108 protein-coding genes and 1 pseudogene (1 of these 109 only partly in view) are annotated in these 110,907 nt (G+C 68.5%); 48 read left to right on the forward strand and 61 right to left on the reverse strand.

Going from position 1 to position 110,907, the window contains the following annotated elements:
• Nucleotides 1–450: 450 nt before the first annotated feature.
• Nucleotides 451–957: a sigma D regulator gene (rsd, locus tag AC5W54_RS08375; protein ID WP_495961618.1), complete on the reverse strand. Its 507-nt coding sequence runs from the start codon at nt 955–957 to the stop codon at nt 451–453.
• Nucleotides 958–1,234: 277 nt separating this feature from the next.
• Here rsd and AC5W54_RS08380 point away from each other — a divergent pair, with 277 nt between their 5' ends.
• From AC5W54_RS08380 to AC5W54_RS08440, 13 genes are all read left to right on the forward strand, one after another.
• Entirely contained in the window at nt 1,235–3,520 is a 2,286-nt protein-coding gene (locus AC5W54_RS08380; protein WP_495961619.1) for a bifunctional salicylyl-CoA 5-hydroxylase/oxidoreductase, read from the forward strand.
• 8 nt (nt 3,521–3,528) lie between these two features.
• Entirely contained in the window at nt 3,529–4,278 is a 750-nt protein-coding gene (locus AC5W54_RS08385) for an SDR family NAD(P)-dependent oxidoreductase (protein ID WP_495961620.1), read from the forward strand.
• Nucleotides 4,275–4,745 carry a MarR family winged helix-turn-helix transcriptional regulator gene (locus AC5W54_RS08390; RefSeq protein ID WP_495961621.1) on the forward strand — a complete coding sequence of 157 codons (471 nt, stop codon included), beginning with the start codon at nt 4,275–4,277 and terminating at the stop codon, nt 4,743–4,745. Before AC5W54_RS08385 ends, AC5W54_RS08390 begins: the two co-directional genes overlap by 4 nt.
• Complete coding sequence (locus AC5W54_RS08395) at nt 4,742–5,551, forward strand: enoyl-CoA hydratase family protein (protein ID WP_495961622.1); 810 nt, start codon at nt 4,742–4,744, stop codon at nt 5,549–5,551. Before AC5W54_RS08390 ends, AC5W54_RS08395 begins: the two co-directional genes overlap by 4 nt.
• Nucleotides 5,551–6,699, forward strand: coding sequence for an acyl-CoA dehydrogenase family protein (locus AC5W54_RS08400; RefSeq protein ID WP_495961623.1), 1,149 nt, complete (start codon nt 5,551–5,553; stop codon nt 6,697–6,699). Before AC5W54_RS08395 ends, AC5W54_RS08400 begins: the two co-directional genes overlap by 1 nt.
• Nucleotides 6,700–6,809: 110 nt before the next feature.
• Nucleotides 6,810–8,456, forward strand: coding sequence for a benzoate-CoA ligase family protein (locus tag AC5W54_RS08405; RefSeq protein ID WP_495961624.1), 1,647 nt, complete (start codon nt 6,810–6,812; stop codon nt 8,454–8,456).
• A 52-nt stretch (nt 8,457–8,508) separates the two neighbouring features.
• A complete protein-coding gene (locus tag AC5W54_RS08410; protein ID WP_495961625.1) occupies nt 8,509–9,651 on the forward strand; it encodes an ABC transporter substrate-binding protein in 1,143 nt (380 codons plus the stop codon).
• Between the two features lie 78 nt (nt 9,652–9,729).
• Nucleotides 9,730–10,650, forward strand: coding sequence for a branched-chain amino acid ABC transporter permease (locus AC5W54_RS08415; protein WP_495961626.1), 921 nt, complete (start codon nt 9,730–9,732; stop codon nt 10,648–10,650).
• Entirely contained in the window at nt 10,643–11,686 is a 1,044-nt protein-coding gene (locus AC5W54_RS08420) for a branched-chain amino acid ABC transporter permease (protein ID WP_495961627.1), read from the forward strand. Before AC5W54_RS08415 ends, AC5W54_RS08420 begins: the two co-directional genes overlap by 8 nt.
• Nucleotides 11,679–12,422 (forward strand): ABC transporter ATP-binding protein, encoded by a 744-nt coding sequence (locus AC5W54_RS08425; protein ID WP_495961628.1) that lies wholly within the window; start codon nt 11,679–11,681, stop codon nt 12,420–12,422. Before AC5W54_RS08420 ends, AC5W54_RS08425 begins: the two co-directional genes overlap by 8 nt.
• Nucleotide 12,423: 1 nt before the next feature.
• On the forward strand, nt 12,424–13,104 hold the full coding sequence (locus tag AC5W54_RS08430; protein WP_495961629.1) for an ABC transporter ATP-binding protein: 681 nt from the start codon (nt 12,424–12,426) through the stop codon (nt 13,102–13,104).
• Between the two features lie 11 nt (nt 13,105–13,115).
• On the forward strand, nt 13,116–13,541 hold the full coding sequence (locus tag AC5W54_RS08435) for an acyl-CoA thioesterase (RefSeq protein ID WP_495961630.1): 426 nt from the start codon (nt 13,116–13,118) through the stop codon (nt 13,539–13,541).
• Entirely contained in the window at nt 13,534–13,947 is a 414-nt protein-coding gene (locus tag AC5W54_RS08440) for a RidA family protein (RefSeq protein WP_495961631.1), read from the forward strand. The genes AC5W54_RS08435 and AC5W54_RS08440 overlap by 8 nt, the downstream gene beginning before the upstream one ends.
• 33 nt (nt 13,948–13,980) lie before the next feature.
• On the opposite strand, the gene AC5W54_RS08445 is transcribed toward AC5W54_RS08440, so the two are convergent.
• The 9 genes from AC5W54_RS08445 to yrfG all read right to left on the reverse strand — a co-directional run bounded on the left by AC5W54_RS08445 (nt 13,981) and on the right by yrfG (nt 24,088).
• Nucleotides 13,981–14,841, reverse strand: coding sequence for an alpha/beta hydrolase (locus AC5W54_RS08445; protein WP_495961632.1), 861 nt, complete (start codon nt 14,839–14,841; stop codon nt 13,981–13,983).
• Nucleotides 14,842–14,872: 31 nt separating this feature from the next.
• The gene (locus tag AC5W54_RS08450; RefSeq protein WP_495961633.1) at nt 14,873–15,412 is read right to left on the reverse strand and encodes a disulfide bond formation protein B; all 540 of its coding nucleotides are present in this window, start codon (nt 15,410–15,412) and stop codon (nt 14,873–14,875) included.
• Entirely contained in the window at nt 15,409–17,034 is a 1,626-nt protein-coding gene (gene gshA / locus AC5W54_RS08455) for a glutamate--cysteine ligase (protein ID WP_495961634.1), read from the reverse strand. The genes AC5W54_RS08450 and gshA overlap by 4 nt, the downstream gene beginning before the upstream one ends.
• Nucleotides 17,035–17,203: 169 nt before the next feature.
• The gene (locus AC5W54_RS08460) at nt 17,204–19,558 is read right to left on the reverse strand and encodes a Tex family protein (RefSeq protein WP_495961635.1); all 2,355 of its coding nucleotides are present in this window, start codon (nt 19,556–19,558) and stop codon (nt 17,204–17,206) included.
• 56 nt (nt 19,559–19,614) lie between these two features.
• Nucleotides 19,615–20,112, reverse strand: a complete 498-nt coding sequence (gene msrB / locus AC5W54_RS08465; RefSeq protein ID WP_495961636.1) for a peptide-methionine (R)-S-oxide reductase MsrB — start codon at nt 20,110–20,112, stop codon at nt 19,615–19,617.
• A gap of 134 nt (nt 20,113–20,246) precedes the next feature.
• Entirely contained in the window at nt 20,247–21,836 is a 1,590-nt protein-coding gene (locus AC5W54_RS08470) for a phosphoenolpyruvate carboxykinase (protein ID WP_495961637.1), read from the reverse strand.
• A gap of 280 nt (nt 21,837–22,116) precedes the next feature.
• The gene (gene hslO / locus AC5W54_RS08475; RefSeq protein ID WP_495961638.1) at nt 22,117–22,992 is read right to left on the reverse strand and encodes an Hsp33 family molecular chaperone HslO; all 876 of its coding nucleotides are present in this window, start codon (nt 22,990–22,992) and stop codon (nt 22,117–22,119) included.
• Between the two features lie 12 nt (nt 22,993–23,004).
• On the reverse strand, nt 23,005–23,391 hold the full coding sequence (gene hslR / locus AC5W54_RS08480) for a ribosome-associated heat shock protein Hsp15 (protein WP_495961639.1): 387 nt from the start codon (nt 23,389–23,391) through the stop codon (nt 23,005–23,007).
• A complete protein-coding gene (gene yrfG, locus AC5W54_RS08485) occupies nt 23,384–24,088 on the reverse strand; it encodes a GMP/IMP nucleotidase (RefSeq protein WP_495961640.1) in 705 nt (234 codons plus the stop codon). Before yrfG ends, hslR begins: the two co-directional genes overlap by 8 nt.
• Nucleotides 24,089–24,368: 280 nt before the next feature.
• Here yrfG and nudE point away from each other — a divergent pair, with 280 nt between their 5' ends.
• Entirely contained in the window at nt 24,369–24,980 is a 612-nt protein-coding gene (gene nudE / locus AC5W54_RS08490) for an ADP compounds hydrolase NudE (RefSeq protein WP_495961641.1), read from the forward strand.
• A gap of 35 nt (nt 24,981–25,015) precedes the next feature.
• Here the strand turns inward: nudE and AC5W54_RS08495 are convergent, their stop codons facing one another.
• From AC5W54_RS08495 to nrdR, 11 genes are all read right to left on the reverse strand, one after another.
• A complete protein-coding gene (locus tag AC5W54_RS08495; protein ID WP_495961642.1) occupies nt 25,016–26,104 on the reverse strand; it encodes an oxidoreductase in 1,089 nt (362 codons plus the stop codon).
• A gap of 79 nt (nt 26,105–26,183) precedes the next feature.
• On the reverse strand, nt 26,184–28,028 hold the full coding sequence (ilvD, locus tag AC5W54_RS08500) for a dihydroxy-acid dehydratase (RefSeq protein ID WP_495961643.1): 1,845 nt from the start codon (nt 28,026–28,028) through the stop codon (nt 26,184–26,186).
• A gap of 329 nt (nt 28,029–28,357) precedes the next feature.
• Complete coding sequence (gene lon / locus AC5W54_RS08505) at nt 28,358–30,808, reverse strand: endopeptidase La (RefSeq protein ID WP_495961644.1); 2,451 nt, start codon at nt 30,806–30,808, stop codon at nt 28,358–28,360.
• Nucleotides 30,809–30,927: 119 nt separating this feature from the next.
• Nucleotides 30,928–32,166 (reverse strand): DUF945 family protein, encoded by a 1,239-nt coding sequence (locus AC5W54_RS08510; RefSeq protein ID WP_495961645.1) that lies wholly within the window; start codon nt 32,164–32,166, stop codon nt 30,928–30,930.
• A gap of 135 nt (nt 32,167–32,301) precedes the next feature.
• Nucleotides 32,302–32,775, reverse strand: coding sequence for a phosphatidylglycerophosphatase A family protein (locus AC5W54_RS08515; protein WP_495961646.1), 474 nt, complete (start codon nt 32,773–32,775; stop codon nt 32,302–32,304).
• Nucleotides 32,772–33,740 carry a thiamine-phosphate kinase gene (gene thiL / locus AC5W54_RS08520; protein ID WP_495961647.1) on the reverse strand — a complete coding sequence of 323 codons (969 nt, stop codon included), beginning with the start codon at nt 33,738–33,740 and terminating at the stop codon, nt 32,772–32,774. Before thiL ends, AC5W54_RS08515 begins: the two co-directional genes overlap by 4 nt.
• Before the next feature lie 13 nt (nt 33,741–33,753).
• Nucleotides 33,754–34,257 carry a transcription antitermination factor NusB gene (gene nusB / locus AC5W54_RS08525; protein WP_495961648.1) on the reverse strand — a complete coding sequence of 168 codons (504 nt, stop codon included), beginning with the start codon at nt 34,255–34,257 and terminating at the stop codon, nt 33,754–33,756.
• The gene (ribH, locus tag AC5W54_RS08530) at nt 34,254–34,748 is read right to left on the reverse strand and encodes a 6,7-dimethyl-8-ribityllumazine synthase (protein WP_495961649.1); all 495 of its coding nucleotides are present in this window, start codon (nt 34,746–34,748) and stop codon (nt 34,254–34,256) included. The genes nusB and ribH overlap by 4 nt, the downstream gene beginning before the upstream one ends.
• 89 nt (nt 34,749–34,837) lie before the next feature.
• Nucleotides 34,838–35,989 (reverse strand): bifunctional 3,4-dihydroxy-2-butanone-4-phosphate synthase/GTP cyclohydrolase II, encoded by a 1,152-nt coding sequence (gene ribBA, locus AC5W54_RS08535; RefSeq protein ID WP_495961650.1) that lies wholly within the window; start codon nt 35,987–35,989, stop codon nt 34,838–34,840.
• A 381-nt stretch (nt 35,990–36,370) separates the two neighbouring features.
• Nucleotides 36,371–37,516 (reverse strand): bifunctional diaminohydroxyphosphoribosylaminopyrimidine deaminase/5-amino-6-(5-phosphoribosylamino)uracil reductase RibD, encoded by a 1,146-nt coding sequence (gene ribD / locus AC5W54_RS08540; protein ID WP_495961651.1) that lies wholly within the window; start codon nt 37,514–37,516, stop codon nt 36,371–36,373.
• Between the two features lie 29 nt (nt 37,517–37,545).
• Nucleotides 37,546–38,028: a transcriptional regulator NrdR gene (gene nrdR, locus AC5W54_RS08545; protein ID WP_495961652.1), complete on the reverse strand. Its 483-nt coding sequence runs from the start codon at nt 38,026–38,028 to the stop codon at nt 37,546–37,548.
• Nucleotides 38,029–38,179: 151 nt separating this feature from the next.
• Between nrdR and AC5W54_RS08550 the strand changes: the two genes are divergently transcribed.
• Nucleotides 38,180–40,000: a sugar phosphorylase gene (locus AC5W54_RS08550; RefSeq protein WP_495961653.1), complete on the forward strand. Its 1,821-nt coding sequence runs from the start codon at nt 38,180–38,182 to the stop codon at nt 39,998–40,000.
• Here the strand turns inward: AC5W54_RS08550 and AC5W54_RS08555 are convergent.
• Complete coding sequence (locus AC5W54_RS08555; RefSeq protein ID WP_495961654.1) at nt 39,994–40,464, reverse strand: copper chaperone PCu(A)C; 471 nt, start codon at nt 40,462–40,464, stop codon at nt 39,994–39,996. The two genes, AC5W54_RS08550 and AC5W54_RS08555, sit on opposite strands and share 7 nt — an antisense overlap.
• Nucleotides 40,465–40,653: 189 nt before the next feature.
• On the opposite strand from AC5W54_RS08555, the gene dsbG reads away from it, so the two are divergent.
• Nucleotides 40,654–41,406 (forward strand): thiol:disulfide interchange protein DsbG, encoded by a 753-nt coding sequence (gene dsbG / locus AC5W54_RS08560; RefSeq protein WP_495961655.1) that lies wholly within the window; start codon nt 40,654–40,656, stop codon nt 41,404–41,406.
• A gap of 15 nt (nt 41,407–41,421) precedes the next feature.
• Here dsbG and AC5W54_RS08565 read toward each other — a convergent pair whose 3' ends face one another.
• The 10 genes from AC5W54_RS08565 to AC5W54_RS08610 all read right to left on the reverse strand — a co-directional run bounded on the left by AC5W54_RS08565 (nt 41,422) and on the right by AC5W54_RS08610 (nt 53,469).
• Nucleotides 41,422–41,850 (reverse strand): DUF6691 family protein, encoded by a 429-nt coding sequence (locus tag AC5W54_RS08565; RefSeq protein ID WP_495961656.1) that lies wholly within the window; start codon nt 41,848–41,850, stop codon nt 41,422–41,424.
• Entirely contained in the window at nt 41,847–42,308 is a 462-nt protein-coding gene (locus AC5W54_RS08570) for a YeeE/YedE family protein (protein WP_495961657.1), read from the reverse strand. The genes AC5W54_RS08565 and AC5W54_RS08570 overlap by 4 nt, the downstream gene beginning before the upstream one ends.
• A 58-nt stretch (nt 42,309–42,366) precedes the next feature.
• A complete protein-coding gene (locus AC5W54_RS08575; RefSeq protein ID WP_495961658.1) occupies nt 42,367–43,233 on the reverse strand; it encodes an MBL fold metallo-hydrolase in 867 nt (288 codons plus the stop codon).
• Nucleotides 43,234–43,332: 99 nt separating this feature from the next.
• A complete protein-coding gene (locus AC5W54_RS08580) occupies nt 43,333–44,742 on the reverse strand; it encodes an MBL fold metallo-hydrolase RNA specificity domain-containing protein (protein ID WP_495961659.1) in 1,410 nt (469 codons plus the stop codon).
• 135 nt (nt 44,743–44,877) lie between these two features.
• Entirely contained in the window at nt 44,878–46,098 is a 1,221-nt protein-coding gene (locus tag AC5W54_RS08585; protein WP_495961660.1) for a glycosyltransferase family protein, read from the reverse strand.
• Complete coding sequence (locus AC5W54_RS08590; protein WP_495961661.1) at nt 46,095–47,030, reverse strand: HAD-IIB family hydrolase; 936 nt, start codon at nt 47,028–47,030, stop codon at nt 46,095–46,097. Before AC5W54_RS08590 ends, AC5W54_RS08585 begins: the two co-directional genes overlap by 4 nt.
• 217 nt (nt 47,031–47,247) lie before the next feature.
• Nucleotides 47,248–48,513 carry a serine hydroxymethyltransferase gene (gene glyA, locus AC5W54_RS08595; RefSeq protein WP_495961662.1) on the reverse strand — a complete coding sequence of 422 codons (1,266 nt, stop codon included), beginning with the start codon at nt 48,511–48,513 and terminating at the stop codon, nt 47,248–47,250.
• A gap of 131 nt (nt 48,514–48,644) precedes the next feature.
• Nucleotides 48,645–50,045, reverse strand: coding sequence for a hypothetical protein (locus tag AC5W54_RS08600; RefSeq protein ID WP_495961663.1), 1,401 nt, complete (start codon nt 50,043–50,045; stop codon nt 48,645–48,647).
• An 86-nt stretch (nt 50,046–50,131) separates the two neighbouring features.
• Nucleotides 50,132–52,756 carry an ABC transporter permease gene (locus AC5W54_RS08605; RefSeq protein ID WP_495961664.1) on the reverse strand — a complete coding sequence of 875 codons (2,625 nt, stop codon included), beginning with the start codon at nt 52,754–52,756 and terminating at the stop codon, nt 50,132–50,134.
• On the reverse strand, nt 52,753–53,469 hold the full coding sequence (locus AC5W54_RS08610) for an ABC transporter ATP-binding protein (protein ID WP_495961665.1): 717 nt from the start codon (nt 53,467–53,469) through the stop codon (nt 52,753–52,755). The genes AC5W54_RS08605 and AC5W54_RS08610 overlap by 4 nt, the downstream gene beginning before the upstream one ends.
• A gap of 127 nt (nt 53,470–53,596) precedes the next feature.
• On the opposite strand from AC5W54_RS08610, the gene AC5W54_RS08615 reads away from it, so the two are divergent.
• From AC5W54_RS08615 to AC5W54_RS08625, 3 genes are read left to right on the forward strand one after another with little or no spacing between them, the layout of a single operon-like run.
• A complete protein-coding gene (locus AC5W54_RS08615) occupies nt 53,597–54,226 on the forward strand; it encodes an arylesterase (protein ID WP_495961810.1) in 630 nt (209 codons plus the stop codon).
• A 60-nt stretch (nt 54,227–54,286) separates the two neighbouring features.
• Entirely contained in the window at nt 54,287–54,553 is a 267-nt protein-coding gene (locus AC5W54_RS08620) for a type II toxin-antitoxin system Phd/YefM family antitoxin (RefSeq protein ID WP_495961666.1), read from the forward strand.
• Nucleotides 54,550–54,897 (forward strand): type II toxin-antitoxin system RelE/ParE family toxin, encoded by a 348-nt coding sequence (locus tag AC5W54_RS08625; RefSeq protein WP_495961667.1) that lies wholly within the window; start codon nt 54,550–54,552, stop codon nt 54,895–54,897. Before AC5W54_RS08620 ends, AC5W54_RS08625 begins: the two co-directional genes overlap by 4 nt.
• On the opposite strand, the gene AC5W54_RS08630 is transcribed toward AC5W54_RS08625, so the two are convergent.
• Nucleotides 54,891–55,781 (reverse strand): DMT family transporter, encoded by an 891-nt coding sequence (locus tag AC5W54_RS08630; RefSeq protein ID WP_495961668.1) that lies wholly within the window; start codon nt 55,779–55,781, stop codon nt 54,891–54,893. The genes AC5W54_RS08625 and AC5W54_RS08630 overlap by 7 nt on opposite strands.
• A gap of 54 nt (nt 55,782–55,835) precedes the next feature.
• Complete coding sequence (locus AC5W54_RS08635) at nt 55,836–56,105, reverse strand: Rdx family protein (protein WP_495961669.1); 270 nt, start codon at nt 56,103–56,105, stop codon at nt 55,836–55,838.
• Nucleotides 56,106–56,334: 229 nt separating this feature from the next.
• Between AC5W54_RS08635 and AC5W54_RS08640 the strand changes: the two genes are divergently transcribed.
• The 3 genes from AC5W54_RS08640 (at nt 56,335) to ettA (ending at nt 59,062) form a co-directional block, all read left to right on the forward strand.
• Nucleotides 56,335–56,769: a PAS domain S-box protein gene (locus AC5W54_RS08640; RefSeq protein ID WP_495961670.1), complete on the forward strand. Its 435-nt coding sequence runs from the start codon at nt 56,335–56,337 to the stop codon at nt 56,767–56,769.
• Nucleotides 56,770–56,945: 176 nt separating this feature from the next.
• Nucleotides 56,946–57,161, forward strand: a complete 216-nt coding sequence (locus tag AC5W54_RS08645) for a PA3496 family putative envelope integrity protein (protein ID WP_495961671.1) — start codon at nt 56,946–56,948, stop codon at nt 57,159–57,161.
• Between the two features lie 239 nt (nt 57,162–57,400).
• Nucleotides 57,401–59,062 carry an energy-dependent translational throttle protein EttA gene (gene ettA, locus AC5W54_RS08650; protein WP_495961672.1) on the forward strand — a complete coding sequence of 554 codons (1,662 nt, stop codon included), beginning with the start codon at nt 57,401–57,403 and terminating at the stop codon, nt 59,060–59,062.
• A gap of 77 nt (nt 59,063–59,139) precedes the next feature.
• On the opposite strand, the gene AC5W54_RS08655 is transcribed toward ettA, so the two are convergent.
• The 14 genes from AC5W54_RS08655 to AC5W54_RS08720 form a co-directional block, all read right to left on the reverse strand.
• The gene (locus AC5W54_RS08655; protein ID WP_495961673.1) at nt 59,140–59,295 is read right to left on the reverse strand and encodes a DUF1328 domain-containing protein; all 156 of its coding nucleotides are present in this window, start codon (nt 59,293–59,295) and stop codon (nt 59,140–59,142) included.
• Nucleotides 59,296–59,421: 126 nt separating this feature from the next.
• Nucleotides 59,422–60,336 (reverse strand): LpxL/LpxP family Kdo(2)-lipid IV(A) lauroyl/palmitoleoyl acyltransferase, encoded by a 915-nt coding sequence (gene lpxL / locus AC5W54_RS08660; protein ID WP_495961674.1) that lies wholly within the window; start codon nt 60,334–60,336, stop codon nt 59,422–59,424.
• A 4-nt stretch (nt 60,337–60,340) separates the two neighbouring features.
• Nucleotides 60,341–61,453, reverse strand: a complete 1,113-nt coding sequence (alr, locus tag AC5W54_RS08665; RefSeq protein WP_495961675.1) for an alanine racemase — start codon at nt 61,451–61,453, stop codon at nt 60,341–60,343.
• A 153-nt stretch (nt 61,454–61,606) separates the two neighbouring features.
• A complete protein-coding gene (locus AC5W54_RS08670; RefSeq protein WP_495961676.1) occupies nt 61,607–63,055 on the reverse strand; it encodes a TolC family outer membrane protein in 1,449 nt (482 codons plus the stop codon).
• A 136-nt stretch (nt 63,056–63,191) separates the two neighbouring features.
• Nucleotides 63,192–64,193 carry an RNA polymerase sigma factor RpoS gene (gene rpoS, locus AC5W54_RS08675; RefSeq protein ID WP_495961677.1) on the reverse strand — a complete coding sequence of 334 codons (1,002 nt, stop codon included), beginning with the start codon at nt 64,191–64,193 and terminating at the stop codon, nt 63,192–63,194.
• 129 nt (nt 64,194–64,322) lie between these two features.
• Nucleotides 64,323–65,516, reverse strand: a complete 1,194-nt coding sequence (locus AC5W54_RS08680; protein WP_495961678.1) for a peptidoglycan DD-metalloendopeptidase family protein — start codon at nt 65,514–65,516, stop codon at nt 64,323–64,325.
• Nucleotides 65,509–66,534, reverse strand: a complete 1,026-nt coding sequence (locus tag AC5W54_RS08685; RefSeq protein ID WP_495961679.1) for a DUF368 domain-containing protein — start codon at nt 66,532–66,534, stop codon at nt 65,509–65,511. The genes AC5W54_RS08680 and AC5W54_RS08685 overlap by 8 nt, the downstream gene beginning before the upstream one ends.
• Complete coding sequence (locus AC5W54_RS08690) at nt 66,531–67,211, reverse strand: protein-L-isoaspartate(D-aspartate) O-methyltransferase (protein WP_495961680.1); 681 nt, start codon at nt 67,209–67,211, stop codon at nt 66,531–66,533. The genes AC5W54_RS08685 and AC5W54_RS08690 overlap by 4 nt, the downstream gene beginning before the upstream one ends.
• The gene (gene surE, locus AC5W54_RS08695) at nt 67,198–67,944 is read right to left on the reverse strand and encodes a 5'/3'-nucleotidase SurE (RefSeq protein ID WP_495961681.1); all 747 of its coding nucleotides are present in this window, start codon (nt 67,942–67,944) and stop codon (nt 67,198–67,200) included. Before surE ends, AC5W54_RS08690 begins: the two co-directional genes overlap by 14 nt.
• A 28-nt stretch (nt 67,945–67,972) precedes the next feature.
• A complete protein-coding gene (gene truD / locus AC5W54_RS08700) occupies nt 67,973–69,037 on the reverse strand; it encodes a tRNA pseudouridine(13) synthase TruD (RefSeq protein WP_495961682.1) in 1,065 nt (354 codons plus the stop codon).
• Nucleotides 69,030–69,518 (reverse strand): 2-C-methyl-D-erythritol 2,4-cyclodiphosphate synthase, encoded by a 489-nt coding sequence (gene ispF / locus AC5W54_RS08705; protein ID WP_495961811.1) that lies wholly within the window; start codon nt 69,516–69,518, stop codon nt 69,030–69,032. Before ispF ends, truD begins: the two co-directional genes overlap by 8 nt.
• Before the next feature lie 18 nt (nt 69,519–69,536).
• On the reverse strand, nt 69,537–70,259 hold the full coding sequence (gene ispD, locus AC5W54_RS08710; RefSeq protein ID WP_495961683.1) for a 2-C-methyl-D-erythritol 4-phosphate cytidylyltransferase: 723 nt from the start codon (nt 70,257–70,259) through the stop codon (nt 69,537–69,539).
• On the reverse strand, nt 70,256–70,606 hold the full coding sequence (gene ftsB, locus AC5W54_RS08715) for a cell division protein FtsB (RefSeq protein WP_495961684.1): 351 nt from the start codon (nt 70,604–70,606) through the stop codon (nt 70,256–70,258). Before ftsB ends, ispD begins: the two co-directional genes overlap by 4 nt.
• Nucleotides 70,607–70,665: 59 nt before the next feature.
• On the reverse strand, nt 70,666–71,799 hold the full coding sequence (locus AC5W54_RS08720; RefSeq protein ID WP_495961685.1) for a GNAT family N-acetyltransferase: 1,134 nt from the start codon (nt 71,797–71,799) through the stop codon (nt 70,666–70,668).
• Nucleotides 71,800–71,924: 125 nt separating this feature from the next.
• Between AC5W54_RS08720 and AC5W54_RS08725 the strand changes: the two genes are divergently transcribed.
• From AC5W54_RS08725 to AC5W54_RS08755, 7 genes are all read left to right on the forward strand, one after another.
• The gene (locus AC5W54_RS08725) at nt 71,925–73,319 is read left to right on the forward strand and encodes a coniferyl aldehyde dehydrogenase (RefSeq protein WP_495961686.1); all 1,395 of its coding nucleotides are present in this window, start codon (nt 71,925–71,927) and stop codon (nt 73,317–73,319) included.
• 131 nt (nt 73,320–73,450) lie between these two features.
• Nucleotides 73,451–75,337, forward strand: coding sequence for a phosphogluconate dehydratase (gene edd / locus AC5W54_RS08730; protein WP_495961687.1), 1,887 nt, complete (start codon nt 73,451–73,453; stop codon nt 75,335–75,337).
• 200 nt (nt 75,338–75,537) lie between these two features.
• Complete coding sequence (gene glk, locus AC5W54_RS08735; protein ID WP_495961688.1) at nt 75,538–76,506, forward strand: glucokinase; 969 nt, start codon at nt 75,538–75,540, stop codon at nt 76,504–76,506.
• Between the two features lie 30 nt (nt 76,507–76,536).
• Nucleotides 76,537–77,511 (forward strand): D-hexose-6-phosphate mutarotase, encoded by a 975-nt coding sequence (locus AC5W54_RS08740; RefSeq protein ID WP_495961689.1) that lies wholly within the window; start codon nt 76,537–76,539, stop codon nt 77,509–77,511.
• Nucleotides 77,508–78,383 carry an aldo/keto reductase gene (locus AC5W54_RS08745; protein WP_495961690.1) on the forward strand — a complete coding sequence of 292 codons (876 nt, stop codon included), beginning with the start codon at nt 77,508–77,510 and terminating at the stop codon, nt 78,381–78,383. The genes AC5W54_RS08740 and AC5W54_RS08745 overlap by 4 nt, the downstream gene beginning before the upstream one ends.
• 52 nt (nt 78,384–78,435) lie before the next feature.
• Nucleotides 78,436–79,398, forward strand: a complete 963-nt coding sequence (locus AC5W54_RS08750; RefSeq protein WP_495961691.1) for a carbohydrate kinase family protein — start codon at nt 78,436–78,438, stop codon at nt 79,396–79,398.
• A 50-nt stretch (nt 79,399–79,448) separates the two neighbouring features.
• Nucleotides 79,449–80,438: a Gfo/Idh/MocA family protein gene (locus AC5W54_RS08755; RefSeq protein ID WP_495961692.1), complete on the forward strand. Its 990-nt coding sequence runs from the start codon at nt 79,449–79,451 to the stop codon at nt 80,436–80,438.
• 192 nt (nt 80,439–80,630) lie between these two features.
• Here the strand turns inward: AC5W54_RS08755 and AC5W54_RS08760 are convergent, their stop codons facing one another.
• The 8 genes from AC5W54_RS08760 to AC5W54_RS08795 all read right to left on the reverse strand — a co-directional run bounded on the left by AC5W54_RS08760 (nt 80,631) and on the right by AC5W54_RS08795 (nt 90,545).
• Nucleotides 80,631–81,788, reverse strand: a complete 1,158-nt coding sequence (locus tag AC5W54_RS08760; protein WP_495961693.1) for a carbohydrate porin — start codon at nt 81,786–81,788, stop codon at nt 80,631–80,633.
• Nucleotides 81,789–81,870: 82 nt separating this feature from the next.
• Nucleotides 81,871–83,379, reverse strand: coding sequence for a glycoside hydrolase family 32 protein (locus AC5W54_RS08765; RefSeq protein WP_495961694.1), 1,509 nt, complete (start codon nt 83,377–83,379; stop codon nt 81,871–81,873).
• A gap of 126 nt (nt 83,380–83,505) precedes the next feature.
• A complete protein-coding gene (locus AC5W54_RS08770; RefSeq protein WP_495961695.1) occupies nt 83,506–84,645 on the reverse strand; it encodes an ABC transporter ATP-binding protein in 1,140 nt (379 codons plus the stop codon).
• A gap of 64 nt (nt 84,646–84,709) precedes the next feature.
• Nucleotides 84,710–85,588 carry a carbohydrate ABC transporter permease gene (locus AC5W54_RS08775; RefSeq protein WP_495961696.1) on the reverse strand — a complete coding sequence of 293 codons (879 nt, stop codon included), beginning with the start codon at nt 85,586–85,588 and terminating at the stop codon, nt 84,710–84,712.
• A gap of 1 nt (nt 85,589) precedes the next feature.
• Nucleotides 85,590–86,738, reverse strand: coding sequence for a carbohydrate ABC transporter permease (locus tag AC5W54_RS08780; RefSeq protein WP_495961697.1), 1,149 nt, complete (start codon nt 86,736–86,738; stop codon nt 85,590–85,592).
• 59 nt (nt 86,739–86,797) lie between these two features.
• Nucleotides 86,798–88,084: an ABC transporter substrate-binding protein gene (locus tag AC5W54_RS08785; protein WP_495961698.1), complete on the reverse strand. Its 1,287-nt coding sequence runs from the start codon at nt 88,082–88,084 to the stop codon at nt 86,798–86,800.
• Between the two features lie 75 nt (nt 88,085–88,159).
• Nucleotides 88,160–89,404: an extracellular solute-binding protein gene (locus AC5W54_RS08790; RefSeq protein WP_495961699.1), complete on the reverse strand. Its 1,245-nt coding sequence runs from the start codon at nt 89,402–89,404 to the stop codon at nt 88,160–88,162.
• Nucleotides 89,405–89,477: 73 nt separating this feature from the next.
• Complete coding sequence (locus AC5W54_RS08795) at nt 89,478–90,545, reverse strand: LacI family DNA-binding transcriptional regulator (protein WP_495961700.1); 1,068 nt, start codon at nt 90,543–90,545, stop codon at nt 89,478–89,480.
• Between the two features lie 227 nt (nt 90,546–90,772).
• Between AC5W54_RS08795 and AC5W54_RS08800 the strand changes: the two genes are divergently transcribed.
• The 8 genes from AC5W54_RS08800 to AC5W54_RS08835 all read left to right on the forward strand — a co-directional run bounded on the left by AC5W54_RS08800 (nt 90,773) and on the right by AC5W54_RS08835 (nt 97,402).
• Nucleotides 90,773–91,519 (forward strand): FadR/GntR family transcriptional regulator, encoded by a 747-nt coding sequence (locus AC5W54_RS08800; RefSeq protein ID WP_495961701.1) that lies wholly within the window; start codon nt 90,773–90,775, stop codon nt 91,517–91,519.
• Nucleotides 91,520–91,539: 20 nt separating this feature from the next.
• On the forward strand, nt 91,540–92,688 hold the full coding sequence (dgoD, locus tag AC5W54_RS08805; protein WP_495961702.1) for a galactonate dehydratase: 1,149 nt from the start codon (nt 91,540–91,542) through the stop codon (nt 92,686–92,688).
• 17 nt (nt 92,689–92,705) lie between these two features.
• A complete protein-coding gene (locus AC5W54_RS08810) occupies nt 92,706–93,476 on the forward strand; it encodes an SDR family NAD(P)-dependent oxidoreductase (protein ID WP_495961703.1) in 771 nt (256 codons plus the stop codon).
• Nucleotides 93,473–94,441 carry a 2-dehydro-3-deoxygalactonokinase gene (locus AC5W54_RS08815; RefSeq protein ID WP_495961704.1) on the forward strand — a complete coding sequence of 323 codons (969 nt, stop codon included), beginning with the start codon at nt 93,473–93,475 and terminating at the stop codon, nt 94,439–94,441. The genes AC5W54_RS08810 and AC5W54_RS08815 overlap by 4 nt, the downstream gene beginning before the upstream one ends.
• A 24-nt stretch (nt 94,442–94,465) precedes the next feature.
• Entirely contained in the window at nt 94,466–95,077 is a 612-nt protein-coding gene (locus AC5W54_RS08820) for a 2-dehydro-3-deoxy-6-phosphogalactonate aldolase (RefSeq protein WP_495961705.1), read from the forward strand.
• A complete protein-coding gene (locus AC5W54_RS08825; protein ID WP_495961706.1) occupies nt 95,074–95,958 on the forward strand; it encodes an SMP-30/gluconolactonase/LRE family protein in 885 nt (294 codons plus the stop codon). Before AC5W54_RS08820 ends, AC5W54_RS08825 begins: the two co-directional genes overlap by 4 nt.
• 800 nt (nt 95,959–96,758) lie before the next feature.
• Nucleotides 96,759–97,061, forward strand: coding sequence for a ribbon-helix-helix protein, CopG family (locus AC5W54_RS08830; protein WP_495961707.1), 303 nt, complete (start codon nt 96,759–96,761; stop codon nt 97,059–97,061).
• Nucleotides 97,058–97,402, forward strand: a complete 345-nt coding sequence (locus AC5W54_RS08835) for a type II toxin-antitoxin system PemK/MazF family toxin (protein ID WP_495961708.1) — start codon at nt 97,058–97,060, stop codon at nt 97,400–97,402. Before AC5W54_RS08830 ends, AC5W54_RS08835 begins: the two co-directional genes overlap by 4 nt.
• A 48-nt stretch (nt 97,403–97,450) precedes the next feature.
• Here the strand turns inward: AC5W54_RS08835 and cas7g are convergent.
• The 4 genes and pseudogenes from cas7g to zwf form a co-directional block, all read right to left on the reverse strand.
• Nucleotides 97,451–97,783, reverse strand: a pseudogene (cas7g, locus tag AC5W54_RS08840) (type I-G CRISPR-associated RAMP protein Csb1/Cas7g); the annotation flags it as partial.
• A 468-nt stretch (nt 97,784–98,251) separates the two neighbouring features.
• Nucleotides 98,252–98,926 (reverse strand): bifunctional 4-hydroxy-2-oxoglutarate aldolase/2-dehydro-3-deoxy-phosphogluconate aldolase, encoded by a 675-nt coding sequence (locus AC5W54_RS08845; RefSeq protein ID WP_495961709.1) that lies wholly within the window; start codon nt 98,924–98,926, stop codon nt 98,252–98,254.
• 38 nt (nt 98,927–98,964) lie between these two features.
• Nucleotides 98,965–99,633, reverse strand: coding sequence for a 6-phosphogluconolactonase (pgl, locus tag AC5W54_RS08850; protein WP_495961710.1), 669 nt, complete (start codon nt 99,631–99,633; stop codon nt 98,965–98,967).
• Nucleotides 99,634–99,816: 183 nt separating this feature from the next.
• Nucleotides 99,817–101,313, reverse strand: a complete 1,497-nt coding sequence (gene zwf / locus AC5W54_RS08855) for a glucose-6-phosphate dehydrogenase (protein ID WP_495961711.1) — start codon at nt 101,311–101,313, stop codon at nt 99,817–99,819.
• A gap of 232 nt (nt 101,314–101,545) precedes the next feature.
• Between zwf and AC5W54_RS08860 the strand changes: the two genes are divergently transcribed.
• On the forward strand, nt 101,546–102,400 hold the full coding sequence (locus AC5W54_RS08860; RefSeq protein ID WP_495961712.1) for a MurR/RpiR family transcriptional regulator: 855 nt from the start codon (nt 101,546–101,548) through the stop codon (nt 102,398–102,400).
• Between the two features lie 86 nt (nt 102,401–102,486).
• On the opposite strand, the gene AC5W54_RS08865 is transcribed toward AC5W54_RS08860, so the two are convergent.
• Nucleotides 102,487–102,927: a hypothetical protein gene (locus AC5W54_RS08865; protein WP_495961713.1), complete on the reverse strand. Its 441-nt coding sequence runs from the start codon at nt 102,925–102,927 to the stop codon at nt 102,487–102,489.
• Between the two features lie 540 nt (nt 102,928–103,467).
• Between AC5W54_RS08865 and AC5W54_RS08870 the strand changes: the two genes are divergently transcribed.
• The 10 genes in view from AC5W54_RS08870 to AC5W54_RS08915 are tightly spaced (at most 47 nt apart) and all read left to right on the forward strand, a layout consistent with a single transcriptional unit that may run on beyond the window.
• Entirely contained in the window at nt 103,468–104,136 is a 669-nt protein-coding gene (locus tag AC5W54_RS08870) for a beta-ketoacyl synthase chain length factor (protein WP_495961714.1), read from the forward strand.
• Complete coding sequence (locus AC5W54_RS08875) at nt 104,133–104,924, forward strand: lysophospholipid acyltransferase family protein (RefSeq protein WP_495961715.1); 792 nt, start codon at nt 104,133–104,135, stop codon at nt 104,922–104,924. The genes AC5W54_RS08870 and AC5W54_RS08875 overlap by 4 nt, the downstream gene beginning before the upstream one ends.
• Nucleotides 104,893–105,165 (forward strand): phosphopantetheine-binding protein, encoded by a 273-nt coding sequence (locus AC5W54_RS08880; RefSeq protein WP_282722096.1) that lies wholly within the window; start codon nt 104,893–104,895, stop codon nt 105,163–105,165. The genes AC5W54_RS08875 and AC5W54_RS08880 overlap by 32 nt, the downstream gene beginning before the upstream one ends.
• Nucleotides 105,155–105,418, forward strand: coding sequence for an acyl carrier protein (locus tag AC5W54_RS08885; protein ID WP_495961716.1), 264 nt, complete (start codon nt 105,155–105,157; stop codon nt 105,416–105,418). Before AC5W54_RS08880 ends, AC5W54_RS08885 begins: the two co-directional genes overlap by 11 nt.
• A 9-nt stretch (nt 105,419–105,427) precedes the next feature.
• Entirely contained in the window at nt 105,428–105,958 is a 531-nt protein-coding gene (locus AC5W54_RS08890) for a COG4648 family protein (protein WP_495961717.1), read from the forward strand.
• A 47-nt stretch (nt 105,959–106,005) separates the two neighbouring features.
• Nucleotides 106,006–107,655 carry an ApeI family dehydratase gene (locus AC5W54_RS08895; RefSeq protein ID WP_495961718.1) on the forward strand — a complete coding sequence of 550 codons (1,650 nt, stop codon included), beginning with the start codon at nt 106,006–106,008 and terminating at the stop codon, nt 107,653–107,655.
• Nucleotides 107,648–108,406 carry a glycosyltransferase family 2 protein gene (locus AC5W54_RS08900; RefSeq protein ID WP_495961719.1) on the forward strand — a complete coding sequence of 253 codons (759 nt, stop codon included), beginning with the start codon at nt 107,648–107,650 and terminating at the stop codon, nt 108,404–108,406. Before AC5W54_RS08895 ends, AC5W54_RS08900 begins: the two co-directional genes overlap by 8 nt.
• Entirely contained in the window at nt 108,403–109,344 is a 942-nt protein-coding gene (locus AC5W54_RS08905) for a lysophospholipid acyltransferase family protein (protein ID WP_495961720.1), read from the forward strand. Before AC5W54_RS08900 ends, AC5W54_RS08905 begins: the two co-directional genes overlap by 4 nt.
• Entirely contained in the window at nt 109,328–110,899 is a 1,572-nt protein-coding gene (locus AC5W54_RS08910; protein ID WP_495961721.1) for an HAL/PAL/TAL family ammonia-lyase, read from the forward strand. Before AC5W54_RS08905 ends, AC5W54_RS08910 begins: the two co-directional genes overlap by 17 nt.
• Nucleotides 110,889–110,907 carry the start of an acyl-CoA thioesterase gene (locus AC5W54_RS08915; protein ID WP_495961722.1) on the forward strand. 422 nt of this gene lie beyond the right edge of the window, so only the first 19 of its 441 coding nucleotides appear in the window; the start codon lies at nt 110,889–110,891; the stop codon falls past the right edge of the window. Before AC5W54_RS08910 ends, AC5W54_RS08915 begins: the two co-directional genes overlap by 11 nt.

Genomic DNA, 110,907 nt, shown 5'->3' on the forward strand with positions numbered 1-110,907 from the left:
TCGCCTCCGGTTGCTCCCCACCCCGCCTCGCGGCGACGCAGTTACCTTCGGCTACGGGGTCATGGCTTACCCCGGTGCGGACTCTCACCGCACTGTGTGCACGCCTTCACGGGCGCACTGGGAGCCACGCTCTGCGGGGCGATGGCGCCGCGAAGCGGCGCGGGGCGGTCATCGGCCAGGCTGGCGGCTACCGCGGGGGCGCCTGGCGGCGCCGATCGCTCGGCGGAGCCAAGCTCCCACAAGGCAGGCATCTGCTTGCCCTGGAGGAGTGCCTGCCGGGTAGGCATCGATCACCCTGTGGGAGCCACGCTCTGCGGGGCGATGGCGGCGCGAAGCGGCGCTGGGCGGTCATCGGCCAGGTTGGCGGCTACCGCGGGGGCGCCTGACGGCGCCGATCGCTCGGCGGAGCCACGTCCCTGAGCAGGATCGGTGCCGGCGGGAATCGTGTTGTCAGGCCCGGGTCTGGGCCTGGGTCTCGGTGCGGGTGACCTCGGGAGCATGGGCCGCATGCAGCCGGGCGATCAGCTGGTCCTCCAGGGCGAAGCGCTCGGTGAGCCCCTTGGCCAGGCGGTCGATCCAGGCCGGGAGACGCGCCAGATGCTGCCTGCAGCGCACCGGACTCTCGTAGTCGGCATCGAAGGCGAGCACCAGCTCGGTGGACATTTCCAGGCGCTCCAGCAGCCTCTCGGCGATACCCAGCGCCTCGTGATCCTCGAAGGCCCTGGCCTCCTCCCGCAGTTGGGGGTAGATCTCGAAGTGGCCGGCGCTGATGTAGTCCATCAGCAGTTCGCTGAAGGTGTCGATACGCGTCTTGCTCACCGCTTCCAGTTCGGCGTCACAGGCTTCCTTGAGCTCAAGGAAATGGACCAGCAGTTCGCGCCGCTCGTCGAGCCAGCGGTCGATCAGATCGTGCACGCCACCCCAGCGCTCAAGCGCGGTCTTGCAGTCTTCCAGCATGGACGCCTCCCTTGCTCGATGGGGCCGATGGCGTCGCGCCCCCGGCCGTCGAATCCACAGACTCACCCCTGCCGGGTCCGCTGTCAATCCTGTTGCTCGCGGCTCTCCACCTGTCGGGCGAGCCACCTGCCACGCAGGGCCCATGCGGGCCTGTCGGCGCACGGTATCGGCCATATAGTTCAAGCTTGAAATTTCATGCTTGAACTATCTCGGTGGCCTGCCTAGGCTGCAAGGGAGTCGTCACAACCACCACCTCACCAGCGGATGATCATGCCCCATGAGGATAGCCTGTCTCGGTGGAGGCCCCGCGGGACTCTACTTCGCCATCAGCATGAAGCGCCACGATCCCGCCCACGAGATCGTGGTGATCGAGCGCAATCGTCCCGACGACACCTTCGGCTGGGGGGTGGTGCTCTCCGACGAGACCCTGGACAACCTGGCGCGCAACGATGCCATCAGCGCCGAGCGGATCCGCGAGCACTTCGCCTACTGGGATGACATCGCGGTCATCCATCGGGGGGTCAAGACGGTCTCCACCGGCCACGGCTTCTGTGGCATCGGCCGCCGCCGGCTGCTGATCCTGCTGCAGGCACGCGCCCGCGAGCTCGGCGTCGAGCTGCGCTTCGAGACCGACATCCCCGAAGACGACATCGATGGGCTGCGCCGCGAGTTCGACCTGGTGCTGGCCGCCGACGGCCTCAATTCCCGCACCCGCCAGCGCTACGCCGAGCACTTCCGGCCCGATATCGAGGTGCGCGCCTGCAAGTTCGTCTGGCTCGGCACCCACCAGACCTTCGACGACGCCTTCACCTTCATCTTCGAGAAGACCGAGCACGGCTGGGTCTGGGCCCACGCCTACCAGTTCGACGCCGACACCGCGACCTTCATTGTCGAGTGCAGCGAGCCCACCTGGCGGGCCTTCGGCTTCGGCGAGATGAGCCAGCAGGAATCGATCGCCGTGTGCGAGCGGATCTTCGCCGACCATCTGGACGGCCACGCGCTGATGACCAACGCCCACCACATCCGCGGCTCGGCCTGGATCAACTTCCCGCGGGTGCTGTGCGAGCGCTGGAGCTTCGACAATGTGGTGCTGATGGGCGACGCCGCCGCCACCGCCCACTTCTCCATCGGTTCCGGTACCAAGCTGGCCCTGGAGAGCGCCATCGCGCTTGCCGACTACCTGCACGGCGAACCCGACATGGCCACCGCCTTCGCCCGTTACGAGGAGGAGCGTCGCCTCGAGGTGCTGCGCCTGCAGTCGGCGGCACGCAACTCCACCGAATGGTTCGAACAGGTGGAGCGCTATCTGGACCTCGACCCGGTGCAGTTCAACTACTCGCTGCTGACCCGCTCCCAGCGCATCAGCCACGAGAACCTGCGCCTGCGCGACCCCGTGTGGCTGGAGGGGGCCGAGCGCTGGTTCCAGGCCCGGGCCGGCAACGCGGGCTCGCGCCGGGCGCCGATGTTCGCCCCCTTCCGGCTGCGCGGGCTGCGGCTGGCCAACCGCGTAGTGGTCTCGCCCATGGCCCAGTACAAGGCGGTCGACGGACGGCCCACCGACTGGCACTTCGTGCACTACGCCGAGCGCGCCAAGGGGGGTGCCGGCCTGGTCTACACCGAGATGACCTGCGTGTCGCCCGAGGGTCGCATCACGCCGGGCTGCACCGGCTTCTACGCTCCCGAGCACGAGGTCGCCTGGCAGCGACTGTGCGACTTCGTCCACGCCGAGACACCGGCGAAACTCTGCGCCCAGATCGGCCACTCCGGGCCCAAGGGCTCCACCCAGCTCGGCTGGCAGGAGATGGACGCGCCGCTACCCGACGGAAACTGGCCGGTGATGGCGGCCTCGGCGGTGCCCTGGTCGGATCGCAACCCGGTACCCCGGGCGATGGACCGCGCCGACATGGACCGGGTACGCGACGAGTTCGTCGCCGCCGCGCAGATGGCCGAGCGGGCCGGTTTCGACATGCTCGAGATCCACGCCGCCCACGGCTACCTGCTGTCGTCGTTCATCACCCCGCTTACCAACCACCGCGACGACGAGTACGGCGGCCCGCTCGCCAACCGCCTGCGCTTCCCACTGGAGGTGATCCGTGCCGTACGCCGGGCGTGGCCCGCCCACAAGCCGCTCTCGGTGCGCATCTCGGCTACCGACTGGGTCGGCGACGAGGGGGTGACCCCCGATGAGGCCGTGGAGATCGCCCGCCTGCTCAAGAGCGCCGAGGTGGACATCGTCGACGTCTCCGCCGGCCAGACCTCGACCCGGGCCAGGCCGGTCTACGGCCGGATGTTCCAGACGCCCTTCTCGGATCGCATCCGCAACGAGACCGGCATGGCCACCATGGCGGTGGGCAACATCTACCAGGCCGACCACGTCAACTCGATCCTGATGGCCGGTCGCGCCGACCTGGTGTGCCTGGCCCGGCCGCACCTCGCCGACCCCTACTGGACGCTGCACGCCGCCGCCGGCATCGGCGACAGCGAATGCCACTGGCCGGCGCCCTACCGCGCCGGGCGTGATCAGCTCCAGCGCCTGGCCGAGCGCGGCGAGGGCTGGGTATGAGCATGGACATGAGCGACTCCACGATGCACGGCAAGCGGGTGGTGATCACCGGCGGCGCCAGCGGCATCGGCGCCGACATGGCGCTGGCCTTCGCCGCGGCCGGCGCCGCGGTGACCATCACCGGGCGGCGCGAGGCACCGCTGCGGACGATGGCCGAGCGGCATGCGTCGATTACCGCCGAAGTGGCCGACGTGACGAACGAAGCCGACATGACGGCACTGTTCGAACGCCTCGGCGAGGTCGATATCGTGATCGCCAACGCCGGCTCGGCCGGGAGCGATCCGTTCCTTCGTACCGACCTCGAACGATGGCAACGCCTGCTCGACGTCAACCTCACCGGGGTGTTCCTGACCCTGCGTGAGGGGCTCCGACACCTGCGCGACGGCGGCCGGCTGATCGCGGTGGCCTCCACCGCCGGGCTCAAGGGCTACGCCTACGTGGCGCCCTACTGCGCCGCCAAGCACGGCGTCGTTGGCCTGGTGCGCGCCCTGGCCCGGGAGGTCACGGGCCGCGACATCACCGTCAACGCCCTGTGCCCCGGCTTCACCGAGACCCCGTTGCTCGAGGCCAGCGTCGCCACCATCGTCGAGAAGACCGGCCAGACTCCGGAGCAGGTGCGCGCCCAGCTCCAGGCGACCAACCCCGAAGGACGCCTGATCCGGCCGGCGGAGGTCACCGCCACCGCGCTGTGGCTGTGTGGCCCCCACAGCGGCGCCATCACCGGCCAGGCGATCTCGATCTCGGGAGGCGAGACATGAACGCACCGTCACGGCCCCCGGACAGCCTGAGCAAGGAACGCCTGCGCCTGTGGCTGCGCATGCTGCGGGTGACCCGCCAGGTGGAAGCGGCATTGCGCGAGCGGCTACGCCTGGACTACGACTCCACCCTGCCGCGCTTCGACGTCATGGCCGCGCTCCAGCGCGACCCCGAGGGTCTGAAGATGAACGAGCTGTCGCGGCGCCTGCGGGTCTCCAACGGTAATGTTACCGGCATCGTCGAGCGTCTCGTCGACGATGGCCTGGTGGAGCGCGTCGCCCTCGAGGGCGACCGCCGCGCCACCCTGGTGCGACTGACCGAGGCCGGGCGGCTTGCCTTCGCCGAGATCGCCGTGGCCCACGAGGGCTGGATCAACGCCCTGCTCGATGGCGTGACCGAAGCGGATGCCCACCATCTCGGCGAGCTGCTGCACCGCTTGCCGGCCGATACGGGAGATCGACAACGATGAAACTGGCCACCCTGGCTCCACAGCACTTCCTGTGGCGCATGGAGGGCGACGTCGCGGTGATTCGCCTGAACCGCCCGGAGCGCAAGAACCCGCTGACCTTCGACAGCTACGCCGAGCTGCGCGACACCTTCCGCGATCTGGTCTATGCCGAGGACGTCCGGGCGGTGGTGTTCGCCCCCCATGGCGAGAACTTCTGCTCCGGCGGCGACGTGCACGAGATCATCGCCCCGCTGGTCGACAGCGACATGAAGGACCTGCTGGCGTTCACCCGCATGACCGGCGACCTGGTCAAGGCGATGCTGAACTGCACCAAGCCGATCATCGCCGCCGTCGACGGCGTCTGCGTCGGTGCCGGGGCGATCATCGCCATGGCCGCGGACATCCGCTTCGCCACCCCCCGGGCCAGCACCGCCTTCCTGTTTACCCGGGTGGGGCTCGCCGGCTGCGACATGGGGGCCTGCGCGATCCTGCCCCGCATCATCGGCCAGGGGCGCGCCGCCGACCTGCTCTACAGCGGCCGCAGCATGAGCGCCGAGGAGGGCCACCAGTGGGGCTTCTACAACCGCCTGGTCGAGCCCGAGGCACTCGAGGCCGAGGCGCTGGCCTACGCCACCCGCCTGGCCCGGGGCCCCACCTTCGCCCACGGCATCACCAAGACCCAGCTCAACCAGGAGTGGTCGATGAGCCTGGAGCAGGCCATCGAGGCCGAAGCCCAGGCCCAGGCGATCTGCATGCAGACCCGCGACTTCGAGCGCGCCTACCGCGCCTTCGTCGCCAGGCAGAGACCGACCTTCGAGGGGGACTGATGAGCGATTCGAGCTTTCTCCACTGGCCCTTCTTCGAGGCGCGCCATCGCGACCTCGCCGAGCGCCTCGAGACCTGGTGCACCGCCGAGCTGCCCCGCGACCACGACGACGTGGACGCCGCCTGCATCCGGCTGGTGCGCGACCTGGGCCGGGCCGGCCTTCTCGAGCTCACCGGCGGCGACGCCATCGACGTGCGCAGCCTGTGCCTGGCCCGCGAGACCCTGGCCCGCCATGATGGCCTGGCCGACTTCGCCTTCGCCATGCAGGGGCTGGGCACCGGGGCGATCAGCCTCTACGGCAGCGACGAACAGAAGCGGTGGCTGGAACGCACCCGCCGCGGCGAGGCCCTGGCCGCCTTCGCCCTCACCGAGTCGCGCTCGGGCTCCGACGTGGCCCAGCTCGACACCACCGCCGAGCGCGACGGCGACGGCTATCGCCTGAACGGCGAGAAGACCTGGATCTCCAACGGCGGCATCGCCGATCTCTACACGGTGTTCGCCCGCACCGGTGAGGGGCCGGGGGCCAAGGGGCTATCGTGCTTCCTGGTGCCGGCCGATACCCCGGGGCTCGAGATCCGCGAGCGGCTGGAGACGATCTCGCCACACCCGTTGGCGCGGCTCGGCTTCGATGCGCTGCGCCTGCCGGCGGGCGCCATGATCGGCCAGCCAGGCCAGGGCTTTCGCATCGCCATGTCGGTGCTCGATGTGTTCCGCTCGACGGTGGGCGCCGCGGCGCTGGGCTTCGCCCGTCGCGCCCTGGACGAGTCACTGGCGCGCGCCCGCCATCGCGAGCTGTTCGGCGCCAGCCTCGCCGACCTGCAACTGGTCCAGGGCCACCTGGCCGAGATGGCGCTCGACGTGGACGCCGCCGCGCTGCTGGTCTACCGCGCTGCCTGGGCCAAGGACCGGGGCGCCGAACGGGTCACCCGCGAGGCGGCCATGGCCAAGCTCTACGCCACCGACCGCGCCCAGCAGGTGATCGACAAGGCGGTGCAACTGCACGGCGGCGACGGCGTGCGCAAGGGGCATATCGTCGAGAGCCTCTACCGCGAGATCCGCGCGCTGCGCATCTACGAGGGCGCCTCGGACGTGCAGAAGGTGATCATCGCCCGCAGCGCGCTCGCCGCCGCTTGCGCCGCGGACGAATAACGCGACTCGCCAACCTGGAGTAGACAACGAACCGAGAGACGCCAGCTACCGTAATCCCCTGTCGACGCTACCGGCGCCGAACAACAACAACGACAGTACGGAGAATGGTCATGAAAACCCCATCGGCCCATGCCGATACCTTCGCCCGGGACAACCTGCCGCCCGACGAGCAACAACCCGACTTCCTGCTCGCGGGGTTCGACTATCCCGAACGGCTCAATGCCGCGGTGGAGCTCACCGACCGGTGGGTCGAGCAGGGCCACGGCGAGCGCGTGGCGCTGGTCGGCAACGGTCGCCGTCGCACCTATCGCGAGCTCACCGACTGGACCAACCGCCTCGCCCACGCCCTAGTCGAGGAGCTCGGCGTGCAACCGGGCCACCGGGTACTGATCCGCTCGGCCAACAACCCGGCCCTGGTGGCCTGCTGGCTCGCCGCCACCAAGGCCGGCGCCGTGGTGATCAACACCATGCCGATGCTGCGCGCCGGCGAGCTCGCCGGCATCGTCGACAAGGCCGAGGTGCGCCTCGCCCTGTGCGACGGCCGCCTGCTCGAGGAGCTCGAGGCCTGCGCGGCGAACAGCACCTTCCTCGAGCGGGTGGTAGCCTTCGACGGCGGCGCCGGCCACGATGCCGAACTCGATCGCCTGGCGCTGGACAAGCCCAGCGACTTCACCGCCGTGGCCACCGCCGCCGACGACGTGGCACTGCTCGGCTTCACCTCCGGCACCACCGGCCGCCCCAAGGCCACCATGCACTACCATCGCGACCTGCTGATCATCGCCGACGGCTATGCCCGTGAAGTGCTGCAGGTGACCCCGGACGACGTCTTCGTCGGCTCGCCGCCGCTCGCCTTCACCTTCGGCCTGGGCGGCCTGGCGATCTTCCCGCTGCGCTTCGGTGCCAGCGCGGTGCTGCTCGAACACGCCACCCCACCCAACCTGATGGCGATCATCCAGGAGCACCGCGCCACCGTGGTGTTCACCGCCCCCACCGCCTACCGTGCCATGCTCACCGCCGCGTCGGACGGCCCGGCGCTGGACAGCCTGCGGGTGGCGGTCTCCGCCGGCGAGACGCTGCCGGCGCCGATCTACCACGACTGGATCGCGAAGACGGGCACGCCGATCCTCGACGGCATCGGCGCCACCGAGCTGCTGCACATCTTCATCTCCAACCGGCTCGATGACCACCGCCCCGGCTGCACCGGCCGCCCCGTCACCGGTTACCAGGCGCGCGTCGTCGATGCCGACATGAACGAGTTGCCCCGCGGCGAGATCGGCCGGCTGGCGGTGCGCGGCCCCACCGGGTGCCGCTACCTGGCCGACTCTCGCCAGCGGAACTACGTGCAGGACGGCTGGAACCTCACCGGCGACGCCTTCCTCCAGGACGACGAGGGTTACTTCCACTTCGCCGCCCGCAGCGACGACATGATCGTCTCCGCCGGCTACAACATCGCCGGTCCCGAGGTCGAGGCCGCCCTGCTGGCCCACGAGGACGTGCAGGAGTGCGCCGTGATCGGTGCCCCGAACGGCGAGCGTGGACAGATCGTCGAGGCTTTCGTGGTACTTTTCCCCGGTATCGAGCCCGATGACGAGTGCGCGAGGCGACTGCAGGCCTTCGTCAAGCAGCGCATCGCGCCCTACAAGTACCCGCGCTCGATACGCTTCGTGGAGGCGCTGCCGAAGACGGCCACCGGCAAGGTCCAGCGCTTCCGGCTACGCCAGGAGCACTATCCCGACACCGCCTCGCCCTCGTCATGATGGCGACGAGGCACCCTGACAACAACACGACACGCGCAGAAAGGATTTTCCCATGAAGACACTCGCGACTCTCGGTCTCGGCCTGCTGATCTCCTCCGCCCTGGCGACGGCACAGGCCGACGGGGTGAAGATCGGCATGATCACCACCCTCTCCGGCGGCGGCTCCCACCTGGGCGTGGACGTGCGCGACGGCTTCATGCTCGCCATCGAGCAGTCGGGCCGCAACGACATCGAGGTGCTGATCCAGGACGACGCCAACCGACCCGACCTCGCCAAGAGCCTCTCCGACGAATTCATGCAACGCGACAACGTCGACATCCTCACCGGCATCATCTGGTCCAACCTGGCCATGGCGGTGGTGCCCTCGGCGGTGCGCCAGGGGGTCTTCTACCTCTCGCCCAACGCCGGCCCCTCCGACCTGGCCGGGCGCATGTGCCACGAGAACTACTTCAACGTCGCCTGGCAGAACAACAACCTGCACGAGGCCATGGGGGCCTACATGAAGGAGGCGGGCTACGAGCGGCCGATCCTGCTGGCGCCCAACTATCCCGCCGGCACCGATGCCCTGGCCGGCTTCAAGCACCGCTACGAGGGCGAGGTAGTCGACGAGCTCTACACCCAGATGGGCCAGACCGACTACGCCGCCGAGATCGCCCAGATCCGCTCCAGCGACGCCGATAGCCTGTTCTTCTTCCTGCCCGGGGGGATGGGCATCTCCTTCATGAAGCAGTACGAGAGTTCGGGCGTCGAACTGCCGCTGTTCGGGGCCGCCTTCTCCTTCGACGAGATCATCATCCAGGCCGTGGGCACGGCCGCGATCGGTACCAGAAACACCTCCCAATGGGCCTACGACCTCGACAACGACACCAACCGTGCCTTCGTCGAGAGCTTCCGCGAGGCCTATGATCGCACCCCGACGCTCTATGCCTCCCAGGGCTTCGATACCGCCAACCTGATCCTCGGCGCACTGGAGAAGGCCCACCCCGACGACAAGGACGCCTTCCGCGCGGCCCTGCGCGAGGCCGACTTCGCCTCGGTACGCGGCAAGTTCCGCTTCGGCCCCAACCACCACCCGATCCAGGACGTCCATGTCCGCGAGGTGGTCGCGGGCGACAACGGCCAGCCGACCAACCGTCTCGTCGGCCTGGCGATCGAGGACATCCAGGACGTCTATGCCGAGCAGTGCAACATGTAGGGCGGGCGTGACGACCGCCACCACACCGGGCCCCGCCGGGCCCGGCCGCCACCCACTCCCAGCCACGGGACGCCCGACGTGAACGCGACCCTGTTCTTCGAGCAACTCATCAACGGCCTGCAGCTGGGCACCATGCTGTTCCTGATGGCCAGCGGCCTGACCCTGGTGTTCGGCGTGATGGGGCTGATCAACCTGGCGCACGGCTCCTTCTACATGGTCGGCGCCTATGTCACCGCCCTGGTCACCGCCTCCACCGGCTCCTTTCTCGTCGGGCTCGCCGCCGGGGTGCTGGCCGCCGCCGCCGTCGGGGCGGTGGTGGAGCTGCTGGTGATCCGCCGCCTCTATCACCGCTCGCACCTCGACCAGGTGCTGGCCACCTTCGCCCTGATCCTGATCTTCTCCGAGGGGACGCGCTGGCTGTTCGGCTCCTCACCGCTCTGGCTCAGCCCGCCGGAACTGCTGTCCGGCTCCGTGGCCCTGCCGGGCGGCTCCCGCTATCCGGTCTACCGGCTGGTGATCATCGCCACCGGCATCGCGATCGCCGTGGGACTCTACCTGCTGATCTCGCGCACCCGCCTGGGCATGCGCATCCGCGCCGGCGAGAGCGATCGCGAGATGATCGGGGCGCTCGGCGTCAACATCGCCCGGCTCTATACCCTGGTGTTCGCCATGGGCGCGGCGCTCGCCGGCCTGGCCGGCTCCATGGTCGGGGCCCTGCAGTCGGTGCAGGTGGGCATGGGCGAGCCGGTGTTGATCCTCGCCTTCGTGGTGATCGTCATCGGCGGCATCGGCTCGATCAAGGGGGCCCTCTACGGGGCCATCCTGGTCGGCGTGGTCGACACCATGGGGCGTGTCTTCCTGCCGGCCTTCTTCCGCCAGTTCATGAGCCCCGCCGAGGCAGCCGGCGTAGGCGCGGCGCTGGCGGCCATGCTGATCTACATCCTCATGGCGGTCATTCTCGCCTTCAAGCCGAAGGGGTTGTTTGCCGCGCATGAATAAGCTCAAGCACGAATCCGTCGCTTCCGGCGCTCTGCCGGCCCTGCCCCCGACCTGGCTGGATCGCAAGGGGCTGGTGCAGATCGGCCTGCTCGCCCTGCTGCTGCTGGCGCCGCTGATCGCCCACCTGCTGGGCCACGTCTACTACGTCAACCTGGCTTCGCGCATCACCCTGGTCGCCATGGCCGCCGTGGGGCTGAACCTGGCCATCGGCTACGGCGGCATGATCAGCTTCGGTCACGCCGCCTATTTCGGCCTGGGCGGCTACGTCGCCGGCATCAGCGCCTACCACGCCTTCGACTACAGCCTGTTCCTCTCCTGGCCGGTCGCCGTTACGGGCAGCGACAGCATGCTGGTGATCTGGCCGATGGCCATCCTGGCCTGCGGCCTGCTGGCGCTGGCCATCGGCGCCGTCTCGCTGCGCACCACGGGCGTCTACTTCATCATGATCACCCTCGCCTTCGCCCAGATGATGTACTACTTCGCCAACTCCTGGCCCTCCTACGGCGGTGAGGACGGCCTGCCGATCTACCTGCGCAACAGCTTGCCGCTGGTCGACACCAATGATCCGCTGACCTTCTTCCTGATCTGCTTCACCGGGCTGGTACTGGCCATGGCGATCACCTCGCGGCTGATGAAGTCGCGCTTCGGGGCCGCCCTGACCATGGCACGGCTCAACGACACCCGCCTGGCCACCGCCGGCGTCTCGCCCTACCCCATCCGCCTGGTGGCCTTCGTCATCTCGGCGATGATCACGGGACTCGCCGGTGCGCTCTACGCCGACCTCAACGGCTTCGTCAGTCCCACCATGCTCAGCTGGCACCTCTCCGGCGAGCTGATGGTGATCGTGATCCTGGGCGGTGTGGGACGCCTCTACGGCCCGCTGGCCGGCGCCATCCTGTTCGTGATGATGGAGACCCTGCTCGGCGGAGTGACCGAATACTGGAAGCTGTTCCTCGGCCTCATGCTGCTGTTCGTGGTGCTGTTCGCCAAGCACGGCCTGATGGGCTGGCTGGCGGGGAGGGAACGCCATGAGTGAGATCGTGCTGTCGCTCGAGCACCTGCACAAGCGCTTCGGGGCCCTGCAGGCCACCCGGGACGTCTCGCTGGACCTGCACCCGGGCGAGATCCACGCCCTGATCGGCCCCAACGGCGCCGGCAAGTCGACCCTGATCGGCCAGATCGCCGGCAACCTGGCCCCCGACGCGGGCAGTGTGTACCTGGCCGGCCGTGAGATCACCCGGCTCAGCGTCGCCCAGCGAGCCCGGCTGGGGCTGGGCCGCACCTTCCAGGTGTCGTCGCTCGCCGAACCGCTGTCGGTGATACGCAACGTGATGATCGGGGTGCAGGCGCTGCAGGGCCACAGCTTTCGCTTCTGGAAACCGGTGAGCCGCGATGCGAGCCTGCTCGCCCCGGCCCGGGAGGCGCTGGAACGCATACAACTCGGCCACCGTGCCGACACCCCGGTCTGCGAACTCTCCCATGGCGAGCGCCGCCAGGTCGAGGTGGCCTGCGCCCTGGCGCTGGGGCCCCGCGCACTGCTGCTCGACGAACCCATGGCGGGCCTGGGGCCCGAGGGCACGGCACGGCTCACCGAGCTGCTCGAGGCGCTCAAGCTCGAGGTCCCGATCCTGCTGGTCGAGCACGACATGGAGGCGGTGTTCCGGCTCGCCGACCGCATCTCGGTGCTGGTCGCCGGGGAGGTCATCGCCCACGGCGACGGCGCCACCATCCGCCGCGACCCCCACGTGCGCGACGCCTACCTGGGAGACTGAGATGCTCGAGATCACCGATATCGAAACCTTCTACGGCCCGTCCCAGGCGCTGTTCGGCGTGACCCTGAGCATCCGGGCCGGCGAGATGGTGGCCCTGATGGGCCGCAACGGCATGGGCAAGACCACCACCATCCGCTCGCTCTTCGGCCTCACCCCGCCGCGCCGCGGGCGCATCGAGTTCGAGTCCCGGAACCTGCGCCGCCTGCCGACCTACCGCATCGCCCAGGCCGGGCTCGGCCTGGTGCCCGAGGGGCGGCGCTGCTTCCCCAACCTCTCGGTGCGCGAGAACCTGACGGTGACCCACCGGGCGGGGGACTGGAGCCTCGCCCGGGTCGAGGCGCTCTTCCCGCGCCTGGCCGAGCGACGCGCCCAGATGGCCAATACCCTCTCGGGCGGCGAACAGCAGATGCTGGCCATCGGCCGGGCCCTGATGACCAATCCACGGCTGCTGGTGCTCGACGAGGCCACCGAGGGCCTGGCGCCGGTCATCCGCCGGGAGATCTGGTCGGCCATCCGCCTGCTGAAGGAGCAGGGCCAGTCGATCCTGATCGTCGACAAGTCGCTCTCCGAGCTGCTGCCGATCGCCGATCGCTGCACCATCCTCGAGAAGGGGCGCACGGTCTGGTCGGATCGGCCCGCGGCCCTCGACGACACCATCCGCGACCGCTACCTCGGTGTCTGAGGGAGGAAACGATGGCCTTCGCGACCCAGCGCAAGGTGCGCTTCCAGCACTGCGACCCGGCGGGGATCGTCTTCTACCCGCGCTACTTCGAGATGATCAACTCGGTGGTGGAGGACTGGTTCGAGGAGGTGGTCGGCCGCGACTTCCACCAGCTCCACGTCGCGGCGGGTACCGGCGTTCCCACCGTCGCGCTCGAGACCCGTTTCGATGCCCCCAGCCGGCTGGGCGAGCAACTGTGCTTCCGGCTGATACCGGTCAGGGTCGGCCGCACCAGCCTGACCCTGCGGGTCACCGCCCACTGCGGTGACGAGCGGCGCCTGGCCAGCGACTCCACCCTGGTGTTCGTCGACCTGGCGAGCGGCCGCCCGCTTCCCTGGCCCGACGCCATGCGCCGGCGCTTCGACATCGACTGCCGACAAGGAATCCCCGATGAATGACGCCCCCGTGCACCAACAGCTTCACCCCACCCACTGGAAGGCCGCCGTCGGCTATGCCAACGGCATCGCCGCCGCCGGCCGCACGATCTTCGTCGGCGGTCAGATCGGCTGGAACGGCGACCAGGTCTTCGAGAGCGACGACTTCGTGGACCAGGTCCAGCAGGCGCTGGCCAATATCGTCAGCGTACTGCGGGAGGCCGGTGCCGGCCCCGAGCACCTGGTGCGCCTGACCTGGTACATCACCGACAAGCGGGAGTACCTGGCCCGGCTCAAGGAGGTGGGGGCCGCCTACCGTGAAGTCATGGGCAAGCACTTCCCCGCCATGACCATGGTCCAGGTCGCCGACCTGATCGAGGACTGGGCCAGGGTGGAGATCGAGGCCACGGCGGTGCTGCCGGCCCACTGAGCGCCAACCGTCAGCCCCTCGCCCTCTTCCCGTTCAGGACGCCTGGAGCGAATGGAAGGCGGCGATACGATCGACGAAGCGCCCACCCGCCGCGTAGTGGTCGAGAATCGAGAAATGATCGTCGTCGGGCAGCAGCTCGTCGCTTACCGCCACGCCATGGGCGTCGAGGTGCTCGGCATGGGCGCGCATCTGGCGCTCGAACTCGCCGGATTCACGGCTCCCCGCCACCAGATGCACCGGTGCCGGCACCCGGCACGCCAGGAACAGCGGGCTATAGGCGGCGACGTCGCGGCCGGTGAGCTGCAGCTTGGGCTGCAGCCATGACCAGGGAAAGGGGCGCAGGTCGTAGAGGCCGCTGATGGCCAGGGCGCCGCGGATCAGGTCGTCGGGCAGCCCGTAGACGCCCTGCCAGTCGGTGGCCAGCAGCATGGCGCAGAGGTGGCCGCCCGCCGAATGACCCGAGACGCTCAGCTGGCCCGGGTCGACCCCGAGCGTCTCGCCGTGGCGATGCCACCAGGCCACGGCGGCCTGGCTCTGCCGCACCACCTCACCGAAGGAGACCCCGGGGCAGAGCGCATAGTTGATCACCGCCACCGTGATGCCGGCCTCGACCAGGCCGTCGGCGATGAAAGCGAACTCCTTGTGACCGAGCGAGCGCCAGTAGCCGCCGTGAAAGAAGAGGTGAACCGGGGCGCGCTCGTCCGCGGCGTGGAAGACGTCCATGCGCTCGGCCAGCGAGGGGCCGAAGGCGACCTCCTCCGTCACCCGGTGGCGGGTGCGGGTGTCCCGGCTCCTGTCGCGCCAGTCGGTGATCAGGGCGGCCAGATCGCGCCCCTGCGAGGGGTCGTATTCGCGGTCGATCTCTTCCTGGGTGGCGAAGTCGCGATAGAGCATGACGTTCTCCTTGGCGTGGCCACGGCGGCCGTCATGACGGGAGGCCGGTCAGGCCACGCTGCTCACGGAAGGTGGTCAGCAGCAGTCCCAGCGGGGCGAGCGCCAGTACCAAAAAGCCGATCAGGGTCCAGCCGGGCAACGAGATGCCGAGCAGCAGGAAATCGATCTCGGCGCACTCGCCGGAGCCCGAGAGCACCATGGAGACCACGTCGCGCAGCGGCAGGATATCCATCATGTAGTCGAGCCCGGGACCGCAGGTGGGCACCTCGTCGGGCGGCAGCGACTGCAACCAGAGGTGGCGCCAGGCCACGGCGATGCCGCCGATCACCGCGGCCAGCGACAGCCCGCCATAGAGCGCGGCCCCGAGGCGACCGCGCGGGTTGTGGATGGCGGCGACGAGGAACACCGCCGCGGCGGACAGCACCGCCACGCGCTGGAAGATGCACAGCGGGCAGGGCTCGAGCCCGCCGACGTGCTCAAGCCCCAGGGCCACGGCCATCATCAGGCCGCAGAAGGCGAGCCCCGCCAGGCTCCACTGGCGCACGGAGAGATGCGAGAGGGCGTGTGTCACGAAGCTTCCTCGTTGCGAAGCCGGGGCTGCCGAGCACGGGCGAAATAGTGGGCCAGGAAGTCGTCGAAGCCTTCGACATCGGCGGCCTCGATGTCGTTCTGCTGCCGGTGGGAGGTCTCGACCAGCTGGTCGAACAGCGCCTGCCGGGCAGGGTCCAGGGGCTCCTCGCGCAGGCGTTCGGCCTGTGCCCGGGCGATCGCCAGCATGGCGTCGCTGAACTCCTCGCCGCGCTCGCGCAGGCGGTCGAGCAGCACGCCAGACGGGGTGAGCGCGGGATCGTCGAGGCGCGGCGACATGGCGGTCACGGCCTTGGCGTGGGGCGCGCCCTCCTCCAGCAGGTCGAGCAGTTCGGCGACCCGACCGAGCTCGGCGAGGATCTCGCCGCCCCAGTCGGCGATGCGGCGCTGGCGGCCATGGTGGGTCAGGCGCAGCTCGGGGTCGCGGCCCCGCTCGACCACCAGCCGGCGGTTGTCGTCGAGCCGATCGCACTCCTCGTCGGGAATCCAGGGACTCTCCGAGAGCAGGCACCACATCAGGAAGGTATCGAGGAAGCGGATCTGCTCCTCGTCGATGCCCAGGGTCAACAGCGGGTTGAGATCGAGACAGCGCACCTCGATGTACTCCACGCCGCGGGCCTCGAGAGCCTGGCTGGGTGTCTCGTCGTGACGGGCGACCCGCTTGGGGCGGATGTCGCTGTAGTACTCGTTCTCGATCTGCAAGATATTGGCATTGAGCTGGCGCCACTCGCCGTCTTCCCTCACCCCCAGGGCCTGATAGGCCGGCCAGGGGGTGGAGATGGCGTGACGCAGGGTGCCCACGTAGTTCGAGAGCGAGTTGAAACAGATCTTCAACTGGGCCTGGACCTTGTTCTGGTAGCCCAGGTCGGACATGCGCAGGCTGGTGGCATGGGGCGAGATCAGGGTCTCGTCACCGTGGGCCTCGAACCGGCCAGGCACCTCGCCACCGGCCAGGAAGCTGCGATCCAGGGCCGGCGAGGCCCCGAACAGGTAGAGCAGCAGCCAGCTGTGGCGGCGGAAGTTACGGATCAGCCCGAAGTAGCGCGCCGAACGGTAGTCGTTCATCGGCGTCTCGCCGGCGGCGTCGAGTTCGCGCAACTGCTGCCAGAGGTCGTCGGGGAGCGAGACGTTGTAGTGCACCCCGGCGATGGCCTGCATGATCCGCCCGTAACGCACGTCGAGTCCCTTGCGATAGACGTGCTTCATGGTGCCCACGTTGGAGTCGCCGTAGTCGGCGATGGTCACGCTGTCGTTGCCGTCGAGCCGCGCCGGCATGCTGGCCGGCCAGATCAGCTCGCGGCCCAGGTGACGATAGCTGAAGCGATGCAGGTCGGCGAGGAACTCCATCGCATCGACCGGCCGACTGTAGACCGGGGTGATGTACTCCAGCAACGCCTCGGAGTAGTCGGTGGTGATATGCGGATGGGTGAGCTTGGACCCCAGGGCGGCCGGGTGCGGCGTGGACGCGATGCGTCCCGCCGGGTCGACGCGCAGCCCCTCCTTCTCGATGCCGCGGCGCAGGCGACCGATCAGTCCCCGACGGGCGGGCTCCTTGAGACGCTCGATGAGGGTGGCGAGTGAGTCGGACAAGAGAAAACACCCCATGTCGTGGAAGCCGGCCGAGGGGCGCGCTTCACGGTTCGCATTCGTTGTGGGCGCGCGGCAGGCCAGCGCAAGCCCATGGAACGTCAGATTATGGTGCCGACCGGCGGCGATTCAAGGTTAGCCTGCTTCGAATTTCGGGCTGCAGTGTTGCTCGTCGCTCGCAGCTCGCCTAGCGCTTGCGCTTGGCCTTCAGCAGCGCCGCCCCCAGGGCCCCCATCTGCCCGCCCTGCTCGGTCGGCTTGTCGCCCCGGCGCGACGCCTTGTCCTGGCGGCGTCGGTCGTCACCACCGCGGCGAGACTGGCTGCCACGCCTCTCGCTCGCCTCCTCGCCCGGCTGGTCGTCGAGGCGCATGGAGAGCCCGATGCGTGCCCGCTCCAGATCCACGCTCATCACCTTGACTCGCACGATATCGCCGGCCTTGACCACCGAGCGCGGATCCTCGACGAACTTGTCCGACAGCGCCGAGATGTGCACCAGGCCGTCCTGGTGCACACCGATGTCGACGAAGGCACCGAAGTGGGTGACGTTGGTCACGCTGCCCTCGAGAATCATGCCCGGCTCGAGGTCCTGGAGGGTCTCGACGCCCTCGCGGAACTCGGCGGCCTTGAACTCAGGACGCGGGTCACGCCCCGGCTTGTCGAGCTCGGCGAGGATGTCGGTCACCGTGGGCACGCCGAAACGCTCGTCGGCGAAGTCGGCCGGCTTGACCGCCTTGAGCGTGGCGCTGTCGCCGATCAGGCCGGCCAGGCCGCGACCACTGCGCGCGGCGATGCGCTCTACCAGCGGATAGGCCTCGGGGTGCACGGCGCTGCCGTCGAGCGGGTTGGCGCCGTTCATGATGCGCAGGAAGCCCGCGCACTGCTCGAAGGTCCTGGGGCCCAGGCGACTCACCTCGAGCAGCTGCTTGCGGCTGGTGAAGGGCCCTTGCGCGTTGCGCCGGGCGACGATGTTCTCGGCCAGCGCCGGGTTGAGGCCGGCGACCCGCGAGAGCAGGGCACTCGACGCCATGTTGAGGTCGACGCCCACCGCGTTGACGCAGTCCTCGATCACCGCCTCCAGGCTGCGCGAGAGCTGCAGCTGGGAGACGTCGTGCTGGTACTGGCCCACGCCGATCGACTTGGGTTCGATCTTGACCAGCTCGGCCAGCGGGTCCTGCAGACGCCGGGCGATGGAGACGGCACCGCGGATGGTGACGTCGAGGTCGGGCAGCTCCCGGGAGGCGTACTCCGAGGCGGAGTAGACCGAGGCCCCGGCCTCGCTGACCATCACCTTGGCCAGCGGGCGCTTGCCGGCCAGCAGCTTTACCAGGTCGCCGGCCAGGCGGTCGGTCTCGCGACTGGCGGTGCCGTTGCCCACGGCGATCAGCGCCACGTCGTGCCGCTCGACCAGTTTGGCCAGCTCGGCCAGCGAGGCATCCCAGGCGTTACGGGGCGCATGGGGATAGATGGTGGCGTGCTCGAGAAACTGGCCGGTGGCGTCCACCACCGCCACCTTGCAGCCGGTGCGCAGGCCGGGGTCGATGGCCAGCGTCGCCCTGGGCCCGGCCGGGGCGGCCAGCAGCAGATCCTTGAGGTTGGCGGCGAAGACCTCGATGGCCTGCTGCTCGGCGCGCTCGCGCAGTCGGCCCAGCAGCTCGGTCTCGAGGTGGGTGTAGAGCTTGACCCGCCAGGTCCAGCGCACCACGTCGGCGAGCCACTTGTCGGCGGGACGCCCCTCGTCGCGGATAGTGAAGTGCCTGGCGATGGCCACCTGGGCCGGGTGGATCGGCACCTCCTCCTCGCCCGGCAGGCGGATGGCCAGTGTCAGCACGCCCTCGTTGCGGCCGCGGAACATCGCCAGTGCCCGGTGCGACGGGGTCTTCGCCAGTTTCTCGTCGTGCTCGAAGTAGTCGGAGAACTTGGCGCCCTCGCGCTCCTTGCCGGCGATGAGCCGGGCGCTGAGTTCGCCTTCGTCCCACAGCCGCTCGCGCAGCCGGCCGACCAGCTCGGCGTCCTCGGCGAAGCGCTCCATGAGGATCTGGCGGGCCCCGTCCAGCGCCGCCTTGGCATCCTCCACGGCGGGAATGTCACCCTCCGCGGCGCGGAGATAGCCGGCGGCCTCGGTTTCGGGGTCCAGGGTGGGGTCGGCGAGCAGGGCATCGGCCAGGGGCTCGAGGCCCGCCTCGCGGGCGATCTGGGCCTTGGTGCGACGCTTCTTCTTGTAGGGCAGGTAGAGGTCTTCCACGCGCTGCTTGGTATCGGCGGCCCGGATCAGCCCTTCGAGCTCGTCGGTGAGCTTGCCCTGCTCGTCGATGGCGGCGAGCACCGCCGCACGGCGCTCCTCCAGCTCGCGCAGATAGCCCAGGCGCTCGTGGAGGGTGCGCAGTTGGCTATCGTCGAGCCCGCCGGTGACCTCCTTGCGGTAGCGGGCGATGAAGGGCACGGTGGCCCCGCCGTCGAGCAACTCCACCGTGGCCGTGACCTGCTGCGGGCGAACGGCGAGCTCCTCGGCGAGGCGCGTGATGATGCGGTTGGTGGCGTCCATGTAACCCCTTCACTGATGCTCGAGAATCAATCGCGACAAGGTATCACAATCAGGGTTCAGGCGGGTATGAAGGTCAGCGCCAGGCCGTTGTTGCACCAGCGCAGGCCGGTGGGCTCGGGGCCGTCACTGAACACATGGCCCTGGTGACCGCCGCAGCGGGCGCAGTGGTACTCGGTGCGCGGCCAGATCAGCTTGAAATCGAGCTCGCTCAGCAGGTGCCCTTCCACGTGCTCGAAGAAGCTCGGCCAGCCGGTGCCGGAGTCGTACTTCATGGCACTGGTGAAGAGCAGCAGGTCGCAGCCGGCGCAGCGATACTCCCCGTCGCGCCACTCCTTGTCCAGGGGACTGGAAAAGGGCGGCTCGGTGCCGTGGTCGCGCAGGATCTCGTACTGCTCAGGGGTGAGCCGCTCGCGCCACACGGCGTCGCTGAGCTCGAGGCGTTCCAGGCCCTCGGCAGGCTCCAGGTCCAGACGCGGAAAGCCCCAGGAGACTCCCGGCAACAGTCCCGCCGCGCCTGTGACACCGAGCAGCCCCAGAAAATGCCGTCTTTTCATTATCACACTCCGTCGATGGCTTGCCTCACTCAGGGACAGGGCCCGCGCATCGAAGTGGATGCACAACGAAACGGGGGAAGGGCCTCGGCCCTTCCCCCGTTCAGACCGCCGACAATGGCGGCGGTTCGCCCGCCTCAGGTCAGGCTCGGCCCGGCGTTGACGATGGCCTCGCTGATGCCGTCGAACTTCTTGAAGTTGTCGACGAACTTGGCGGCCAGGTCGTTCAGCTGGCGGTCGTAGGCGGCGCGGTCTTCCCAGGTCTCGCGCGGGTCGAGCAGGTGGGAGTCGACGCCCGGCACGGCCACCGGCACCTCGAGGTTCAGGCCGTCGATGTGCCGGGTCTCGATATCGCGCAGGATGCCGGACTGGATGGCGCTGATGATGGCGCGGGTGGTCGGGATCGAGAAACGCGCGCCGCCCTCGCCATAGGCGCCGCCGGTCCAGCCGGTGTTGACCAGGTAGACCTGGGCGTCCTTGGCGGCCACGCGCTTGATCAGCAGATCGGCGTACTCGCGCGCGGGGCGCGGGAAGAAGGGGGCGCCGAAGCAGGTGGAGAAGGTCGCCTCGAGGCCGGCGGAGGAGCCCATCTCGGTGGAGCCGACCTTGGCCGTGTAGCCGGACAGGAAGTGATAGGCCGCGGCCTCCTTGGAGAGCACCGAGACCGGCGGCAGCACGCCGCTCATGTCGCAGGTCAGGAAGACGATGGCATTGGGTTCGCCGGCGCGGTTCTCGGCCACGCGCTTCTCGACGTGCTCCAGCGGGTAGGCGGCACGGGAGTTCTGGGTCAGGCTGTCGTCGGCGTAATCGGGCTCGCGACGATCGTCGAGGACCACGTTCTCGAGCACGGTGCCGAAGCGGATGGCATCCCAGATGATCGGCTCGTTCTTCTCGGAGAGGTCGATGCACTTGGCGTAGCACCCCCCCTCGATGTTGAAGACGGTACCCGGTCCCCAGGCGTGCTCGTCGTCACCGATCAAAAAGCGCGCCGGGTCGGCGGAGAGGGTGGTCTTGCCGGTGCCGGAGAGACCGAAGAACAAGGTGGTCTCGCCGTCCTCGCCGACGTTGGCGGAGCAGTGCATGGGCAGCACATCGGAGGCCGGCAGCAGGAAGTTCTGTACCGAGAACATCGCCTTCTTCATCTCGCCGGCGTAGCGCATGCCGGCGATCAGCACCTTCTTCTGGGCGAAGTTGAGGATCACGCAGCCGTCGGAGTTGGTGCCGTCACGGGCCGGATCGCACTCGAAGAAGGGGGCGTTGAGGATGGTCCACTCCTCCTTGGCGGAGGGGTTGAATGCCTGGGGACGCACGAACATGGTGCGACCGAAGAGGTTGTGCCAGGCGGTCTCGGTGGTCACCCGCACCGGCAGATAGTGAACCGGGTCGCTGCCCACGTGCAGCTCGGAAACGAAACGCTCGCCGCCGGTCAGGTACGACTCGACGCGCGCCCAGAGGGCATCGAACCGCTCGCTGTCGAAGGGACGGTTGACGCTGCCCCAGTCGATCTGGGCACTGGTGGTCGGCTCGTCGACGATGAAGCGGTCCTTGGGCGAGCGGCCGGTGCGGACACCGGTGTTCACCACCAGGGCACCGTTGGCAGCCAGGCGGCCCTCGCCCCGGGCCACGGCGCGCTCGATCAGCTCGGCGCTGCAGAGGTTGACGTGGGCCTGGGCGGTGGCGGCTTGCTGCGCACTGGCAGCCTGGGTAGCGGCTTGGGTCGTGGTCATGTCGATTCCTGGGCCTTGCGGCCGATTCTCTCTCGTTAGCCGGGCGTCGGTGACGCAACGGGTGTCGTGCCAACGATCGCCGCGCGGGTCTTCCCGTCTTGTGTAAGGCGATCGTGCCGGTGAAAAGCGGCGCCATTATGGCAAAAAAGAAGGCCGGCGGGAAACGCCGCGGTTGGCCGAACTTCATGTAGTTTTACTACTACATCGTGACCGTTCGCCACAAAGTCGTTTGTGCCATGCAGCATTGCCGTCCGCCCTCGCCCCACCGCGCCGTGCCACTTCAGTGGAGGGTGGGCGACGGGGCATCGGGCGAGGCGAGCAGGGCCTCGATCTCGGCGGCCGGGAAGTGGTAGCGGGTGTGGCAGAAGTGGCACTGGGTGTCGATGCTGCCACGCTCGGCGAGCACCTCGCGCAGCTCCTGCTCCCCCAGGGTCAGCAGGGCATCGGCGATACGCTCGCGGGAACAGGTGCAGCCGAAGCGCAGTGCCTTGGGCGGAAAGACTCGCGCACGCTCCTCGTGATAGAGGCGCCGCAGTACCTCGAGCGGCTCGAGCCCCAGCAGTTCCTCGCGCCTGACCGTATCGGCCAGGTGCACGGTGCGTTCCCAGGCATCGGCATCCTGGTGCCGCGACTCGTCGGGCAGACGCTGCAGCAACAGGCCGCCGGCGCGGCGGCCGTCGGCGGCGAGCCACAGCCGGGTCGGCAGCTGCTCCGACTGGGCGAAGTAGGCCGCCAGGCACTCCGCCAGGCTGTCCCGGTCGAGCGACACGATGCCCTGGTAGCGGTGGCCCTCCCGCGGGTCGAGGGTGATCATGATCTGGCCCTGGCCGAGCAACTCGCGGAAGCCGATGTCGTCGACGGGTGGCTCGGCACCCTCGGCCAGGCGGGCGATCGCGCGCAACTCGCCGCCGGGGTTGGACTCGGCCATCAGCAGTGCCAACGCCCCCTGGCCGCGTACCTCGATGCTCAGGGTGCCGTCGAGCTTGACGGTATCGGTGAGCAGCGCCACCGCACACAGCAGCTCGCCGAGCAGGCGATTGACCACCGGGGGATAGTCGTGACGCTCGAGGACCTCGGCATAGGCCCGCTCGAGGGTGACGATCTCGCCGCGCACATTGGTGTCGTCGAAGAGGAAACGCTGGATCTGGTCGGTCATGTCGTAGTCCGGTTAGTCGTCCTGCTGGCGCTGGAAACGCTGGATCTCGCGGCGCTGCTTCTTGTCGGGGCGCTTGAGCGGGTGCTGCATGGCCTGGTTGGTCAGGCGGCGTGCCTCGGCCTCGCGGGCGCGGCGCTCGGCGCTCTCCGGCGTCTCGCGGTAGAGCTCCCGGGCCTCCGGGGCGCCGCGGCGCTGGTCGGAGAGTGCCACCACTTCCACCTCCCACACGTCCCAGCCCTGGGGCACGCGGATCAGCGCCCCGACCTCGACGCCCTTGCTGGTCTTGGCACGGGCACCGTTGTAGTGCACCTTGCCACCCTCGATGGCCTTCTTGGCAAGCGCCCGTGTCTTGAAGAAGCGCGCCGCCCACAGCCACTTGTCGAGCCGTACGCTATCCATCGCCATCTCCCCTTCCCGGCTCCCCGGCGCGCACCTCCGGCGGCAGTTCCTGCGGCAGGATGGAGGCGAAGCGGTCCAGCGCGATGAACTCCTCGAGCTCCTTCTCGGGCCGGGTGCTGTCGGGCTGCTTGATGCCCAGCAGGTGGCGGATGCCGAACTCGCGGGCACTCTCCAGCACCGAGGCGTTGTCATCGATGAACAGCGTCCGCTGGGGGTCGAAGGGCTCGATCTCCTGCAGGGCGAACCAGAACGCCTGCTCCTCCTTGGGCACGCCGAGATCCGCCGAGGAGACGATGGCGTCCAGGTAGGCCTCCAGCCCGGTGAGCGGCAGCTTGAGCTCGAGGCTCTCGCGGTCGGCATTGGTGGCCAGAACCACCCGGGGATGGGCCCGCTTGAGCCACTTGAGGAAGTCCAGCGCGTCGCCGCGCAGGCCGATCAGGTGCTGGATCTCGCGCTTGAGGGCGAGAATGTCGACATCCAGCTCGCGGCTCCAGTAGGCCAGGCTGTACCAGTTCAGGGTGCCCCGTTCGTGGAGCACCCGCGAGCGCACCTCCTGCTGGGTGGCCTCGTCCAGGCGGTGCAGTTCCACATAGCGTCGCGGCAGGTGCTCCAGCCAGAAGTGGCTGTCGAAATGCAGGTCCAGCAGGGTGCCGTCCATGTCCAGCAGGACGGTGTCGATGGCGCGCCAGTCGATCATCGCGGCTCCGGATGGCGTCGGTGATGGCGGAAGGCATAGTATTGTACCCAATCGATGCCAACGACGCATTCCACCCACTCGACGACCCAGGCAATCGCAGTTACCCAAAACGAGAGGCGCCGGGGACAGGTCGAAGAGGGGGTCCGATTCCAGGGATGGAATCGGTAGCGCCCAGGGAAGGGTTCACAGCGCCCCCTCGCAGACCTGTCACCGGAACAGCCTCGAGCGTTACCGCCATCTGCGATAACCCTGGTTCGACAACCGCTCAATGGGAGAGCCCATGCCAGATGCCCCCGGCCCGTACACCCCCCGTTCCGACAACCCCTGGCCCGAGAAGCCCAGCGTGCTGTCGCGCCAGTCGGTGGCGAGGAGCCGCCTGTTCCATGTCGAGGCGCTGGCGCTGCGCTTCTCCAACGGCGAGGAGCGTACCTTCGAGCGCCTTACCGGCAGCGATCAGGGAGCGGTGATGATCGTCGCCATGCCCGACCCCGAGCATGTGCTGCTGATCCGCGAGTATGCCGCCGGCTTCGAGGACTATGTGCTGACCCTGCCCAAGGGGCTGGTCGACCCGGGGGAGGACATCGTCAGCGCCGCCAACCGCGAGCTGATGGAGGAGTGCGGCTTCGGCGCCCGCCGCATCGAGCCGCTGGTGGAACTGTCGCTGGCGCCCAACTACATGCGCCACCGGATGCAGGTGCTGCTGGCCACCGACCTCTACCCCAGACGCCTGCCCGGCGACGAGCCGGAACCGCTGATCGTCGAGACCCACGCCCTCGACGAGCTGCCGGCACTGCTGGCGCGGGAGGACTTCCACGAGGCCCGGGCCATCGCCGCCCTGTTCATCGCCCGGGAACGGCTGCGCAACGAAGCGGAGGCGCCGGCGCTCTGGTAGCCCCGGGTGCGGCGGCCCCCCTGCCGCGGGGCTGCTCAGTGGGCGTGGAGTCGCTTCCTGAGGCCGTTGCCCTCCTTCAGCTTCATCCAGCGTCCCTGGCGGTAGCTATCGAGGCCGGTCTCCAGCAGCGTCATCACCTCGAGGGCCTCGTCGACGCTCACCGGCGGCGGGGTGCCCTCGAGCAGGGTCCTGGCGATGCCGGCGTAGTAGGCCGGGTAGTCACCGGGGAGGCCCGGATGCTCCCGGCGGGCGAGCCCGGGCGTGCCGCCCTCCCCCTCCCCCAGGGTCAGGCGACCGGGGAGCGGGTCCTCGCCCCAGCCGGGTGACGGTGTCCGCCCCTCCTTGAGCCACGCTTCCTGGGGGTCGAGCCCGTACTTCACGTAGCTCCCCCGGGTGCCGTATACCGCGAAACGCGGCGTCGGCTCGGCCACCAGCGAACTCGCCTGCAGGGTGACCCGCAGGCCGTCGTACTCCAGCAGCGCCAGGAAGTCGTCGTCGACCTCGGCCCCCTCCCGCGAGGTGGCCAGCTCCAGCAGGATCGCCTTGGGCATGCCGAACAGCGCGCGCGCCTGATCGAGCAGGTGCGGCCCCAGGTCGTACCAGATACCGCCACCCGGCCGGTGGCGTTCCCGCCAGCGGTCGCCGACGTCGGGGCGGAAACGATCGAAGCGCGACTCCAGCGCCACCACCCGGCCCAGGGTACCGGCCTGCAGCAACGCCGCGAGGGTGAGGAAGTCGCTGTCCCAGCGGCGGTTGTGGAAGACGCTCAGCAGCCGTTCGGCCCCCTCGGCCTGGGCCTTGAGCAGCCGCGCCTCGGAGAGCGACACCGCGAAGGGCTTGTCGATCACCACATGCTTGCCGGCGTTGAGCGCCGCCTTCGCCAGCGGGAAGTGAGTGTCGTTGGGGGTGGCGATCACCACCAGGTCGATCTCGGGGCGCGCGAGCAGCGCCGCCGCCTTGGGCAGCACCTCGACCTTCGGGAGATCGGCCCCGACCTTGTCGGCATCGCCGCTGACCACGGCGGTCAGCTCGAGCCCTGGGGCCGCCTGGATCAGCGGCGCGTGGAAGGTCTTGCCGGCCATGCCGTAGCCGATCAGGCCGACGTTCAGGGTCTGCGTCTTCATTGCCTACTGGCTTCCCTGCAGGTGAACGGATACCCCGGCGAGACGCCGGGGCCGGTAACGGGGGCTCTGTCCCGAGCGCTCAGTCAAGCTTGGTCAGGTCGCGCACCGCGCCCTTGTCGGCGGAGGTGGCGAGCAGCGCATAGGCCTTGAGGGCCGCCGAGACCTTGCGGTCGCGCTGGATGCTCGGCTTCCAGGCGTCTCTGCCCTTCGCCTCCTCCGCCTCGCGGCGCGCCGTCAGCTCGGCGTCGGAGAGCTTGACATCGATGCGGCGATTGGGGATGTCGATGCGGATGAGATCGCCGCTCTCGACCAGGCCGATGGCACCGCCCGCCGCCGCCTCGGGCGAGACATGGCCGATGGAGAGCCCCGAGGTGCCGCCGGAGAAGCGACCGTCGGTGAGCAGCGCGCACGCCTTGCCCAGCCCCTTCGACTTGAGGTAGGAGGTGGGATAGAGCATCTCCTGCATGCCCGGGCCGCCCTTGGGGCCCTCGTAGCGGATCACGACGACCTCGCCCTCCTTCACCTCGCCGGCGAGGATGTGCTCCACCGCCTGGTCCTGGGACTCGACCACGTGGGCCGGCCCCTCGAAGACCAGGATCGAGTCGTCGACGCCGGCGGTCTTCACCACGCAGCCGTCCCGGGCGATATTGCCGTAGAGCACGGCCAGGCCCCCCTCTTTCGAGAACGCATGCTCGAGGTCGCGGATGCAGCCGGTGGCGCGGTCACCGTCGAGGCTCGGCCAGCGCGCGCTCTGCGAGAACGCCTCCTGGGTCGGCACGCCGCCGGGACCGGCCTTGAAGAACTCCACCACCTCGGGGCTGGGGCTACGCATGATGTCCCACTCGTCCAGCGCGGCCTTGAGGCTGTCGCCGTAGACGGTGGGCACCCGCGTATCGAGCACCCCGGCGCGATCCAGCTCGCCGAGGATCGCCATGATGCCGCCGGCGCGGTGCACGTCCTCGATGTGGTACTTCTGGGTGTTGGGCGCCACCTTGCACAGCTGCGGCACTTCCCGCGACAACCGGTCGATGTCGGCCATGGTGAAGTCGATCTCCGCCTCCTGGGCGGCGGCCAGCAGGTGCAGGATGGTGTTGGTCGAGCCGCCCATGGCGATGTCCAGGGTCATGGCGTTGCGGAACGCCGCCTTGGAGCCGATGGCGCGCGGCAGCAGGTGAGCCTCGTCACCCTCGTAGACCCGCTTGGCCAGCTCGACGATGCGATGGCCGGCGGTCTCGAACAGCCGGCGACGGTCGGCGTGGGTGGCGAGCACCGTGCCATTGCCCGGCAGCGCCAGGCCCAGCGCCTCGGTCAGGCAGTTCATCGAGTTGGCGGTGAACATGCCGGAGCAGCTGCCGCAGGTGGGGCAGGCGCTGCGCTCGACCTCGGCCAGCGTCGCATCGTCCACCGAGTCGTCGGCGGCCATGACCATGGCGTCGACCAGGTCGAGGCCATGGTCGAGCAGCTTGGTCTTGCCGGCCTCCATGGGCCCGCCGGAGACGAAGATCACCGGGATATTGAGGCGCATGGCGGCCATCAGCATTCCGGGGGTGATCTTGTCGCAGTTGGAGATGCACACCAGGGCGTCGGCGCAGTGGGCGTTGACCATGTATTCGACGCTGTCGGCGATGATGTCGCGGCTCGGCAGCGAGTAGAGCATGCCGTCGTGGCCCATGGCGATGCCGTCGTCCACCGCGATGGTGTTGAACTCCTTGGCCACCCCACCGGCCTTCTCGATCTCGCGGGCCACCAGTTGCCCCATGTCCTTCAGGTGAACATGCCCCGGCACGAACTGGGTGAAGGAGTTGGCCACGGCGACGATCGGCTTGTGGAAGTCGTCGTCCTTCATGCCGGTGGCGCGCCACAGGGCGCGGGCGCCGGCCATGTTGCGGCCGGCGGTGGTGGTACGGGAGCGATACTCGGGCATGGTGTCCTCTATCTCATTGCAGCCGCCCTGCTCTTCCGAGTGGGCGGTCCAGGTGTCCAGTCGGCCGTTGATTCTGGCACGGGCGGCACGGCCTTGCCAGACGCTGAGCGCAGCACTCGACGAGCCTTCCACAGCGGGGCACGCGGCTTTCCTGGGGACAGGTCTCCGCGGAGGCGCTGTAAACCCATCCCTGGGCGCTACCGATGCCATCCCTGGCATAGGACCTCCGCTACGACCTGTCCCCGGCGCCGCTCGTCATGTCCCACTGCGAGAGCCCTGTTTGACGCTTCCAGCTTCAAGCTTATGGCTTACCGCTCCGGCGCAGCCGGTCACTCGAACACCACCCGCGCCACGTCCTTGTAACGGCCGGCGAAGTGCACCGTCATGCCCTCCTTGAGGAAGTCGGGCAGCTCGTCGAAGTCGCGCCGATTGGCCTCGGGCAGGATCACCTCGAAGATGTCGCTGCGGCGGGCGGCGATGACCTTCTCGCGGATGCCGCCCACCGGCAGCACCTGGCCGGTCAGGGTCAGCTCGCCGGTCATCGCCAGTGGCCGGTCGATGGCGCGGTGCTTGGCCAGCGAGAGCAGCGCCGTGGTCATGGTCACCCCGGCCGAGGGACCGTCCTTGGGCGTGGCGCCCTCCGGCACGTGCAGGTGGACGAAGGCGGAGTCGAAGAAGTCGGCATCGGCGCCGTATTCGCCGAGATGCCCCAGCACGAAGCTGTAGGCGATGTTGGCTGACTCCTGCATCACCTCGCCGAGCTTGCCGGTGAGCTTGAAGCCGCGGGTCAGGGAGTGCACCTTGCCCGCCTCGATGGGCAGGGTTGCCCCGCCCATGGCGGTCCAGGCGAGGCCGGTGACCACGCCTTCCCCCCGGAGCACATGCTCCTTGCGGAACAGCGGGGCACCGAGGAACGCTTCGAGGTTGTTCACCGAGACCCGTACCGAGTGCTGGCCGTTCTCGAGCAGTTTGACCGCGGCCTTGCGCACGATGCGGTGCAACTGCTTCTCCAGCTGGCGCACGCCCGCCTCGCGGGCATAGCCCTCGATCACCTGCTTGAGCGCCGCCTCGGTGAGGTTGATGCGCTTCTTCGGGATCCTGTCGCGCTTGAGCAGCTTGGGCCAGAGGTGGTGCCGGGCGATGGCCAGCTTCTCCTCGGCGATGTAGCCGGAGAGGCGAATCTGCTCCATGCGGTCGAGCAGCGCCGGGGGAATCGAGTCCAGGGTGTTGGCGGTGCAGACGAACAGCACCTTGGAGAGGTCCAGGCGCACGTCGAGGTAGTGGTCGAGGAAGTCGACGTTCTGCTCGGGGTCGAGCACCTCGAGCAGCGCCGAGGCCGGGTCGCCCTGGAAGGACTGCCCCAGCTTGTCGATCTCGTCGAGCATGATCACCGGGTTCTCGACCTCGACCTCCTTGAGGGCCTGTACCAGCTTGCCGGGCATGGCGCCGATATAGGTGCGCCGATGGCCCTTGATCTCGGCCTCGTCGCGCATGCCGCCCACCGAGAAGCGATAGAACTCGCGGCCCAGCGCCTCGGCGATCGAGCGACCGACGGAGGTCTTGCCGACCCCCGGTGGGCCGACGAGCAGCAGGATCGAGCCCCCCACGTCCCCCTTGAAGGTCCCCTCGGCGAGGAACTCGATGATCCGCTCCTTGACGTCCTTGAGACCGTCATGGTCCCGGTCGAGCACGCTCCGGGCATGGGGCAGATCCAGGTTGTCGACGCTGTGCACCCCCCAGGGCATCGCGGTCAGCCAGTCCAGGTAGTTGCGGGTGGTGCCGTATTCCGGCGAACCGGTCTCCAGCACCGAGAGCTTGTCGAGCTCCTCCTCGATTCGCGTCAGCACCCGGGGCGGCACCGTCAGGCCCTCGAGGCGGTCGCGGAAGGTATCGACGTCGTTCTCGCGGTCGTCCTTGGAGATGCCCAGCTCGCGCTGGATCACCTTGAGCTGCTCGCGCAGGAAGAATTCGCGCTGGCGCTCCTGCATCTGGGCGTTGACCTGTTCGCTGATCTCGCTCTGCAGCTGGGCGACGTCGATCTCCTTGCGCAGCAGTGGCAGCACCTTCTGCATTCGCGTCACCACCGGCAGGGTCGCCAGCACATCCTGCAGCGAGTGTCCCTTGGCCGAGGTGATGGCCGCGGCGAAGTCGGTCAGCGGCCCCGGCTCGTGGGGGCTGAAGCGATTGAGATAGTGCTTGAGTTCCTCGCCGTAGAGGGGGTTGATCGGCAGCAGTTCCTTGATGCCGTTGATCAGCGCCATGGCATAGGCACGGGCCTCGTCGTCCTCGGCGTCCACCGGTTCCCGGGGGTAACTCACCTCCACCAGGTAGGGAGGGGTCTTCGACAACCAGCGATCGATGCGGAAGCGCTGCACCCCCTGGGCGATGAACTGGATCTGCTGCTCCTCGTCCTGCAGCTTGTGTACCTTGACCGCGGTACCGATCTCGGGGAAATGCTCGTGGTCCAGCGCCTCGACGGCGGTCTCGCCGACGAAGGCGAGCCCCACGACATGGTGCGGCGTCTTGCCGACCCGGCGCATGGTCTCCTCCCAGCGCTCGCGGTTGATCACCAGCGGCTGCACCTGGGCGGGAAAGAACGGCCGGTTGTGGATCGGCAGCAGGTAGATGCGTTCGGGCAGGGTCTCCCGGGCGGGTACCATGGCGCTGCCACTACGCGCCTCCTCCTCTTCCTCGACGGAAAGCTCATCATCGTCATCGTACGGCTCGTGAGTCCAGCCCTGGACCTCCGGGTCCCCGGGGCGCTCCTGATCGTCGCTCATGGCGTGTCGTCCTGGTCGGATGTATCTGCTGAAGCTGATGGAACTGAACAGTGGAATGCGGGCGACGGACGCCGGATTCAAGTCGGGCACTGCCGGCGCCCAGGGCAAACGCTCCTTCCCTACCGCCACAGCGGCGGCAGGGGCCGTCCGTTGATCCGCACCTGGCCGCGCACCACATCGATCTCCAGTGTCCGGGTATCCAGCGGCAGGCCGAGCCACAGGGCCACCACCGTGGGCACCTCGTGCCAGGTGAAGTCCCCATCCAGACGCGACAGCCAGCGCGCCCGTTGCCGCTCGTCATCCAGCGCGAGCAGACTGAGCTCGTCGAGGTGGCGAGCATCGAAGAACAGCGCACCATCGCCCCGGGCCGCCAGGCCGAGCATGGGGCTATCCAGGTCCACCATGGTGACATCGAGGCGCGGCGAATCCTGCAGCATGGCGATCAGCCCCGGCTCTAGTCTGGCCAGCAGTTCGCGCCCTTCCCGGGCACCGTCCCCCCGGGCCGCCTCGTCACGCAGCTCGGCCAGCACGCTGCGCAGGGCATCGGCGTTGATCCGCGAGAGCTCCATGCCCACCCGGCCGGTGAGCAGCACCTGATCGGCGGCCTGCACCTCGGTCAGGGTCAGCTCGCCGTCGACGCGCAATTCCCGGTCGTCCAGTTGCATCAGGCTCTGGTAGATCAGGTCCCGCGCCTCCAGCTCCAGGGCCGGCTGCTGCCAGGCCAGCCGCTCGATGCGCAGCAGGTCGTGCTGGGTGAAGTGATGGGCACCGGCGGTGTAGGCATAGCGACTCTCGAGGTCGACCGGCCCCGCCCCGAGGCTGGCCTGTCCGTCGCTCAGGTGCAGCGACTCGAGGCGGGCCCGCAGGTGCCAGTCGCCATACTGGCCATCGAAGCGAATCTGGCCACCGGCGAAGTCGAGCTCGCGCTCGCCCTGGCGGGCGATGAAGGGGGCCAGTTGGATGCTTCCCTCCAGGGTGCCGCCGAGGGTGCGGTAGCTGGCATGCCAACGGGGCGGCGTGGAGGGTAGCGCATCACCGAACACTCGCTGCTGATAGGGGCCGACGTAAGGCATCGTCTCGCCATCGACCCGGGTGATGAGCACCCCGTGGCGAGCCGTGTACTGCAGTTCCAGCTGCCAGGCATCACCCAGCAACGGAGCCAGCCGGATGGTCCCGCTCGAAGACAGCCAGCCCCGTTCGACATCGGAGCGTTCCACCATCAGTTCGCCCCGCGCCTCGAGATCGTCGAGGGCCCGGGCGAGTTCCCGCTCGAACAGCAGGCCGGCGACGAACTGGGCCGCCGCCCAGATCACCGCCAACGCCACCACCACCGGGACGATCAGTCGTTCCTTGCGCATCAAGGCCTCCCTTCCCCTGGATACCGATACCGGCAACCCGCCACCGTGACTCAGTCTCTCGAAAGGCACCGAGACATGCCGGGGCCACCACCGCGCGCCTGGCACGACGTATCGACATGTCATTGTCGTGTGACTTCAGTGTAACCACAGCCACAGGTGCATCGTGCTCCAGGCATAGATACCGGCGAGCACGTCGTCGATCATGATCCCGAAGCCACCGGCCACACGGCGGTCCGCCCAGCGGATCGGCCAAGGCTTGAAGACATCGAAGATGCGGAAGACGATGAAGCCCCACAGCGCCGCCTCCCAGGAAAAGGGCACCGCGGCCATGGTGATCCAGTAACCGATGAACTCGTCCCAGACGATGCCGGAGTGGTCGTGGACCCCGAGGTCCCGGGAGGTCTTGTCACACAGCCAGATGCCGGCGACGAAGGCCACCGCCACCAGCGCGAGATACCAGTTCAGGGGCAGTTCGGAGATCAGCCAGTAGAAGGGAATGGCCGCCAGGGTCCCGAAGGTGCCCGGGGCCCAGGGCACGGCGCCGCTACCGAGCCCGAAGGCGAGGAAGTGGGTCGGGCGGTGCCAGACACTGGCGGGGGCGCGGTTCATGGCATCCCTCGCTTGCCAGGCTGTCCCGGGAAGTGCTGCCAGCCATCGGGGATGTCCCTCTCCACCCCGGCCACGCCCGGCGTGTCGGAGATCCGGCCGATCACGGTCAACGGCAGCCCCAGGGAGGCGAGCCGTGAGCGCGCCTCGTCGAGGTGCATCCCGGGCAGCGCCAGCAGCAGCTCGTAGTCGTCGCCCCCGGCCAGGGCGGCCTGCCGGGCCGGCTTCTCGCCCAGGGCCGCCACCAGCCCCTCGGCCAGCGGCAAGGCGTCGAGGTCGAGTTCGGCCCCCACGCCGGACGCCTCGAGGACATGGCCCAGATCGGCCAGCAGGCCGTCGGAGATGTCGATGGCCGCCGTGGCCAGCCCCAGCAGGGCCTCGCCGGCGGCCAACCGCGGCTGGGGCCAGAGATAGCGCGCCAGCAGCGGATCGGCGGGGTCACGCTCGCCCCGCTGCCACAGTGCCAGCCCGCCGGCCCCGCCGCCCAGGGCGCCGGTCACCGCCAGCAGGTCGCCGGCGCGCGCCCCGCCGCGGGTCAGGGCGGTCCGGGGATCGACCTCCCCCATCACGGTCACGCCGATGGCGGTCGCACCGCGGGTCACATCGCCCCCCACCAGGGCGGTGCCGGTGGCATCGCACAGCGCCCGAAAGCCACGCGAGAAGCCCTCCAGCCAGGCATCGTCCGCCTCGGCGAGGGTCAGCGCCATCAGACACCAGCGGGCACGGGCGCCCATCGCCGCCAGGTCACTGAGGCTGACCGCGAGCGCCCGGTGGCCGACAGCTTCCGCCGGGGCCTCGTCGGGGAAGTGCACGCCGGCCACCGAGGTGTCGACGCTGACCGCCAACCGCAGCCCCGGGGTGGGGGCGAGCAGGGTGCAGTCGTCACCCACGCCCAGGCCTACCCCGGCCTCGGGGCCAGGGGGAGCCGGCGTGAAGTAGCGGGCGATCAGTTCGAACTCGCTGGGCATCCGGTGGCAACCTTCAGCGGCGACGGGCGGCGACCTCGGCGGCACGCAGCCGTCCGGCGAGTTTGTCGAGGATGCCGTTGACGTACTTGTGTCCGTCGGTGGCACCGAAGGACTTGGCCAGCTCGACACCCTCGTTGATCACCACGCGATAGGGCACCTCGAGGCGACGGGAGAGCTCGTAGGCGCCCAGCCGCAGGATGGCGAGCTCGATGGGATCGAGGTCCGCCAGCCGGCGGTCGAGCAGCGGCGAGATCGTCGCGTCGAGATCCGCCTTGAAGCGCACCACGTTGTGCAGCAGCTCATGGAACAGCGCCAGATCGGCGATCTCCATGACCTTGTGCCAGTTCTCGTGGTCATCGAGGTCGTCGTCGGCCACCTGGCTGCGGAATTCGGTCTCCACGGCGGTGATCGACTTGCCGGTCATCTGCCACTGGTAGAGGCCCTGCACCGCCAGTTCGCGGGCGGCGCGACGGGCCTGCTGGGCCGCCGAGGGCACCCGGGAATGCTCGCCGCTCATGCCTCACCCTCCTCGTCGCCGCCGAAGCAGCGCAGCAGCGAGACCATCTCCATGGCCGCCATGGCCGCTTCGGCGCCCTTGTTGCCGGCCTTGGTGCCGGAACGCTCGATGGCCTGCTCGATGGAGTTCACGGTGAGCACGCCGTTGGCGATGGGGGTGTCGAACTCGAGCTGCAGGTTGCCAAGGGCCGCATTGCAGCCGCCGGCGACATACTCGAAGTGCGGCGTCCCGCCGCGGATCACCGCGCCCAGCGCGATCACCGCGTCGGGGCGCGCCACCTTGAGCACCTTCTTCACCGCCAGCGGGAGTTCCCAGGCCCCGGGGACATGGACGATATCGATGTTCTCGCCCTCGACGCCGTGGCGCACCAGGATGTCCACGGCGCCCTCGACCAGGCTATCGACCACGTGATGATTGAAACGGCCCACCACGATCACGTAGCGGCCATCGACGTCGACGAAGCTGCCTTCGACTTGGGAAATCGGTTGCATGGTTTCCAGGTTCCTCGTGAATCCGGTCCTGCTGAATCCGCAGGGGGCTCGGCCGATGCCGTGCCGTTGATGTTCGTCGTTCGTCGGTATCAGGCGCCGGGAGCCTCGTCCTCGGGCCCGAGGCGCTCGACCACCTCCAGGTCGAAGCCGGAAAGCGCCGAGAACTTCCACGGCGAGCTGAGCAGGCGCATGCGGCCGACGCCCAGATGCCGCAGGATCTGCGAGCCGGTGCCGATGGTCAGGTAATTGCCGGCGCCGTCGGAGTCGCTGGTACGCGGCTGACGGCGACGCTCCAGGAACACCTCGAGGTAGTCGAGGAAATCCTGGCGCGGGCGACCATCGTCGAGCAGCACGAAGACGCCATGCTCGGCGCGGGCGACCTCCGCGAGGGCGCTATGGGTCGTCCAGTGGCCGCCTTCACCTTTCTGCAGGCCAAGCAGGTCGCGCATGACATCGGCCAGGTGCACGCGCACCGTGGTCAGGACCTCGGGTGTCGGGTGCCCCTTGACCAGCGCCAGGTGGTGGGCGCCCTGGATACTGTCGCGGAAGACGTGCAGGGTCAACTCGCCGAAGGCGGTGTCCACCGGGGTGGCCTCCACCGGCTCCACGGTCTGCTCGTTGTGGATGCGGTAGTGGATCAGGTCGGCGATGGTGCCGATCTTCAGGCCATGCTCGGCGGCGAAGTGCTCGAGTTCGGGGCGCCGCGCCATGCTGCCGTCGTCGTTCATGACCTCGCAGATCACGCCGCTGGGGTCGAGGCCGGCCAGTGCCGCCAGGTCGCAGGCCGCCTCGGTGTGGCCGGCGCGGCGCAGCACGCCGCCTGGCTCGGCCATCAGCGGGAAGATGTGGCCGGGTTGGACGATGTCCTCGGCCCGGGCATCCCGCGCCACGGCGGCCTGCACGGTGCGCGCGCGGTCGGCAGCGGAGATGCCGGTGGTCACGCCCTCGGCGGCCTCGATGGAGAGGGTGAACTTGGTGCCGAAGCCCGAGCCATTGTCGCGCACCATCAGCGGCAACTGCAGCCGCTCGCAGCGCTCGCGGGTCATCGGCAGGCAGATCAGGCCGCGGGCGTGGCGCGCCATGAAGTTGATGTGCTCGGCCTCGACCTTCTCGGCGGCCATGATGATATCGCCTTCGTTCTCGCGATCCTCGTCGTCCATCAGGATCACCATCTTGCCCTGACGGATGTCCTCGATCAGGTCTTCGATGGGGGCCAGGCCCCCGGAGGAGGAGTGCACCATGGGATCTCCAGAAATTCAGCGTGGCGGCTGTCGCGGCGCGGCGACGCTCGGGTCGCCGACAGGCAACGTCCCGCCTCGAAACGGCGTCAGGGTACCTTGGCGCGGCGTCGGGCGCCAGTAATGAGCCCTTGGCGCGGCGTCGGGCGCCAGTAATGAGCCCTTGGCGCGGCGTCGGGCGCCAGTAATGAGCCTCCCGGGGCTGTTCTGGCGACAGGCCTGCGAGGAGGCGCTGTGAATACTTCCTTGTACCGACGCCCTGCTTCGCTCTCGCATCCTGCTCCGCTTGCAGGACCGGTGCTGGCCATCCCTGGCCAGCCCGTTCGGAGCAGTGCTCCTCACACCTGGCGTAGGACCTCCTCTTCGGCCTGTCCCCGGCGCCCCTTACCGAGTGGCTAGCGTGCGGCGCTCGGGCCGGGCGGTGATCCGCCAGTCGCGGCCCACGGCGCGGATATCGAGGATCTCCAGCCCGCGCTGGTGGGCCATGGTCTCGATGCCGGCGAGCTGGAACAGCGGCCGCGCCTCGCCGCCGAGCAGGGTCGGCGCCACGAACAGCTGCATCTCGTCGACCAGGCCGGCATCGAGCATGGCGCCGGCCAGGGTCGCCCCGGTCTCGAGCAGCACCTCGTTGACCTGCTCCACGTCGGCCAGGTATTGCAGCAGGGCATGCAGGTCGACCCGCCCATCCCCCCCCGGGCTCATCGCCACCACTTCGGCGCCTGCCGCCTCGAGACGCGCGCGCCGTTCGGGGGCTGAGCCGCCCCGCGTCGCCACCAGGGTGCGACCGGGTTCGCGCAGGCAGGCCGCCGCCCGGGGCAGGCGAAGGTGGCTGTCGACCACCACCCGCAGCGGCTGGCGGCCGGCGACCCACTCGACACCATCGAGCTCGGCCTGGTCCGGCCGCACGGTGAGCCGCGAGTTGTCGAAGATGATCGACTCCACCCCGGTGAGCACGGCACTGGAGCGGGCCCGCAGCCGCAGCACCTCGCGCCGTGCCTGGGGGCCGGTGATCCACTGGGATTCGCCGGAACGCATGGCGGTGCGACCGTCGAGGCTCATGGCCATCTTCAGCCGCACGAAGGGCCGGCCATGGTCCATGCGCATGATGAAGCCCGGATTCAGTTCCCTCGCCTGAGCCTCCAGGATACCCACTTCGACGTCGACGCCGGCCTCGCGCAGCATGGCGATGCCGCGACCGGCCACCGCCGGGTTGGGGTCGGCCATGGCGACCACCACCCGCTTCACCCCGGCCTCGGTCAGCGCCACCGCGCAGGGCCCGGTACGCCCCTGGTGGGAGCAGGGCTCCAGGGTGACGTAGGCGGTGGCACCACGCGCGGCCTCGCCGGCCTGGCGCAGGGCATGGATCTCGGCGTGGGGCTCGCCGGCGCGCTCGTGGAAGCCCTCGCCGACCAGGCGGCGGTTCTTGACCAGCACGCAGCCGACGCGGGGGTTGGGATCGGTGGTGTAGAGGCCGCGACGGGCCAGTTCCAGGGCCCGGGCCATCCAGGCTTCGGGAATCTGCTTGGCCATGGGACTCCTCGGTGGGGACGGCGGGAGGCTCACTGTTCGGGATCGTCCGGGCGGAAGCTCGGCTCCTGGGCCAGGCGGTCGATCTCGGCGCGGAACTCGTCGATGTCCTGGAAACGGCGGTAGACCGAGGCGAAGCGGATGTAGGCGACCTGGTCGAGGCGCTTCAGGGCGTGCATCACCTCCTCGCCAATGTCGCGGGCATGGATCTCCCGCTCGCCGCGGGCCCGCAGGGTCTGGCGGATGCGCTCTACCGCGGCCTCGATCGATTCGGCACTGACCGGGCGCTTCTCCAGGGCACGCAGCATGCCGGCGCGCAGCTTGGTCTCGTCGAAGGTTTCCCGGGAGCCGTCGCCCTTGACCACCCGCGGCATCACCAGTTCGGCGGTTTCGTAGGTGGTGAAGCGCTCGCCACAGGCCACGCACTGGCGACGGCGGCGCACCTGATCGCCCTCGGCCACCAGCCGGGAGTCGGTCACCTTGGTGTCATGGGTTCCGCAGAAGGGACAGTGCATCGATGGATTCCGGGTCGACGTGAAGATGGACGATCCCGCATTGTACCGGCTCGCGGGGTCAGCGCCCAGCATGCTCCGGACTGGCACACCCCCTGCAAGGGAAAGGCAACGATTGCTTCGCTCGATCCCCCGGCCACTCGACGGACTTCCCATGACGCCCTCCCGCTCGCTCTCCTTCCCCCTGGACGACACCGCCTTCATCGACCTGGCCCGCGAGCGACTGGCCTTCCTCTACGGCCCCCGCGCCGAGGAGGTGCTGCGGCGCCTGCTGACCCTGCTTTCGCACCAGCGTGGTGCAATGCCGACGCGCCCCGACGGCACGCCGGTGCCGCTCTGGAGCGAGCGCGACCAGTGGCTGATCACTTACGGCGACAGCCTGCTCGACGGCGACCGCCCGCCCCTGGAGGCGCTGGAGACCTTCCTCGAGGAGCGGCTGCCGGAGACCTTCAGCGGCATCCACCTGCTGCCCTTCTTTCCCTGGAGCAGCGACGACGGCTTCTCGGTGATCCACTACCGCGAGGTCAACCCGGCGCTGGGCGACTGGTCGCATATCCGACGACTCGGCGAACAGCGGGACCTGATGGTCGACCTGGTGCTGAATCATGTGTCACGGGAGTCGCTGTGGTTCGTCGACTACCTGAGCGGCAGCCTGCCCGGGCGCGACTTCTTCATCGAGATGGACCCGGCCACCGACCTCTCGGCGGTGGTACGCCCGCGCAGCAGCCCGCTGCTGGTCCCGGTGTCGACCCGACGCGGCACGCGTCACCTCTGGGCGACCTTCTCCGAGGACCAGATCGACCTGAACTTCGCCAACCCCGACGTGCTGTTGGAGTTCGTCGGCATCCTGCTCTTCTACCTGCAGCAGGGCGCACGGATCATCCGCCTCGACGCCATCGCCTACCTGTGGAAGGAGGTCGGCACGTCCTGCATCCACCTGCCCCAGACCCACGAAGTGGTCCGCCTGCTGCGTGCCATCGTCGACCACCTGGCGCCGGGCACCCTGCTGCTCACCGAGACCAACGTGCCCCACCGCGAGAACCTCAGCTACTTTGGTCTCGAGCGTCTTTCAGACGGGGGTCTTGAGCGTCTTTCAGACGGGGGCCTCGAGCGTCTTCCCTCTCCCCCCGACGAGGCCCACCTGGTCTACCAGTTCCCCCTGCCGCCGCTGCTGCTGCACACCCTGACCAGCGGCGAGGCCGGCACCCTGGCCAGTTGGCTCGCGAGCCTGCCCACCCTGCCGCCGGGGTGCAGCTACCTCAACTTCACCGCCAGCCACGACGGCATCGGGGTGCGACCGCTGGAGGGCTGGCTGCCGGCCCACGAGATCGAGGCGCTCATGGAGTTGATGCACCGCTTCGGCGGTTTCGTCAGCATGCGCACCACCCCCGACGGCAGCGACAGCCCCTACGAGATCAACATCACCTGGTTCGAGGCCATGAAGGGCACGCGCCGCGGGCCCGATCCCTGGCAGGTGGAGCGCTTCCTGTGCAGCCAGCACCTGATGCTGGCCCTGCAGGGCATTCCGGCGCTCTACCTCCACTCATTGACCGGCACCCTCAACGACCACGAAGGCGTCGAACGCAGCGGCCGGCTGCGTTCGATCAATCGCCGCCACTGGCAGCGCGACGAACTCGATGAACTGCTCGACAGCCGCAACACCCCGACCCGCGAGGTCTTCCTGGCCCTCAAGCGACGCCTGGCGGTGCGCCGGGCGGAACCCTGCTTCCATCCCGACGCCCCGCAGCGCGTGGTGCCTTCGCCCCCCGAACTCCTGGTACTGGAACGGGGCCCGCTGGCCGATGGCCGCCGGCTGCTGGCGATCCACAACGTCACCGATCGGCGCCAGCCCCTGACGCTGCCCGAACTCGAGGCCGCGGCCTGGCTCGACCTGCTGGAGAACGCCCCCTGGGAGCAGGCCGAGCGCCTCGCCCCCTACCGTAGCCTGTGGCTGGTGCTGCCCGGGGATCAGTGAGCGTGGGCCCCATGCCCCTGTGAAGGAGCGTCCGAGGTCATCACCGGCCGCACCGGGGCGGAAAGCTCGACGGTCTCGCCACCGTCGAGCACCAGGGTGATCGCCACCTCGTCGCCCTCGGCGAGCGGGCCGCTCAGGTCGATCAGCATCAGGTGCAACCCGCCCGGCGCCAGATCGGCGCTGCCGCCGGCCGGCACCACGACCTCGGGAACCCGGCGCATCTGCATTACCTCGTCCAGGTCCACGTGGTCGTGCAGTTCCAGTACCTCGGCGGCGGGCGAGCGGGCATCGACCACCGCGATGTCCGCCTCGCCGCCGTTGTGCAGGGTCATGAAGGCCGCCGAGGTGGGCGAACCGGGCGGCACCGCCCGCACCTGGGGGTCCTCCACGCTGAGCGGCTGGGCCAGGACGGCCTGACTCGACAGAGCCAGGGTCAGAAGGATCAGAGAAGGCGCAAGACGCATGTTGGGTGTATCCCCTGGGCTGATGAATGAGCCCTACCTTATACCGCAGAGCCGTCGGCATGCGACCGGCATGCGACAACGCGCCCCAACCGTTCTTCACCGGCATGCCCCATGGCATCATGCGGGGATCGAACCTCTCTGGCCGATGCCGAGTCATGGCAGGAAGCCATACCGCGACAGGATACCCAGATGCGCCCCTTCCTCCTCAGCTTCTCCGCCGCCCTGCTGGCCTTGGCGGCCCCCGCCCTGGCCGACGAGCACTGGCCGACACCGGTCCGGGCCCTGGCCGCCCAGGGGCTGGTGATTCATGCCGAGTTCGCGGCCCCCGGCGGCCTCACCGGCTACGCCGCCAGCGCCCAGGGCCGCGAGCTCGCCATCTACGTGACCGCCGATGGCGACCATGCGGTGGTCGGCACCCTGGTGGATGCCGAGGGCAACGACCTCTCCAGCGAACCGCTCGACGAGCACGTACGCAGTGCCCAGGAAGCGGCGGTGTGGGAACGGCTAGAGCGAAGCCACTGGATCCTCGACGGCATCCCGGAGGCCCCGCGGGTGGTCTACACCTTCACCGACCCCAACTGCCCCTTCTGCCGCCGGTTCTGGCACGAGGCCAGGCCCTGGATCGAGGCCGGCGAGGTGCAGTTGCGCCATATCATGGTCGGCATCCTGGCCCAGGACAGCCCAGCCAAGGCCGCGGCCCTGCTGGGGGCCGACGACCCGGCCACCGCCCTGCACCGCCACAAGCACGGCGACTCCATCGCCCCCTCGGCCCAGCCCCGCGAGATCGAGGAGCAGGTCTACACCAACAATCAGCTGTTCGAGGAACTCGGCCTGATCGCCACCCCGACGAGCGTGGCGCGCGATGGCGACCGCCTGGTGCGGGTCCAGGGCATGCCCGACCCCGCACAACTCGTCGAACTGATGGGCGGCGAGGCGCCCTGACCGGCAGGCGGCGCATCAGGCCCTGGCAGGAAGTGCCCGGGCCAGGAACCAGCCGGCGACCATCGCCGCCAGCATGGCAAACAGCGGCGCCGTGAGCCCGCCGATCGAGGCGAAGGCCGGGCCCGGGCAGTAGCCCGAGAGTCCCCAGCCGATGCCGAACAGGGCGGCACCGCCGATCAGTCGGCCGTCCAGGTCCTGTCGGGTCGGCAGCTGGAAGGCCTCCGCGTAGATGGGATGGGGGCGACGGAACACCAGGCGGTAGCCGATGAAATTGGTCACCACGGCCCCGCCCAGCACGAACAACAGCGTCGGATCCCAGGCACCGAAGAGATCGAGGAAACCCAGCACCCGGGCCGGATCGGTCATGCCGGAGATGCCCAGGCCAAGACCGAACAGCAGACCGGCGACATAGCCCATCGCTGGTTTCAAGATCCCGGTCTTCATGCGCCACCCCCGAGCAGATGCCGCACCACAAAAACGGTGACGATGGCCGTCACCAGGAAGGTCACGGTGGCCACCATGGAGCGCACCGACAGCCGCGCCAGGCCGCAGACGCCGTGGCCGCTGGTGCAACCGCTGCCGATGCCCGTACCCAATCCCACCAGCAGGCCGGCAATCAGCATCAGCGCTACACCACCGGCCGGCGCTCCGACCACCTCGCCAGGGCGGCCGACCACGTTGCCCAAGCCGCCGCCCAGTGCCAACAGCAGCAGCGGGCCGCTGATCAGGCCGAGCAGGAAGGTCAGGCGCCAGGCGCTGTCCCCCCGGTGCCTGGCGGTGAAGAGGGTGCCGAGAATGCCGCTGATGCCGGCGATGCGGCCCAGGGTCGCCATCAGCCAGGTGGCCGCGAGGCCGATCAGCACCCCACCGATCAGCCCATGCAGGGTAGCGTTCCAGTCCACGTGGGGGTCTCTCCTCAATAATCGTCGTATCCCGGGAAGGGCCGAATGATGTCGGGTTTCAGAACCTGTTGATCGGCACCTTGAGGTAGACCTGGCCATTGTCCTCGGGCGGCGGCATGTGCCCGGCGCGCATGTTGACCTGCACCGACGGCAGGATCAGCCGCGGCATGTCGAGGGTCGCGTCGCGCTCGGTGCGCATCCTGACGAACGCCTCCTCGCCGATGCCCTCGTGCACATGCACGTTGTGGGCACGCTGCTTGGCCACGGTGGTCTCGTGCTGGTACTCCTCGCGACCCGGGGCCTTGTAGTCGTGGCACAGGAAAAGGCGGGTCGTGTCCGGCAGGGCCAGCACCTTCTGGATGGAACGATAGAGGGCACGCGCATCGCCGCCGGGGAAGTCGCAACGGGCGGTGCCGTAATCCGGCATGAAGAGGGTGTCGCCGACGAAGGCGGCATCGCCGATCACGTAGGTCAGGCAGGCCGGAGTATGGCCGGGGGTGTGCAGCACGCGCCCTTCCAGTTTGCCGATGGTGAAGGTATCCCCCTCCTCGAACAGGCGGTCGAACTGGCTGCCGTCGCGGGCGAACTCGGTGCCCGCGTTGAAGGCCTTGCCGAAGACCTCCTGGACCACGGTGATCTTCGCGCCGATGCCGGTCCTGCCGCCGAGTGTCTCATGCAGGTAAGGGGCGGCGGAGAGGTGATCGGCATGGACGTGGGTCTCGAGGATCCACTCCACTTCCAGGCCATTGTCGCGCACGCAGGCGATGATCTCGTCGGCGGAGCGTACGTCGGTGCGACCGGCGGCGTAGTCGAAGTCGAGCACCGAGTCGAGGATCGCGCAGGCGCGGCTCGAGGGATCCTGCACCACATAGCTGAAGGTGTTGGTGGGCTCATCGAAGAAGTGGGTCACGATCGGCCGGGACATGGGAAGCACCTCCTGAATGTCGTTGCCTCACGAGATGGCGACGGCATGGACGGAAAGCAACATCTAAGCTTAGATCATTTTTTCATAAAAAGAGTGGAGTCAGATCTCGATGCGATCGCCGTAGGCGGGGATCTCGGCCTCGATGTCACTCTCGGCCAGGGCGGCCTTGAGCACCTGCTGGGCACCCGGCTCGCCGTGCACCAGGAAGAAGCGCGGCTTGTTGCGGAAGGCCCCGGCCCAGCCGATCAGCTGGGTCTGGCCGGCGTGGGCCGAGAAGCCGCCGAGGGTGTGGACCTTGGCCTTCACCGCCAGGTCCTGGCCGAGCACCCGCACCCGCTCGGCCCCGTCGACGAGCTGCCGCCCGAGCGTGCCGGCGGCCTGGAAGCCGACGATGACCAGGCGGGTCGCGGGCTTCTCGAGGTTGTAGCGGAAGTGGTGGATGATGCGTCCGCCGTTGCACATCCCCGCCCCGGCGATGATGATGGCGCCGCCGTGGATGCGGTTGATGGCCATGGACTCCTCCACCGTGCGGGTCAGGCGCAGGATCGGCAGGTACTGGCTGGTGTCGCCGCTGGCGGCGATGTTGAGCACCTTGAGGTCCTCGGGATCGAGCGCCTTGCGCGCGCGATGGTAGAGCTCGGTGACCTTGATCGCCATGGGGCTGTCGAGGAACACCATCTGCTGGCGCAGCCGCCCCTCGTGGTAGAGCACGCTGAGGTGGTAGAGGATCTCCTGGGTGCGCCCCACGGCGAAGGCGGGGATCAACACGTTCCCGCCATCGGCATGAGCCTCCGCCAGCACCTGGGCAAACTCCTCGAGGGTCTCGTCGAGGGGGCGGTGGTCACGGTCGCCGTAGGTGCTCTCCATCAGCACCAGGTCGGCATCGTAGACCTTCTCGGGATCCCTCATCAGCACCGAGCCGGGGTTGCCCAGGTCACCGGAGAACACCAGGCGCCGGGTCTGGCCGCCGGAGGGAATCCCCAGCTCGACGATGCCCGAGCCGAGGATATGGCCGGCGTCGCGGAACACCAGGGTCGCGCCCCCGGGCAGGTTCACGGGCTGGCCGTAGCCGTGGGACTCGCAGAGCGCCAGGGTACGCTCCACGTCCTCGAGCTCGTAGAGCGGCTCGACCGGTGGCTTGCCGTTGCGCTTGCGCCACTTGTTCTCCCACTCGAGGTCCTTGGCCATGACGAAGGCGGCATCGCGCAGCATGATGTCGAGCAGGTCCCGCGTTCCGCGGGTGCAATGGATCGGCCCGCGGTAGCCCTCGCGTACCAGCTTGGGCAGCAGCCCCGAGTGATCGAGATGCCCATGGGAGATCACCACCGCCTCGAGCTGACCGGCCAGGGCGCCGAAGGGCCTGGCATTGGCCTCGTCGGCGTCGGCTCCCCCCTGGTGCAGCCCGCACTCGAGCAGCAGTCGGCGGGCACCGCCGTCGCCGTCCATCTCGATGAGATAGCGCGAGCCGGTGACCTCGCCGACCGCCCCCTGGAATGTCAGTGTCGACATGGCGTTTCGATCCTTTCCCCGCGAAGCCATGTCTTCAGCATACTGGATCGCCTCGGCTCACGCGCGGCCTTCCTGCGCCCGGCACGGCCTGAACCTGAACCGGATCAGGTTTCCTGCTCGATGCGCCGTGCCGACCTACACCTGGCCCGAGTGGTCGCGTTCCACGGCCTCGAACATCCGCTCCGGAAGGTCGGGAATCGCCGCCTTGACCCGGTTCCAACTGGGGATGAAGGGGCGCTCGCCGGGGTTGTCGAGGAAGGCACTGCCCGCCTCGAGCAGGTTGGCGGCGAACAGCTCCACCGCGCGCTCCTCGCCGTGGCGATCGAGGCTGAGGCCATTCATCACCGCGTCATGGTCGTAGGCCTCGATCAGGTCCAGCGCCAGGCGATAGTAGGTGGCCTTGAGGGTGCGGAAGCCCTCGGCACTGAAGGTCACCCCCTGCGTCGCCAGCTTGCGGTAGAGCGCCTTGGCGATGTCCAGGCTCATGCGGTTGAGCCCGCCCGAGGCGTCCCGTTCGGAGACCGGCTGATGCTTGTGGTCGTAGGCGTCGGCCAGGTCCACCTGGCACAGCCGCTTGGTGGAGTGGTTGCGGTGCACCTCGGAGAGCACGCCGATCTCGAGGCCCCAGTCGGCGGGGATGCGGATGCCGTCGAGCACCTCGGCGCGCATCGAGAACTCGCCGGAGAGCGGGTAACGATAGCTGTCCAGGTACTCCAGGTAGGGCAGAGGCCCGTGGATCTGCTTCAGCGCCCTCAGCAATGGGGTGACCATCAACCGTGAGACCCGGCCGTTTAGCCGCCCCTCGGCGATGCGCGGGTAGTAGCCCTTGCAGAACTCGTAGTTGAAGTGCGGATGAGCTACCGGGTAGAACAACCGCGCCAGCAGCCCGCGATCGTAGGTGAGAATGTCGCAATCGTGCAGCGCGACCACGGCCGCGCGATGCGAGGCCTGCACATAGCCGGCGCAGTACCAGACGTTGCGGCCCTTGCCGGGCTGCTGGGGCGCCAGCCCCTGGTCCTCCAGCTCGGCATCCAGGCCGCGCAGCCGGGGGCCGTCGTTCCACAGGATGCGATGATGCTGGGGCAGCCTGGCGAAGAACTCCCGAGCGTGGAGGAACTGGGATCGATCGGCGCGATCGAGCCCGATCACCACCTCCGCTAGATAGGGCACCCGGGCGATCTCCCCGACGATGTGTGCCAGTGCCGGCCCCTCCAGTTCCGAGAACAGCGACGGCAGGATCAGGCTCATGGGCCGGCGGGCCGAGAAGCGCACCAGGTCGGCCTCGAGCTCCGCCACCGGGCGCCGGGTCAGGTTATGGAAATCGGTGACGATGCCGTTCTGGTGGAAGTCGCTCATGCCATCGCCTCCCGGGCGCCTTTCGGGGCCACCTCCAGCGCTTCGCGCACCTCCGCCGGAATCACCCGGCGGTCGGCTCGCCCCCACCAGTAGGCCACCCCCTCGGCCCAGCCGGCGGGCCCTGTCGCCTCGCTGCGGTAGAGCGCTGTCTGCCGCGGCGATACCTCGAGCCCGTGGCAGCCGCGGATCACCACCGCCTGGTCGACGTTCTCGAGCATGGCGATATCATTGGGGCCGTCGCCGAGCCCCAGCGTCAGGGGACGGCTGCCGCGCAGCGACCGGAACCGCTCGATCAGCCAGCTCACGGCGCTGCCCTTGTGGGACTCTCCGGTGACATGCCAGAAGCGTCCGCCCCGGGTCAACCGCAGGCCGTCGCCCTCGAGTCCTTTCCGGAAAGCGGCGAGCCCGTCGTCGTCGCCGGCCCAGATCAGCGGCTCGCTGCCCTCGCGCATCCGCGCCAGTCGCGCCTCGGCTTCCACCAGGCCGGTCAGCCCGATCACTTCCTCCAGCGACATCTCGCTCATGGTGGTGAAGCGCACCCCCAATCGCTCACGCCATACCGAGAGGCGCTTGCGAATGAAGCCGATGTCCACCCCGAGGGTCTTGATCACCAGGCCATCGGGCCCGGGGCCACGGTCCAGCCGGGCATGGCACCAGGCGGCCGGCAGTCCCGCCACGGCGCCGTTCTCGGCGATGAAGGGCGTGTCCGCCAGGCCCATGGCACGGCGCAGCGGCACGATCTCGCTGCGGGTCTTGCTGGTCACCGGGATCACCGGCACCCCGAGCGCCTTCAGCCGGGCGAGCCAGGGCCGCGCCGACGACCAGTCATAGCTGTGATGGTCGAGCAGCGAGCCGTCCAGGTCGGTGAAGACCAGGCGCGGCTGCAGGGCGGGGTCCCGGGGAAGCGAATCACGGGTAGCGTGCTTTGGCATGGCGTGTCCGGCTCCATGATGGGGAACTCATCATGGCTTATGCAGGGGCCGTGCCAGTTGTGAAGAAAACAGTGCGGGATGGGGAGTGACCAGCGGCCAGTCGGCACCGTCGAGCGGGGGGGGGAGGGTTCCACGCACCGGAGCGGCACATGAAAACGCCCCATCATGGTGCACCATGATGGGGCGTCGAGGTCAGGACACTCGCGCGCCCCTTACCTCAGCGATAGACGGGGTAGCGGGCGCAGACGGCCTCGACCTTCTCCTTCACTTCGGCCTCGATGGCGGCGGTATCCTCGCCCTCGGCCATGACATCGAGGATATCGCAGATCCAGCCAGCGAGTTCCCGGCACTCGGCCTCGCCGAAGCCACGAGTGGTCACCGCCGGGGTACCGATGCGCAGGCCCGAGGTGACGAAGGGGCTCTGGGGATCGCCCGGTACGGCGTTCTTGTTGACGGTGATGTGCGCGCGGCCCAGGGCGGCGTCGGCGTCCTTGCCGGTCAGCTCCTGCTTGATCAGCGAGAGCAGGAAGAGGTGGTCCTCGGTGCCACCGGAGACGATGTCGAAGCCACGCTCGATGAACACGCCGGCCATGACCTGGGCGTTGGTGACCACCTGCTGCTGGTAGGCCTTGAACTCGGGCTCCATGGCCTCCTTGAAGCAGACCGCCTTGGCGGCGATGACGTGCTCCAGCGGACCACCCTGGCCGCCCGGGAAGACCGCGGACTGCAGCTTCTTCTCGATCTCGGCGTCGTTCTCGGCGGAGAGGATCAGGCCGCCGCGCGGGCCGCGCAGGGTCTTGTGGGTGGTGGTGGTGACCACGTGGGCGTGGGGCAGCGGGCTCGGGTAGACCCCGGCGGCGACCAGGCCGGCGACGTGGGCCATGTCGACCAGCAGGTAGGCCCCCACCGCGTCGGCGATCTCGCGGAACTTCGCCCAGTCGATGATCTGGGAGTAGGCGGAGAAGCCGGCAATGATCATCTTCGGCTGGTGCTCGCGGGCGAGTCTGGCCACTTCCTCGTAGTCGATGCGGCCGGTGGCGTCGATGCCGTACTGCACGGCGTTGTAGTGCTTGCCGGAGAAGTTGGGCTTGGCCCCGTGGGTCAGGTGGCCGCCGGCGTCCAGGCTCATGCCCAGCACGGTGTCGCCCGGCTTGACCAGCGCCTGGAAGACGGCACTGTTGGCCTGGGAGCCCGAGTGCGGCTGGACGTTGGCATAGCTGGCCGCGAACAGCTGCTTGGCGTAATCGATGGCCAACTGCTCGACGATGTCGACGTACTCGCAGCCGCCGTAGTAGCGCTTGCCGGGGTAGCCTTCCGCATACTTGTTGGTGAGCTGGCTGCCCTGCGCCTCCAGCACACGCGGGCTGGCGTAGTTCTCGGAAGCGATCAGCTCGATGTGCGCTTCCTGGCGGGCGACCTCCTTCTGCATCGCGTCGAACAGGACGTCATCGAAACCGGCAATCTGCATGTCACGGCTGAACATCGGCGGGAAACCTCGCATCACGGGAGAAATCTGAGTTCCGCATGATACCCCAGCCCATGACGGCTTTCACTTGAAAGGCCGCCATGGGCATCACCATCTTTTCTCATGCGGGCTTTAGCCAGGCTGCAGCGTCAGCGGGTCTCGACGCTCAGCGAGAGCTTGTCGGGCACGCCGAGGGGATCGCCGGTCCAGGTCGCCAGGTTGCTCTCCGCCGGCAGGCCGATGTCGATCGCCAGTTCGCTGGCGCTACCCTCGAGCAGGTCGACCAGTCCCATCAGGATCGACTGCACCTGGGCGCCGAACATCATGCCGAAGCCCTGGGCCTGGGTACGGGCCTGTTCGATGTACTGGGCTTCGCTGACCCCCTCCATGGTGGCGCCCAGGGTAGCCAGGCGGCCGAACAGCCCCTGGTCGGCGAGCGTCAGGTGGAGCTCGCCGCCCAGCAGTGTCGCCGCCTCCAGCAGATCGCCATCGGCGAAGACATCGACCGGGGCGACGCCGTCGGGCAGCACCACGGGCAGCTCGATGTCGAAGCGCAGACGCAGGGCGTCATGCGCGGTGACCTGGCTGTCGCTCTTGAGGATGCTGCGACCGCCTCTTTCCTCCCAATTGCCGAGGAAGGCGGCATCCAGGCGTAGCTCGCCGCTGCCGTCGGTGAGCACGTTGCTGACCAGGCGCAAGCGGGTCCGCTCCTCTGCCGGAGCGAGCTCGATCATGCGCGCCAGATCGACGCGGAGATCGTCGAGGCGCAGGCCACCGCTGCCGTCGCCGAAGTCGCCATCGAGGTCCAGCGACTCGAGCCTCGCCACCAGGCGGTCGGTCGCGATATCGACGTCACGGATGGCCAGCAGGTCCAGGCGCTCCTGGTCGGGCTCCTCCAGCCCGGACAAGCCTTCCAGGCGCAGCGAAGCGAGGGTGAAGGAGCCGGCGCCCAGGTCGCCCAGGTCCTGGCCGGTGCCGGCCACGTCGGTGAACTCCAGCAGGCCGATGGCCTCTTGGGACAGCGACTCGCCACGTACCCGGCCGATGGTCAAACGTCCCTCCCCCTCGCGGAAGGCCGAGCCATGGAAGAGCTCCTCGGCGAGCTCCGAGGCCAGATCGATGACGATGCCATCGATGGCCAGGCTGCCGATACGCACCTCCTCCGGGGCCAGGCCACCTTTCAGGGGAAACACCGCCCGGGACGGCTCGCCCAGCACGATGCGCTCGGCGCTCATCAGCACCAGTTCGGTCAGGCTATCCTCGATCCGCAGTCCCTCGAGGATCACCTCGTCCGGGCTGTCGTAGTCGCCGTTGACGACGTAGCGCGCGAGACGCAGGCGCTCGCCCTCCTCGGTCTCGAAGACCAGGTCCTCGGCGGTGGCACGGCTGCGCATGAACGCCCCGGACACCTCGCCGAGCGCGAGGCTGCCGTGGCTGCCGAACAAGGCGCGCAGGTCGGCCTCCAGGCGCTCGGGGTCGTCGGCCAGCGCCGGGGGCCCGGCCAGCAGCAGGGAAACCCCGACGATCAGGGGCAAGCGGGAGTCGAGCACGAGGCACCTCCAGGGAGAGTGAACGGTCTGGTTGATTCTAGCCCGGGAACCCGCACCCTACCCCCTGCCTGCCCAGGGAGAGAGGTTCAGGTCTCGCCGAGCAGCCCGAGGCTTGCCGCCGGCGCCTGACGTCGCAGGCCGCGGGAAAGCAGGTGGCCGATGGTACCGATCAGCAGCGCCCCACCCAGCGGCAGGACCAGCCACAGCCAGCCGTGCAGTCGCGGCGTCAGGTCAAACCAGGCCAGGTAGATGGCGGCCGTGGCGAGCTCGGCCAGCAAGGCCCCCATCACGCCGCTGGCCAGTCCCAGGATGGCGAACTCGGCCCCCTGGGCCCGGGAAAGCAGCCGGTTGCCGGCACCGAACACCCGCAGCAGGCCGCTCTCGTGGGCGCGAACCGGTCGGCTGGCGGTCAGGGCGGCATAGAGCACGCTGACCCCGGCCAGCAGCACGAAGCCGAGCACCAGTTCCACCGCCCGGGTCACCTGGGTGAGTACCTCGCGCACCTGGCCGAGGATGGCATCGATATTGAGCAGCGAGACCCCCGGGAACTCCCGCACCAGCCGGCGCAGGGTATTGTCGTCGCCGCGGTCCAGATGGAAGGCGGTGATGTAGCTGTGGCCGAAGTGCTCCAGCACCCCGGGGGGGAAGATCACGTAGAAGTTGGGCCGGAAGCTGTCCCAGTCGAGGTTGCGCAGGTTGGTCAATTCACCGACGATCTCGGCCCCGCCGATGGCGAAGGTCAGGGTGTCGCCGAGGGTGAGACCGAAGCGCTCGGCCAGGCCATCCTCCATGGAGATCGGCACCCGTTCGGTGCCGGCCAGGGGCTCGGCGTCCACGGCGCCGAACCAGCCGTCGCCGTGGTCATTCACGGCCAGGGCATCGAACCACTGCCCCGCCACCAGCCGGTTGCCCTCGGGCAGCGTCTCGCGCCAGGTCAGGTTGAGCTCGCGCCGCAGGGCGTTATCGCCCCGGGACTCGGCCGGCACGGCCTCCCGGGGCGGCTGGCCGTTGATGGCGGTGATGCGCCCCCGCACCATGGGATAGAGCGCACTGCGGGCGTCCGCGGCCTCTCCCAGGGTCGCCTCGAAGGCCTCGCGCTCGGCGGGCTGGATGTTGATGGCGAAGTAGTTGGGGGTGTCCTCGGGCAGCTGGTCCTGCCAGGTGGTGAGCAGGTCGCCGCGCACCAGGGCGATCATCGCCATGGCGAAGAAGGTCACCGAGAAGGCCAGCAGTTGACCGAGGCTGGCGTGACGCCGACGGGCGAGCTGCTGACCGCCCAGGCGCAACGCCTGCGCGATCCCCCCGTCCTGGCCACCCCGCCGCGGCAGCCGCGCGGCGAGCCGCAGGACCGCCGACAGCAGCAGCGCGCCGAGCCCCCAGAGCACCACCAGCATCACCAGGCCCCCGAGCAGCAGCCCGGCGGAGAGCCCGGGGTCGCCGGAGTAGAGCCACAGCAGGCCACCGAACACCAGGGCCGCCACGGCCACCACCAGCCAGGCCGAGGCCGGCAGTGGATCGAGCTCGCGGCGCAACACCTTCAGCGCGCTGACCCGCTTGAGCCGCAGCAGGGTCGGCCCGGCGAAGCCCACCAGCACTGCCAGGGCGGTGAACACCCCGAGCCACAGCGGTAACACCCCGGGCGGCGGCAGCTCCATGGGCAGGAAGGTGGTCAACAGGCGCAGCAGCAGCGCCTGGCCGGCCAGCCCCAGGGCCGCGCCGAGTAGCGAGGCGACCGCCGCCAACCACAATAGTTGCAGCGCGAACAGCCGGGTCAGTTCGGCCTGGGTGGCGCCGAAGCAGCGCAGCAGGGCCGCGGTATCCAGGTGGCGGTCGACATAACGCCGGGTCGCCATGGCCACGGCCACGCCGGCGAGCAGCACGGCGGCCAGTCCCGCCAGGCTCAGGTAGCGCTCGGCCCGCCCCAGGGCATTGCCGAGCTGGGGTCGGTCGCGACGCACGTCGCGCACCTCCACCCCGTCGCGGCGCAACCGCTCGAGCAAGGGCGCGAGGCCCTCCACGGCCTCCGCCGGGCCGGCGGCCAGCAGCTCGAAGGAGACCCGTGAGCCGTCCTGCACCAGGTGGGTCGCCGCCAGGTCGTCGGCGTGCATCATCAGCCGCGGGTTGAAGTTGCCGAAGCCGCCCTGCTGGTCGGGCTCGCGTTCGACCAGGCCGCTCACGACGAGCTCGGACTCGCCGAGGCGCACCCGGTCACCGGGTTCGACCTCCAGCAGCATGGCCAGCCGCGGCGCCAGCCAGGCCTCGCCGGGTGACGGCCCATGGGCGACCGTCTCCCTCCCTCGTCCCAGGTCGACATGGACCTCGCCGTAGAGGGGGTAGCGCCGGTCCACCACCTTGAGGCTGGCGGGCTGGAAGGCATCGCCGTGGCTGACCATGGACACCATGCCGACCTGGTCGCTGAGGATCAGGCCGGCCTCCTCCAGGGACTGGCGGATCTCGCTGTCGAAGGGCCGGCTCTGCTCCAGCACCAGGTCGCCACCGAGCAGTTGCCCCGCCTGACGAGTCAGGCCGCGATCGAGGCGATCGAGGAAGAAGCCGATCATGGTGGAGGCGGCCACGGCCAGGGCCAGCGCCACGAACAGGGCACGCACGTCGGCCGCACGCAGGTCGCGGGCCAGCCCGCGGGCGGAGAGTCGCAGCATTCGCACCGCGCCGGCCAGGGGCGACGCTGTCCGGGAAGAGGCGCCGCTCATGCGCTCACCTCGTCGCGGGCCATCTCGACCAGTCGGCCCTCCTCCAGGCGCAGGCAGCGATCGCAACGCCGGGCGAGAGCCTGGTCGTGGGTAACCAGTACCAGGGTGGTGCCGGCCTCGTGGTTGAGGGCGAAGAGCGCCTCGATGATGCGCTCGCCGGTGGCCGGATCCAGGTTGCCGGTGGGCTCGTCGGCGAACACCAGCTCGGCGCCGGTGACGAAGGCCCGCGCCAGGGCGACCCGCTGCTGCTCACCGCCGGAGAGCTGCTTGGGCAGGTGGTCGAGCCGTTCCCCCAGGCCGACCCGGGTCAGCCAGTCGCGGGCACGGGCCTCGGCGTCGGGCCGGGGCGTGAGCTCCAGCGGCAGCAGCACGTTCTCCAGCGCCGTCAGCGTCGGCAACAGCTGGAAGTTCTGGAACACGAACCCCACCCGGCCGGCGCGCAACCGGGCCCGGCCATCCTCGTCCAGCGCCGCGAGCGACTGGCCGAACAGCTCGAGCTCGCCGTCGGTGGGGGTATCGAGCCCAGCCAGCAGCCCCAGCAGGGTCGACTTGCCGGCCCCGCTCTGGCCGAGGATCGCCACGCTCTCGCCGGGGAACACCGTGAGCCGGAGGTCACTCAGAATGGTGAGCCGCCGCTCGCCGCTCTGGACCTGCTTGAGCAGGTGGTCGACGTGTAGAATCGGGGAGGCATCCGCTCGAGAGGTGATGGACATGGCAAAGGGGTTCCCTGGTTTCCTGATACGCGCGGGTCGGACTCGCGCCGTTCCGCTACCGGCCGGCCGGGCTTGCACCGCTCCGTTTCGCGGTCTTGCACGGCGTCCCGCTGGCCCGGTGCGACTGCTGGTGCTGATCTGGCTGACCCTGCTGCTCGTCCTGGGGGGTGCCCCGGCATTGGCCGAGTCGCGCCCGGTGCTGCTGGTGATGGGCGACAGCCTGAGCACGGCCTACGGCATCGAACGGCACGAGGGTTGGGTCAGTCTGCTGGAAGAACGCCTGGACGGGAAGGCGCGAGTGGTCAACGCCAGCATCAGCGGGGAAACCAGCAGCGGTGGTGCCAGCCGGCTCCCCGAGCTCCTCGGACAGCACGAGCCGGACATCGTTCTGCTCGAACTGGGCGGCAACGACGGCCTGCGCGGGCTGCCGCCGAGCCAGTTCAAGGCCAACCTGGCGGGCATGATAGAAGCCAGCCAGGCGGCCGGTGCCGAGGTGCTGCTGCTCGGCATCGACATTCCGCCCAACTATGGCCAGGCCTACCGTGACGCCTTTGCCTCTGTCTTCAGCCGCCTGGCGGACGAGTACGCCCTCCCGCTGGTGCCCTTCCTGCTCGAGGGCGTGGCCCTGGAGGATGGCCTGATGCAGTCCGACGGCATCCACCCCACCGCCGCCGCCCAGCCGATCATCCTCGACAACGTCTGGCCAGAACTGGCGCCGTTGCTCGAAGAGAGTGGCGATCTGCATACCCAGCACTAGCCACCGGACCATTTGCAGTCTATTCTTGGACCACTCTGCCGCACGCCGAGGATCCCCAGGATGCGCACCGAGACCATCAGCTACCTGAAGCAGAATGCTGCGACGCTCGATGTCGAAGAACCGCTGGTCATCACCCAGAAGGGCAAGCCCACCTATGTGGTCGAGTCCTACGCCGCCCATGAGCGACGTGAACAGGCCATCGCTTTGCTCAAGCTGCTGAGCCTGGGCGAGAAGAGCCGTGAAGCTGGCATGACCATGACCGCCGAAGAGTTCATGGCCAAGCTGAAGGCAGACGAAAGGACTGACCTGAGCGAAGAAGAGTCGTGAGCCAACCGCTCTCGGTGACGCTCGAGGACACGGCGCTGCAGTCGCTGCGAAGCTGTCGTCATTTTCTGATCGATCGCCTGGAGTGGTCCCCCGCCGAGGCTCACGCCTATACTCAACGGCTTGCCAGCACCGCCATGCACCGCCTGTCCGAAAGAGCCGGCACCTATGCCACCTGCCGACTGACGCTGGAGCTCGGTCTCTCCCACTATCGCGAGTTGCTGATCGACAACTACCGGATCATTTACCGCCACTGGCCCAAGGAGGGCCGGGCATCCGTCTATCTGTTCGCCCACCAGCGCCAAGACTTCAAGCAGCTGCTGTTCGAGTATCAGCTGCTCTACTGAGCCGAGGCCGGCGCGGGGCTCTTCTGCCACTGCTGCAGCCCCAGGCCACCTAGGATCAGCACCAGCCCCACCAGGGTCGACGGCAGGATCGGCTCGCCGACGATGAAGAAGAGCAGCACCAGCGACACCGGCGGCGACAGGAAGATCAGGTTCGACACCTTGGCGGTGCGCGATACCTTGTGCACCGCGAGCTGCCAGAGCACGAAGGCGATGCCCATCTCGAACAACCCCACGTAGACCCCGGCGGCGAGTCCCGCCCAGCCGTGCCACGCGACACCCGGCCCGGCCAGTAACAGCAGCGTGAGTACCGGCACCCCGACGCTGAAGTTCTGCCACTGGGCCACCAGCGGCGGCCGGTGATCGCGGGCGTTGAGCAGCCAGTAGAGGGCCCAGAGCAGGGTCGAGACCAGCGCCAGGCCGACTCCCAGCGGGTCGGCGAAGGCGACGTCGAACACCGCTCCCCGGGTGGCGATCACCCACACTCCCGAGTAGGCAATCACACCCGCGAGCACGTCGATGCGGGTCAGCCGCTGCCCCAGGATCGGTACGGCCAGAAAGGCCATGGTCAGCGCCCAGGTATAGTTGAGCGCCATGGCCTCCTGGCCCGGCAGCCGGTCGTAGGCACCGAACAGCACCAGGTAATAGGCCACCGGGTTCATCAGCCCGGCCCAGGCGGCGGTACGCCAGCCCCGGGTGAGCGCCTCGCCCAGCAGGCCCTGGCGCACCACCAGCACGCCGATCAGCGCCCAGGAAACCAGCGAGGCGATCCACATCAGCTCCAGCGGCGACATGTAGGACAAGGCCACCTTGAAGGCGGTGGCCACCGTCGACCAGAGCGCCACCGCGCCCAGGCCGAACAGCATGGCCTGACGATCCTGTGTCATAGTGATTCCCCATTATCCGGCAGCCAGTAGCCCGTAGCCCGTAGCCATGATGCCTTATCGATCGGTGTGGCCCAGGTCACGCTCGGGATCGAGGCGATCGCGCACCGCTCGCTTCAGGGCCTTGATGTCGGGGAAGCCGCCGTCGCGCTTGCGTTCCCAGAGCGAGGCATCGTCGCAGAAAATCTCGAAATATCCGCCATGGGCGGGCACCAGCGCCACCTCCTCGAGGTCTTCGCCGAAGGTGGAGAGCAGCTCCTGGGCATACCAGGCGCTGCGCAGCAGCCACTGACACTGGGTGCAGTAGTGGATGCGAATACGTGACATGTCATCTCCCCGTCGCAACAATGGATGCCTGCGATGATATCAGCCGGGACGCCATCATGGCCGAACGCGGGATTCGTCGGTCTCACCTGAACGAGTGGCTGACCGGCGAGGCGCTCGAGACGCCGTGCGTTGAAATCCCGCTCATGGCTGGCCATGATGATGGCAACACCACGCTCCCCGGCGGCGTCGTCCTGGCGCCCGGAACGAGGACCGCGACAGGAACCCCTGCATGAAACGATCCCCCTTGATCAGCCCGGAATTGCTGGAACGCATCGTCGATGCCTCGGCGGACGGCATCGTCGTCGCCGAGCAGGAGGGCGACGAGAACATCCTGATCTACGTCAATCAGGGCTTCGAGCGCCTTACCGGTTACAGCGCCGACGAGATCCTCTACCGCGACTGTCGCTTCCTGCAGAACGAGGATCGCGACCAGCCGGCCCTGGCCGTGATCCGCAAGGCGCTGGCCGAGGGCCGTCCCTGTCGCGAGGTGCTGCGCAACTACCGCAAGGACGGCACCCTGTTCTGGAACGAGCTATCGATCACCCCGGTCTTCGATGAGGACGACAATCTCACCTACTACATCGGGGTGCAGAAGGACGTCACCGAGCGCGTCGAGGCCCAGCAGGAACTGGAGCGCCTCAAGGCCGAGCACGGCCTCTCGTGACACCCCCGGGGGCCGCCGAGAGGCGGCGGCGAAAAAGTCCCCCGGGGGTATTGCCCTGCGTCGCCAATGGCGATATATAGCGAGCAGGCAACCATCGTTGCCGGCTGGCGCTTCAGGGTCCGCGCATTCGGACGAGAAGCGATCCCGAATGGCACTGGGTCATGGGAGGGCATTGCATGAGCCGTGAACCCCTGGTCAACGATTCGCTCGACGACGAGCAGGATTACCAAGAGGCGGTCAACGACGACGACTACGGTCGTTCGCGCCCCACCAGTCGCGCCGATACCCTTCGCGCCCGTCGCCGCGTGGAGTCGCTGCTGGAAGAGCGGCGCCTCAGGCGCGCCATCGAGGACGACTGGATGCTCCTCGACGACGAGGAAGAGGAAGAGTAGCGACGGGATCCACGCTTCCTGATCTCGAGGCTCATCGCCACCGCAGGGTGAGTGGGCGTCGGCGCGGGCGGATGACGCCAGCGCTCCGTCCAGGCGTCTGACGTCCACAGTGCCGATTCCTGCAGACATCCGGGCGTCGAACGCCCGCCTCCGGGGCACCGGGAGCCAGGCACTGGCCTTTCCCCTGCCCGGCCACTATCATCGTGGCCACTGAAATCCTCCAACCCAAGTGGCATTCCATGGCGCAATACGTCTACACCATGAACCGGGTGGGCAAGATCGTGCCCCCCAAGCGCGAGATCCTCAAGGACATCTCGCTCTCCTTCTTTCCGGGTGCGAAGATCGGGGTGCTGGGCCTCAACGGCGCCGGCAAGTCCTCCCTGCTGCGGATCATGGCCGGGGTCGACACCGAGTACAACGGCGAGGCCCGCCCCATGCCGGGCATCAACGTCGGCTACCTGCCCCAGGAGCCGCGGCTCGACGACGACAAGAACGTCCGCGAGACCGTCGAGGAGGCCCTGGGCGAGATCAAGGAGGCCCAGGAGAAGCTCGACGCCGTCTATGCCGCCTATGCCGAGCCGGATGCCGACTTCGACGCCCTGGCCAGCGAGCAGGCCAGGCTCGAGAACATCATCGAGGCCGCCGACGCCCACAACATCGAGCGCAAGCTCGAGGTGGCCGCCGAGGCCCTGCGCCTGCCACCCTGGGAGGCCCGGGTCGGCCATCTCTCCGGTGGCGAGCGCCGCCGCGTGGCGCTCTGCCGCCTGCTGCTCTCCAGCCCCGACATGCTGCTGCTCGACGAGCCCACCAACCACCTGGATGCCGAGTCCGTTGCCTGGCTCGAGCGTTTCCTGCACGACTACTCGGGCACCGTGGTGGCGATCACCCACGACCGCTACTTCCTCGACAACGTGGCCGGCTGGATCCTCGAGCTCGACCGCGGCCAGGGTATCCCCTTCGAAGGCAACTACTCCAACTGGCTCGAGGCCAAGGAGCAGCGCCTCGAGCGGGAGGCCAAGCAGGAGGCCTCGCGCCAGAAGGCGATCAAGCAGGAACTGGAGTGGGTACGCAGCAACGCCAAGGGCCGTCAGGCCAAGAGCAAGGCGCGCCTCAACCGCTTCGAGGAGATGCAGTCCGGCGACTTCCAGAAGCGCAACGAGACCAACGAGATCTACATTCCGCCCGGCCCGCGCCTGGGCGACAAGGTCATCGAGTTCCACGGTGTCAGCAAGGCCTTCGATGACAAGCTGCTCTACGAGGACCTCTCCTTCGCCGTGCCCAAGGGGGCGATCGTCGGCATCGTCGGCGGTAACGGCGCCGGCAAGTCGACGCTGTTCAAGCTGATCACGGGCGTCGAGCAACCCGACGCCGGCGAGGTGGTACTCGGCGACACCGTCGACATCGCCTACGTCGAGCAGTTGCGCGACGCGCTGGACGACAAGCAGACGGTGTGGCAGGCGGTCTCCGACGGCCAGGACATCCTCAACATCAACGGCTACGAGGTGTCGTCACGGGCCTACGTGGGGCGCTTCAACTTCAAGGGCAACGACCAGCAGAAGTTCCTCAAGGACCTCTCCGGCGGTGAACGCGGCCGCCTGCAGCTGGCCCAGACCCTCAAGCAGGGCGCCAACGTGCTGCTGCTCGACGAGCCGTCCAATGATCTGGACATCGAGACCCTGCGCGCCCTCGAGGAGGCCCTGCTGGCCTTCCCCGGTTGTGCCATGATCATCTCCCACGACCGCTGGTTCCTCGACCGCGTCGCCACCCACATCCTCGCCTTCGAGGGCGAATCGAAGGTGGTGTTCTTCGAGGGCAACTACCAGGAGTACGAGGAGGACCACCGCAAGCGCGTGGGCAACGACACCCCGCACCGGATGAAGTACAAGCGCATCGATGCCTGAGTCGGCACCCGGCGTTCATGCGCGAGGGCCCCACCGCGGTGGGGCCCTCGTCGTTTCAGGCAACGGGTTGGAGCGCGTCAGCGCCGTCCGCGGATCAACGAGACCACGAACAGGATCAGGAACAGCACGAAGAGAATCTGGGCGATCGAGGTCGCGGCCCCGGCGATCCCGGAGAAACCCAGCACCGCGGCGATGATCGCAATGATCAGGAACAGCATGGCATTGCCAAGCATGGTGGACCTCCCTTTCCGGTCGTCCGTTCGGGGCGAAGGATTCGTCCCGTGGTCCCTTCCAGGCTTGTCGCCATGACGCGGAATGGCAAGTTACCGAGCGTGACGCCTTGTGACGCCCGCCATGCTTCAGTAGAACCCCGGCTCGCCTTCAGGGCGCGTCTTGAAGCGCCGGTGCAGCCACAGGTACTGCTCGGGATGCTTGCGGATCGCGCCCTCGATGAAGGCGTTCACCCGTGCGGCATCGGCCACTTCATCGCCGCTGGGAAAATCCTCCAGGGGCGGCAGATACTCCAGCGTATAGGTGCGATCGTCGGGATTGCGATGGAACATCAGCGGCATGACCGGCGCGCCGGTCATGCGGGCGATCTTGGCGGTGAGCTTGATGCTCGCCGTCTCGACGCCGAAGAAGGGGGCGAAGACGCTGGTGTCGCGGCCGAAGTCCTGGTCCGGCGAGTACCAGACGTGATGGCCCGCCTTGATCCGACGCACCAACCCGCGCAGATCGCGCCGGTCGATGGCGGTGCCGAAGATGCGCTTGCGCGCCCGGGTCATGAAGCGCTCGAAGAGCGGGTTGTTGTGGGGCCGGTAGACCACGTCTGCCGGGAAGAACAGCGAGTGCAGGGCACCGCCCAGGTCGAGGGTCGAGAAGTGCACGCCGATGATCAGCGCCCCCCTGCCCTCGGCCTGCACCCGGGCCATGTGCTCCTGTCCCTTGAAGGTGACCCGATGGCGCAGGTGCTCGGGGTCGCGACACCAGCCGGTGGCGGTCTCCAGGACGCCGATGCCGTTGGCGATGAAGGTCTCGCGCACCAGCCGGCGGTGCCGGGCGTCGTCCAGTTCCGGGAAACAGAGCCGCAGGTTGGTCTCGACGATATGCCGACGGCGCTTGACCAGCCGCCAGACCAACAAGCCGAGCCCCTTGCCGACCCACAGCTTGAGCCGCCAGGGGAGCCAGGCAGCGACGTACATGGCGCCGATGGCCAACCAGACGGGCCAGTAGCGGGGGTGGGCGTAGGAACTGGGGTAGTCTTTCCGTGACATGCCATTATCCGTCAACAAAACCGCCATGATACCGTCTCGGCACCCGCGGCAGCACCCCGGTGAGCAGGGTATAGCTGATGGTGTCGCAGTGCCGCGCCACCTCGTCCACCGAGAGCACCTCGCCATTGCCGGCGCGGCCCCAGAGCACCACTTCGCTGCCGATATCGGCAGCGGGGAGTTCGGTGATATCGACCGTCAGCATGTCCATGGAGACCTTGCCGGCGATCGCCGTGCGGCGGCCATCGACCAACACCGGCGTGCCGTCGAGGGCATGGCGATCATAGCCGTCGCCGTAGCCTGCCGCCACCACGCCGATCCGTGACGGCCGTGGCGCCCTCCAGCGCCCGGCATAGCCCACCGGCTCGCCGGCCGCGAGCTCGCGCACGGCGATGAGCCGCGAGCGCAGCGTCATCACCGGGGCGAGGCGCCGGCTCGCCTCGCTGGAGGCCTCGAGGGGGTCGCCACCGTAGAGCATCACGCCGGGGCGGTTCCAGGCGCCATGGGCCTCGGGCCAGGCCAGGGTCGCCGGCGAATTGGCCAGGCAGGTGGGTGCCCGCAGGCGTTCGGCCAGGCGATTCAACAGCGCCAGCTGGTGCCGGAAGTAGCCGGGATCCAGGGCATCGGCGGTGGCGAAGTGACTCATCAGGTGCAGATCACAGGCGTGCTGCGGTGCATCGGCCAGGCGCGCCCAGACTGCCTCGGCCCGCTCGGGAGGGAAACCGAGCCGGTGCATGCCCGAGTCCACCTTGAGCCAGACCGGGATCGGCCGGGCCGGTCGCCGGGCCAGCAGCGCATCCAACTGCCAGTCGCTGTGGACTACCATCCACAACCCCAGCGCCTCGACCCGCTCGAGCTCGTCGGCCTCGAAGACGCCCTCGAGAAGCACGATCGGCGCGGTGATGCCGGCCTCGCGCAGGGTCACCGCCTCCTCGAGGCAGGCCACGGCGAAGGCCGGCGCCAGATCCTCCAGGGCACGGGCACAGGCCACTGCCCCATGGCCATAGGCATCGGCCTTGAGCACCGCCAACGCCCGGCTGTGGGGGGCCAGGTCGCGGGCGAGTCGGTAGTTGTGACGCAGGGCGTCGAGGTCGATATCGGCGAACAGTGGCCGGGTCATGGCGGATCCCTGAAGCGATGGACATAAAGCCAAGGATTATCTGCCAGATTTATGTTCGTTTCATGGAAAATACCACCGAATTTACGGAAAATACCCGCTATTCACTCTAATGAAACGAGCATGGACAGCAGAATGTTACGATAATCACTCCACTCACTCGGGCGCCTGGGGACGCTCGCCGATGTTCATCACCGGGTCGGAGTTCGCTTCGTCCGGCAGATCGAGGGAGACCGCCTGCTCGCTGCGCAGCCAGGCATTCACCACCTGGATCGACTCGGCGTCGAGCAGCCCGGCCTGCTGCTGCAGGCGCAGCAGGCCCAGCACGTAGTCATAGCGGGCTTCGGCATGATCGGCCACGGCATTGAACAGGTTACGCTCGGCGTTGAGCACGTCGACGATGTTGCGGGTGCCCACCTCGTAGCCCGAGCGGGTGGCCTCCAGGGCGCTCTGGTTGGAGACGATCGCCTGGGCGCGCGCCTCCACGGTCTCCACGTCGTTGCTCACCTGAGTGAACAACGAGCGCACCTGCTGAACGGTATCGCGGCGCTGGGTCTCGAAGTCGTACTGGCTCGCCTCCAGGGTGAAGCCGCCCTGGCGGATCTGCGCCCGGGTGGTGCCGCCGGTGTAGAGCGGCATGCTCGCCCGCAGCCCGAGCTGGCTCGAGGAGTTGTAACCGGAGACACCGCTGCGGTCGTTGTCTGCGTAGTGGTAGGCGGCAAAGGCCTCCAGCGTCGGCATCCGGCCGGCGCGGGAGACCTCGAGTTCGCTGCGCGCCACCTCGATACCGGCCTCGGCCAGCTGCAGCACCGGGCTGTGGGTCATGGCCAGCGTGACCCAGTCGTCGCGGCCGAGCGGCTCGGGGGGCTCGATGGGGAGGTCCGCGGCCAGCCCGTCGATGCTGTCGTAGCGCTGGCCGGTGAGCCGCTCCAGCGCCTCGAAGCTGACCTGCATGGCGCTCTCGGCGGCGATGCGCTGGGCCCGCGCCAGGTCGAAGGACGCCTGGGCCTCGTGCACCTCGGTGATGGCAATCAGCCCCACCTCGAAACGCTCACGCGCCTGCTCCAGCTGGCGGCTGATGGCGACCTCCTGTGAGCGCCGGGCGGAGAGGATGTCGTGGGCGCGCAGGATCTCGAAGTAGGCCTCGGCCACGTCGAACAGCAGCTGTTGCTCGGTGGCCGCCAGGGACAGCGCCTCGCGGTCGATCTCGCGCTCGGCACGCTCGAGCTGGGCGCGCCGGGAGGCATCGAACACCGCCTGGCTCGCCTCCAGGCTGAGTCCGAGGCTGTTGTAGTCCTCCTCGTCCCGGACCCCGAACCCATCGGGGATCTCGCGCGTGAACCCGTTGCCCTGGCTCTCGTAGACGCGGTTGTGGGTCAGGTTACCGCCGGCCGAGAGCTGGGGCAGCAGGCTGCCACGCTGGATGTCGCGCCCCGCCTCCACGGCCGAAAAGCCCGAGCGGGCCGAGGCCAGGCCGGCGTCGTTGTCCAGCGCGTCGCGGGCAACGGTCCAGAGGTCGACCGCCTGGACCGAGCCGGCGACGGCCAGCCCCATCAGCAGGGACAGGCCGCGGAGGACCGGGCGGGAGGGAGTTGAACGAGACATGGTGCGAGATTCCTGGTGTCGGACAGGGCATGGAGCCGATTCCCTGCCATGCTCGCCCATCACCTTGCAACAAAACAGCACGCGGGACGCCGGGCAGGCAATCGACGAAGGGCGCCGACGGGATGTCGGCGCTCGTTCACTCGAAGATGGCGTCCAGCGACAAGCCCTGCTTGTCGAGCAGGCGGCGCAGCTTCTTCAGCGCCTCCACCTGGATCTGGCGCACCCGCTCGCGGGTCAGGCCGATCTCCTCGCCCACCTGCTCCAGGGTCGCCGCCTCGTGCCCGCGCAGGCCGAAGCGGCGCACCACCACCTCCATCTGCTTGTCGGTCAGTTCGGCCAGCCACTCGTCGACGTGCTGCTTGACGTCGCCATCGACCAGCGAGGACTCGGGCCCCTGGTCGTTGTCGTCGGCCAGGGTCTCGATCAGCGGCTTGTCGCTCTCACCGCCCATGGGATAGTCCACCGAGGAGACCCGCTCGTTGAGCCCCATCATCTTCTTGACCGTCTCCACCGGCTTGTCGAGGTAATCGGCGATCTCCTCGGCGGTGGCCTCGTGGTCGAGTTTCTGGGTCAGCTCGCGGGCCGCCCGCAGGTAGATGTTGAGTTCCTTGACCACATGGATCGGCAGGCGGATGGTGCGGGTCTGGTTCATCAGTGCCCGCTCGATGGTCTGGCGGATCCACCAGGTGGCATAGGTGGAGAAGCGGAAACCGCGCTCGGGGTCGAACTTCTCCACCGCGCGGATCAGGCCCAGGTTGCCCTCCTCGATCAGGTCGAGCAGCGACAGGCCACGGTTGAGGTAGCGACGCGCGATCTTGACCACCAGGCGCAGGTTGGATTCGATCATCCGCGAACGCCCCATGGGATCCCCCTGGCGTGCCAGGCGGCCGAAGTGGACTTCCTCCTCCGGCGTCAGCAGCGGCGAGAAGCCGATCTCGTTGAGATAGATCTGGGTGGCGTCGAGGCTGTGATGATAGTTGCGGTCCTCGCGGCTCAGCGCCTTCTCGAAGGCCTCATCGTCGCTGGCGGTGTCAACATCGCTCTCGACGACCGCCCCCACTTCCTCGATCTCCACGTCGTCCGCACTCTCGTCCGACTCGAGATTCACATCCTGAAGGTCCCGTTCAAGCATGCTCATCGGTTGCTACCCCATGGTTGCGACTTGCTCGCCGTATGACTCCCCTGCGGGAGGATCGGCGCTTGCGGTTATTATTGTGTTACGTCCCGGTGGCAATGATGCAGCATTCCGCCCGATGAACCACCGCACTCAACGTGGCGGCAGGAATTCCAGGGGATCCTGAGGCTGGCCGTCCTTGCGCACCTCGAAGTGCAGCCTGACGTCCTCGGCGTCGCTATCGCCCATGGTGGCGATCACCTCACCGGCCTCGACCACATCGTTCTCGCGGACCCGCAGGCTGTCGTTATGGGCATAGGCGCTCAGGAACTGGTCGTTGTGCTTGAGCAGGACCAGGTTGCCGTACCCCCTCACCCCGCTGCCGGCATAGACCACGATCCCGGGTCCGGCTGCTCTGACAGGTTGCCCCTTTTGCCCGGCGATATCAATGCCGGCGGTGATGGTCGACCCCTCGCCGAAACGCCCGACGAGTTCGCCGTCCACTGGCCACTGCCAGGCCACCTCGTCGACCGGCGTGTAACTGCGCCCGTCGCGATTCTGGCTCGACTCCGTGGCGCCGGCCACCGCCGTGCCCGCGTCGGGCCCGGGTGCCTGCTGCTCCTGCCGCGGTTCCGGTTCGGGGTCGGCCTGGGCCACCTCGCGGCTCGTCTCCACCGCCCGCTCGGCCGGTCGCTCGGCCGGTCGCTCGGCGGTCTCCCGCGGCTCCTGCTGGCGCGTGGCCTGCTCTGCCGCGGCACGCCGTTCGGCCAGGTCGCGTTCGCTCAGCGAGCCATCGGCCCCGGGGCTGTCGTAGTCGTAGATCGGGCCGGGGCCCTGCTCCGCCCCCGTCACCGCGGCGGCGCCCGCCATGGCCGCCTCGCTGGGCCCCTCGGCCCGCCTCTCGTCTTCCTCGCGCTGGGCGGTCAGGCGGCGGTTGCGCTCGATGGCCTCGTCGTCGGGCAACAACCAGTCCAGGTCACCCTCCTGTACGGTGGTGGTCTGCCTGCCACCGAGGCCGGTGGCCACCGCACCGCGCCCGCCATCGGATTCTTCCGCAGGCGCCCGCGCCGAGGCGTCGCCGTCGCGGGTCAACGCCAGCTGTTGACCGGGCTGAATCTGATAGGGCGGGCTGATCTGGTTGAGCCGCGCCAGATCGCGATAATCCATGTTGTGGCGCCAGGCGATGCCATAGAGGGTGTCGCCGGCCTCCACCGTATAGCTGCCGGAGGCGGTGCTCTCGCGGCTGGCGGAGAGGTCCCGGACCTGCACCTGGGGCGCCTGGCCCTGCTGGGCGGCACACCCTGCCACGGCCAGGGCCAGGCCGGAAATCAGCAATACCTTACGCATCGGAGCCTTCCTCCTTGTTGTCTGACCGATGAGAGGCGCCTGGCCCATTGGCGGCGCCGGACTCACGGGAATCAGGGGATAGCGGTGCCGCCGGCCCGACGTTCCGCCCGGTATGGCCCAGCAGCAGGACCAGGGCCGCCCCGACCAGCATCAACGCCACGACCGCCGGGAGCTGAGCGGCATCGCCGGTCAGCTGGGCATAGTCGCCGGGCGTCAGGTAGCGGTAGTCCAGCGGAATCATCTGCCCTTCCGGGCCGAGCTGATAGCGTACCAGCTCGCGCCAGGGCCAGAGTACCGGCAGCGAACCGACGATGAAGCCGACCAGCAGCTGCAGGGTAGCGGTATGATGGTGGCGCAACAGCCAGGAGAGCAGGCGCGAGAAGAAGAACAGGCCGATCAGGCAGCCCACCCCGAAGATGGCGATCAGCCCCAGGTCGAAGCTGCGAATACCCTGCATCACGGTACCGTAGAGGCCCATGGTCAGCAGCAGGAAGCTCCCCGACACCCCTGGCAGCAACAGCGCACTGATGGCAATGGCGCCCCCCACCACCAGCATCAGGTTGGCGCTGCCGAGCAGCGTGATCAGCGGCATCAGCGACGGCAGCCAGTGGGCCAGCAGCAGCCCGGCCACCAGCGGCAGCAGGTGCCACCACCTCCAGTCGCTGGGGTGGCGGCTGACCACGATCGCCGAGGCCGCCACCAGACCGAAGAAGAAGCCGTTGAGCAGCAGCGGGTGGTCCTCCAGCAGCCATACCACCAGGTGCGCGACGCTGACCAGGCTGACAGCAATGCCGGCCAGCAGCGGAATCACGAAGGCGAGATTGAGGTGGGCCGCCAGCAGCGGCAGCCCTCCCCGACGCCAGGCGACGAAGGCGCTGGGACCGAACTGCTTGACGGTGTGGATCAGCTCCTCGTAGATCCCGGTGACGAAGGCGATGGTCCCGCCGGAGACGCCGGGTACCGCGTCGGCGGCCCCCATGCCGGCGCCCCTGAGAAAGATACCGAAATGTCGCTTCAACGAATGACTCCTTCCAGCAGCGGCACGAAGCGTACCGACTCCAGCCGCTGTTGCTCGAATTGGCTGCCCTGGCGCTGCACCCGGGTCAGCCACTGGCGCCCCCGGGCATCGGCCAGGGGGGTGATCAGCACCCCCTCTTCGCCGAGCTGGGCCAGCAGCGGCTCGGGCAGCTCGGAGGCGCAGGCGGTCAGCAGGATGACATCGAAGGGTGCCGCCTCCGGCCAGCCATGACCGCCGTCGGCCAGGCGCAACCGTGCCTGGTGGGCGCCCAACCGCCGCAGCCGCTGTCCCGCTCGACGGTGCAGGGCATTGATCCGTTCCACCGACCAGAGTTCCGATACCAGCCGCGACAGCACCAGGGTCTGGTAGCCGGAGCCGGTGCCGATCTCCAGCACCCGGGCCGGCTGCTCCTGGATCACCAGTTCGGTCATTCGCGCCACCATCCATGGCTGGGAGAGGGTCTGGCCGTGGCCGATGGGCAACGAGGTGTCCTCGTAGGCGCGGTGGGCCAGCGCCTCGTCGAGGAACAGGTGGCGCGGCTCCCGCGCCATCACCTCCAGGACCCTGGGATCGCGGATGCCCTGATCCGCCAGGCGGGCGACCATGCGGTCGCGGGTTCGCTGCGATGTCATGCCGATCCCTTGCAGCAGATCGGGGCGTAGATCAGGTGAGTGCATCCAGCCAGCCCTGCACGTCGTCGAGCGCCGCATGCCGGGTGAGATCGGTCTGCAGCGGGGTGATGGAAACGAAGCCAGCCTCCACGGCGGCGAAGTCGGTATCCGGGCCGTCATCGGCGTTCTCGCCGACGGCGGCGATCCAGTAACGCACCCGCCCCCGTGGGTCGCGCACCTCCAGCGGCCGGGCCGCCGGGCCACGATAGCCCAGGCGGGTGACCCGGAAGCCCTGGATCTCGTCCCAGGGCCGGTCGGGCACGTTGACATTGAGCAGGCTGCGCGGTGGCAGCGAGAGCTGGTCCGCCGCCCCCACCAGGCTGGCCGCCACCCGGCCGGCGGTATCGAAGTGGCGCGAGCCCACCAGCGACATGGCGATCGCCGCCATGCCCAGGTTGCGCCCCTCCATGGCCGCGGCCACGGTGCCCGAATAGAGCACATCGTCGCCCAGGTTGCCACCATGGTTGATGCCGGAGATCACCAGATCGGGCTTCTCGTCCCAGACCCCGTTGACCCCCAGGTAGACGCAGTCCGCCGGCGTGCCATCGACGCTGTAGAAGCCGTTGTCGAGGGCGGCGAGCGCGAGTGGCCGGCTCAGGGTCAGGGAGTTGCTCGCTCCGCTCTTGTCGCGATCCGGCGCCACCACGCGCAGCTTCGCATGGCGAACGAGGGCGTCATGCAGGGCGCGCAGCCCCGGCGCGTGCACCCCGTCATCGTTGGAGAGCAGCAATCGTCGCATCGTCATTCCTCGCTTGCCTCGCCCCCGGTCACAGACCGGGGTGCATGATCAATTCCCGCAGCACCGCGGTGGCGAAGGCGCCCCGCGGCAGCCCGAACGACAGCCATATCGCGTCCTCGTCCCGCTCGAGGGCGGGTTCGGCCAGGCGCAGGCGAAGCGCCCGTCGGGCCAGGCGCACCCCGGCACGCTCGAGCCCCCGGCACAACGCCGGATAGCGTTCGGGCAGCGCCGCCTCGAAGGCCCGGGCCTCGCCGTCGGCCACCGAGTCGCCGACCCCCCACAGGATGCCGGTGGGGTGCAGGTCGAGTCGCTCGGCCCGGGCCGACAGCTCGGCGTCGAGTGTCGCCACGGAGAACTGGCTGGCGGTGCCATCGAGCATCACCACTTCACCGGCCAGCGGCCTCGCCCAGTTCTCCGCGCGCAAGCGCATCGCCAGCAGCTCGTTGAACAGGAAACTCCTCGCCGCCGAGAGCAGCATGCCGTCGCGGTCGTCGCGCTTGCGCCACCCCCTCGCCAGCAGGGCGCGGGCACGCAACAGGTTGCGCCCGTCGGGGCCGAAGCGCTGGGGGCCGAAATAGTTGGCCACGCCGTGGCGACAGAGCCACTCCCAGCGCACCGGGAACCGCGGATCCTCGACCGCCGCCCCGGTGATCCGCAGCCGGAAGCGGTTGCCGCGGTGTACGCCACGCTTGAGCTTGCGTGGGTGCCGTCCCTGGTCGAGCACCCGGATGCCGAGTCCGGCGAGGCGCTCGACCAATGCCGCGGGCGCCTCGCGACCGGGCAACTGAACCGAGAACCACTGACGGGTCACGGCAACGCGATCCTTCATCCCGGCGTAGCCCACCTCCCGGGGCGACGTCTCGCAGAGCCGCGCCAGTTCGCGCGCCACCATGGCGGTGGTCAGGTCGCGCTTCTCGATCCACAGCCAGAGGTGCTCACCCTCGCCTTCGAGAGCGAAGCCGAGGCACTCCTCGACCTCGAAGTCCTCGGGACAGGCCCGGTAGCCACCGGCCCCCGGCGGGCCGAACGCGTCATCCAGCGCCCGGGGCCAGGTCGGTGGCCAGTCGATGATGTCGTGCACGGGCTCAGTCACTCGCCGGCTCCCGTCGCCACAGCAGGACGACCGCCTCGGCGGCGATGCCCTCGCCGCGACCGGTGAAGCCGAGCCGCTCACTGGTGGTCGCCTTGACGTTCACCGCCCCCGCTTCGAGCCCCAGGTCGGCGGCGATAGTGGCTACCATGGCGGCGATATGCGGGGCCAGCTTCGGCGCCTGGGCGATCACGGTGGCGTCCAGGTTGCCGACCCGGTAGCCGGCCTCCCGTACCAGCGCCGCCACCCGACGCAGCAGCGCCCGACTGTCGGCGCCGGCCCAGGCCGGGTCGGTGTCGGGAAAATGGCGACCGATGTCTCCCAGGGCACAGGCACCGAGCAGGGCATCGCAGACGGCGTGCAGCAGCACGTCACCGTCGGAGTGGGCGACGAAGCCATGGTCGAAGGGCAGCCGAACGCCGCCGATCATCAGGTGGTCGCCAGCGCCGAAGCGATGGACGTCGAAGCCGTGGCCGATTCGCATCATGCTGTTCTCACCCACTCAGCTCGACTCCTCGGTGGTGGACGACGAGGCAGCCTGGGCGGCCAGCACCAGCGCGGCCAGTGCCAGGTCCTCGGGATGTGTGATCTTGAGATTGTCGCGGCTCCCCATGACCAGCCGCGGCGCCTGCCCCAGGGCCTCTACCGCCGAGGCCTCGTCGGTCACCGCGAGGCCTCGCGCCCGCGCCTCCCGCAGGGCCCGGCGCAGCAGGCCGTAGCGGAACCCCTGGGGTGTCAGGGCGTGCCACAGGCCCTCCCGGGACTCGGTGGCGCCGACTCGCCCGGCGCCATCGTCGCGCTTCATGGTGTCGGCCGCGGGCACGGCGAGCAGGCCGCCCACCGGGTCATCGGCGAGTGCGGCGTGGAGTCGCACCAGGTCGGCGACGGTAACGCAGGGGCGGGCCACGTCATGGACCAGCACCAGGTCGTGCTCGCCGGCTTCGCCCACCATGGCATCCAGGGCATTGATCACCGAGTCGACCCGCTCGGCCCCGCCGGGCACCCGGCGCCAGTCGGCGAAGGGCACCCAGCCCGGGTCGAAGTAGCGGTCGTCGACGTCCAGGCAGAGGCAGAGCCGGGCCGCGGGGAAGGCCTGGTGCAGCCGCGCCAGGGTGTGCACCAGCACGGGCCGGCCGTGCAGGGGCAGGTACTGCTTGGGGCGATCCGCGCCCATGCGCCGGCCCCGCCCCGCGGCGGGCACCACCAGCCAGGGCGCCGCGCTCATCGGCTCGCCTCCATGGGCCGCGGTGCGTTCTCGGCCAGGCCGACGCCGGCCTCCTGTCGAGCCGCCTCGACCGCCACGCCCGGCACCCAGAAGAACTGCTCGTCGGCGCGCACCATGCCGATGTCACTGCGCCCGCGCTCCTCGATGGCGTCGAGGCCGGTCTTGAGGTCGACCACCTCGGCGGCGAGCCGGGCATTGCGATCACGCAGCGGCTTGTTCTCCGCCTCCAGGGCGGCGACACGCTCGCGCACCTGGGCGAGGTCGCGGATGCCCCCCTCCCCCAGCCACAGGCGATACTGCAGCAGGGCGAGCAGGACGATCAGCACGATGGCCAGCCACTTGAGCATCCGGGAATTCCGTCTCGACACGACAATGGCAGGCATTATGCCACCTTAGTCCGTCGCCCTCACGCCCGAAACGGCAACGCCTGCCGTGCCGCGTGGCGATAGGCGTCGACATGGACCCGCTCCTCGGCGCAGAAGCGTGCGATGGCCGCGCGCAGCCCGGGATCGGCGATGTGGTGCAGCGAGCGCAGCCGGCGCGGCGCGAAGCCTCGGGCCAGCTTGTGCTCGCCCTGGGTGCCGGGGTCGAAGGTGGTCAGCCCCTTGGCCAGGCAGTGCTCGATGCCCTGGTAATAGCAGGCCTCGAAATGCAGGCAGTCGGCCACCACCTCGCTGCCCCAGTAGCGGCCATAGAGGGTACGCGCGCCCTGCAGACAGAGCGCCGCCGCCACCGGCCGGCCGTCGAGGCGTGCCTGAATCAGCACCAGCGCCTCGGGCAGGGTGCGGCGCAGGCGCTCGAAGAAGTCGAGGTTGAGATAGCCATGACGGCCCCGCTCCAGGTAGGTGATCTCGTAGCAACGGAAGAAGTGGGCCATGGCCCGGGCGTCGATCTCGTCGCCCTCCAGTCGATGCAGGGTCAGGCCCTGCTCGGCCACCAGGCGGCGCTCGCGGCGAATCGCCTTGCGCCGCTTCGAGGTCAGGGCGGCGAGAAAGCCGGCGAAGTCGCTGTAACCGCGATCCCGCCACTGGAACTGCACGCCATGGCGCACCAGCAGCCCGGGGCGGGCCTCCCGCCAGGCCTCCACCTCGCGCTCCTCGGCGAACAGCAGGTGCCAGCTCGACAGGGTGCCGTCCTCCCAGGCCCCGGTCAGCGCCTCGCGGGCGGCGCGCGGGTCGACGCCCTCGGCCAGCGCCAGCCGTGGCCCCGGCGCCGGGGTGAAGGGGATGGCACTGAGTCCCTTGGGGTAGTAGCGTCCGCCGGCGCGCTCCCAGGCCTCGGCCCAGGCCCAGTCGAAGACGTATTCACCGAAGGAGTGGTGCTTGTGGTAGTGGGGCATGACGCCGACCAGCGTCTCGCCCTGCCATAACGTCAGGTGGCGCGGCACCCAGCCGGTGGCCGCCCCCACCGCGCCGCTGGCCTCCAGCGCATGCAGGAACTCGTGGCGCAGGAAGGGGTGGTCGTCGCCCACCAGGGCGTTCCACCGCGCGGGCGACACCGCCTCGATGGCAGGCAACTCCTTGAGGATCAGCTCGGACATGGGGTCTCCCGCGGCGAAGGCAGGGCGGAACCGGCTGACAAGCGGCCGGCCGAAGGCCTACATTGTGCGCAGACCTTGCCGCCCGTTCCACTACCGGTTTTCGCCACATGCCAAGGGAGATGTGCATGGCCAACGCCAGTGACCTGCAGGCGCGCCTGGACGAGCAGCGCCACGCCTTTGCCGCCGAGCGCTTCCCGTCGCTGGCGACGCGACGCGACCGCCTCGCCCGCCTGGCGACCATGACCCGTCATCATCGTGACGAGATCGTCCAGGCGATCCGCCAGGACTTCGGCCACCGTGCCGAGGCCGAGACCCGCCTGGCGGAGGTCGCCACCGTGCTGCAGGCCGTGCGCCACGCCCGTCGCCACCTCAGGCGCTGGATGCGCCCGAAGCGCGCCGCGATGCCGCTGCGACTGTGGCCCGCCCGCGGCCGCGTCCATCGCCAGCCGCTGGGGGTGGTGGGCATCATCGCGCCCGCCAACTACCCGTGGAACCTGGCCCTGCTGCCGGCGGTGGACGCCCTGGCCGCCGGCAACCGGGTGATGATCAAGCCCAGCGAGCAGACCCCCACCACCAGCGCCCTGATGGCGCGGCTCGCGGCGCGCTATTTCGCCGCCGACGAACTCCGCGTGGTGACCGGCGAGGTCGAGGTTGGCCGCGCTTTCGCCGCCCTGCCCTTCGACCACCTGCTGTTCACCGGCAGCGCCCGCGTCGGCCGCGAGGTGGCCCGCGCCGCCGCCGCCAACCTCACGCCGGTGACCCTGGAGCTCGGCGGCAAGACCCCGGCCATCGTCGCCGACGACGCCGACCTCGAGCACGCCGCCCGGCGCATCGCCTTCGGCAAATGGCTCAACGCCGGCCAGACCTGCATCGCCCCGGACTATGTGCTGATCGACGAGCCGCGCCTCGGCGCCTTCGTCGAGGCCCTGACCCGTACGGTCAAGCGGTTCCACCCCCGCGGCAGCGCCGGTGACGACTACACCGCCATCCTCGGCGACAGGCAGCGCGAGCGACTCGCTGCCATGTTGGAGGAGGCGAGGGACCACGGCTGCCGGGTGATCCCGCTGGGTGAGCCGGTCGAGCTGCGCGAGGGCAGCAAGCTGCCGCCGACCCTGGTGATCGACCCCCACGAAGGGCTCGCTCTGATGCGCGAGGAGATCTTCGGCCCCTGGTTGCCGATCCTCGGCGTGCGTGATCTCGAGGCCGCCCTGGACTTCGTCCAGCGCCGGCCGCATCCGCTGGCACTCTACGCCTTCACCGACGATCCGGCGCGGCGCCAGCGCCTCCTGCACGAGACCCATTCCGGTGGGGTGGTGTTCAACGACACCCTGTGGCACAACGCCGTGCCGGCCCTGCCCTTCGGCGGCGTGGGCGAGAGCGGCATGGGTGCCTATCAGGGCGAAGCGGGCTTCCGGCGCTTCAGCCACGAGCGCGGCGTCTTCCAGCAGGCCCGGCGCAATGCCGTAGGACTGCTCGACCCGCCCTATCGACGCTGGCTGCTACGGTTACTGGGGCTCTGACGCAAGGATCGCGACGAAGGTCGCGGTAATAAAACTACAAATCAGGCCAGGCACGGCGTACCATTGGCGAAAAGCCGGATTGTTTTTTGGTAAGTTTACTAAATAACCGACACTCGATTCCGAGGTGCCCCATGGCCAGCACGACCCCAGCCCTCAACACCACCGTCGCCGACGTCACCCGGCGCATCCGCGAGCGCTCCAGCGAGCGCCGCGCCCTCTATGAGAGCCGCATGGCCGACCAGCACGGTCGCGGCGTGCACCGCGGCGAGCTCTCCTGCGGCAACCTCGCCCACGGCTTCGCGGCCTGCGGCGCCGAGGACAAGAACCAGCTCAAGCTGATGAACTCCGCCAATCTGGGCATCATCTCGTCGTACAACGACATGCTCTCGGCCCACCAGCCGCTGGAGACCTTCCCCGCGATCATCAAGGACGCCGCCCGCGCCATGGGCTCCACCGCCCAGTTCGCCGGCGGCGTGCCGGCCATGTGCGACGGCGTGACCCAGGGCCAGCCGGGCATGGAGCTGTCGCTGTTCTCCCGCGACGTGATCGCCATGGCCACCGCCGTGGGGCTGTCGCACAACATGTTCGATGCCGCCCTCTATCTCGGCGTGTGCGACAAGATCGTCCCGGGGCTGTTCATCGCCGCGGCGCGCTTCGGCCACCTGCCGGCCATGTTCGTGCCCGCTGGGCCCATGCCCAGCGGCCTGCCCAACAAGGAGAAGGCCCGCATCCGCCAGCTGTTCGCCGAGGGCAAGGCGAGCCGTGAGGACCTGCTGGAGGCCGAGTCCGCCTCCTACCACAGTCCCGGCACCTGCACCTTCTACGGCACCGCCAACTCCAACCAGCTGATGATGGAGATGATGGGCCTGCACCTGCCCGGCACCTCCTTCGTCAACCCGGGCACCGAGATGCGCGAGGCGCTGACCCGTTTCGCCACCGAGCAGGCGATCCGCAACACCGAACCGGGCGGCGACTATCGCCCCTTCTACAAGCAGATCGACGAGAAGGCGATCGTCAACGCCGTGGTCGGCCTGCTCGCTTCCGGCGGCTCCACCAACCACACCCTGCACCTGGTGGCCATGGCCGCCGCCGCCGGCCTGACCATCACCTGGGAGGACTTCACCGACCTCTCCGCGGTGACCCCGAGCCTGATGCAGGTCTATCCCAACGGCCAGGCGGACATCAACCACTTCCAGGCCGCCGGTGGCATGAGCCTGCTGATCCGCGAGCTGATCGGGGCCGGGCTGATTCACGCCGACATCCCCACGGTGTTCGGCACCGACATGACCGCCTACACCCAGGAGCCCTTCCTCGAGGACGGCAAGCTGGTGTGGCACGAAGGGCCCACCGAGAGCCTCGACACCGAGGTGCTGCGCCCGGTGGCCGAGCCCTTCGCCCCCACCGGCGGGCTCACCGTGTTGAACGGCAACCTGGGCCGCGGGGTGATCAAGGTCTCGGCGGTCAAACCCGAGCACCGCCTGGTCGAGGCACCGATCAAGATCTTCGAGGACCAGAATGAGCTCAAGGCGGCCTTCGAGGCCGGTGAGCTGGATCGCGACGTGATCGCCGTGGTGCGCTTCCAGGGCCCCAAGGCCAACGGCATGCCGGAACTGCACAAGCTGACGCCCTACCTGGGCGTGCTGCAGGACCGCGGCTACAAGGTCGCGCTGGTCACCGACGGCCGCATGTCCGGCGCCTCGGGCAAGGTGCCGGCGGCCATCCACATCAGCCCCGAAGCGCTGGATGGCGGGCCGCTGGCCAAGCTCAAGGATGGCGACATCGTGCGCCTGGATGCCGACAAGGGCAGCCTCGAGGTCAAGGTCGACGCCCATGAGTGGGCCGAGCGCGAGCTGCGCATCGGCGAGCTGGACCACTACCACGTGGGCCTGGGCCGCGAGCTGTTCGGCGGCTTCCGCCACCTGGCCATGCGCGGCGAGGAAGGGGCTGGGGTATTCGGCGGTTTCGAGGCCGACGACCTGGCCCGCCAGGAGGGCCAGATCCACGAAGACGACGCCTGAGCCACTGCCACAACAGGGCTATCGCCGTGGCAATGACGAGAAGCACCGGGGACAGGTCGAAGAGGGGGTCCTACGCCAGGGATGGCGTCGGTAGCGCCCAGGGAGGGGTTTACAGCGCCCCCTCGCAGACCTGTCGCCGGAACAGCTTCGAGCGATTCAGCCACTGCCACAGCCCTGACGGCCAGAAGGGAACATTGACGATGACACGACCCGCGCTGATCGGTGATATCGGCGGCACCAATGCTCGCTTCGCCCTGGTGACCCCGGGCGCCTTCGAGCCCCACGACATCCTGAGCCTGCCCTGCGCCGACTACCCGGGGCTGGTCGAAGCGGTCAACGACTACCTGAGCCGGGTCGGCGCCACGGGGGAAAACGCCCCCCGCGAGGCCTGCCTGGCCTTCGCCTGCCCGGTCCGCGGCGACCGGGTGAAGATGACCAACAACCACTGGTCCTTCTCGCGCCGCGAGGTACAGCAGGCCCTCGGCCTGACGCTGTTCAAGGCGATCAACGACTTCACCGCCCAGGCGCTGGGCGTCCCGCACGTGGCCGACGCCGAGCTGGTGGAGGTCCAGCCCGGCGAGGCGCTCCCCCACACCGCCCGGCTGGTGATCGGTCCCGGTACCGGGCTCGGCGTGTCCGGCCTCTTCCCCGGCCGCCACGCCTGGATCCCGCTGCCCGCCGAGGGCGGCCATGTCACCTTCGCCCCCACCGACGAGCGCGAGCAGAACCTGCTCAGGCACTTCCGCAACCGCTACGGCCGGGTCAGCGTCGAGCGCATCCTCTGCGGCCAGGGACTGCTCGACCTCTACCTGGCCCACTGCTCGCTGAAGGGCGCCAACCCGCATTACACGACCCCCGCCGAGGTCACCGAGGGTGCCTCGGGTGGCGACCCGGTGGCCCGTGATACCCTGCTGCGGTTTCTGAAGATCCTCGGCGACGTCTGCGGCGATGCCGTCCTGACGCTCGGCGCCCGCGGCGGGGTCTACCTGTGCGGCGGCATCCTGCCGCGGCTGCTCGACTGGCTGCCCCGGAGCCGCTTCCGCGAGGCCTTCACCGACAAGGGTCGCATGAGCGCCTATACGGCGGCCGTGCCGGTCCAGGTGGTGACCGCCCCCTGGACCGGCCTGCTGGGTGCCGCCGAGGCCCTGCACAACGAAGAAGTCGAGTGACCCGAGGGGTTGCTTGACCGAGGAGGTCGCATGATTCCCGCAAGCCTGCGAGCGCTGCTCGACGAGACTCGCGGCCAGCGCCGCGCCGAATGGCAAGGTCGCGAGCTGTGGCTGGCCAACGAGCCCTGGGGCGAACTGGCGGTATCGCTGCAGGGCGCGCAACCCCTGCACTTTTTACCAGCGCCGCTCTCTAGCGCGTCCGAAGCCACGCGCACACGCGCTGACACTGGCGGTCCCGGCCCGGTCGAGCAAGAAGAGGCGCTGGTGCCCGGCGGCTGGCTGTGGGTGACGCCCACCCCCCAGGCGCTGCCCGGGGCGATCCGCGGCGGTATCCCGCTGTGCTGGCCCTGGTTCGCCGACGAACACACCGCCGACGAGTCCCCGGACCGCAGCGGGCCGATGCACGGCCCGGCGCGCAAGGCCGAGTGGCGGCTGGACGCCGTGGACGAGCACGAGGGTGGCGTGGAGCTGCACCTTTCGCCACGCGAGCGCCTGCATACCCAGCTGGCCCCCCGCGCGGTGATCCAGGCCAACGGCCAGCGGCTGCACGTGGAGCTGATCACCGAGCACGTCGGCGAGACCCCGATCAAGATGAGCGGCGCCCTGCACAGCTACCTGGCGGTCGCCGACGCCCACGCCTGCCGAGTGGAGGGGCTGGCCGGCGCCCGCTACCTGGACAAGCTGGCCGGCTTCGCCGAGCGCGAGCAGCAGGGTGAACTGGGCGTGCGCGGCTCCCTCGACCGCATCTATCACAGCAACGCCGAGCTGGTGCTCGACGACGGCAGCCGCCGCCTGCGTATCGCCCGCCAGGGCAGCGACTCGGCGGTGGTCTGGCACCCGGGCGAGGCCCTGCCGGCGGACACCCCCGCCGAGGCGGGCCGCCACTTCCTGTGCGTGGAGTCGGCCAATACCCGCCTCGATCCGGTGTGGCTGGTGCCCGGCGCCCAGCACTTGCTGGGCACCACGCTGTCGCTCGACCACGCCGGCCAAGAGGCCGCCCGATGAACGACGCGACAGCCTTCGAGGCGCCCTTCCTGCTCGGCATGATGCGGCTGCACGAGGAACCGACGCTGCATGACCCGGCACGGCTGGCCGACTGGATCGAGGCGCGGCTCGACGAGGGGCTCGCCTGGTTCGACCATGCCGACATCTACGGCGACCGCCAGGGCGAGGCACTGTTCGGCGCAGCGCTCAGGCACCGGCCCGGCCTGGCCAGGCGCGTGCGCGTCGTCACCAAGGCGAGCATCGTCACGCCGGAACGCAACGCGTCCCCTCACCGGGTGAAGCACTACGACAGCTCGCCGGCCTATCTGGCGCGTGCCATCGACGACTCGCTGGCACGGCTCGGGGTGGAACGGCTCGACCACTTCCTGCTCCACCGCCCCGACCCGCTGATGGACGCCGAGGCCACCGGGCGGGTGCTGGACGACGCCATCGCCGCCGGCAAGATCGGCGCCGCCGGGGTCTCGAACTTCCTGCCGGAACAGTGGCGACGGCTGCAGGGTGCCATGCACCGGCGGCTGGCATCTCACCAGCTGCAGCTCTCTCTTGACCACCCCGCCCCGCTGTTCGACGGCAGCTTCGACGCCCTGGTGACCGACGGCCAGGCACCCATGGCCTGGTCGCCGCTGGGCGGCGGCCGGGTGCTGAAGGGACCGGCCCGCCCCCTCTTGCTGCAACTCGCCGACGAGCTCGGCGTGACGCCTGCCGGCCTGGCGCTGGCCTGGCTGCGCGCCCTGCCCGGCCGGCCGGTACCGGTGATCGGCAGCCTGCGCGCCGAACGCATTGCGGCCCTCGCCGAGGATGCCGCCCTGACCCTCGATCGGGCAGCCTGGTATGCCCTGCTCGAGGCCGCCCGTGGCCAGGAGGTGGCCTGAGCGCGGCCGACCCGACACCATCGACAACGAATCGAACAACGAGGACACTGCCATGACCCCCGTGATCGCCTTCGGCGAAGCGCTCGTCGACATGCTCTCCAGCCAGTTGGGCGACCAGGCCGCCGACGAGACCGAGACTTTCACCCCCTATGCCGGCGGGGCGCCGGCCAACGTGGCCGTGGCCTGCGCCCGTCTGGGCGTGCCCAGCCGCTTCCTCGGCATGCTCGGCGAGGATCACTTCGGCGACTTTCTGGCCCGGGAACTGGCCGCCCACGGCGTCGACACCTCCGGGGTGGTGCGCACCCGGGCGGCACGCACCGCCCTGGCCTTCGTCTCCCGCGACGCCCACGGTGAGCGCACCTTCGACTTCTACCGCCCGCCGGCCGCCGACCTGCTCTACCGCCTGGAGCACCTGCCCGCCGGCGTCTTCGCCGAACCTGCCATCCTGCACCTGTGCACCAACAGCCTGACCGAGCCGGCGATCGCCGAGACCACCCTGGCCATGGCCGAGATGGCCCGCCGCGCCGGCTGCCTGGTCAGCGTCGACGCCAACCTCCGCCACAACCTCTGGGAGAGTGGTGAGGCAGACATCGCCCTGGTCACTCGCCTGCTCGACACCGCCGACCTGGTCAAGCTCTCCCACGACGAGCTCGACTTCCTGCGCGCCGACCATCCGGAAGATGCCTGGCTGGCCGAGCGCCTCGCCGCCGGCGTGAAGTTCGCGGTGATCACCGCGGGCCCCGGCGAGGTGGCGCTGAAGGGCGTCGACCTCGACGACCGGGTCACGCCGCCAAGCGTCCAGGCGGTGGACACCACGGCCGGCGGCGACGCCTTCATCGGCGGGCTGCTCGCCGAGCTCGCCGAACACGGTATCGATGGGGGCTGGTACCAGGACACGGCCTTCCTGCATCGGGCGGTGGAGATCGCCTGCCGCTGCGGCGCCCATGCCGTGACCCGCCCCGGCGCCTATGCCGCCCTGCCGACCCGCGACGACCTGGTGCGGCTCAGGGGCTAGGCTACAGGGAGGATCCAGCGGCCCCCCAGAACCGTGACGAGGAGATCTCCATGCGCCAGCTCCAGTGGGGCATCCTGAGCACCGCGGGAATCGCCCGGAAGGCGATGATTCCTGCCATCCACGACGCCCCCAACGCCCACCTGCTGGCGATCGCCAGCGAGAGCGGCCGTGCCGGTGAGGTGGCCGGCCAGTTCGACATTCCCCGCACCCACAACGGATTCCGGGCACTGCTGGCGGATCCCGAGGTGGACGCGGTCTACGTGCCGCTGCCCAACACCCTGCACGCCCGCTGGGTGATCGAGGCGGCCCGTCACGGCAAGCATGTGCTGTGCGAGAAGCCAGCCGCCCTGACCGGTGGGGAAGCCCGGGCGATGCAGGCCGCCTGCGACGAGGCCGGGGTCTGCCTGATGGAGGGCTACATGTACCGCCATCACCCGCAGCACGCCCGAGCGCGGGAGATCCTCGAAAATGGCGAGATCGGCGAGGTACGCCAGGTGCGCGGGCAGTTCTCCTTTCCGCTCGACCTGAGCTCGGCCAATATCCGCCTGGAGCGCGACCAGGGCGGCGGCTGCCTGCACGACGTGGGCTGCTATGTGCTCGACGTGATCCGCCGCCTGCTGGACACACCGAGCGAGGTGACGATCCTTGGCCATGTGCCCGAGGAGCTGGGCGTGGATACCACCGTCAGCGGCATCCTGCGCTTCGCCGACGGTCGGCTGGCCGAGTTCGGTGCCAGCTTCGAGCAGGCCCCCATCAACCGCTACGAGGTGATCGGCACCCATGGCAGCCTGCTGCTGCCCGCCGCCTTCCGCCCCGACAAGCAGGGTGGGGTGGGCGAGCTGGTGATCACCGACGAGCAGGGGCGAGTGCGCCGCGAGTTCGTACATGGCGACCAGTACCCGGCTCAGATCGAGGCGTTCTCCGCCTGGGCGCTGGGCACGGGACCCGCACCCGATACCCGCCACGAACTGATCGACCAGGCCGGCCTGCTGGAGGCCTGCCGCCGCTCGCTGCGCGAGAACCGCACGATCCGCCTGTGAAGCCTTTCCCTACCTCGCCATCTGGCGCTCCGGGCGGCGCCAGCGCTCAAGCGTGGCGCCGCCCCAGTGGCGGTGGGCGCCACCGCCTGATCCCAGCGACACTCCGGCGAAAAGGGGGCATGGCCAGTGGCCATGCCCCTTGCTTTGCTACGTCATGACGCGGCCCGAAGCGGTGCCGGAGAGCTCCTGAACTCAGAAGTGGTACTTGAAGCGCAACCGGGCGCCGTAGCGATCCGCCTTGTCGAGGCTGTCAACCTCCCGGTGATCGATGCGGCTGAAATAGGCGCCCAGATAGATGCTCAGCTCCTCGATGTTCAGCACATCGGCGAAGTGGTAGGAGGTATAGAGGGTGTCGACAGTATAGCGCCCCGGTACGGTGATGATGGCATCGCCATTGGCCTCCGGATTGACATCGTCGATCTCGTTGCGCGCATGGAGATAGCCGACCCCGAACCCCTGCCACAGAGCATTCAGCCCCAGCGTCAGGTTGTCCTCCTCATGGGCATCCAGATAGGCCAGGTTGGCATTCACCATCCAGTCGCCCTGGTCATAGGAGAGTCGGACGCCGTAGCCGGTACGGTCGCTGATATCGGCGCCCCGCTCGTCGACCACGGCATCGCTGACCAGGTTGGTCTCGAGGCCGGCCGCCAGCGTCCAGGGACCCGGCGTCCAGGCCAGCACCGGCCGCACGACGAAGGAGTTCTTGGCATTGTCCTCCGGATCGATGGCGTAGCCGTGATAGGTCGCGGTATCGAACAGGTCACGACGATCGCCGAACAGGGTGGCAAGCTCGGCGTAGAAGTCACCGCTCCGCTGGCTCAACATGACCTGGCCGGAGTCTCCGCCGCGGCCACGCCCCTCCTTGGCCTGATAGAGATAGCCCTGACCGTCCCGATAGAGGCCATCGGAGGTGTCACCGCTGAAGCCCACGAAGACATCCTGCCCCAGTGGGAAGAGGTCGTAGGCCTCGAAACGGCCGACCTTGAGCTCCGGTCCACCATGTCGACCGATCGCCAGCCAGGCATCGTCGAGGCCGAGGGCGCCGTTGGTCTGCAGCAACGGCTGGGCCTTGAAGCGGGCGTAGTGGGCCTGGGAGCCACGCTCACCGCTCACATCGAGCAGCACACGCCCGGTCTGGTTGTACTCGTCGCCGCGGTCCACATCGTCCTCGAAGAAGATGGGACCTTCGCCGGCATGGGTGTTCTGGGCATTGATATCCAGCTCGACATCACCACCGAAGGTGAGCGAGCCACGCTCCCCCTCATGGGTGATGCCAGCCATGGCCGGAAGCGCCATGCCGAGGGACAGGGCAGCGGAAAGCGGGAGCAGCGTGAAGGTGGAATTCTTCATGATTGTCCTTGTGCAGTTATGGTAGTGCTTCGATCGAATGGGCCCGTGGGCGGGCCCGACGGCGGCACGGCAGGCTGTGCCGCTAGCCTTGGCGAGCCTCCGGAAGGGCGTCATAACGCCACTCCGTCAGCCGACAGTCTCCCGCCAAGACGCGGCAGGAGACGGACCGCCCTGCCGGGGCGGCGAAGCCGAGATGGGTCAGGGTGAGTCGACCTCCGTCGAGCAGCAGCTCCAGCGACCCGTCATCCACCAGCCATTCCAGCTCGACCCGCGAGCCGGCCAGACGCCCGACCCGCTGATCATGGGGAAAATGGCTATCGAACTCGGCCACCCCGTTCTCGCCCTCACGACGGTGGCTGACCCGCACGCCCTCGCCGTCCCGCGCCAGCCGAAGGGTCTGGTGGTCGCCCTGCTGCAGGTCCAGTTCGATGACGGCATCCGGCGCCAGCTCGAGCATGAGGCGGCCATGGGCCAGCCGGGCACCGGCCGCCACCAGGGTGTGATGCCCGGCCGTCAGCTCGGCAGGGGGCAAGGCAGGGTCCGCCGATGCCCCGGCCAGGGCCCGCCATTCCCGGGCGAAGGCCTGGCACAGCCGCACGCCTTCGGGGGTAGCGGTGAGTCCGAGCTCGCGGGGGAAGCTCATGGCGCCGCGCCAGCCCGCCTCGGGGGTCTGTTTGGCGTAGAGCCAGTTGTTGAGCCAGGCGATGGCCAGACGCCGGCCGTCCGCCGCCGGAATGTCCGACCAGCTCTGCACGGCGTAGAAGTCGCGCCCCTCGTCCATCAGCAACACGGTCTCGGCCGGGTGGTCGTTATGGAAGCGCTCGCCGTCGAAATGGCCGACGAAGTACTGGGTGAAGGAGCCGAAGGCGTCCTGCTCGCCGGCGCCCACGCCCACCACCAGCACCCAGCGGCTCGCTGGTTCGCCGGGGGCGGCCCCCTCGACGGGCAGTTCAAAGAGATCGGGACACTCCCAGGGGCCATCGGTATGGCGTCCCTGCTCGGCGCCGAACTCGCTGGCCAGGCGCCAGTCCAGCAGGTCCTCGGAGAGGTAGAAGCGAATCGTCTGGCCACAGGCCAGCGCCATCACCCAGCGCCGGCTGGGCGCATGCCAGACGACCTTGGGGTCGCGGAAGTCCGGGAAGCCCGGCGCGGCGATGATCGGATTGGCCGCATACTTGTGCCAGCTGCGCCCGCGGTCGCGGCTATAGGCCAGGCACTGCTCCTGGACATAGTCCGCGGGGTCGTCGTCCGCTTCGCGATGCACGGTATAGAAGGCCAGCAGGCCCGGCTCGCCGTCGAACAGGCCAGTGGCGTCGTGCCAATCGACGATGGCACTGCCCGAGAAGCAGGTGCCCTGCTCGTCAGGCGCCAGCGCCAGTGGCAGGTGCTCCCAGTGGCACAGGTCGCGGCTGACCGCATGGCCCCAGTGCATGGGGCCGTGGATCCGGTCATGGGGATAGTACTGATAGAAGAGGTGGTACTCGCCATCGAAGTAGACCAGGCCATTGGGGTCGTTCATCCAGCCCTGGGGCGGGGTGAAGTGCAGCGTCGGGCGCACGGCCTGCAGGGGGGCGGCAGTCACAGCGGTCATGATCGATCCTTTGTCACGCATTGATATCGGGGCACCCAACCGGGCGCCAGGGAGGCGACGCGGCGACAGAAAAACAACGTTGTCATTCCGGCACACACGCCGCCTCCACGGGGGACGTCGCGGCACTCAGGCGCTGGCGGCCAGGCCCTGGCCCGCGGCCTTGAGCTCCTCGGGGCGCTTGCGCGGGCCAATACTGCGCCCGGTGGCGTCGAACAGGTGGCAGAAGCCGCGGGCGAAGCTGACCCGTCGCCCGCTGCCGGGCCGGATATCGCTGAGGCCACCCACCTGCAGGGTCAGGGGCTCGCCTCCAGCATGACGGCCATAGACGAAGGTGCTGCCGCCCAGGTGCTCCACCACCTCCACCTCGATGGCCAGGCCAATGTCGTCGCTATCGTCCTCGCGGATATGTTCGGGGCGGATACCCAGGCGCAGGGCGTCACCGGGGGCCACCCTGGCCGTGTCCGCCTCCAGCTCGGCGTGCTCACCGCCCGGCAGTTCCAGGGTCAAGCGACCCTCGGCGACCTCCCGCACCCGGGTGTCGAAGAAGTTCATGCGCGGCGAGCCGATGAAGCCGGCCACGAAGTCGTTGACCGGGTTGAGGTAAAGCTCCAGGGGGCTGCCCACCTGCTCGATGCGACCATCGCGCAGCACCACGATCTTGTCGGCCATGGTCATCGCCTCGACCTGGTCGTGGGTGACGTAGATCATGGTGTTGCCCAGGGAGGCGTGGAGCTTGGCGATCTCCACCCGCATCTGGACGCGCAGCTCCGCGTCCAGGTTGGAGAGCGGTTCGTCGAACAGGAAGACCTTGGGATTGCGCACGATGGTGCGGCCGATCGCCACCCGCTGGCGCTGACCGCCGGAGAGCGCCTTGGGGCGTCGCTCCAGCAACGGCTCCAGCTTGAGGATGGCGGCGGCCTCCTCGACGCGCCGGTCGATCTCGGCCTTGTCGAACTTGGCCATGCGCAGCCCGAAGCCCATGTTCTCGCGCACCGTCATATGCGGGTAGAGCGCATAGGACTGGAAGACCATGGCCACGCCGCGCTGGGCCGCGGGAAGATGGGCCACGCTCTCGCCGCCGATGCGGATATCGCCCTCGCAGATCTCCTCCAGCCCGGCGATCAGCCGCAGCAGGGTGGACTTGCCGCAGCCCGAGGGGCCAACGAAGACCACGAATTCGCCATGCCGGATGTCCAGGTCGACGCCGTGGATGGTCTGCACCTCGCCGAAGCGCTTGACGACTTGCTTGAGTTGTAGATCTGCCATCGTGTTTCTCCTGCTGCCGCAGGGTCGTTCACCCTACGGCTGTCGTAATGGGAGGCTGGTCGAATCAGCCCTTGATGCCGGCGCCCGCCAGGCTGCGCACGAAGCGCTTCTGGAAGATCATGAACACCACCAGCACCGGCAGGGTGATGAAAGAGGCGTAGGCGAGGATCTCGCCCCACTCGGTCTCGCGGCCGAAGAAGATCTGGATGCCCGGCATCACCGGGCGCACCGCCTCGCTCTGGACCGCCATGATCGGCCACAGGTACTGGTTCCACATCACCATGAAGTGGAGGATCGCCACGGTGGCGAAGACCGGCCCCGACATGGGCACGATGATGTGGCGATAGATCTGGAAGGGGCTGGCGCCGTCCAGCTTGGCCGCCTCGTCGAAGTCCTTGGGGATGTCGCGGAAGAACTGGTAGAAGAGGAAGATGAAGAAGGCATTGGCCACGAAGGGCAGCATCTGCACGTGCAGGGTGTTCATCCAGGAGCCGCGCAGCACCAGCATGCCCTCCTCCCAACCCAGGGTGGGCAGCTTGGAGACCAGCAGCAGCATCGGCACCACCACCGCCTCCAGGGGGATGATCATCAGCGCGATCACCGCCGAGAGGATCAGCTTCTGGCCGCCCCAGGTCAGCCGCGACAGCGAGAAGGCCAGCAGGCTGTTGACGAACAGCCCCATGACGACGGTGCCGCCGGTGATCAGCAGGGAGTTGAGGAAGTAGTGCTCGATGCGGCTCTTCTCGAGGACCCCGCGGTAGTTGTCCAGGGTCAGTTCGCCCACCGGCAGAATCGCCCGCAGCGAATAGAGGTCGGAGAAGATCGCCGACTCCGGCTTGAAGGAGGAGACGATCATGAACAGCAGCGGGAACATGAACAGGTAGCCCAGGCCCGCCAGCACCAGGTACCACCCCAGGGTCTTGAGTCGCTTGTTGGGGGTCATGTCACTTCGCCTCCCGGGCGTCGAAGAATTTCTTCTGCAGCAGGGCGATCAGCAGGATCACCAGGAAGAACACCACGCTGATGGCCGAGCCATAGGCGATGTCCTGCTCGCGGAAGCCCTTGGCCACGGCATGGAACATCACCGTGGAGGTGGAACCCTGGGGCCCGCCGCCGGTCATCACGTCCACCTGGATGAAGAGCCCGAAGGCCTGCACGGTGGTGCTGAGGATCACGAACACCAGGGTGTTGCGCAGCCCCGGCAGGGTGATGTGCCAGAACTGGCTCCAGCGCCCGGCGCCGTCGAGCTCCGCCGCCTCGTAGAGGTCCTGGGAGATGCCCTGCAGTCCCGCCAGGAAGATCAGCATCTGCACCCCACAGGCCTGCCAGGCCGACATGATGACGATGGAGGGCATCGCCCAGTCGGGGTCGCCCAGCCAGTCGATGGGCCCCACCAGGCCGAAGGTCATCGCCTGCAGGTAGTGGTTGAGCACGCCGACGTCGCGGTGGTAGAGGAAGGTCCAGACGATCGACACCACCACGATGGAGGTCACCACCGGCGAGAAGAACAGCGCCCGGAAGACGCTGATGCCGCGCAGCTGCCGGTTGATCAGCAGCGCCAACCCCAGGGCCAGGCCACACTGCAAGGGCACCACCAGCATCACGAACAGCAGGGTGTTGAGGAACGACTGGATGAAGCGCGGGTCCTTGGCCAACAGCACATAGCGCTTGTCGCCCCACTGCCAGCTCCTGAACTCCCGATACTCGCGGTAGGCCGGGTCGCCGCGCAGCACCGTGCGCAGCGCCGGAAATTCCGCCTCGCCCTCGGCGTCGCGCACCACCTCGCCCAGGTCGTCACGCTCGGCCTCCTGTACCACCCAGCTGACGCTCAGCAGGCGATCGTAGTTGCGCAGGCCCACCCATTCCGTCTGATTGGGCGAGAGCAGCCGCTGGTCGGTGAACGACAGCCCCACCGCCATCAGGAAGGGCAGCACCAGGAACATGAAGAGCCCCAGCAGCGCCGGAAAACTCAGCAGATAGCCGTAGCGGCGTTCCCGGCGCTTGGCCCGCCGATAGCTGGTCGGCGCGCCCGTTCCGGTCTCGGGCACCGCCGGCGCCGCGTCGGATCTCGTCTCGTTGATGCTCGACTGCATCGCGCATCCTCCTCTCTATAGGCCCCGGCGGTAAGGCACCCCCGGGGCGACCCTCTGGTTTACTCTTGGAAACCGTAGCCGCGGTTATCGGCGATATCGCGCTCGATGGCGTCCACCGCCTCGTCCAGCGCGGTCAGGACATCGCGACCGTCGCGGATGTCGCGGGCCGCCCGCTCGAAGGCACTGGAAACGGTCGGATAGCCCGGTGTCGCCGGACGCAGCCGCGCATGGGCCGCGGAGTAGTCGTAGAAGAAGCGCCAGCGGCCGCCCTCGCGAAAGTCCTCGGTGAGAGCCGCGGCCTCCGGATGGGAAGGCACCGTGATCCTGGCCTTCGCCGTCTCGGCGATCTCCTCCGGCTGCAGCAGGAAGTCGACGAACTCGGCGGCGCCCTCGGGGGCGTTACACTGGGTGGAGATGCCCAGCTGCCAGGAGCCCCCGCCGATCAGCGGCCCGTGGCCGAAGTCCGGCACCGGCATCACCACCAGGTCGTCGCCCCAGGACGCCAGGTGGTTGCGCAGCTCCCAGCTGCCCACATAGTTGAGCGCCACCCGCCCCTGATCGAAGCCACGGTTGTCGCTGGGATTACTGTCCACGTAGCCCTCTTCGAAGAGCCCCTGGAAGAAGTCGCCCCAGGCCAGTGCCTCGTCTCCGTTGAGCACGCCCTCGGCTTCCAGGTAGCCGTCGCGATCGACCTGGTCGCCGCCGAAGCCCAGCAGCCAGGGACCGAAGGCATAGGAGTACCACTCGCCCCCGATCCAGCCGGCCTGGACGTCCAGCGGGTAGAGGAAGTCGCCGCTCTGCTTCAGGGCCTCCAGGGCCTCGAGGAACTCCGCCGGGCTCCAGGGCGCGTCGAGGGTGGCGATACGGATGCCGTGCTCCTCGAGCACCGAGCGCCGGCCATAGAGCACCAGCACCTCCTCGTTCTGACCGGCGGCGTAGATCTCGCCGTCATAGGTGGCCTTGGCGGTCTCCAGCAGGGGCTCCAGGGTCTCGGCAGGCACCAGCTCTCCCAGCGGTCGCAGGAGACCCGACCAGGCGAAGTTGGGGGCCACCGGCTGGTCAATATAGAGCACGCAGGGCAGGTCGCCGGCCAGGGCCGCGGCAGTCACCGCCTCGGTATAGGAGCCGGACGGCAGGCGGCTCATCTCCACTCGCCACTGGGACTGGGCCTGGTTGAAGCGATCGATGGCCTGCTGCTGGGCCGCGATCTCGGTGTGGCTCGCCTCGGCGCGCCAGTACTCGATACGCTGGGGATCGGCATGGGCCATCGCGGCGACCAGGGACAAGCCAATAGACAACGTTGTCAACTGCGTGCCGGTGAGCCAGGCGGGTGCGGAATTGTTCATCGGTTTCACCTTGTTCTCGTCGATGGTGGGTTATCGTTGTTGTAGGCCGCTCGGTGGGCCAGCGGCCGGAAATGACTAGTCCTCCATGCCGTAGCCGCGGTTATCGGCGATATTGCGCTCGATGGCATCCACCGCCTCGTCCAGGGCGCCCTGCACATCGCCGCCGTCGCGGATGTCGCGTCCCGCCCGGGCGAAGACGCTGGAGATGATCGGGTAGGCCGGCGTCTCGGGGCGCAACCGGGCATGGGCCTCGGAGTAGTCGTAGAAGAAGCGCCACTGGCCGCCTTCCCGGTAGTGCTCGGTCAGCGCCGCCCCCGCCTCGGAGGCCGGGATCATGCCGGCGCCCTTGGACATGGCGGCGATCTCCTCCGGCTGCAGCAGGAACTCGAGGAACTCCGCCGCCCCCTCGGGCGTCTCGCAGGCGGTGGTGATGCCGGTGTGCCAGGAGCCGCCGCCGATCACCGAGCCATGGCCAAAGTCCGGCACCGGCATCACCATCAGGTCGTCTTCCCACTCGGCGGGATAGGCCGACGGCTCCAGGAAGCCGTAGTTGATGGCCACCCGCCCCTGCACGAAGCCGCGGTTGTCGCTGGGATTGCGATCCACCAGGCCCTCGGTGAACAAGGACTGGAAGAACTCGCCCCAGGCCAGGGCCGCCTCGCCATTGAGCACGCCCTCGGCCGTCAGGTAGCTGTCGCGATCGATCTGGTCGCCGCCGAAGCCGACCAGCCAGGGACCGAAGGCGTAGGAGTACCACTCGCCGCTCCAGCCGGCCTGCAGGTCCAGCGGATAGAGGAAGTCCCCGCTCGCCTTGAGGGTCTCCAATGCATCGAGAAACTCCTCCTTGCTCCAGGGGGCATCGAGGGTGGCGATGCGGATGCCGTGTTCCTCCAGCACCGAGCGACGCGACAGCAGCGAGAGCGCCACCTCGTACTGGCCCGCCGAATAGATCCGGCCGTCGTAGGTGCCCTTGGCGGTGGCGATCAAGCCATCCAGGGCCGCCTGATCCACCAGGCCGTCCAGGGGCTGCAGGAAGCCCGCCCTGGCGAAGTTGGGCGCCACCGGCTGGTCAATATAGAGCAGGCAGGGCAGATCCCCGGCCACGGCGGCGGAAGTCACCGTCTCGGTGTAGGCGCCCTCGGGGATCATGCTCATCGCCACCCGCCAGCGCTCCTGGGAACGGTTGAAACGCTCTACCGCCGCTCGGCTCACCGCGATCTCGGCGATGTTGCCGGTCTCGTGGCGCCACAGCTCGAGTGTCTGCGGGGCCGCCAGGGCCAGGGGGGAGGCCAGGGCGGCCGCAATAGACAACGTTGTCATTTTGCTACGGGAGAATTTGGCGTGTCTCGTAACGATCATGGTGATGACTCCTGGTTGGGGTCGGTTGTTATTGTCAGGGGCCGTCGATAACGACCGATTCGGAAAAGGGGGAGCGAGGCGATAGCCCGGCCACCAGGTGCGACTCCCGCTCGATCCTCACGAAAGGCAGGCGCACGGTGGCCGGCTCCCGGGAACCGGCCAACAGGCAGTGCATGGCCTGCTGACCCATCTCCAGGTGGGGCAAGCGCATGGTGGTCAACCCCGGCGTCAGGAAGGTGGAAATCGGCCGCTGGTCATCAAAGCTGGCCACGGCCAGGTCACGGCCGACGCACAGCCCCCGGCTGGCTAGCGCCAGGTAGAGCTGCATCGCTGTGCTGTCCTGGCCGCACAGGATCGCCGTGGGCCGCGGCTCGCTCGCCAGCAGATCATCGACCGCCTCCTCCACCGTGGAGCGCTCATCGCCATCCAGGTCACCTACCAGGGCGGGACGCATCAGCGCCTCGTCCACTCTGATGCCGGCCTCCTCCAGGGCCTGCCGATAGCCGGCCTGCCGCTGGGAAGCCGCCGCCAGCTTGGGGTTGAGGCCCAGGTAGGCGATACGCCGATGCCCCTGGGCCAGCAGAAAGCGGGTGACCTCCAGGGCCGCCTGCTGCTCATCGGGGAGGAGGGTCGGGACCCTGATGTCCCCCGACGCGAACCCGTTGGCCAGCACCGAGGGCACCATGCCCATCTCCCTGGGTAACTCGACCTCCCGGTGATAATCGCAAGCGTAGATCAGCCCCTCCGCTCGACGCTCCAGCAGAATGTCCAGGGCCCGCTGGCGATGGCGGAAGCCGGCATCGCGATCGATATTGACGACCATCAGCACCTTGTCGTGGGCATCGGCCACCTGCTGGGCACCGCGCAGGATGTCACCGGAGTGCGGCTGGGTGGTGACCCGGTCAGAGATGAAGCCAATCACCCCGGAGCGCTGGCTGCGCATGGTGCGCGCGGCGCTGTTGGGCCGGTACCCCAGTTCCTCGATGGCCTCGAGCACCCGGGCACGGGTCTCCTCACGGACGGCGCGATCGTTATTGATCACCCGCGATACCGTCTTGAAGGAGGTTCCAGCCAAGCGGGCCACATCCTTGATCGAGACCATATCGATATCCTCTCGGCGTCTTGGTGGCGCCCTACGACAACGTTGTCGGGACTCTAGACGACCGATGACAACCTTGTCATTGCGACTTTGGTCGAGTCGGTGACTCCCAGCTGTCTCGTTCCGCTCTCCGGCACGCCACCTCGTTTCCCGATCCGACATCGGATCGGCTTGCCAAAATGTCAGACATTTAATAGGCTGATAGCACTCCCTCGACAAGGAACCCCGTCATGACCCTCGATGGCCTGCCCCGCCACCGCGGCGGCGCCGAGGAGCTGGCCCGGCTGCTGGCCCGCGCCCTGCTCGCCGGCCGCTGGCAGCCCGGCGACGCCTTCCCCAGGGAACTGGACCTCTGCGCCCACTTCGCGGTGAGCCGCAATCAGGTGCGCAACGCCCTGGCCAGCCTCACCGCCACCGGCCTGATCGAGCGCACCGCCGGTCGCGGCACCCTGGTCCGGGCCGTGGGCGACTGGCACCTGCTCGATCCGCTGATCAGCGACTGGATGACCGGCATCGAGAGCCTGGACCCCAAGCTCGTCCGCGAGATCTTCGCCTTCCGCTACGCGGCGGAGCCGGTGGTGGCACGGCTCGCCGCCGAGGCCGCCGAGGCGGCGGACCTCGCGCGCCTGGAGGCCGCCTTCCAGGGCATGACCCGCACCGCCGGCGAGCCCAAGGCCCGGGGCCTGCACACCGACTACGACGTGGCCTTCCACGATGCCATCTACCACGCCAGCCACAACCTGGTGTGGCGCCAGATGGGCCACCTGCTGCGCCCCTCCATCATCGCCCTGATCCAGAGCTCCCAGGCCCAGGTCCATCAGGAACACGACAGCCTGGACGACAGCCTGACCCGTCACGGCCGGGTGCTGACGGCGATCCGCCGCCGCGACGCCGCCGCCGCCGAACACGCCGCCCGCGAGGTGCTGCGCCGTACCGCCATCGACCTCGGCATCGTCGCCGAGACGACCCACGCCTGATCCATCACGAGGACTCCCCCATGAAGATCACCCGACTCAAGACCTGGCAGGTGCCGCCGCGCTGGCTGTTCCTCAAGATCGAGACCGACGCGGGCTGCTACGGCTGGGGCGAGCCGGTCATCGAGGGCCGCGCCGCCACCGTGGAGGCCGCCGTCCACGAGCTGGCCGACTACCTGATCGGCCAGGACCCACACCGCATCGAACACCTCTGGAACCTGATGTACCGCGCCGGCTTCTACCGTGGCGGCCCCATCCTGATGAGCGCCATCGCCGGCATCGACCAGGCGCTGTGGGATCTCAAGGGCCGCGATCTCGGCGTGCCGGTGCACCAGCTGCTGGGCGGCGCGGTACGCGACCGGATGCGCATGTACGCCTGGACCGGCGGAGACCGCCCCAGCGACGTGGGGGCCGGTGCCAGGGCCCTGGTCGACCAGGGCTTCACCGCCTTCAAGATGAACGGCACCCCGGAACTGCAGATCGTCGACAGCCACCGCAAGATCGACGAGGCGGTGGCCCGGGTCGCCGAGGCCCGCGACGCCGTGGGCCCGGACGTGGGCATCGGCATCGACTTCCACGGCCGGGTGCACCGCCCCATGGCCAAGGCGCTGCTGCGCGAGCTGGAGCCCTTCCATCCGATGTTCGTGGAGGAGCCGGTGGCTCCCGAGCACCTGCCCTGCCTCAAGCAGATCGCCGGCGGGCTCGGCTACCCCCTGGCCACCGGCGAGCGGCTGCACACCCGCTTCCAGTTCCGCGACCTGCTGGCCGACGGCATGATCGACATCGTCCAGCCCGACCTCTCCCACTGCGGCGGCATCAGCGAGGGGCTGAAGATCGCCGCCCTGGCCTCCGCCTTTGATGTGGCGCTGGCGCCCCACTGCCCGCTCGGCCCGCTGACGCTGGCCACTTCGCTGCACGTGGACGCGGTCAGCCACAACGCCTTCATCCAGGAGCAGAGCATGGGCATCCACTACAACCGCGACAACGATGTCCTCGACTACCTGGTGGACAAGTCGGCGCTGGCCATCGAGGACGGCTTCTGCGCCATTCCCCAGGGCCCGGGGCTCGGCGTGGAGATCGACGAGGCCTTCGTCGAGGAGCGCGCCAAGGTGGGGCACCGCTGGCGCAACCCGGTGTGGACGCATGCAGACGGGTCCATCGCCGAATGGTAGGGAACGAGGAGAGAGAGATGAGTTTCAGCTTCAATGATCTGACCTTCGGCGACCTGAAGGGCCAGAGCGTCTTTATCACCGGCGGCGGCTCGGGCATCGGCGCGGCCCTGACCGAGGGCTTCCTGGCCCAGGGGGCGAAGGTGGCCTTCGTCGGCCTCAGTGACGCCGGCGACTTCTGCGACGAGATGGCCGAGCGCTATGGCAGCCGACCGCTGTTTATCGAGTGCGATATTCGCGACGTGAACGCGCTGCAGGATGCCATTGCCCAGGCCCGCCAGGCCCATGGGCCCATCGGCGTGCTGGTCAACAACGCCGCCCGGGACACCCGGCACTCCCTCGACGACTGGAGCGTCGCGGAGTGGGACGACTCCATCGCCACCAACCTGCGCCCACAGTTCTTCACCGCCCAGGCGGTCGCCCCCGACATGCGCGAGCTGGGCGGCGGGGCCATCATCAACCTCTCCTCCAACAGCGTCCTGCTGGGCCTCGGCGGCTACCCCACCTATGTCACCGCCAAGGCCGGGATCATGGGGCTGACCCGCGCCCTGGCCCGGGAGCTCGGCCCCGACGCCATCCGCGTCAACTGCCTGATCCCCGGCTGGGTGATGACCGAGCGTCAGCGGGAGCTCTGGGTCAACGACGCCGACCTCCAGGAGTGCCTGGACCAGCAATGCCTCAAGGAGGCAATTCCGGTGGAGGACATGATCGGCCCCTGCCTGTTCCTCGCCTCGCAGGCCTCCAGGATGATGACCGGCCAGGAGCTGGTGGTGGACGGAGGCCGGGCATGATGGCCATCGTCGAGCGCCTGGCCTGGATCGCCGTGGACTGGGGCTCCAGCAACCTGCGCGCCTGGGCCCTGGATGACGCCGGGCAGGTGCTGGCCCGCGCCGGCAGCGAGCGCGGCATGCTCTCGCTCTCCCCGGCCGAGTACGAGGCCGAGCTCAAGCGGGTGATCGGCGACTGGCTGCCCGAGCGTGGCCCAGTGGCGGTACGGATCTGCGGCATGGCCGGTGCCCGACAGGGCTGGCGGGAGGCCGCCTACCTGCCGGTGCCGACCCGCCTGGACGACCTGGCCCGGGGCGCCGTGGCCCCGCCACTCGACGATCCGCGGCTGGACGTGCGGCTGCTGCCGGGGCTCTGCCAGACCGCCGGGGGCGCCTTCGACGTGATGCGCGGCGAGGAGACCCAGCTGGCCGGACTGGTAGCCAATCAGCCCGCGTTCACCGGCCTGGCCTGCCTGCCCGGCACCCACGCCAAGTGGGCCCGCCTCGAGGCCGGCGCGGTGACCCGTTTCACCACCTGCCTCACCGGCGAGCTCTATGGGCTGCTGGCCCGCCAGTCGGTGCTCAGGCACTCCCTGAATCACGGGCAGGGCAAGGACGAGCTGAGCGATCCCGGCTGTCGCGAGGCCTTCGTCGCGGCGGTACGCGAGATCAGCGCGGCCCCCGCCACCTATACGGCCAGGCTCTTCGGCCTGCGCGCCGCCGACCTGCTCGATGCTTCCCTGCCCCAGGGGGAGGCCCGTGGTGCCCGCCTGGCCGCGCGCCTCTCGGGGCTCACCGTCGGCCTGGAGCTGGCCGGGGTGGGTAACGACTTGCCCGCCGGCGAGCCGGTCACCCTGATCGGCAATGCGGCGCTCTGTGACCGCTACGCCCTGGCCCTGGACGCCCTGGGCCACCAGAGCCGGCGCCTGGACGGCGAGGCCGCGGTGCTGGCCGGGCTGGGGCTGGCCCATGCGGCGCTGAACGGCTGACACCCTCTTGATGGAGATCCCCCCATGACCCTGCCCCTGATCGGTATCCTGCGCGGCGTCACCCCCGAGGAGGCGGTGGCGGTGGGCGAGGCGGTGCTCGCCGCCGGCATCACCACCCTCGAGGTGCCGCTCAACTCCCCCGAGCCCCTGGAGAGCATCCGTCGCCTGGTTCATGCGCTGGGTGAGCGCGCCCGGGTGGGCGCCGGCACCGTGCTGACCGAGGCTGAGGTACGCGACGTCCACGCCGCCGGCGGCCGGCTGATCGTCTCGCCCAACTGCCGCCCGGCGGTGATCGAGGCGACCCGGCGCCTCGGCATGCAGAGCTGGCCGGGCGTGGTCACTCCCAGCGAGGCCTTCGACGCCCTGGACGCCGGCGCCACCGGCCTCAAGCTGTTTCCCGCCGTCCAGGTGGGCCTCGAGGGGATGCGGGCGGTGCGTGCCGTACTGCCCGCCGGCACCCTGCTCTACGCCGTGGGCGGCATCGGCGTCGACACCTTCGCCGCCTGGCGCGCCGCCGGCGTCGATGGCGCGGGACTCGGCAGCGCCCTCTACCGGCCCGGCCAGTCACCCGAACGGGTGGGCGAGCAGGCCCGGTCGCTGGTCGCGGCCTGGCGGGCCGCGGGGGGCGAGGCATGAGCCTGCCGACCTGGCACGCCGAGCTCGCCGTGGACCGCCGCTGCGAGCTCGGCGAGGGCCCCCAGTGGCACGCCGCCAGCGGACGGCTCCTCTGGTGCGATATCCTCGGCCGGCGGCTGCACTGGCTGGACCCGGCCAGCGGCGAGAGCGGCCAGCGGGACCTCGACCATCGGGTCTCGCTGGCCGTCCCGCTCGAAGACGGCGGCGCCCTGCTGGTGGGCGAGGACCGCCTCAGTCGCCTCGACCCGGCGACCGGCGCCCTCGAGCGCCTTCACGACTTCGAGGCCGACAACCCGCAAACCCGCAGCAACGACGGCCGGGTCGACCGCCACGGCAGCCTCTGGCTCTCCAGCATGGGCAAGGCCGCCGAGCCCGGCGCCGGCAGCCTCTACCGCCTGCACTGCGGTGAGCTGGTCAAGCTGCGCAGCGGCCTGACCATCCCCAACGCCATCTGCTTCTCCCCCGGCGGCGAGTTCGCCTGGTTCACCGATACCCCCACCGGGGTGGTGATGCGCTGGGCCCTGGATCACCACGGCTGGCCGGTGGGCGAACCGGCCCCCTGGGCCGACCTCTCGACCCAGCAGGGCGGCCCCGACGGCGCCGTGGTGGACGCCGAGGGCCATCTCTGGCTGGCGTTGTGGGGCGCCTCCCGGGTGGTGCGCCTGGACCATGACGGCCGCGTGGTCGGCGAGGTGCACCTGCCGGTCTCCCAGCCCTCCTGCCCGGTGTTCGCCGGCGCCGGCCTCGAGCGGCTCTATATCACCAGCGCCCGGGAAGGCCTCTCCCCCGCCGAGCTGGCGCATGAGCCCCGGGCCGGCGGGCTCTTCGTCGCCGAGGTCGGGGTTGAGGGCCTCACCGAGCCGCCGCTGCGGCTGGGGTAATATTCAGGTAGCCCCTGCACCGCCATCGTCCAGGATGAGTATCGATCAGGAATCAGGCAGAGGGTATTTGCTTCGAAATGCAACCTTTGCCCGAGCGTTAATGGTGTTCGTACGTACGCTTCAATTAAGGCCGAGGCTATGTAAATGTGTTCGTTCATGGCTATCGGGTGGTGAAGTTGGGGTAATCCGGCAGCTCTCCGAGCAGGAATCGGGCCAGCAACCGGCCCTGGAGCTCGAGTACACGCCGATAGCTGAGGCGATACCCGAATAGCGGATGAGTGACTTCCTGGGCCAACCGGCGCTCGAAGGTGGCGATGAGGACGCTTGCCGCGCTTGTAGTCCACAGGCACCACCTCGCTGCCCTCGCCCTCTACCAGGTCCACGCGCGATCAGCCCCAGGCGGTTGGATGACAAGGTGATGGAGCGGGCATGGATGCGCTCGTCCTCCTCGGGCGATTCCGGTAACTTGCCGGACTGACGGTCGACCCGGCGATGCCCATGCCGGCCCTGAACCGTGTCCGCCGAGTCGTCCCACTCGCCCTGCACCCACTCCAGATAGGCCAACCGCGAACAATAGACGAACTCGTTGATCATGCGTGTCGGCAGCAGCGGTTGGTCGCCCGAGAGTTCCGGAAACGACAGGGGCAACTCTTGCTGTTGAAAGGTAGGAGTGTCCACGATGTCACCTCCAATCCCCTGGCCTCTGGCGCACCGCACCCATGATTCATGCGAGATGGCATTTTCTTGTCATGTCTTCCATATTGATATCTGTCATACAAAACGCATGATGAGGCGCAGTGATGTCGACCCTGAGCATTCGATTTCCCGAAGAGCTGGAGCGCAAGCTCGACGAAGAGGCTCGGCTGGCCCACAAGGGTCGCTCCGAGCTGGTACGGGAAGCGGTACAGGAATACGTGCAACGCCGAGTGAAGGAGCGCTTCATGCAGGGCATGGTGGAGGAGATGCGCGAGTGGCAGGGTGATGATGCTGCCCGCCGGGAGTCTCGTGAATTGTCCGACGCCATGCCCGACGATGACATGAATGCCTTGCTCCGCACCGAACAGGATGCGGGTGTCGACCCCGGCCAGCGGTGGTGGCAGTGATTCACCGCGGAGAGGTCTGGGTCAGCAACCTGAATCCCGCCCGGGGTAAGGAGGTCGGCAAGGTGCGGCCGGTGCTGGTGATCCAGGCCGATGCTCTGATCGAAGCGGGCGCCCAGACCGTCATCGTGCTGCCGCTTACCACGCAATTCCGGCCAGGCTGGCACCGGTTCCGTGTCCCCCTGCCCGCTCGCGACCGCCTGCTGGTAGATTCCTGCGTTGTCATCGACAAACCCCGGGCACTGGATCCATCCCGGCTCGGCGACGGTCCGCTGACCACCCTCACCGCCGAGGAGATGGCGGCCGTGGAGCAGTCTCTGCGTGGTGTGCTCGGGATGTTGTGACACGGTTCTGTCCTCGCTCCATGCACGCCCAGATCGGCACCCGCTCGTTCACTCATTGCCCGGTGCAAAGCGGCCAAGCCCGAAGTGACAACCGCACCCCAGGGCCAGGGGCCCGGTTAGTGGCTCGGGAAACGTCAGGCGGCACAACTGGCCACGGGTATCGGGTTGGGTGAGCTCGCGCCGGCTGCGAAAGCGGTGGAAATGCACCGATCGCCGGCGACTGCTACCCACCGCCACCTCAGGGATCAAGGTTTCGGCATCCAGCACCTTGACCAGTGGAAAGCCTCGCAGGGGCGGCTGCCAATCGTCGGCCACCTCGTCCCAGCACACCGCCTCCAGCCTGTTGGCCATGCTCTGGGCGGACTCCACCAGCAGCATGCGGCCCTCGCCGTGCGGACTGGCCGCTCTGCCCCAACAGCTTGCGAACCCGGCCCTTCAGCGGGCCGATAAAGGGACCGAGAAAGCCGGGCTGTACGGACTCCAGCATGTGCTCGATGGCGAGCAGGGCGTAGAGCTCCGACTGGTTCAGCCAGAAACCGGGAAGCTCGAAGGCCTCGGCGTCGGGGTCATAGTGGTGGCCGTTGGCATCGCGGTCGTAGACGATCGGCGCATGGGCACTGGGCGGCGCGACTGTGTCAGCAATTGGTGGATGCGGACGACTCGTTCGAGCTGGTTCACGCGGCCTCCCTTCCCGGCATCCCTTTCGGATTCAGCCTATGTTGCCGTCTGACCTCAGTAAAACTTACTTACATTGTGATTCGATATGAAAAAAACCCGGCCAGAGGACCGGGGGAAGGGCAGCGACCGGCTGCCGAGAGAGCACATGAAAACCTGGGTCGAACAAGCGCCTCAGTGGTGGAAGCGCTCTGCCGCCTCCTTGGCCAGCTGGCGGATGCCGTGCCAATCCTCGGCCTCGATCAGCGACTGCGGCGTCAGCCAGGACCCCCCAACGCACATCACGCTCTTCAGGGCCAGATAGTCCTCGGCGTTGTCGAGGCTGATGCCGCCGGTGGGGCAGAAGCGTGCCTCGGGAAGCGGACCGGCGAAGGCCTTGAGCGCCTTGACGCCACCACTGGCCTCGGCGGGGAAGAACTTGAAACGCCGGTAACCATACTGCCAGCCCGTCATGAGCTCGGAGACGGTGGCCACGCCGGGCAGCATCGGGACCGGGCTTCCGACGCCGTAGCGGTAGAGGGCCTCGGTGGTGCCCGGTGTCACCACGAAATCGGCACCGACCTGCTCGGCCTGGCGATACTGGGCCGGGGTCAGCACGGTGCCCACGCCGATGCTGGCCTTGGGCAGGGCATCGCGGATGCGCTTGATCGCCTCCAGGGCGCAATCGGTGCGCAGGGTGATCTCGAGTACGGTGAGGCCGCCGTCATAGAGGGCCTGCGCCAGGGGAACGGCATCCTCCAGCCGCTCGATGGCGATGACCGGGATCACCTCGGCCTTGAGGCAGATGCTGTCGAGCTCGGTAGTGCGGGTCGAGGGCAGCTGTTTGTCGATGCTTTTATCGATACTCATGGGGTCGTTGCTCCAGAAAAAGCGAGGCTCCAGAAGAGTCAGGGCGACCAGTAGACCGCCAGCGGGCAGGCCAGGAAGGCGCGGACCGGCAGCGCACGGGTGTCGTCGCCGGCCATGGCACGGGCCAGCACCGCGCGCTTGTCTTCACCGGTGATGTGTAATACATGCCGACGCGACCGGTGCAGGCGGTCGGCACTCAGGGTGATGCGAGCCTGGGGCTGGCTCGGCGTGCGCACGGCCACCAGTGACTCGGTGGTGGCGAGCGCCAGGGCGAGTTCCTGGCTGTCCGGAAACAGCGAAGCGGTATGGCCGTCGCCGCCCATGCCGAGGATCACCACGCTGGCCGGCCAGGCCAGCCGCTCGATGCGCTCGGCCACGGTGGCCACGCCCTGTTCCGGGGTCGGGTCGTGGGAGGTCAGGGGCACGAAGTTCGCCTCGGCCGCCGGGCCCTGCAGCAGATGCTCACGCACCAGGCGGGCATTGCTGTCGGGCGCCGACTCGGGCACCCAGCGCTCGTCTGCGAGGGTCACATCGATGCGCGACCAGGGTAGCTCGGCGGCGGCCAGCGCCCGAAAGAAGGGTACCGGCGTGGAACCACCGGAGACCACCAGCAGCGCCCGCTCCTGAGTGGCGAGGTCGTGGCGCAGGGCTTCGACCACCGCCTCGGCGAGCTGGGCGGCGAGCCGTTCGCGAGATGCATCACTCATGTCGGTAATCCTCGTACCAGTTACGGCCATCCTGGGGGATCATGGCGGTCTTGAGAGAGTCGCCACCGATCCCCGGGGCCGGTCGCTGTTCCTTAGTAGTCTTCATACCAGCTGCGGCCATCCTGAGCGATCATGGCGGTCTTGAGAGAGTCGCCACCGGTCCCCGGGGCCGGTCGCTGTTCCTTAGTAGTCTTCATACCAGCTACGGCCATCCTGGGTGATCATGGCGATGGACGCCACCGGCCCCCAGGAACCGGCCGGGTAGCGCCGCGGCGGCTCGTCACGGTTTTCCCAGGCGGCAATCAGGCTGTCGCACCAGCGCCACGCATGTTCGACCTCGTCGCGGCGCACGAAGAGGTACTGTTGTCCCTTCATCACCTCGAGCAGCAGCCGCTCGTAGGCATCGGGGATCCGCGACTTGGGAAAGGCGCTGTTGAAGTCCAGGTGCAGCGGGCCCGGGCGCAGGCGCATGCCCTTGTCCAGGCCACTGTCCTTGGTCAGCACCTGCAGGGCGATGCCCTCCTCGGGCTGCAGGCGGATGATCAGCTTGTTGGCCGCCAGGCCTCGCTGGTCCGGGTCGAAGATATAGTGGGGCTGCTGGCGGAAATGGATGACGATCTGCGACAGCTTCTCCGGCATGCGCTTGCCGGTGCGCAGGTAGAAGGGCACGCCGGCCCAGCGCCAGTTCTCGACACCGGTCTTCATCGCGACGAAGGACTCGGTATGACTCTCGGTGTTGGCACCCTCCTCCTCGAGGTAGCCCGGCACGCTCTTGCCGTCGATGGTGCCGGCCATGTACTGGCCGCGTACCACGTCGCGCCCCAGCATGTCGTCGGTGAAGGGCCTGAGCGCCTTGAGCACCTTGACCTTCTCGTCGCGGATGGCATCTGCATCGAGGTTGGCGGGCGGGTCCATGGCGATCAGGCACACCAGCTGCAGCAGGTGATTCTGCACCATGTCACGCAGTTGCCCGGCCTGGTCGAAGTACCCCCAGCGGCCCTCGATACCGACCTGTTCGGCCACGGTGATCTCCACGTGGGAGATGTGGTTCTGGTTCCACTGGGTGCCGAACAGCGGGTTGGCGAAGCGCAGGGCGATCAGGTTCTGGACGGTCTCCTTGCCCAGGTAGTGATCGATGCGGTAAATGCGCGATTCGGGGAAGACGGCACCGATGGCGTCGTTGATCTCGCGGGACGAGTCGAGGTCGTAGCCGATGGGCTTCTCCACCACCACGCGGCTTTCGTCGTCGAGGCTGCCGCTGGCCTCGAGATGGTGGCAGATGTCGCCGTAGAGGCTCGCGCCCACCGCCAGGTAGACGACCATGGGCCGCTCGCTCCCTTCCTGGCGCCAGTCGCGGATGGCCGCATAGCCGTCGACGCTGGTGAAGTCGAGCTGACGGTAGTCGAGCCTCGCCAGGAAACGCTTGATCGCCGTGCGGTCGAGCTCCTCGGCCTTGACGTAAGTCTTGAGCGCCGCCTCGACCCTGGCCTTGAAGCCATCGACATCGAGCTCCTGCCGCGCCAGGCCCAGCAGGCGGGTGCGCTTGTCGAGCAGCCCTTCGCGGTCGAGCTGGTAGAGCGCCGGAAACAGCTTGCGCTGCGACAGGTCACCGAGCGCGCCGAACAGCGCCAGGTCGATATCCGTCCTGGCCGCCGGGCCGGATCGGGGATGATGGCTCATGTCAGCTCCCATCTGGTTAACTTAACAAAAAAATAGCGTAATTCTTGTCAGAAAGGCAACTTTTTTCTGTAAACTTACAAAATATTATGCCTCCCTGGACGCGACGTTGGCCCCACGAGGCCCCGCCGCGCTAGGATAGTCAGCATAATGTAGTTAAATGACTACATCACCCATCCCGGCTTCAACCCTGTGGCGCCGATGGCGCCTCGAGTCACGGAGACCTTCCCGCACCATGGCCAGTCACGACCTGCTCGATCGCATTCGCCTACGGCTCGAGGAACTCAACCGTTCCGAGCGCAAGGTCGCCGACGTCATCCTCGCCGACCCCGGTTCCGCCACCAGCATGAGCATCGCCACCCTGGCACAGGCCGCCTCGGTGAGCGAGCCCACGGTCAACCGCTTCTGCCGCAGCTTCGATGCCAAGGGCTACCCGGACTTCAAGATCAAGCTGGCACAGAGCCTGGCCGGTGGCACGCCCTACGTCAGTCGGGCGGTAGAGCCCGGCGACGGGGCCGCCGACTACACCCAGAAGATCTTCGGCGCGACCATCGCCGCACTCGACGAGGCACGCCGCCAGGCCGACCCGGTGTGCATCGCACGGGTGGTCGACTACCTGATACAGGCCAAGCAGATCCACTTCTTCGGCCTCGGCGCCTCGGGGGCGGTGGCCCAGGACGCCCAGCACAAGTTCTTCCGCTTCAACCTGCCGGTCACCTCCTATGTGGACGTGCTGATGCAGCGCATGGTCGCCGCCGCCTGCCATACCGGCGACGTGGTGGTGGTGATCTCCTGGACGGGCCGCACCCGGGAACTGGTCGACATCGCCCGCCTGGCCCGCGAGAGCGGTGCCGTGGTGCTCGGTATCACCGCGCCGGATTCGCCGCTGGCCCGGGAGTGCACCGAGACCCTGGCGGTCGCCACCCCCGAGGATACCGACTACTACATGCCGATGACCTCGCGCATGATCCAGTTGGCGCTGGTCGACGTCCTGGCCACCGGCGTCACCCTGCGTCGCGGTGAAGACTTCCTGCCTCACCTGAAGAAGATCAAGGACAGCCTGAAGGAGACCCGTTACCCGGCCAGATGATTCCTCACAGACAAGATACCCCCAGCCTGAGGCACTGGCTGGGGCGTAGGCTACTCAAGCAACGTTCCAACGTTCTTGGCAAGCCCTCAGAGAAACCTTGGCGCAACCGTTAGAACTTCCTCCCTATAGCCCTGAAGCCCTTTTTCGATTATCTCTACCCACGCCCCTTCGGTAGCGACCTGACGACTCTCCTTTGCATGAATGGTCACGAACTCACTGACGCCACCTGAACGCAACTCCAGGTCAGTGGAAATTCGCGTATTCAGCGTGATCGCCCAGAAGCCGGGATTGAACCATGCCCAAAATTCATCGATATAGACATCCAGGATCAGCGCATCATCTCCGGGCTCGATCAGGCCATCGAGCACATTGTATCCGGCCTCCTGAAGGGCGACGGCCAGGCTGCTTCGCACGACCGCTTCCACTGTCTGCTCCCCCTCGAGAAGGATGTCACCCAGCGCCTTGCCATAACTGTTGCGCTTCCGGCCAACCGCCCTTGCCTTGACATCATCCGAGGCCTGGTTCACTCCTCCGGATCCAAGCGATGGGGTACTGGGCTCCCTTGGAGACTCCTCGAAGGTTCGCCGGTCGACCACTCGTCCGATTACCACATCCTTCCCGGCGCCAGTGTATTGCACCGAACTCGGCTCCGGCATCACCACTGCAATCTCGCTCCGGCTAGTTGCACACCCCGAAAGCAGGACGAGTGAGGCAATCGCAAGAATCCCTGCGTATGTATGGCGTTTCAAATCAGAATCTCCACTGGCTTATTTATAATGACACCAGCCGCTCAAGGGCGACTCGGCTTCTCATCCATCTAAATCTCACTCCTGAAGCTCGGTCTCTGAACCGCTCCAAAAACCGGAACACCAGCGGTGTCATTGTATAAGCCTTTACAAATTTTCAACAGCCTGAGCCTGGTGCGCGCAACACGGAAACGCACACACCATTCGGCACAGCACTTAATTGTACAATAGTTATATATAACTTTATATTTGTATAGCTTTAGATTGACCACTCGACTAAGTTAACATTGCGCCCCTTCCACCCCGGCCGAGATGACAATAATGTCCTTCTCCTTACATCTCGAAGATTGGCGAGGCTGGCTTGAGGATGAGGCAGTAGCCACCTCTGCTCCCGACCATTGCATCTCGGCGCAACCGGGCAGCTCCTTGCCGGCGATGCTGCGGCGTCGCCTCGATGCCACCGGGCGCGCGACCTGCGACATCCTCGGGGTCCTGGACCCGAACGCGGATTTGCCGCTGGTGCACGCCTCCCGGCATGGCGACACCACCCATACCCTGGAGATGCTCGAGGCACTGGAGCGCGGCGAGCCCATCTCCCCGACACGCTTTTCCATGTCGGTACACAATGCGGTGCTGGGCGTCCACTCCATCTCCCGCGCTCATCATCGCCCCTTGCAGGCTCTGGGCGCCTGTGGCGACGAGTTCGACGCCCTTCTGCACGAGGCCCGGGGTTATCTCGTGGAAGGTCACCGAGCCGTCGTCGCGGTGCTCTCGGAAGGACCGCTTCCCTCGGCCTACCAGGGGTACACGGAGCACCCGGGTACCGCCTGTGCCGTCGGCTTGCGGCTGACGCTGGGCCGGGGACGACGGCTGATGGCCTCGGATCCGGTACGCGGCGCTCATCCGACTCCTCTCGAGGTGATGGCCTGGCTGAACGGAGATGCCCCCTTCCTCGATGGCCGGCAGCGGTGGCAGTTGGGGGCAGAATGAATCTGGACAGATGGTGGCGCGGACTGGGCACGGCGCTCTCCTTCGTCGCCTTCGGCATCGGCGGCCTGTTCATCGGCCTGGTGCTCGCCCCCTTGTTGAGCGTATGCGTACGCGACGACGAGCGACGCCAGTATCTGGCAAGGTGCCTGATCCAGCGCTGCTTCCGGGCTTTCATCGCCCTGATGCAGGGTCTCGGCGTGCTCGATTATCGCTTCGAGCGCCAGGAACGGCTGCAACGCCCCGGCCTGCTGGTAGTCGCCAACCATCCGTCACTGATCGATGTCATCTTCCTGCTGGCCCACATGCCCCATGCCGACTGCATCGTCAAGGGACGGTTGGCCAGCAACCCCTTCACACGCGGCCCGGTTCGCGCGGCAGGCTATATCACCAACGACGAGCCCGAAGCAGTGCTGAAGGCCGCCGGGGAGAGCCTCCGGAAAGGCAATTCGCTGATTCTCTTTCCGGAGGGCACCCGCACCACGCCGCAACGGCCGATCAAGTTCAGGCGCGGTGGGGCAAACATCGCCTTGCGTACGGGAACGGCGATCACGCCGGTACTGATACGCTGTACGCCTACCACGCTGACCAAGGGCGAGCCTTGGTACCATATCCCGGCGAGCAGGGTCCGGATGGAACTGCGTGTACTCGACGACCTGCCCATCAACGACGATAACCAACAGCCGACCGGGCAGCTCGCCAGACAACTGACACATCGGCTGAGCGATCACTTCAACAGGGAACTGGAACAACTTCACCATGAGCGAGATACACGACGATCTGTCGATTGAACTCAAGCACCTGATCATCGAGACTCTGGAGCTCGAGGATATCGCCCCTGGCGATATCGATCCCGACGCTCCACTGTTCGGTGAGGGGCTGGGCCTCGATTCCATCGATGCCCTCGAGCTCGGCCTGGCACTGCAGAAGCGATTCGGTATCAAACTGGATGCCGAAGCCGAGGAGACCCGCCGCCATTTCTCCAGCCTGAACGCCCTGAAAGCTCTGGTGGAGGCCCGCCGTGTCGACTGATGCCACTACTCGTTACGCCGATGTCTACGACCATGTGCGCAAGACACTGGTCGAGTTGTTCGAACTCGAAGCGGACGACGTCAAGCCCGAAGCCCGGCTCTACGAGGATCTCGATATCGACAGCATCGATGCCGTGGACCTGGTGGTCGAGCTCAAGCAGTTCACCGGTCGCCGCATCAACCCCGACGACTTCAAGGCGGTGCGCACCATCGACGACGTGGTCAAGGCTGTCGAGGGCCTGATCCAGCGCTGAGTCATGCCGATGAGAGGAATCAAATGGCTTGGCATGCTCGCCGCGCTGGGCTGGCCGATCCTGGTGTTCGCCCTGCACGGCACGCTGGGCAGTTGGCCCCTGCTGGTGATGGGGGCCGGCTTGCTGGCCTGGCGGATCCCCCAGGCGCGTCTCCTGGCGCTCGGCGTCGCCGCGCTCTTGCTCGCCGCGGGGGGCATGGGGCATGCCGAACTCGGCATGCGCGCCTACCCGGTCGCCGTGAATGCCATCATGCTGGCCCTGTTCCTGACCAGCCTGTCTCGGGGCATGCCGATCGTCGAGCGACTGGCACGCCTGCGTGAGCCCGACCTGCCGGCGGCCGGTGTACGCTACACTCGCCGTGTCACCTGGGCGTGGTGCGGCTTCTTCGTCGTCAACGGCACCATCGCCACCTGGACGGTGCTCTACGCCGATCTGGCGGTATGGTCGCTGTACAACGGCGTCATCAGTTACGGCCTGATCGGCCTGATGTTCGGCAGTGAATGGCTGCTGCGCCAGCGATTGCGGAGATCCTTGACGTGACATTCACTCCCCTGAGCCAGGCACCCTGGCGTCGGCCAGTGTCCCCCATGCCCGCTCTGCCCTCCGGCTGGACGTCTCCGGCTTCACTGCCTGCGCGTGTCGAGGCCTGGCGCCGCTGGCTCGCCGGCCGTCCCGGCGAACAATGGCTGCTCTACCAGCGCCACCCCGGTGAATTCTGTGCCGCCCTGGTGGCATTGTGGGAGAGCGGCAGGGTCGCGGTATTGCCTGCCGATGACCGCCCGGAGACCCTGGCCAGGTTGGCCAACGAGGTCGAGGGTGCGCTCCCCGACGCGCCCGATGTCCCGGCGGCAGCGGATCAGGGCGTCCAGCCGCCGCTCGCACTCACGCCGTCATCCACCGCCGTGGTGCTGTATACCTCCGGCTCCACGGGCGACCCCGTACGCCTCGCCAAGCGCTTCGACCAGCTCGATGCGGAGTTGGCCGCCCATGCCCAGCTGTGGCCCCTGACCGACACCGCCGTGATCTCGCAGGTCAGCCACCAGCATATCTACGGCCTGCTCGCCGGGGTATTGCACCCCCTCTGTGCCGGCGCGCCGTTCTGCGGCGATGCCAGTCGCTACCCCGAAGTGCTTGCCGCCCGCCTCGAGGAGGCCGGCAGTGCGGGGCTCAAGCCGGTGGTGGTGAGCTCACCGGCCCAGCTGTCGCGCCTCCCCGACCACCTGCCATGGACGGAGCGCTCCGCGCCATGCCGGGTGTTCTCCTCCGGCGCGCCCCTCACCGCACCGCATGCCCGTCGGGCAGAGCGCCTCCTGCACGCACCGGTGGTCGAGATCTACGGCAGCACGGAGTCCGGCGGCATCGCTCGGCGACGCCAGACCCGGGGCAGTACCTGGCGCCCCCTGCCCGGGGTACGACTGTCATTCGAGGGCGAGCGTCTGCTGCTGCGTTCGGCGTTTCTCGACACCCCTGACGCCTGGTGGCAGCAACCCGACCGGGTCGCTCCCGCTGCCAACGGCTTCGCACTGCTGGGCCGCGCAGACCGCCTGGTAAAGATCGCCGGCAAGCGCGTCTCGCTGGCCCACATCGAGCATACCCTGGCCGACGCCCCGGACGTCACCGAGGCGCGCTGCGTCGATCTCGAGCGCAGCGATGGGCGACTGGGGGCCGTGGTCGCCCTGAACGGCGAGGCCATTCCACACCGGCACGAGTCCCGGCGCGACCTGATCCAGCGCCTGCGTGCACGCCTGGCGAGGCACCTGGAGCAGGTCGCCATTCCCCGCTACTGGCGCTTCGTCGATGCGCTGCCGAGCAATCCCCAAGGCAAGCTCGACCGAGGCCTGATCAGGCGACTGTTCGCCGATCTCGACGATACGCGGGCGCCACGCTGGCTGGGGGAGCGACGCTCGGGTGCCGATACCTGCACGCTTACCCTCGAGGTCCCCGAACGCCTGGCCTACCTCGAGGGCCATTTCGAGGACTACCCGCTGGTGCCCGGCGTGGTCATGGTGCAGTGGGCCATCGAACTGGCCCGCGAGAGCTTCGGCCTACCGGGCGACTTCCAGGGCCTCGAGCGCCTGAAGTTCCAGCGCCCGCTGCAACCCGGAATACGCTTCACGCTCGAGCTGATGCGGCGCGAGGACGGCATCGCCTTCGCCTTCGACTCCCGCGAGGGTCGGCACTGCGCCGGGCGTGTCCGGCTGCAATCCCGGGATGAGATCGGAGCCGCCCATGGCTGAACCGCGTCCCTGTGCCCTGGTGCCGGTCTACGACCACCCTGCCACCATCGGCGCGGTATGCGCCGAACTGAGTGCCCTGGGGCTACCGGTCGTGCTGGTCGACGATGGCAGCCACGCCGAGTGTGCGGCCGAACTCGACCGCCTCGCCGCACACGGTCATCACCTGCTGCGGCTGGACAGCAACCGCGGCAAGGGTGCCGCGGTACGCGTCGGGCTGGCGGAAGCCCAGCGGCTCGGCTACACCCATGCGCTGCAGGTCGATGCCGATGGCCAACATGCCAGTGAGGACCTGCCCGGCTTTCTGGCCGAGCTCGATGGCACGCCCGAGGCCCTGGTGGTCGGCTACCCGCGCTATGATGCCAGCGTCCCTCCTGCCCGCCTGTACGGCCGCTACGCTACCCATGTGTGGGTGTGGATCAATACCCTGTCCGGGGAGATCCGCGACTCGATGTGCGGCGTCCGGCTCTATCCGGTCGAATCCCTCAACCGGTTACTGGCCAGGCACTCGTGCGGCGATCGCATGACCTTCGATACCGAGATCCTGGTGCGCTGGCACTGGGCTGGCGGTACCCTGCGCAACCTGCCGGTGCGGGTGCATTATCCGCGCGATGGCGTGAGCCACTTCGCGCTGTGGCGCGACAACCGCCAGATCAGCGCCATGCATGCCCGGCTGTTCTGCGGCATGCTGCTGCGCCTGCCCCGCCTGCTGGCCAGGCGTTGGCGAAGAGCGCCCGTGGAGGCCAGGCCATGAGCCAGCACTGGGCGCGGATCGGAGAGCGCGGCAGCCTCGCCGGCATGCGTCTGATGGTGGCCACGCAACGGCGTCTGGGCCGCTGGCCCTTTCGGCTGCTGCTGTGGCCCGTCATGCTGTGGTACTTCCTGCTGCATGGCACGGCTCGACGCGCCTCCCGGGCCTACCTGCTGCGTCTCGATCCCGGACTCTCCCGGCACCCTTGCAAGCGGCTGTGGCTCGGCTATCGCCACTTCCTGGCCTTCGCCGACGCCCTGATGGACAAGGTCGCCGCCTGGAGCGGCGATATCGCCGACGAGCGCCTGGTCGGCAGCGGCATCGCGCGTTTCAGCGCCGCCATCGACGCCGGGCAGGGCGGCCTGATCCTGGTCGCCCACCACGGCAATCTCGACGTGGTCAATGCACTGGCCGAGCGCCACCCCGGCCTCGATCTGACGGTGATGATGCACACCCGCAACGCGCGCAAGTTCCACGCACTGCTCGAACGGGTCACGGGGCGCCCCCGTCCCCATGTGCTCGAGGTCGACGAGATCACCCCGGCCACCGCCCAGTGCCTCGCCGAGCGCCTCGATGCAGGAGGCTACGTGGTCATCGCCGCCGATCGGCTCCCGCTTTCCGGTGAGCGCAGCCGTCGCCTCGACTTCCTCGGCGCCCCGGCCCTGTTCCCCGAAGGTCCGTTCCGGCTGGCCGCCCTGCTGCGCTGCCCTCTGTATACCCTGGCCTGCGTTCGCGAGGACGGGGCGTTCAGGATCGACTTCGAACCTTTCGACGATACCCGCGACCTGCGGCGCCGGGAGCGCGAACGCTGGATCGCCGAGGCCATGCAGCGCCATGCCGACCGACTGGCCCAGCGGGTTCGCGACCACCCGCTGCAGTGGTTCAATTTCTATCCGTTCTGGCTGAACGACACTGGATCCCTCCATGACCCTACTCCATGACCCCCTGGTGACATCCTCTACCACCGCTCCCCTCACGCTGGATGGCTCACCCGTCACCCTCGAGGACGTTCTGGCGGTGGCCGAAGGCCGGCGCCGAGTCATGCTGTCGACGGCATCGGACTTCCGCGCGCGTATCGCCCGCGGCAACGCTTTCCTCGAGCGTCTGCTGGAGGAAGAGGGTGTGGTCTATGGCGTCACAACGGGCTACGGCGACTCCTGCACCCGTGAGGTGTCCGCCGCCGACCTCGAGCAGTTGCCACGGCAGTTGTACACCTTCCATGGCTGTGGCCTGGGTGATGTGCTGCCGGTAGAGGCGTCCCGCGCCGTGGTCATGGTACGGCTGGTATCGCTGTGCCGCGGGGTCTCGGGCGTCAGCGTCGAGCTCCTCGAACGCCTGGTGTGGCTGCTCGAGCATGACATCGTCCCGGTCATTCCGGAGGAAGGGTCGGTGGGGGCCAGCGGCGATCTGACCCCCTTGTCGTACCTCGCCGCGGCCCTCTGCGGCGAGCGCGAGGTCTTCGAGCGTGGCAGGCGACGCCCCACCGCGGAGGTCTTCGCCGAGCACAATCTTGCGCCCTATCGCCTGAAGCCCAAGGAGGGCCTGGCGCTGATGAACGGCACCGCCGTGATGACCGCGCTGGGGGTGTTCGCCTTCGTTCGCACCGCCTACCTGGCGCGGCTCGCGACGCGCATCACCGCGTTATCCGTCTATGCGCTGGACGGCAACCCCTACCACTTCGACGCCGACCTGTTCGCCGCCAAGCCGCACCCCGGGCAGAACCGCGTGGCCGCACGCCTGCGCGACGATCTTCACGCCCCCCGCACACCACGCAATTCACCGCGCCTGCAGGACCGCTACTCGACGCGCTGCGCGCCACACGTGATCGGCGTGGTGGAAGATGCCCTGCCCTGGTGGCGTCAGTTTCTCGAGACCGAGCTCAACAGCGCCAATGACAATCCGCTGATCGATGCCGAGGGGGGCAAGGTCATGCACGGGGGCCATTTCTACGGCGGCCATGTTGCCTTCGCCATGGACGGCCTCAAGCAGGCCAGCGCCAATCTGGCCGACCTGCTCGACCGCCAGCTGGCGCTGCTGGTCGACACCCGCTTCAACCACGGCCTGCCCAGCAACCTGAGCGGTGCCGAGCCCGCGCGTGCCGCCCTCAACCATGGCTACAAGGCCGTGCAGATCGGTGCCTCGGCGTGGACCGCCGAGGCGCTCAAGCTGACCATGCCGGCCAGCGTCTTCTCGCGCTCCACGGAGTGTCACAACCAGGACAAGGTCAGCATGGGCACCATCGCCGCGCGTGACGCCCTGCGGATCCTGACGCTCGTCGAGCAGGTCGCTGCCGCCACCCTGCACGCCGCCTGCCAGGGTGTCGAGCTGCGTAGCCGCCAGGCGGGCGCCGCGCCACTGCCCGGGCAACTGGCCGGGTTTCTCGACGCCTGCCGCACGCACATTCCACCGCTGGTCGAAGACCGCGCCCTGGAAGCCGAACTACGCACCCTCTGCGACCTGATCCGCGAACGCCGCTGGAGCCTGTATGACGCCTGACGATCGCC

The organism is Halomonas sp. LMYGS-3, assembly GCF_059509875.1.

Bases quoted from the DNA above. Each gene is read 5' to 3' on its own strand.
- AC5W54_RS08390 (WP_495961621.1), top strand. From the start codon at position 4,275: ATGAACGCACCGTCACGGCCCCCGGACAGCCTGAGCAAGGAACGCCTG.
- AC5W54_RS08425 (WP_495961628.1), top strand. From the start codon at position 11,679: ATGAGTGAGATCGTGCTGTCGCTCGAGCACCTGCACAAGCGCTTCGGG.
- AC5W54_RS08825 (WP_495961706.1), top strand. From the start codon at position 95,074: ATGAGCCTGCCGACCTGGCACGCCGAGCTCGCCGTGGACCGCCGCTGC.
- AC5W54_RS08800 (WP_495961701.1), top strand. From the start codon at position 90,773: ATGACCCTCGATGGCCTGCCCCGCCACCGCGGCGGCGCCGAGGAGCTG.
- AC5W54_RS08515 (WP_495961646.1), bottom strand. From the start codon at position 32,775: ATGAACCGCGCCCCCGCCAGTGTCTGGCACCGCCCGACCCACTTCCTC.
- ispD (WP_495961683.1), bottom strand. From the start codon at position 70,259: ATGAGCGCGGCGCCCTGGCTGGTGGTGCCCGCCGCGGGGCGGGGCCGG.
- edd (WP_495961687.1), top strand. From the start codon at position 73,451: ATGGCCAGCACGACCCCAGCCCTCAACACCACCGTCGCCGACGTCACC.
- AC5W54_RS08470 (WP_495961637.1), bottom strand. From the start codon at position 21,836: ATGACCACGACCCAAGCCGCTACCCAGGCTGCCAGTGCGCAGCAAGCC.
- yrfG (WP_495961640.1), bottom strand. From the start codon at position 24,088: ATGATCGACTGGCGCGCCATCGACACCGTCCTGCTGGACATGGACGGC.
- AC5W54_RS08580 (WP_495961659.1), bottom strand. From the start codon at position 44,742: ATGTCGACACTGACATTCCAGGGGGCGGTCGGCGAGGTCACCGGCTCG.
- dsbG (WP_495961655.1), top strand. From the start codon at position 40,654: ATGCGCCCCTTCCTCCTCAGCTTCTCCGCCGCCCTGCTGGCCTTGGCG.
- AC5W54_RS08420 (WP_495961627.1), top strand. From the start codon at position 10,643: ATGAATAAGCTCAAGCACGAATCCGTCGCTTCCGGCGCTCTGCCGGCC.
- AC5W54_RS08635 (WP_495961669.1), bottom strand. From the start codon at position 56,105: ATGTCACGTATTCGCATCCACTACTGCACCCAGTGTCAGTGGCTGCTG.
- AC5W54_RS08590 (WP_495961661.1), bottom strand. From the start codon at position 47,030: ATGCCAAAGCACGCTACCCGTGATTCGCTTCCCCGGGACCCCGCCCTG.
- gshA (WP_495961634.1), bottom strand. From the start codon at position 17,034: ATGGGGTGTTTTCTCTTGTCCGACTCACTCGCCACCCTCATCGAGCGT.
- lon (WP_495961644.1), bottom strand. From the start codon at position 30,808: ATGAGCGACGATCAGGAGCGCCCCGGGGACCCGGAGGTCCAGGGCTGG.
- AC5W54_RS08785 (WP_495961698.1), bottom strand. From the start codon at position 88,084: ATGAACAATTCCGCACCCGCCTGGCTCACCGGCACGCAGTTGACAACG.
- AC5W54_RS08440 (WP_495961631.1), top strand. From the start codon at position 13,534: ATGAATGACGCCCCCGTGCACCAACAGCTTCACCCCACCCACTGGAAG.
- AC5W54_RS08640 (WP_495961670.1), top strand. From the start codon at position 56,335: ATGAAACGATCCCCCTTGATCAGCCCGGAATTGCTGGAACGCATCGTC.
- AC5W54_RS08755 (WP_495961692.1), top strand. From the start codon at position 79,449: ATGCGCCAGCTCCAGTGGGGCATCCTGAGCACCGCGGGAATCGCCCGG.
- AC5W54_RS08400 (WP_495961623.1), top strand. From the start codon at position 5,551: ATGAGCGATTCGAGCTTTCTCCACTGGCCCTTCTTCGAGGCGCGCCAT.
- AC5W54_RS08895 (WP_495961718.1), top strand. From the start codon at position 106,006: ATGCCCGCTCTGCCCTCCGGCTGGACGTCTCCGGCTTCACTGCCTGCG.
- AC5W54_RS08905 (WP_495961720.1), top strand. From the start codon at position 108,403: ATGAGCCAGCACTGGGCGCGGATCGGAGAGCGCGGCAGCCTCGCCGGC.
- AC5W54_RS08845 (WP_495961709.1), bottom strand. From the start codon at position 98,926: ATGAGTATCGATAAAAGCATCGACAAACAGCTGCCCTCGACCCGCACT.
- pgl (WP_495961710.1), bottom strand. From the start codon at position 99,633: ATGAGTGATGCATCTCGCGAACGGCTCGCCGCCCAGCTCGCCGAGGCG.
- ftsB (WP_495961684.1), bottom strand. From the start codon at position 70,606: ATGCTCAAGTGGCTGGCCATCGTGCTGATCGTCCTGCTCGCCCTGCTG.
- AC5W54_RS08435 (WP_495961630.1), top strand. From the start codon at position 13,116: ATGGCCTTCGCGACCCAGCGCAAGGTGCGCTTCCAGCACTGCGACCCG.
- AC5W54_RS08765 (WP_495961694.1), bottom strand. From the start codon at position 83,379: ATGACCGCTGTGACTGCCGCCCCCCTGCAGGCCGTGCGCCCGACGCTG.
- AC5W54_RS08495 (WP_495961642.1), bottom strand. From the start codon at position 26,104: ATGAAGACGCAGACCCTGAACGTCGGCCTGATCGGCTACGGCATGGCC.
- AC5W54_RS08550 (WP_495961653.1), top strand. From the start codon at position 38,180: ATGACGCCCTCCCGCTCGCTCTCCTTCCCCCTGGACGACACCGCCTTC.
- rsd (WP_495961618.1), bottom strand. From the start codon at position 957: ATGCTGGAAGACTGCAAGACCGCGCTTGAGCGCTGGGGTGGCGTGCAC.
- ettA (WP_495961672.1), top strand. From the start codon at position 57,401: ATGGCGCAATACGTCTACACCATGAACCGGGTGGGCAAGATCGTGCCC.
- AC5W54_RS08670 (WP_495961676.1), bottom strand. From the start codon at position 63,055: ATGTCTCGTTCAACTCCCTCCCGCCCGGTCCTCCGCGGCCTGTCCCTG.
- AC5W54_RS08790 (WP_495961699.1), bottom strand. From the start codon at position 89,404: ATGACAACGTTGTCTATTGCGGCCGCCCTGGCCTCCCCCCTGGCCCTG.
- AC5W54_RS08880 (WP_282722096.1), top strand. From the start codon at position 104,893: ATGAGCGAGATACACGACGATCTGTCGATTGAACTCAAGCACCTGATC.
- rpoS (WP_495961677.1), bottom strand. From the start codon at position 64,193: ATGAGCATGCTTGAACGGGACCTTCAGGATGTGAATCTCGAGTCGGAC.
- AC5W54_RS08565 (WP_495961656.1), bottom strand. From the start codon at position 41,850: ATGAAGACCGGGATCTTGAAACCAGCGATGGGCTATGTCGCCGGTCTG.
- AC5W54_RS08875 (WP_495961715.1), top strand. From the start codon at position 104,133: ATGAATCTGGACAGATGGTGGCGCGGACTGGGCACGGCGCTCTCCTTC.
- AC5W54_RS08585 (WP_495961660.1), bottom strand. From the start codon at position 46,098: ATGAGCGACTTCCACCAGAACGGCATCGTCACCGATTTCCATAACCTG.
- AC5W54_RS08385 (WP_495961620.1), top strand. From the start codon at position 3,529: ATGAGCGACTCCACGATGCACGGCAAGCGGGTGGTGATCACCGGCGGC.
- AC5W54_RS08830 (WP_495961707.1), top strand. From the start codon at position 96,759: ATGTCGACCCTGAGCATTCGATTTCCCGAAGAGCTGGAGCGCAAGCTC.
- dgoD (WP_495961702.1), top strand. From the start codon at position 91,540: ATGAAGATCACCCGACTCAAGACCTGGCAGGTGCCGCCGCGCTGGCTG.
- AC5W54_RS08430 (WP_495961629.1), top strand. From the start codon at position 12,424: ATGCTCGAGATCACCGATATCGAAACCTTCTACGGCCCGTCCCAGGCG.
- alr (WP_495961675.1), bottom strand. From the start codon at position 61,453: ATGACCCGGCCACTGTTCGCCGATATCGACCTCGACGCCCTGCGTCAC.
- ribD (WP_495961651.1), bottom strand. From the start codon at position 37,516: ATGGCCAAGCAGATTCCCGAAGCCTGGATGGCCCGGGCCCTGGAACTG.
- nrdR (WP_495961652.1), bottom strand. From the start codon at position 38,028: ATGCACTGTCCCTTCTGCGGAACCCATGACACCAAGGTGACCGACTCC.
- AC5W54_RS08395 (WP_495961622.1), top strand. From the start codon at position 4,742: ATGAAACTGGCCACCCTGGCTCCACAGCACTTCCTGTGGCGCATGGAG.
- AC5W54_RS08870 (WP_495961714.1), top strand. From the start codon at position 103,468: ATGTCCTTCTCCTTACATCTCGAAGATTGGCGAGGCTGGCTTGAGGAT.
- AC5W54_RS08750 (WP_495961691.1), top strand. From the start codon at position 78,436: ATGACCCCCGTGATCGCCTTCGGCGAAGCGCTCGTCGACATGCTCTCC.
- ribH (WP_495961649.1), bottom strand. From the start codon at position 34,748: ATGCAACCGATTTCCCAAGTCGAAGGCAGCTTCGTCGACGTCGATGGC.
- nusB (WP_495961648.1), bottom strand. From the start codon at position 34,257: ATGAGCGGCGAGCATTCCCGGGTGCCCTCGGCGGCCCAGCAGGCCCGT.
- hslO (WP_495961638.1), bottom strand. From the start codon at position 22,992: ATGACCGACCAGATCCAGCGTTTCCTCTTCGACGACACCAATGTGCGC.
- nudE (WP_495961641.1), top strand. From the start codon at position 24,369: ATGCCAGATGCCCCCGGCCCGTACACCCCCCGTTCCGACAACCCCTGG.
- AC5W54_RS08655 (WP_495961673.1), bottom strand. From the start codon at position 59,295: ATGCTTGGCAATGCCATGCTGTTCCTGATCATTGCGATCATCGCCGCG.
- ispF (WP_495961811.1), bottom strand. From the start codon at position 69,518: ATGCGAATCGGCCACGGCTTCGACGTCCATCGCTTCGGCGCTGGCGAC.
- AC5W54_RS08820 (WP_495961705.1), top strand. From the start codon at position 94,466: ATGACCCTGCCCCTGATCGGTATCCTGCGCGGCGTCACCCCCGAGGAG.
- AC5W54_RS08770 (WP_495961695.1), bottom strand. From the start codon at position 84,645: ATGGCAGATCTACAACTCAAGCAAGTCGTCAAGCGCTTCGGCGAGGTG.
- AC5W54_RS08780 (WP_495961697.1), bottom strand. From the start codon at position 86,738: ATGCAGTCGAGCATCAACGAGACGAGATCCGACGCGGCGCCGGCGGTG.
- AC5W54_RS08690 (WP_495961680.1), bottom strand. From the start codon at position 67,211: ATGCACTCACCTGATCTACGCCCCGATCTGCTGCAAGGGATCGGCATG.
- surE (WP_495961681.1), bottom strand. From the start codon at position 67,944: ATGCGACGATTGCTGCTCTCCAACGATGACGGGGTGCACGCGCCGGGG.
- AC5W54_RS08555 (WP_495961654.1), bottom strand. From the start codon at position 40,464: ATGCGTCTTGCGCCTTCTCTGATCCTTCTGACCCTGGCTCTGTCGAGT.
- AC5W54_RS08575 (WP_495961658.1), bottom strand. From the start codon at position 43,233: ATGTCCCGGCCGATCGTGACCCACTTCTTCGATGAGCCCACCAACACC.
- glk (WP_495961688.1), top strand. From the start codon at position 75,538: ATGACACGACCCGCGCTGATCGGTGATATCGGCGGCACCAATGCTCGC.
- AC5W54_RS08405 (WP_495961624.1), top strand. From the start codon at position 6,810: ATGAAAACCCCATCGGCCCATGCCGATACCTTCGCCCGGGACAACCTG.
- AC5W54_RS08725 (WP_495961686.1), top strand. From the start codon at position 71,925: ATGGCCAACGCCAGTGACCTGCAGGCGCGCCTGGACGAGCAGCGCCAC.
- AC5W54_RS08380 (WP_495961619.1), top strand. From the start codon at position 1,235: ATGAGGATAGCCTGTCTCGGTGGAGGCCCCGCGGGACTCTACTTCGCC.
- AC5W54_RS08610 (WP_495961665.1), bottom strand. From the start codon at position 53,469: ATGTCCATCACCTCTCGAGCGGATGCCTCCCCGATTCTACACGTCGAC.
- AC5W54_RS08645 (WP_495961671.1), top strand. From the start codon at position 56,946: ATGAGCCGTGAACCCCTGGTCAACGATTCGCTCGACGACGAGCAGGAT.
- AC5W54_RS08910 (WP_495961721.1), top strand. From the start codon at position 109,328: ATGACCCTACTCCATGACCCCCTGGTGACATCCTCTACCACCGCTCCC.
- AC5W54_RS08605 (WP_495961664.1), bottom strand. From the start codon at position 52,756: ATGAGCGGCGCCTCTTCCCGGACAGCGTCGCCCCTGGCCGGCGCGGTG.
- AC5W54_RS08510 (WP_495961645.1), bottom strand. From the start codon at position 32,166: ATGCGCAAGGAACGACTGATCGTCCCGGTGGTGGTGGCGTTGGCGGTG.
- AC5W54_RS08760 (WP_495961693.1), bottom strand. From the start codon at position 81,788: ATGAAGAATTCCACCTTCACGCTGCTCCCGCTTTCCGCTGCCCTGTCC.
- thiL (WP_495961647.1), bottom strand. From the start codon at position 33,740: ATGCCCAGCGAGTTCGAACTGATCGCCCGCTACTTCACGCCGGCTCCC.
- AC5W54_RS08740 (WP_495961689.1), top strand. From the start codon at position 76,537: ATGATTCCCGCAAGCCTGCGAGCGCTGCTCGACGAGACTCGCGGCCAG.
- AC5W54_RS08630 (WP_495961668.1), bottom strand. From the start codon at position 55,781: ATGACACAGGATCGTCAGGCCATGCTGTTCGGCCTGGGCGCGGTGGCG.
- AC5W54_RS08445 (WP_495961632.1), bottom strand. From the start codon at position 14,841: ATGCTCTATCGCGACTTCGCCACCCAGGAAGAGATCGACCGCGAATAC.
- AC5W54_RS08775 (WP_495961696.1), bottom strand. From the start codon at position 85,588: ATGACCCCCAACAAGCGACTCAAGACCCTGGGGTGGTACCTGGTGCTG.
- AC5W54_RS08890 (WP_495961717.1), top strand. From the start codon at position 105,428: ATGAGAGGAATCAAATGGCTTGGCATGCTCGCCGCGCTGGGCTGGCCG.
- AC5W54_RS08900 (WP_495961719.1), top strand. From the start codon at position 107,648: ATGGCTGAACCGCGTCCCTGTGCCCTGGTGCCGGTCTACGACCACCCT.
- ilvD (WP_495961643.1), bottom strand. From the start codon at position 28,028: ATGCCCGAGTATCGCTCCCGTACCACCACCGCCGGCCGCAACATGGCC.
- AC5W54_RS08795 (WP_495961700.1), bottom strand. From the start codon at position 90,545: ATGGTCTCGATCAAGGATGTGGCCCGCTTGGCTGGAACCTCCTTCAAG.
- AC5W54_RS08815 (WP_495961704.1), top strand. From the start codon at position 93,473: ATGATGGCCATCGTCGAGCGCCTGGCCTGGATCGCCGTGGACTGGGGC.
- msrB (WP_495961636.1), bottom strand. From the start codon at position 20,112: ATGAAAAGACGGCATTTTCTGGGGCTGCTCGGTGTCACAGGCGCGGCG.
- AC5W54_RS08680 (WP_495961678.1), bottom strand. From the start codon at position 65,516: ATGCGTAAGGTATTGCTGATTTCCGGCCTGGCCCTGGCCGTGGCAGGG.
- AC5W54_RS08410 (WP_495961625.1), top strand. From the start codon at position 8,509: ATGAAGACACTCGCGACTCTCGGTCTCGGCCTGCTGATCTCCTCCGCC.
- AC5W54_RS08810 (WP_495961703.1), top strand. From the start codon at position 92,706: ATGAGTTTCAGCTTCAATGATCTGACCTTCGGCGACCTGAAGGGCCAG.
- lpxL (WP_495961674.1), bottom strand. From the start codon at position 60,336: ATGTCACGGAAAGACTACCCCAGTTCCTACGCCCACCCCCGCTACTGG.
- AC5W54_RS08860 (WP_495961712.1), top strand. From the start codon at position 101,546: ATGGCCAGTCACGACCTGCTCGATCGCATTCGCCTACGGCTCGAGGAA.
- ribBA (WP_495961650.1), bottom strand. From the start codon at position 35,989: ATGGTGCACTCCTCCTCCGGGGGCCTGGCCCCCATCGAAGACCTGATC.
- AC5W54_RS08620 (WP_495961666.1), top strand. From the start codon at position 54,287: ATGCGCACCGAGACCATCAGCTACCTGAAGCAGAATGCTGCGACGCTC.
- hslR (WP_495961639.1), bottom strand. From the start codon at position 23,391: ATGGATAGCGTACGGCTCGACAAGTGGCTGTGGGCGGCGCGCTTCTTC.
- AC5W54_RS08745 (WP_495961690.1), top strand. From the start codon at position 77,508: ATGAACGACGCGACAGCCTTCGAGGCGCCCTTCCTGCTCGGCATGATG.
- glyA (WP_495961662.1), bottom strand. From the start codon at position 48,513: ATGTTCAGCCGTGACATGCAGATTGCCGGTTTCGATGACGTCCTGTTC.
- AC5W54_RS08720 (WP_495961685.1), bottom strand. From the start codon at position 71,799: ATGTCCGAGCTGATCCTCAAGGAGTTGCCTGCCATCGAGGCGGTGTCG.
- zwf (WP_495961711.1), bottom strand. From the start codon at position 101,313: ATGAGCCATCATCCCCGATCCGGCCCGGCGGCCAGGACGGATATCGAC.
- AC5W54_RS08460 (WP_495961635.1), bottom strand. From the start codon at position 19,558: ATGGACGCCACCAACCGCATCATCACGCGCCTCGCCGAGGAGCTCGCC.